The sequence below is a fragment of the Sphingomonas aestuarii genome (genome assembly GCF_054457155.1).
On sequence record NZ_JBTKVV010000001.1, the window covers coordinates 56,041 to 168,440 of the forward strand.

At 64.6% G+C, this 112,400-nt stretch carries 107 protein-coding genes, 6 tRNA genes and 2 pseudogenes (2 of these 115 only partly in view); 50 read left to right on the forward strand and 65 right to left on the reverse strand.

Annotation, left to right across the window (positions count from 1 at the left end; translation table 11 throughout):
• On the forward strand, positions 1-1,279 hold the 3' portion of the coding sequence (locus tag ACX0GZ_RS00280; RefSeq protein ID WP_458811972.1) for a long-chain fatty acid--CoA ligase. 332 nt of this gene lie to the left of the window's left edge; the window shows 1,279 of its 1,611 coding nt (coding positions 333-1,611); its start codon lies beyond the left edge, outside the window; its stop codon occupies positions 1,277-1,279.
• Between the two features lie 98 nt (positions 1,280-1,377).
• On the opposite strand, the gene ACX0GZ_RS00285 is transcribed toward ACX0GZ_RS00280, so the two are convergent.
• Together ACX0GZ_RS00285 and ACX0GZ_RS00290 are read right to left on the reverse strand one after the other, a co-directional pair.
• On the reverse strand, positions 1,378-2,229 hold the full coding sequence (locus ACX0GZ_RS00285; protein ID WP_458811975.1) for an endonuclease/exonuclease/phosphatase family protein: 852 nt from the start codon (positions 2,227-2,229) through the stop codon (positions 1,378-1,380).
• Between the two features lie 147 nt (positions 2,230-2,376).
• Positions 2,377-3,444 carry a PA0069 family radical SAM protein gene (locus tag ACX0GZ_RS00290; protein WP_458811978.1) on the reverse strand — a complete coding sequence of 356 codons (1,068 nt, stop codon included), beginning with the start codon at positions 3,442-3,444 and terminating at the stop codon, positions 2,377-2,379.
• An 80-nt stretch (positions 3,445-3,524) separates the two neighbouring features.
• Here ACX0GZ_RS00290 and ACX0GZ_RS00295 point away from each other — a divergent pair, with 80 nt between their 5' ends.
• Complete coding sequence (locus tag ACX0GZ_RS00295) at positions 3,525-4,016, forward strand: YbjN domain-containing protein (protein WP_458811981.1); 492 nt, start codon at positions 3,525-3,527, stop codon at positions 4,014-4,016.
• Here ACX0GZ_RS00295 and moaB read toward each other — a convergent pair whose 3' ends face one another.
• The 3 genes from moaB to ACX0GZ_RS00310 are packed head-to-tail and all read right to left on the reverse strand — an operon-like array spanning position 4,017 to position 7,024.
• Positions 4,017-4,541 carry a molybdenum cofactor biosynthesis protein B gene (gene moaB, locus ACX0GZ_RS00300; RefSeq protein WP_458811984.1) on the reverse strand — a complete coding sequence of 175 codons (525 nt, stop codon included), beginning with the start codon at positions 4,539-4,541 and terminating at the stop codon, positions 4,017-4,019. It abuts the gene before it with no gap.
• The gene (locus ACX0GZ_RS00305; RefSeq protein ID WP_458811987.1) at positions 4,531-6,288 is read right to left on the reverse strand and encodes a transglycosylase SLT domain-containing protein; all 1,758 of its coding nucleotides are present in this window, start codon (positions 6,286-6,288) and stop codon (positions 4,531-4,533) included. The genes moaB and ACX0GZ_RS00305 overlap by 11 nt, the downstream gene beginning before the upstream one ends.
• A 4-nt stretch (positions 6,289-6,292) precedes the next feature.
• Positions 6,293-7,024: a uracil-DNA glycosylase family protein gene (locus ACX0GZ_RS00310; RefSeq protein WP_458811990.1), complete on the reverse strand. Its 732-nt coding sequence runs from the start codon at positions 7,022-7,024 to the stop codon at positions 6,293-6,295.
• Positions 7,025-7,148: 124 nt separating this feature from the next.
• On the opposite strand from ACX0GZ_RS00310, the gene ACX0GZ_RS00315 reads away from it, so the two are divergent.
• From ACX0GZ_RS00315 to ACX0GZ_RS00355, 9 genes are all read left to right on the forward strand, one after another.
• Complete coding sequence (locus tag ACX0GZ_RS00315) at positions 7,149-8,810, forward strand: electron transfer flavoprotein-ubiquinone oxidoreductase (RefSeq protein WP_458811993.1); 1,662 nt, start codon at positions 7,149-7,151, stop codon at positions 8,808-8,810.
• A 91-nt stretch (positions 8,811-8,901) separates the two neighbouring features.
• On the forward strand, positions 8,902-10,500 hold the full coding sequence (locus tag ACX0GZ_RS00320) for a tetratricopeptide repeat protein (protein ID WP_458811996.1): 1,599 nt from the start codon (positions 8,902-8,904) through the stop codon (positions 10,498-10,500).
• Position 10,501: 1 nt separating this feature from the next.
• A complete protein-coding gene (locus tag ACX0GZ_RS00325) occupies positions 10,502-11,332 on the forward strand; it encodes a 4-(cytidine 5'-diphospho)-2-C-methyl-D-erythritol kinase (RefSeq protein WP_458811999.1) in 831 nt (276 codons plus the stop codon).
• Positions 11,333-11,450: 118 nt separating this feature from the next.
• Positions 11,451-12,182, forward strand: a complete 732-nt coding sequence (locus ACX0GZ_RS00330; RefSeq protein WP_458812002.1) for an enoyl-CoA hydratase/isomerase family protein — start codon at positions 11,451-11,453, stop codon at positions 12,180-12,182.
• The gene (locus ACX0GZ_RS00335) at positions 12,179-12,892 is read left to right on the forward strand and encodes an N-formylglutamate amidohydrolase (RefSeq protein ID WP_458812005.1); all 714 of its coding nucleotides are present in this window, start codon (positions 12,179-12,181) and stop codon (positions 12,890-12,892) included. The genes ACX0GZ_RS00330 and ACX0GZ_RS00335 overlap by 4 nt, the downstream gene beginning before the upstream one ends.
• Before the next feature lie 27 nt (positions 12,893-12,919).
• Positions 12,920-14,641, forward strand: a complete 1,722-nt coding sequence (gene ilvD / locus ACX0GZ_RS00340) for a dihydroxy-acid dehydratase (RefSeq protein ID WP_458812008.1) — start codon at positions 12,920-12,922, stop codon at positions 14,639-14,641.
• Complete coding sequence (locus tag ACX0GZ_RS00345; protein WP_458812011.1) at positions 14,628-14,984, forward strand: hypothetical protein; 357 nt, start codon at positions 14,628-14,630, stop codon at positions 14,982-14,984. The genes ilvD and ACX0GZ_RS00345 overlap by 14 nt, the downstream gene beginning before the upstream one ends.
• Positions 14,981-16,393, forward strand: coding sequence for an NAD(P)H-hydrate dehydratase (locus ACX0GZ_RS00350; RefSeq protein WP_458812013.1), 1,413 nt, complete (start codon positions 14,981-14,983; stop codon positions 16,391-16,393). Before ACX0GZ_RS00345 ends, ACX0GZ_RS00350 begins: the two co-directional genes overlap by 4 nt.
• Positions 16,390-17,586 (forward strand): class I SAM-dependent RNA methyltransferase, encoded by a 1,197-nt coding sequence (locus ACX0GZ_RS00355; protein ID WP_458812016.1) that lies wholly within the window; start codon positions 16,390-16,392, stop codon positions 17,584-17,586. The genes ACX0GZ_RS00350 and ACX0GZ_RS00355 overlap by 4 nt, the downstream gene beginning before the upstream one ends.
• On the opposite strand, the gene truA is transcribed toward ACX0GZ_RS00355, so the two are convergent.
• On the reverse strand, positions 17,577-18,317 hold the full coding sequence (truA, locus tag ACX0GZ_RS00360) for a tRNA pseudouridine(38-40) synthase TruA (protein WP_458812019.1): 741 nt from the start codon (positions 18,315-18,317) through the stop codon (positions 17,577-17,579). The genes ACX0GZ_RS00355 and truA overlap by 10 nt on opposite strands.
• Positions 18,314-19,216, reverse strand: a complete 903-nt coding sequence (fmt, locus tag ACX0GZ_RS00365) for a methionyl-tRNA formyltransferase (protein WP_458812022.1) — start codon at positions 19,214-19,216, stop codon at positions 18,314-18,316. Before fmt ends, truA begins: the two co-directional genes overlap by 4 nt.
• A gap of 53 nt (positions 19,217-19,269) precedes the next feature.
• Between fmt and recR the strand changes: the two genes are divergently transcribed.
• The 3 genes from recR (at position 19,270) to ACX0GZ_RS00380 (ending at position 21,980) form a co-directional block, all read left to right on the forward strand.
• The gene (gene recR, locus ACX0GZ_RS00370; protein ID WP_458812026.1) at positions 19,270-19,866 is read left to right on the forward strand and encodes a recombination mediator RecR; all 597 of its coding nucleotides are present in this window, start codon (positions 19,270-19,272) and stop codon (positions 19,864-19,866) included.
• Positions 19,867-19,962: 96 nt separating this feature from the next.
• On the forward strand, positions 19,963-20,490 hold the full coding sequence (gene def, locus ACX0GZ_RS00375) for a peptide deformylase (protein ID WP_458812029.1): 528 nt from the start codon (positions 19,963-19,965) through the stop codon (positions 20,488-20,490).
• Positions 20,491-20,570: 80 nt separating this feature from the next.
• Positions 20,571-21,980 (forward strand): DNA recombination protein RmuC, encoded by a 1,410-nt coding sequence (locus tag ACX0GZ_RS00380; protein ID WP_458812032.1) that lies wholly within the window; start codon positions 20,571-20,573, stop codon positions 21,978-21,980.
• A gap of 57 nt (positions 21,981-22,037) precedes the next feature.
• Here the strand turns inward: ACX0GZ_RS00380 and ACX0GZ_RS00385 are convergent, their stop codons facing one another.
• The 8 genes from ACX0GZ_RS00385 to ACX0GZ_RS00420 all read right to left on the reverse strand — a co-directional run bounded on the left by ACX0GZ_RS00385 (position 22,038) and on the right by ACX0GZ_RS00420 (position 28,113).
• Positions 22,038-22,718: an META domain-containing protein gene (locus ACX0GZ_RS00385; protein WP_458812035.1), complete on the reverse strand. Its 681-nt coding sequence runs from the start codon at positions 22,716-22,718 to the stop codon at positions 22,038-22,040.
• A gap of 82 nt (positions 22,719-22,800) precedes the next feature.
• Positions 22,801-23,613 carry a TrmH family RNA methyltransferase gene (locus ACX0GZ_RS00390; protein WP_458812038.1) on the reverse strand — a complete coding sequence of 271 codons (813 nt, stop codon included), beginning with the start codon at positions 23,611-23,613 and terminating at the stop codon, positions 22,801-22,803.
• A gap of 186 nt (positions 23,614-23,799) precedes the next feature.
• Positions 23,800-24,072 (reverse strand): HPr family phosphocarrier protein, encoded by a 273-nt coding sequence (locus ACX0GZ_RS00395; protein WP_458812041.1) that lies wholly within the window; start codon positions 24,070-24,072, stop codon positions 23,800-23,802.
• Positions 24,069-24,476 carry a PTS sugar transporter subunit IIA gene (locus ACX0GZ_RS00400; protein WP_458812044.1) on the reverse strand — a complete coding sequence of 136 codons (408 nt, stop codon included), beginning with the start codon at positions 24,474-24,476 and terminating at the stop codon, positions 24,069-24,071. The genes ACX0GZ_RS00395 and ACX0GZ_RS00400 overlap by 4 nt, the downstream gene beginning before the upstream one ends.
• Positions 24,473-25,411: an RNase adapter RapZ gene (gene rapZ, locus ACX0GZ_RS00405; RefSeq protein WP_458812048.1), complete on the reverse strand. Its 939-nt coding sequence runs from the start codon at positions 25,409-25,411 to the stop codon at positions 24,473-24,475. Before rapZ ends, ACX0GZ_RS00400 begins: the two co-directional genes overlap by 4 nt.
• A complete protein-coding gene (locus tag ACX0GZ_RS00410) occupies positions 25,408-25,848 on the reverse strand; it encodes an HPr kinase/phosphorylase (RefSeq protein WP_458812051.1) in 441 nt (146 codons plus the stop codon). The genes rapZ and ACX0GZ_RS00410 overlap by 4 nt, the downstream gene beginning before the upstream one ends.
• Entirely contained in the window at positions 25,845-27,437 is a 1,593-nt protein-coding gene (locus tag ACX0GZ_RS00415; protein ID WP_458812054.1) for a sensor histidine kinase, read from the reverse strand. The genes ACX0GZ_RS00410 and ACX0GZ_RS00415 overlap by 4 nt, the downstream gene beginning before the upstream one ends.
• Positions 27,406-28,113: a response regulator transcription factor gene (locus ACX0GZ_RS00420; RefSeq protein WP_458812057.1), complete on the reverse strand. Its 708-nt coding sequence runs from the start codon at positions 28,111-28,113 to the stop codon at positions 27,406-27,408. Before ACX0GZ_RS00420 ends, ACX0GZ_RS00415 begins: the two co-directional genes overlap by 32 nt.
• Before the next feature lie 134 nt (positions 28,114-28,247).
• On the opposite strand from ACX0GZ_RS00420, the gene ACX0GZ_RS00425 reads away from it, so the two are divergent.
• Together ACX0GZ_RS00425 and ACX0GZ_RS00430 are read left to right on the forward strand one after the other, a co-directional pair.
• Entirely contained in the window at positions 28,248-29,891 is a 1,644-nt protein-coding gene (locus tag ACX0GZ_RS00425; RefSeq protein ID WP_458812060.1) for a phosphoenolpyruvate carboxykinase, read from the forward strand.
• 269 nt (positions 29,892-30,160) lie between these two features.
• On the forward strand, positions 30,161-31,288 hold the full coding sequence (locus tag ACX0GZ_RS00430) for a mechanosensitive ion channel family protein (RefSeq protein WP_458812063.1): 1,128 nt from the start codon (positions 30,161-30,163) through the stop codon (positions 31,286-31,288).
• A gap of 83 nt (positions 31,289-31,371) precedes the next feature.
• Here ACX0GZ_RS00430 and ACX0GZ_RS00435 read toward each other — a convergent pair whose 3' ends face one another.
• Together ACX0GZ_RS00435 and ACX0GZ_RS00440 are read right to left on the reverse strand one after the other, a co-directional pair.
• Positions 31,372-31,836, reverse strand: a complete 465-nt coding sequence (locus ACX0GZ_RS00435) for an NfeD family protein (RefSeq protein ID WP_458812066.1) — start codon at positions 31,834-31,836, stop codon at positions 31,372-31,374.
• A gap of 6 nt (positions 31,837-31,842) precedes the next feature.
• The gene (locus tag ACX0GZ_RS00440) at positions 31,843-32,823 is read right to left on the reverse strand and encodes an SPFH domain-containing protein (protein ID WP_458812069.1); all 981 of its coding nucleotides are present in this window, start codon (positions 32,821-32,823) and stop codon (positions 31,843-31,845) included.
• 52 nt (positions 32,824-32,875) lie between these two features.
• On the opposite strand from ACX0GZ_RS00440, the gene ACX0GZ_RS00445 reads away from it, so the two are divergent.
• The 4 genes from ACX0GZ_RS00445 (at position 32,876) to ACX0GZ_RS00460 (ending at position 37,294) form a co-directional block, all read left to right on the forward strand.
• The gene (locus ACX0GZ_RS00445) at positions 32,876-33,697 is read left to right on the forward strand and encodes an HpcH/HpaI aldolase/citrate lyase family protein (protein WP_458812072.1); all 822 of its coding nucleotides are present in this window, start codon (positions 32,876-32,878) and stop codon (positions 33,695-33,697) included.
• A gap of 203 nt (positions 33,698-33,900) precedes the next feature.
• Entirely contained in the window at positions 33,901-35,358 is a 1,458-nt protein-coding gene (gene guaB, locus ACX0GZ_RS00450; RefSeq protein ID WP_458812075.1) for an IMP dehydrogenase, read from the forward strand.
• A 185-nt stretch (positions 35,359-35,543) separates the two neighbouring features.
• The gene (locus ACX0GZ_RS00455; protein WP_458812078.1) at positions 35,544-36,728 is read left to right on the forward strand and encodes an RsmB/NOP family class I SAM-dependent RNA methyltransferase; all 1,185 of its coding nucleotides are present in this window, start codon (positions 35,544-35,546) and stop codon (positions 36,726-36,728) included.
• 32 nt (positions 36,729-36,760) lie between these two features.
• Positions 36,761-37,294, forward strand: a complete 534-nt coding sequence (locus tag ACX0GZ_RS00460; protein WP_458812081.1) for a tetratricopeptide repeat protein — start codon at positions 36,761-36,763, stop codon at positions 37,292-37,294.
• 110 nt (positions 37,295-37,404) lie between these two features.
• Here ACX0GZ_RS00460 and rsmA read toward each other — a convergent pair whose 3' ends face one another.
• The 4 genes from rsmA to ACX0GZ_RS00480 all read right to left on the reverse strand — a co-directional run bounded on the left by rsmA (position 37,405) and on the right by ACX0GZ_RS00480 (position 42,917).
• Entirely contained in the window at positions 37,405-38,223 is an 819-nt protein-coding gene (gene rsmA, locus ACX0GZ_RS00465; protein WP_458812084.1) for a 16S rRNA (adenine(1518)-N(6)/adenine(1519)-N(6))-dimethyltransferase RsmA, read from the reverse strand.
• Positions 38,220-39,227 carry a 4-hydroxythreonine-4-phosphate dehydrogenase PdxA gene (gene pdxA, locus ACX0GZ_RS00470; RefSeq protein ID WP_458812087.1) on the reverse strand — a complete coding sequence of 336 codons (1,008 nt, stop codon included), beginning with the start codon at positions 39,225-39,227 and terminating at the stop codon, positions 38,220-38,222. The genes rsmA and pdxA overlap by 4 nt, the downstream gene beginning before the upstream one ends.
• 16 nt (positions 39,228-39,243) lie before the next feature.
• Complete coding sequence (locus ACX0GZ_RS00475; protein WP_458812090.1) at positions 39,244-40,593, reverse strand: peptidylprolyl isomerase; 1,350 nt, start codon at positions 40,591-40,593, stop codon at positions 39,244-39,246.
• 80 nt (positions 40,594-40,673) lie between these two features.
• Positions 40,674-42,917 carry an LPS-assembly protein LptD gene (locus ACX0GZ_RS00480; RefSeq protein ID WP_458812093.1) on the reverse strand — a complete coding sequence of 748 codons (2,244 nt, stop codon included), beginning with the start codon at positions 42,915-42,917 and terminating at the stop codon, positions 40,674-40,676.
• 169 nt (positions 42,918-43,086) lie between these two features.
• Here ACX0GZ_RS00480 and ACX0GZ_RS00485 point away from each other — a divergent pair, with 169 nt between their 5' ends.
• Both ACX0GZ_RS00485 and ACX0GZ_RS00490 read left to right on the forward strand, forming a co-directional pair.
• Positions 43,087-44,562: a leucyl aminopeptidase gene (locus ACX0GZ_RS00485; RefSeq protein ID WP_458812096.1), complete on the forward strand. Its 1,476-nt coding sequence runs from the start codon at positions 43,087-43,089 to the stop codon at positions 44,560-44,562.
• 18 nt (positions 44,563-44,580) lie between these two features.
• The gene (locus ACX0GZ_RS00490) at positions 44,581-45,021 is read left to right on the forward strand and encodes a DNA polymerase III subunit chi (RefSeq protein WP_458812099.1); all 441 of its coding nucleotides are present in this window, start codon (positions 44,581-44,583) and stop codon (positions 45,019-45,021) included.
• A 132-nt stretch (positions 45,022-45,153) separates the two neighbouring features.
• Here ACX0GZ_RS00490 and trmFO read toward each other — a convergent pair whose 3' ends face one another.
• The gene (trmFO, locus tag ACX0GZ_RS00495; protein WP_458812102.1) at positions 45,154-46,470 is read right to left on the reverse strand and encodes a methylenetetrahydrofolate--tRNA-(uracil(54)-C(5))-methyltransferase (FADH(2)-oxidizing) TrmFO; all 1,317 of its coding nucleotides are present in this window, start codon (positions 46,468-46,470) and stop codon (positions 45,154-45,156) included.
• Positions 46,471-46,594: 124 nt separating this feature from the next.
• Between trmFO and ACX0GZ_RS00500 the strand changes: the two genes are divergently transcribed.
• On the forward strand, positions 46,595-47,242 hold the full coding sequence (locus tag ACX0GZ_RS00500; protein ID WP_458812105.1) for a lysoplasmalogenase family protein: 648 nt from the start codon (positions 46,595-46,597) through the stop codon (positions 47,240-47,242).
• 4 nt (positions 47,243-47,246) lie between these two features.
• Here the strand turns inward: ACX0GZ_RS00500 and ACX0GZ_RS00505 are convergent, their stop codons facing one another.
• The 5 genes from ACX0GZ_RS00505 to gyrA all read right to left on the reverse strand — a co-directional run bounded on the left by ACX0GZ_RS00505 (position 47,247) and on the right by gyrA (position 51,969).
• Positions 47,247-47,654 (reverse strand): hypothetical protein, encoded by a 408-nt coding sequence (locus ACX0GZ_RS00505; protein WP_458812108.1) that lies wholly within the window; start codon positions 47,652-47,654, stop codon positions 47,247-47,249.
• Between the two features lie 16 nt (positions 47,655-47,670).
• Entirely contained in the window at positions 47,671-48,060 is a 390-nt protein-coding gene (locus tag ACX0GZ_RS00510; RefSeq protein WP_458812111.1) for a hypothetical protein, read from the reverse strand.
• A 90-nt stretch (positions 48,061-48,150) separates the two neighbouring features.
• Positions 48,151-48,699 carry a GbsR/MarR family transcriptional regulator gene (locus ACX0GZ_RS00515; RefSeq protein ID WP_458813262.1) on the reverse strand — a complete coding sequence of 183 codons (549 nt, stop codon included), beginning with the start codon at positions 48,697-48,699 and terminating at the stop codon, positions 48,151-48,153.
• Between the two features lie 166 nt (positions 48,700-48,865).
• Positions 48,866-49,213, reverse strand: coding sequence for a DUF952 domain-containing protein (locus tag ACX0GZ_RS00520; protein ID WP_458812114.1), 348 nt, complete (start codon positions 49,211-49,213; stop codon positions 48,866-48,868).
• Positions 49,210-51,969: a DNA gyrase subunit A gene (gene gyrA / locus ACX0GZ_RS00525; protein ID WP_458812116.1), complete on the reverse strand. Its 2,760-nt coding sequence runs from the start codon at positions 51,967-51,969 to the stop codon at positions 49,210-49,212. The genes ACX0GZ_RS00520 and gyrA overlap by 4 nt, the downstream gene beginning before the upstream one ends.
• Positions 51,970-52,259: 290 nt before the next feature.
• Here gyrA and ACX0GZ_RS00530 point away from each other — a divergent pair, with 290 nt between their 5' ends.
• Entirely contained in the window at positions 52,260-53,531 is a 1,272-nt protein-coding gene (locus tag ACX0GZ_RS00530; RefSeq protein ID WP_458812119.1) for a tetratricopeptide repeat protein, read from the forward strand.
• Positions 53,532-53,663: 132 nt separating this feature from the next.
• On the opposite strand, the gene ACX0GZ_RS00535 is transcribed toward ACX0GZ_RS00530, so the two are convergent.
• Positions 53,664-54,131: an Lrp/AsnC family transcriptional regulator gene (locus tag ACX0GZ_RS00535; RefSeq protein ID WP_458812122.1), complete on the reverse strand. Its 468-nt coding sequence runs from the start codon at positions 54,129-54,131 to the stop codon at positions 53,664-53,666.
• 185 nt (positions 54,132-54,316) lie between these two features.
• On the opposite strand from ACX0GZ_RS00535, the gene ACX0GZ_RS00540 reads away from it, so the two are divergent.
• The 10 genes from ACX0GZ_RS00540 to ACX0GZ_RS00585 all read left to right on the forward strand — a co-directional run bounded on the left by ACX0GZ_RS00540 (position 54,317) and on the right by ACX0GZ_RS00585 (position 61,549).
• Positions 54,317-55,990 carry a sensor histidine kinase gene (locus ACX0GZ_RS00540; protein ID WP_458812125.1) on the forward strand — a complete coding sequence of 558 codons (1,674 nt, stop codon included), beginning with the start codon at positions 54,317-54,319 and terminating at the stop codon, positions 55,988-55,990.
• Positions 55,991-57,001 carry a polysaccharide deacetylase family protein gene (locus tag ACX0GZ_RS00545; protein ID WP_458812128.1) on the forward strand — a complete coding sequence of 337 codons (1,011 nt, stop codon included), beginning with the start codon at positions 55,991-55,993 and terminating at the stop codon, positions 56,999-57,001.
• A gap of 51 nt (positions 57,002-57,052) precedes the next feature.
• A tRNA-Ile gene (locus ACX0GZ_RS00550) sits at positions 57,053-57,128 on the forward strand.
• Between the two features lie 72 nt (positions 57,129-57,200).
• Positions 57,201-57,277, forward strand: a tRNA-Pro gene (locus ACX0GZ_RS00555).
• 242 nt (positions 57,278-57,519) lie between these two features.
• Positions 57,520-57,891, forward strand: a complete 372-nt coding sequence (locus tag ACX0GZ_RS00560) for a hypothetical protein (protein ID WP_458812131.1) — start codon at positions 57,520-57,522, stop codon at positions 57,889-57,891.
• Positions 57,892-57,926: 35 nt separating this feature from the next.
• Positions 57,927-58,244 (forward strand): helix-turn-helix domain-containing protein, encoded by a 318-nt coding sequence (locus ACX0GZ_RS00565; protein ID WP_458812134.1) that lies wholly within the window; start codon positions 57,927-57,929, stop codon positions 58,242-58,244.
• Positions 58,241-59,494 (forward strand): type II toxin-antitoxin system HipA family toxin, encoded by a 1,254-nt coding sequence (locus ACX0GZ_RS00570; protein ID WP_458812137.1) that lies wholly within the window; start codon positions 58,241-58,243, stop codon positions 59,492-59,494. Before ACX0GZ_RS00565 ends, ACX0GZ_RS00570 begins: the two co-directional genes overlap by 4 nt.
• Positions 59,495-59,757: 263 nt before the next feature.
• Entirely contained in the window at positions 59,758-60,843 is a 1,086-nt protein-coding gene (gene rodA, locus ACX0GZ_RS00575; RefSeq protein WP_458812140.1) for a rod shape-determining protein RodA, read from the forward strand.
• Between the two features lie 174 nt (positions 60,844-61,017).
• Positions 61,018-61,224 carry a hypothetical protein gene (locus ACX0GZ_RS00580; RefSeq protein ID WP_458812143.1) on the forward strand — a complete coding sequence of 69 codons (207 nt, stop codon included), beginning with the start codon at positions 61,018-61,020 and terminating at the stop codon, positions 61,222-61,224.
• 1 nt (position 61,225) lies between these two features.
• The gene (locus tag ACX0GZ_RS00585; protein WP_458812146.1) at positions 61,226-61,549 is read left to right on the forward strand and encodes an HPF/RaiA family ribosome-associated protein; all 324 of its coding nucleotides are present in this window, start codon (positions 61,226-61,228) and stop codon (positions 61,547-61,549) included.
• Between the two features lie 212 nt (positions 61,550-61,761).
• On the opposite strand, the gene ACX0GZ_RS00590 is transcribed toward ACX0GZ_RS00585, so the two are convergent.
• Both ACX0GZ_RS00590 and ACX0GZ_RS00595 read right to left on the reverse strand, forming a co-directional pair.
• Positions 61,762-62,598 carry an AraC family transcriptional regulator gene (locus tag ACX0GZ_RS00590; RefSeq protein ID WP_458812149.1) on the reverse strand — a complete coding sequence of 279 codons (837 nt, stop codon included), beginning with the start codon at positions 62,596-62,598 and terminating at the stop codon, positions 61,762-61,764.
• 38 nt (positions 62,599-62,636) lie between these two features.
• The gene (locus tag ACX0GZ_RS00595) at positions 62,637-63,137 is read right to left on the reverse strand and encodes a cupin domain-containing protein (RefSeq protein WP_458812152.1); all 501 of its coding nucleotides are present in this window, start codon (positions 63,135-63,137) and stop codon (positions 62,637-62,639) included.
• Positions 63,138-63,383: 246 nt separating this feature from the next.
• On the opposite strand from ACX0GZ_RS00595, the gene ACX0GZ_RS00600 reads away from it, so the two are divergent.
• Positions 63,384-63,530: a hypothetical protein gene (locus ACX0GZ_RS00600; protein WP_458812155.1), complete on the forward strand. Its 147-nt coding sequence runs from the start codon at positions 63,384-63,386 to the stop codon at positions 63,528-63,530.
• Between the two features lie 2 nt (positions 63,531-63,532).
• Here ACX0GZ_RS00600 and ACX0GZ_RS00605 read toward each other — a convergent pair whose 3' ends face one another.
• The 3 genes from ACX0GZ_RS00605 to ACX0GZ_RS00615 all read right to left on the reverse strand — a co-directional run bounded on the left by ACX0GZ_RS00605 (position 63,533) and on the right by ACX0GZ_RS00615 (position 66,910).
• Positions 63,533-64,210, reverse strand: a complete 678-nt coding sequence (locus ACX0GZ_RS00605) for a potassium channel family protein (RefSeq protein ID WP_458812158.1) — start codon at positions 64,208-64,210, stop codon at positions 63,533-63,535.
• Positions 64,200-65,534 (reverse strand): TrkH family potassium uptake protein, encoded by a 1,335-nt coding sequence (locus ACX0GZ_RS00610; RefSeq protein ID WP_458812161.1) that lies wholly within the window; start codon positions 65,532-65,534, stop codon positions 64,200-64,202. Before ACX0GZ_RS00610 ends, ACX0GZ_RS00605 begins: the two co-directional genes overlap by 11 nt.
• Before the next feature lie 338 nt (positions 65,535-65,872).
• Positions 65,873-66,910, reverse strand: a complete 1,038-nt coding sequence (locus ACX0GZ_RS00615) for an amidohydrolase family protein (protein WP_458812164.1) — start codon at positions 66,908-66,910, stop codon at positions 65,873-65,875.
• 109 nt (positions 66,911-67,019) lie between these two features.
• On the opposite strand from ACX0GZ_RS00615, the gene ACX0GZ_RS00620 reads away from it, so the two are divergent.
• A complete protein-coding gene (locus ACX0GZ_RS00620; RefSeq protein WP_458812167.1) occupies positions 67,020-67,880 on the forward strand; it encodes a helix-turn-helix domain-containing protein in 861 nt (286 codons plus the stop codon).
• A gap of 195 nt (positions 67,881-68,075) precedes the next feature.
• On the opposite strand, the gene ACX0GZ_RS00625 is transcribed toward ACX0GZ_RS00620, so the two are convergent.
• Together ACX0GZ_RS00625 and ACX0GZ_RS00630 are read right to left on the reverse strand one after the other, a co-directional pair.
• Positions 68,076-68,627: a pseudouridine synthase gene (locus tag ACX0GZ_RS00625; RefSeq protein ID WP_458812170.1), complete on the reverse strand. Its 552-nt coding sequence runs from the start codon at positions 68,625-68,627 to the stop codon at positions 68,076-68,078.
• 12 nt (positions 68,628-68,639) lie between these two features.
• On the reverse strand, positions 68,640-69,272 hold the full coding sequence (locus ACX0GZ_RS00630) for a carbonic anhydrase (protein WP_458812173.1): 633 nt from the start codon (positions 69,270-69,272) through the stop codon (positions 68,640-68,642).
• Positions 69,273-69,354: 82 nt separating this feature from the next.
• Here ACX0GZ_RS00630 and lipA point away from each other — a divergent pair, with 82 nt between their 5' ends.
• Both lipA and ACX0GZ_RS00640 read left to right on the forward strand, forming a co-directional pair.
• The gene (lipA, locus tag ACX0GZ_RS00635; RefSeq protein WP_458812175.1) at positions 69,355-70,293 is read left to right on the forward strand and encodes a lipoyl synthase; all 939 of its coding nucleotides are present in this window, start codon (positions 69,355-69,357) and stop codon (positions 70,291-70,293) included.
• On the forward strand, positions 70,293-70,748 hold the full coding sequence (locus ACX0GZ_RS00640) for a type II toxin-antitoxin system RatA family toxin (protein WP_458812178.1): 456 nt from the start codon (positions 70,293-70,295) through the stop codon (positions 70,746-70,748). Before lipA ends, ACX0GZ_RS00640 begins: the two co-directional genes overlap by 1 nt.
• Here the strand turns inward: ACX0GZ_RS00640 and ACX0GZ_RS00645 are convergent.
• The 3 genes from ACX0GZ_RS00645 to ACX0GZ_RS00655 are packed head-to-tail and all read right to left on the reverse strand — an operon-like array spanning position 70,715 to position 73,076.
• Positions 70,715-71,269, reverse strand: coding sequence for a CinA family protein (locus ACX0GZ_RS00645; RefSeq protein ID WP_458812181.1), 555 nt, complete (start codon positions 71,267-71,269; stop codon positions 70,715-70,717). The two genes, ACX0GZ_RS00640 and ACX0GZ_RS00645, sit on opposite strands and share 34 nt — an antisense overlap.
• A complete protein-coding gene (locus tag ACX0GZ_RS00650) occupies positions 71,269-71,814 on the reverse strand; it encodes a hypothetical protein (RefSeq protein WP_458812184.1) in 546 nt (181 codons plus the stop codon). Before ACX0GZ_RS00650 ends, ACX0GZ_RS00645 begins: the two co-directional genes overlap by 1 nt.
• Positions 71,811-73,076 (reverse strand): bifunctional 2-C-methyl-D-erythritol 4-phosphate cytidylyltransferase/2-C-methyl-D-erythritol 2,4-cyclodiphosphate synthase, encoded by a 1,266-nt coding sequence (locus ACX0GZ_RS00655; protein WP_458812187.1) that lies wholly within the window; start codon positions 73,074-73,076, stop codon positions 71,811-71,813. Before ACX0GZ_RS00655 ends, ACX0GZ_RS00650 begins: the two co-directional genes overlap by 4 nt.
• 91 nt (positions 73,077-73,167) lie before the next feature.
• Here ACX0GZ_RS00655 and dusB point away from each other — a divergent pair, with 91 nt between their 5' ends.
• The 7 genes and pseudogenes from dusB (at position 73,168) to hflX (ending at position 82,316) form a co-directional block, all read left to right on the forward strand.
• Complete coding sequence (gene dusB, locus ACX0GZ_RS00660; protein WP_458812190.1) at positions 73,168-74,166, forward strand: tRNA dihydrouridine synthase DusB; 999 nt, start codon at positions 73,168-73,170, stop codon at positions 74,164-74,166.
• On the forward strand, positions 74,163-75,248 hold the full coding sequence (locus tag ACX0GZ_RS00665) for a two-component system sensor histidine kinase NtrB (protein WP_458812193.1): 1,086 nt from the start codon (positions 74,163-74,165) through the stop codon (positions 75,246-75,248). The genes dusB and ACX0GZ_RS00665 overlap by 4 nt, the downstream gene beginning before the upstream one ends.
• The gene (ntrC, locus tag ACX0GZ_RS00670; RefSeq protein ID WP_458812196.1) at positions 75,245-76,699 is read left to right on the forward strand and encodes a nitrogen regulation protein NR(I); all 1,455 of its coding nucleotides are present in this window, start codon (positions 75,245-75,247) and stop codon (positions 76,697-76,699) included. Before ACX0GZ_RS00665 ends, ntrC begins: the two co-directional genes overlap by 4 nt.
• A gap of 129 nt (positions 76,700-76,828) precedes the next feature.
• Complete coding sequence (locus ACX0GZ_RS00675; RefSeq protein WP_458812199.1) at positions 76,829-79,012, forward strand: sensor histidine kinase NtrY-like; 2,184 nt, start codon at positions 76,829-76,831, stop codon at positions 79,010-79,012.
• A 6-nt stretch (positions 79,013-79,018) separates the two neighbouring features.
• A complete protein-coding gene (ntrX, locus tag ACX0GZ_RS00680) occupies positions 79,019-80,398 on the forward strand; it encodes a nitrogen assimilation response regulator NtrX (protein ID WP_458812202.1) in 1,380 nt (459 codons plus the stop codon).
• Positions 80,399-80,532: 134 nt separating this feature from the next.
• Positions 80,533-81,027, forward strand: a pseudogene (gene hfq, locus ACX0GZ_RS00685) (RNA chaperone Hfq); the annotation flags it as partial.
• Complete coding sequence (hflX, locus tag ACX0GZ_RS00690; RefSeq protein ID WP_458812205.1) at positions 81,024-82,316, forward strand: GTPase HflX; 1,293 nt, start codon at positions 81,024-81,026, stop codon at positions 82,314-82,316. The pseudogene hfq and the gene hflX, both read left to right, overlap by 4 nt.
• Positions 82,317-82,409: 93 nt before the next feature.
• On the opposite strand, the gene mazG is transcribed toward hflX, so the two are convergent.
• The 11 genes from mazG to ACX0GZ_RS00745 all read right to left on the reverse strand — a co-directional run bounded on the left by mazG (position 82,410) and on the right by ACX0GZ_RS00745 (position 92,786).
• Positions 82,410-83,150: a nucleoside triphosphate pyrophosphohydrolase gene (gene mazG / locus ACX0GZ_RS00695; protein WP_458812208.1), complete on the reverse strand. Its 741-nt coding sequence runs from the start codon at positions 83,148-83,150 to the stop codon at positions 82,410-82,412.
• Between the two features lie 134 nt (positions 83,151-83,284).
• A complete protein-coding gene (locus ACX0GZ_RS00700) occupies positions 83,285-84,100 on the reverse strand; it encodes a MipA/OmpV family protein (protein WP_458812211.1) in 816 nt (271 codons plus the stop codon).
• Between the two features lie 32 nt (positions 84,101-84,132).
• Positions 84,133-84,783 (reverse strand): retropepsin-like aspartic protease family protein, encoded by a 651-nt coding sequence (locus ACX0GZ_RS00705; RefSeq protein ID WP_458812214.1) that lies wholly within the window; start codon positions 84,781-84,783, stop codon positions 84,133-84,135.
• Entirely contained in the window at positions 84,780-85,550 is a 771-nt protein-coding gene (locus ACX0GZ_RS00710; protein WP_458813264.1) for an MBL fold metallo-hydrolase, read from the reverse strand. Before ACX0GZ_RS00710 ends, ACX0GZ_RS00705 begins: the two co-directional genes overlap by 4 nt.
• Positions 85,551-85,569: 19 nt before the next feature.
• Entirely contained in the window at positions 85,570-86,349 is a 780-nt protein-coding gene (locus tag ACX0GZ_RS00715) for a TatD family hydrolase (RefSeq protein WP_458812216.1), read from the reverse strand.
• Entirely contained in the window at positions 86,349-87,908 is a 1,560-nt protein-coding gene (gene metG, locus ACX0GZ_RS00720) for a methionine--tRNA ligase (protein WP_458812218.1), read from the reverse strand. Before metG ends, ACX0GZ_RS00715 begins: the two co-directional genes overlap by 1 nt.
• A 156-nt stretch (positions 87,909-88,064) precedes the next feature.
• Positions 88,065-89,051, reverse strand: a complete 987-nt coding sequence (locus ACX0GZ_RS00725; protein WP_458812221.1) for a DNA polymerase III subunit delta' — start codon at positions 89,049-89,051, stop codon at positions 88,065-88,067.
• Positions 89,048-89,671, reverse strand: a complete 624-nt coding sequence (tmk, locus tag ACX0GZ_RS00730; RefSeq protein ID WP_458812224.1) for a dTMP kinase — start codon at positions 89,669-89,671, stop codon at positions 89,048-89,050. Before tmk ends, ACX0GZ_RS00725 begins: the two co-directional genes overlap by 4 nt.
• Positions 89,672-89,682: 11 nt before the next feature.
• Entirely contained in the window at positions 89,683-90,846 is a 1,164-nt protein-coding gene (locus tag ACX0GZ_RS00735; RefSeq protein WP_458812227.1) for a D-alanyl-D-alanine carboxypeptidase family protein, read from the reverse strand.
• Positions 90,847-90,892: 46 nt separating this feature from the next.
• Positions 90,893-91,753, reverse strand: a complete 861-nt coding sequence (locus ACX0GZ_RS00740) for an SPOR domain-containing protein (RefSeq protein ID WP_458812230.1) — start codon at positions 91,751-91,753, stop codon at positions 90,893-90,895.
• Entirely contained in the window at positions 91,737-92,786 is a 1,050-nt protein-coding gene (locus tag ACX0GZ_RS00745; protein WP_458812233.1) for a lytic murein transglycosylase, read from the reverse strand. Before ACX0GZ_RS00745 ends, ACX0GZ_RS00740 begins: the two co-directional genes overlap by 17 nt.
• 96 nt (positions 92,787-92,882) lie before the next feature.
• Between ACX0GZ_RS00745 and ACX0GZ_RS00750 the strand changes: the two genes are divergently transcribed.
• Positions 92,883-92,972, forward strand: a tRNA-Ser gene (locus tag ACX0GZ_RS00750).
• Positions 92,973-93,315: 343 nt separating this feature from the next.
• Here ACX0GZ_RS00750 and ACX0GZ_RS00755 read toward each other — a convergent pair.
• Both ACX0GZ_RS00755 and ACX0GZ_RS00760 read right to left on the reverse strand, forming a co-directional pair.
• A complete protein-coding gene (locus ACX0GZ_RS00755; RefSeq protein WP_458812236.1) occupies positions 93,316-94,368 on the reverse strand; it encodes a Leu/Phe/Val dehydrogenase in 1,053 nt (350 codons plus the stop codon).
• Positions 94,369-94,474: 106 nt separating this feature from the next.
• Positions 94,475-94,551, reverse strand: a tRNA-His gene (locus tag ACX0GZ_RS00760).
• Positions 94,552-94,716: 165 nt separating this feature from the next.
• On the opposite strand from ACX0GZ_RS00760, the gene ACX0GZ_RS00765 reads away from it, so the two are divergent.
• On the forward strand, positions 94,717-95,406 hold the full coding sequence (locus ACX0GZ_RS00765; RefSeq protein WP_458812239.1) for a prolyl hydroxylase family protein: 690 nt from the start codon (positions 94,717-94,719) through the stop codon (positions 95,404-95,406).
• A 73-nt stretch (positions 95,407-95,479) separates the two neighbouring features.
• On the opposite strand, the gene ACX0GZ_RS00770 is transcribed toward ACX0GZ_RS00765, so the two are convergent.
• From ACX0GZ_RS00770 to lon, 5 genes and pseudogenes are all read right to left on the reverse strand, one after another.
• Complete coding sequence (locus ACX0GZ_RS00770) at positions 95,480-95,713, reverse strand: hypothetical protein (protein ID WP_458812241.1); 234 nt, start codon at positions 95,711-95,713, stop codon at positions 95,480-95,482.
• A 24-nt stretch (positions 95,714-95,737) separates the two neighbouring features.
• Positions 95,738-95,974, reverse strand: a complete 237-nt coding sequence (locus ACX0GZ_RS00775) for a hypothetical protein (RefSeq protein ID WP_458812244.1) — start codon at positions 95,972-95,974, stop codon at positions 95,738-95,740.
• A 162-nt stretch (positions 95,975-96,136) separates the two neighbouring features.
• Positions 96,137-96,211: transfer RNA gene (locus tag ACX0GZ_RS00780), tRNA-Val, on the reverse strand.
• 89 nt (positions 96,212-96,300) lie between these two features.
• Positions 96,301-96,576, reverse strand: a pseudogene (locus ACX0GZ_RS00785) (HU family DNA-binding protein); the annotation flags it as partial.
• A 149-nt stretch (positions 96,577-96,725) separates the two neighbouring features.
• Positions 96,726-99,122, reverse strand: a complete 2,397-nt coding sequence (gene lon, locus ACX0GZ_RS00790; protein WP_458812247.1) for an endopeptidase La — start codon at positions 99,120-99,122, stop codon at positions 96,726-96,728.
• A 151-nt stretch (positions 99,123-99,273) separates the two neighbouring features.
• On the opposite strand from lon, the gene ACX0GZ_RS00795 reads away from it, so the two are divergent.
• Positions 99,274-100,902 (forward strand): M1 family metallopeptidase, encoded by a 1,629-nt coding sequence (locus ACX0GZ_RS00795; RefSeq protein ID WP_458813266.1) that lies wholly within the window; start codon positions 99,274-99,276, stop codon positions 100,900-100,902.
• A 165-nt stretch (positions 100,903-101,067) separates the two neighbouring features.
• Here ACX0GZ_RS00795 and clpX read toward each other — a convergent pair whose 3' ends face one another.
• From clpX to ACX0GZ_RS00825, 6 genes are all read right to left on the reverse strand, one after another.
• Entirely contained in the window at positions 101,068-102,336 is a 1,269-nt protein-coding gene (clpX, locus tag ACX0GZ_RS00800) for an ATP-dependent Clp protease ATP-binding subunit ClpX (RefSeq protein WP_458812250.1), read from the reverse strand.
• A 116-nt stretch (positions 102,337-102,452) separates the two neighbouring features.
• Entirely contained in the window at positions 102,453-103,088 is a 636-nt protein-coding gene (locus ACX0GZ_RS00805; protein WP_458812253.1) for an ATP-dependent Clp protease proteolytic subunit, read from the reverse strand.
• Between the two features lie 70 nt (positions 103,089-103,158).
• On the reverse strand, positions 103,159-104,091 hold the full coding sequence (locus tag ACX0GZ_RS00810) for a glycosyltransferase family 2 protein (protein ID WP_458812256.1): 933 nt from the start codon (positions 104,089-104,091) through the stop codon (positions 103,159-103,161).
• Positions 104,092-104,262: 171 nt separating this feature from the next.
• Positions 104,263-104,775, reverse strand: coding sequence for an FKBP-type peptidyl-prolyl cis-trans isomerase (locus ACX0GZ_RS00815; RefSeq protein WP_458812259.1), 513 nt, complete (start codon positions 104,773-104,775; stop codon positions 104,263-104,265).
• Between the two features lie 70 nt (positions 104,776-104,845).
• Complete coding sequence (tig, locus tag ACX0GZ_RS00820; RefSeq protein WP_458812262.1) at positions 104,846-106,510, reverse strand: trigger factor; 1,665 nt, start codon at positions 106,508-106,510, stop codon at positions 104,846-104,848.
• A 66-nt stretch (positions 106,511-106,576) separates the two neighbouring features.
• A tRNA-Leu gene (locus ACX0GZ_RS00825) sits at positions 106,577-106,661 on the reverse strand.
• 110 nt (positions 106,662-106,771) lie between these two features.
• Between ACX0GZ_RS00825 and ACX0GZ_RS00830 the strand changes: the two genes are divergently transcribed.
• A complete protein-coding gene (locus tag ACX0GZ_RS00830; protein ID WP_458812265.1) occupies positions 106,772-106,987 on the forward strand; it encodes a hypothetical protein in 216 nt (71 codons plus the stop codon).
• A gap of 18 nt (positions 106,988-107,005) precedes the next feature.
• On the forward strand, positions 107,006-107,239 hold the full coding sequence (locus ACX0GZ_RS00835) for a hypothetical protein (protein WP_458812268.1): 234 nt from the start codon (positions 107,006-107,008) through the stop codon (positions 107,237-107,239).
• Positions 107,240-107,367: 128 nt separating this feature from the next.
• Here ACX0GZ_RS00835 and ACX0GZ_RS00840 read toward each other — a convergent pair whose 3' ends face one another.
• The 3 genes in view from ACX0GZ_RS00840 to ACX0GZ_RS00850 are tightly spaced (at most 15 nt apart) and all read right to left on the reverse strand, a layout consistent with a single transcriptional unit that may run on beyond the window.
• The gene (locus ACX0GZ_RS00840; protein WP_458812271.1) at positions 107,368-108,786 is read right to left on the reverse strand and encodes an efflux transporter outer membrane subunit; all 1,419 of its coding nucleotides are present in this window, start codon (positions 108,784-108,786) and stop codon (positions 107,368-107,370) included.
• Positions 108,783-112,055 carry an efflux RND transporter permease subunit gene (locus ACX0GZ_RS00845; RefSeq protein WP_458812274.1) on the reverse strand — a complete coding sequence of 1,091 codons (3,273 nt, stop codon included), beginning with the start codon at positions 112,053-112,055 and terminating at the stop codon, positions 108,783-108,785. Before ACX0GZ_RS00845 ends, ACX0GZ_RS00840 begins: the two co-directional genes overlap by 4 nt.
• Before the next feature lie 15 nt (positions 112,056-112,070).
• Positions 112,071-112,400 carry the end of an efflux RND transporter periplasmic adaptor subunit gene (locus ACX0GZ_RS00850; protein ID WP_458812277.1) on the reverse strand. It continues 888 nt past the right edge of the window, so only the last 330 of its 1,218 coding nucleotides appear in the window; its start codon lies off the right edge, out of view; the stop codon is at positions 112,071-112,073.

Below are 112,400 nucleotides of genomic sequence, written 5' to 3' on the forward strand. Positions count from 1 at the left end.
AGACCGGGTGATGCTCTATGACCGGATGTTTGCGCCGCTCGTTGAGAAGATGAAGCCCGAATGGACGACGATCGAGCATTATGTCTGCTTCGACGATCTGGGGCCCGACGGGTTCGAGGCGTGGATCGGTAACGAGAGCGGCGATTACGCTTGGGTCGAGGGGTCTGAACTCGAACCTTGTATGCTCTGCTATACCAGCGGCACGACCGGCAATCCGAAGGGTGTGATCTATACCCACCGCTCGTCGATGATCCACGCAATGGCCGAATTGCAGCCCTCCGTCTTCGACCTGTCTGCGCGTGCCGTTGCGATGCCGATCGTGCCGATGTTCCATGCGGTCGGCTGGGGGATGCCGTTCGCGGCACCTGCGACCGGCATGAAGATGGTGTTCTCGTGCGTCAACGAGCCCAAGATCCTGTGCGAATTGATGAACCGCGAGAAGGTGACGCATTCGGCAGGCGTCCCGACCGTCTGGTTCGCGATGTTCCAGCATATGGACGCGACCGGTGAAGCGCCCGAGCATCTGCAACTCGTCACCATCGGCGGGTCGGCCGCGCCGCGCTCGATGATTGAGCGGCTGATGAAGATGGGCATCCGCGTCAACCATGCCTGGGGCATGACCGAAACCTCGCCGATCGGAACGATTGGCGCCAAAAGCTACGACTGGGACGATCTGACCTTCGAGCAGCAGCTCGATCAGGTCTGCAAGCAGGGCCGCGCGCCGTTCGGGATCGAAATGCGAGTGGTGGACGACGAAGGCAAGGTTCAGCCGCGCGACGGCGAAAGCTCGGGCCGTCTGATGGTGCGCGGTCCTTGGGTGATCCGGCAGTATTTCAAGGAAGAGCAGCCCTGTGTCGACGCCGATGGCTGGTTCGACACCGGCGATGTCGCGGTGATCCACCCCGACAACACGATGCAGATCACCGATCGCGCCAAGGACGTCATCAAATCGGGCGGAGAATGGATCAGCTCGGTCGATCTGGAAAACGCCGCAGTCGGCTGTCCGGGCGTGGCGGAGGCTGCCGCGATCGGCGTCTATCACCCGCGTTGGGAAGAACGCCCGTTGCTGCTGGTGGTGAAGAAGGACGGGGCGGACGTGACTCCCGAAGCGATCCAGGCACATCTGGCGCAGCATGTCGCCAAATGGTGGTTGCCCGATGAGGTGCATTTCGTCGACGAACTGCCGCATACGGCGACGGGGAAGATTCTCAAGACTGCGCTCAGGGCGAAATACAAGGACTTTGCGTTTTCAGACGGGGCCGCATCGGAGGCGCGCTAAACGCACTCCTCGATTGAATCGTCATTCCCGCGCAGGCGGGAATCCATAACCCATGTCGGTGATTATGGACTCCCGCCTGCGCGGGAATGACGGTGGAGCTAAGGGGACGGAAACCTCAAATCCGCGACCAGCGGGAAATGGTCGGAGGGATAGCGCCCGCGCCGCGCCTCGGCGATCGTCCATGCCCGCCGCGTTTCGAACCCGCGCAATAGCACCCAGTCGATCCGGCGATCGGGCTGGCCCTTGAAGGCGTGAAATGTTCCCTCCGGCCCCGATCGGTTGTCGGTCGCGATCCAGGCGTCGGCCAACTCGGTGGTCAGGATGCGATAGGCGGGCTCGTCAGGGGTCGCGTTGAAATCGCCGGTGACGACGACCGGCGCATCGGCGGGCAGGGTTCCGATATACGCCGCCACCGCCTCGGCCATCCGGCGCCGCACCTCCACATCTTCGCTGCGATAGGCGAAATGCGTGTTGAGCAGATAGAAGCGCCGCCCGTCCGCGATCCGCTCCATCAGGCCCCAGGTGACCATGCGCGGATAGGGATGGCCCCAGCTGATGCTGCCCGCCACTTGCGGCGTGTCGGACAGCCAGAAATTGCCGAGATCGACCACACGCAGCCGGTCGCGGCGGAAGAACACGCCCATATGCTCGTCGCTCCGTCCGCCGCGCCGGTCGATCCCGAACCAGGCATAAAGCGGCAGTCGCTCGACGATGTAATCGCCCTGAATTTTGTACAGTTCCTGGGTGCCGATGATGTCGGCATCGGCGGCGCGCAGCGTGTCGACGAAATGATCGCGGCGGTTGGGCCAATCGTCGGGGCCGTCGCTTTTCAGCGGGAGGCGGACGTTGAACGCGATGACACGCAGGTCGCCCTCGGCGCGCGGTTGTGCGTTGGCGGGTAGCGGGAGCGCGGCGATCAGCGCGGCGACGAGGATGCGGAGGAGGGGCATGGTGGAGTTCTAAAGCCTGACCGACAAAATCTGAACCGTCATTGCGAGCGTAAGCGAAGCAATCCAGTCACCGTGCGTTATGTCGCTGGATTGCTTCGCTGCGCTCGCAATGACGGACTTGTTTGAGTGGCTTGGGTTCGGACAACCTCAAAACAGTTCGCCCTGATCGCTCGCCGGGGGACGAAACAGGTCGGTTCTGAGGGTGATGCGTTCGCCCTCCAATCCATATCGGCGCGTCGCGATGCGGAAGCGGGTTCTCAGCAGGTCGGCCCAGGCGCCTTGCCCCTGCATCCGGCTGTGAAAATCGGGATCATTGTCGCGGCCGCCTCGCAAGTCGCGGATCGTCCCCATCACCTTGCCCGCGCGGTCGGGGAAATGAGTGTCGAGCCAGGCGCGGAACAGGGGGGCGACTTCGTGCGGCAGGCGGACGGGGATGAAGAATGCCGCCCGCGCGCCCGCTTCGGCGGCGCGTTCAACGATCGCTTCCATTTCGTAATCGGTGATCGACGGCACCACCGGGGAAATCGAGACGAAGGTGGGGATGCCCGCCTCGGCCAACGCCTTGACCGCCGCCAGCCTCTTTTCAGGATGCGGTGCGCGTGGCTCCAGCGTCATCGCGATGTTCGGATCGAGGCTGGTGACCGACACCATCACCGCCGCCAGCCCCTTGGCCGCCATCGGCGTAAGCAGGTCGAGGTCGCGCAGCACCCTGTTCGATTTGGTCGTGACGGTCAGTGGATGACTCGTCTCCGCCAACACTTCGATACAGCCGCGCATGATCCGCCAATCGCTCTCGATCGGCTGATAGGGATCGGTGTTGGTCCCGAAGGCGATCGGTTTGCAGACATAGCCGCGCTTCGACAATTCGGCGCGGAGCAGATTGGGCGCGTCGGGTTTGGCGAACAGCTTCGTCTCGAAATCCACCCCCGGCGACAGGTCGTGATAGGCATGGGTGGGTCGCGCGAAGCAATAGATGCAGCCGTGCTCGCATCCGCGATACGGGTTGATCGAACGCTCGAACGGTATGTCGGGCGAGCGATTGCGCGCGAGGATGGTTTTGGGCTTTTCGACCGTGACGGTTGTTCGTACCGCAGGAGCTTCGCCGTCCACGCCCTCGCGTGCGTCAAGCCAGTCACCATCGGCCTCGCGCTGGTCGAGGTTGAACCGGGCACTGATCGGGTTGATCGTCGCCCCCCGGACGGCGCGTTTCGTCATCGTGCCGTTGTAAATGACAAATCGGAACATAGCAAGAACTATCTTGCATCGGTTCGGCGATTGGCGGTAGCGTGTTCAGGATGAGCATTGCCGCTACATTGATCGCTGCCAGCCTGTGGCAATCCCCGACGATGGCATCACCGGACGGCGCAGAGGTGATGGACGTGCGGCAACCCGCGGTCGTCGCGGCGCTGCTGGTCGAAGCGGGAATCCGCGCCGATCGTCTGGAAAACCGGGTCGGCGATCCCTTTGTCGGGTCGAACGCCAACGGCAAGCCGTTCAGCATCCAGTTCTATGACTGCACCGAGGATCGCGATTGCCGGTCGATCCAATTCTATACCTGGTACAAACGCGAGGCGCATTTCACCGCCGAGCTGGCGAACGAATGGAATGCGCAAAAGCGGTTCCTGCGCGCCGGGGTCGATGGCGAGGGCGACCTAGCCATCTATCTCGACATCGCGGCCGAAGGCGGGATGACGCGGGCCAATTTTCGGGACACGCTGGGCTGGTTCGTGGTGATGGAGGCCGAGTTCCGCAAATTCCTGGCGGAGAAACGCCCGCCTGCGCCCTGACTATTCGGACAGGCGCGGCATCAGCTCGACGAAGTTGCAGGGGGTGTGGCGGCTGTCGAGCTGGTCGCGCAAAATGTCGTCCCAGCCGTCCTTCACCGCGCCGGTCGATCCGGGAAGCGCGAAGAGATAGGTGCCGCGCGCGACGCACGCGCAGGCGCGCGACTGGATGGTCGAGGTGCCGATCTTGGCATAGCTGAGCCAGCGGAACAGTTCGCCGAAACCGGGGATCATCTTGTCCGCAACGCGCTCGATCGCCTCGGGGGTCACGTCGCGCCCGGTAACGCCGGTGCCGCCGGTGGTGACGACGACATCGACGGTTTCGTCGTCGATCCAGTTGTGGAGGCGCGCGACGATCGCATCGGCATCGTCGCGCAGGATCGCGCGGTCGGCGAGGATATGGCCTGCGCGCTCGATCCGTTCGACCAGCGTGTCGCCGGAGCGATCCTCCGAAAGACCGCGCGTGTCGGAGACGGTCAGGACGGCGATGCGGACGGGGATGAACGTCCGGCCTTCGTCAATCGGCACCGATCACCGTGTTGCTTGCCGTGGCCGAGCGCATCCGCACGCCGTTCGCGCCGGGAAGGCCGGGGAAGCGAGGCCACATGCCCTGCGCCAATGCAGATCGGCTGGCGGAGTCGCGGCCGTCCTTGCGTTCGTACATCCAGTAATTGCGCATCACGGTCATGACGTAACCGCGCGTCTCCCAGTACGGAATCGACTCGATGTAGAGCAACGGATCGTCATTCGCGCGCACGGTCGCGTTCCACAGCGTCACCGGGGCGGGGCCGGCATTATAGGCGGCAATCACCTTGGGCAGCAGGCCGCCGGTAAAGGACTGGTCGCGTAGCCGTTCGAGATAGCTTTGGCCAATTTCGATGTTGGTCGACGGGCGCGACAGCGACGCGCGATCGACCGGCGTGCCGCGCGCGCGGGCGATGTCGGTCGCCGCCGCAGGCATGATCTGCATGATGCCGTAGGCGCCCGCCGGGCTGGCGATGGTCGGCTCGAACCGCGATTCCTGAAGCGCATGGGCGAAGACCAGTGCGCGATCGACACGCCAGCCGCCGTCCGGGGTCCAGTCGGGCATCGGATAGCGGGCCTCGATCGTCGGGCGCGCGCCCGACGGGCCGTTGTGCGACAGCCAGATCTGGGTCGAGGGCAGGCTGAGCGTGCCAGCGAGGCGCGTCAGCGAGGGATGTTCGGCGGCAGTGCCGATCCGCGCCTGATGCCGCAGGATGTCGGACGCAAGCCTTTCCTCGCCGATTTCGATCAGCGCGGCGGCGGTGCGGACATTGGGGCGTCGTTCGAGCATCCGCCAGTCGGCGGTGATGGCTTCGTCCGCCGTCTTTGGCTCGGCAAGTCCCAATGCCTGGCGCGACAGCATCCCGTAGAAGGTTTCGCCATATTGCGACGCGGTCTGGAGCCGGGCCTGAACCAGATCGGGGCGGCGGCAGGCGATGTCGGCGCGCGAGGCCCAGTAGAGCCCGGCGGCGCGCAGATCGGTGTCGGTGGCACGCTGCGCGACCGACTGGAACGCGGCCTGCGCGGCGCGGCAATCGTCCTGACGCCACGACGCCAGCCCCTGAATCCAGTCGGCCTGGACGCGCCATTCGCCTTGTCCGGCTTGCGCGAGTGCGGCCACCCGGCGCGCATCGCCGAAATCGCCGCCGACATAATAAATCCACGCGACGCGCTGGCGCCATTCGGTCAATGCGTCGGGGGTGAGCAGGCTGGCGCGTTCCTCGACCAGAGCCTCGGCGCCGCGGCCGTTATCGGCTTTCAGATAGGGATCTACCAGCCGGGTCAGTTCGGACGAGACGGCATCCGACCGAACGCTGCGCGCGCGCGCGCGGTTGGGGGCGCCGTCATACCACATCAGCCGCTGGGGCTGGGCCACGTCGGGCAGGTTGGTGCCACCGCGGATTTCGGCGAGACGGCGGACATTGCTCGCATGCGGCAATTCGGGTGCCTCGGCGAGCAGGGCGCGTAGCGGCTCCAGCGCGACCGGTGGCGAGTTCTTCGCGGTGTAGAGTTCGGCGCGGGCGACGGCGTGCAACGGGCCGGGGCGCATCGCATCGAGCATCAGTTGCGCGTCCTGCCAGCGTTGGCTGCGGATATGGCCGAACACCTGGCGATACTGGTCGCGCTCGGGGCCACTCAGTTGCTGGGGCACGCCCAGTTGTTCGCGCCGCTCGATGCGGTCGCGGTCCCCGGCATGCGCCGCGGTCGGGACGGCGGCCACGCAAAGGGCGATAAGGGCGGCGATACGCATAGGCTTACTCGTGTCCCTGTCTCAACAACGTGCGAACCAACTGCAAATGCTTCCAGCTTTCGGCCTTGGCGGCGGGCCGCTCGATCAGGAAGCGCGGATGATAGCTCGCGATGATGGGCCAGTCTCGCCCGTCATGGTTAACGATACGCAAACCGCCGCGCGGGGCATTGTCATCCGTCGTGACTATGGCACGGCTCGCCGCAGACCCGAAGGCCATCACCGCGTCGGGGGCGAGCAATCCAATGAAATGAAGCGCGATCCCGCCCAACGCAGCCTCCTGTTCGGCGACAATCCGGCCGCTGACGGGGCGGGCGACGGTGAGCGGGACGAGATGGACGGTCGAACGATCCAGCCCGATCGCGGCGAGCATCCGGTCGAGCAGCCGTCCGGGTGCGCCGTCGACCAACTGGCCGCGCTCCACATCCTCCGCCTCGGGCATGTCGACCAGCAGCATCAGGCGGGCCGACGAAGAAATTTGCGGGGGCACCATCCGGCCCGGCGCATGGTCGGGGGCGGCGTCGCTCATCCGCCAGGCGACGAAGTCCTCGACCGTGTCGGGCCATGCCGGAACGGCGGGGGCGTCAGGGGCGGGCGACGTTACGGCAGGCTTGGCCAGCGGCGGCGTAAGCCAGTTTCGCGGGGCCTCGTCCACCAGCATGTCGACGCCTGCGTCGCGCCACCATTCGAGCGTGCTTGCGGCCTGTCTCGCCCAGTCGAAATGTTGGTCGGCCCCCATATTTCCCTTAGACTCCTGCCTTGACGCCGCGGTCAATCTCCCGGCATCGACGTGGGGGACAAGACGTGTTGGATGCGCGACGACGGGCATGGCCCGGACGGGATAGGCGTGCAAGGAGATTGGGATGAGCGAACGCGAGTCGATGCCGTATGACGTGGTGATCGTCGGTGGCGGCCCCGCAGGGCTGGCGGCGGCGATCCGGCTGAAACAGGTCGCGGCAGGGAAAGACGCCGATCTGTCGGTCTGCATCCTGGAAAAAGGGTCGGAGATCGGCGCGCACATCCTGTCGGGCGCGGTGATCGATCCGAAGGCGCTCGACGAATTGCTTCCCGAATGGCGCGATTCCGGTTGTCCGCTCGCCGAAGTGCCCGTGACCGACAATCAGCACTGGATGCTGACCAAGGACGGCAAGATGGGTGTGCCGCACCTGTTCACGCCGCCCTTCATGCACAACAAGGGCACCTATACCGGCAGCCTGGGCAATCTGTGCCGCTGGCTGGCGGAGCAGGCCGAGGGGCTGGGCGTCGAAATCTTCCCCGGCTTCGCGGCGGCGGAAATCCTGTTCAACGACGACGGGTCGGTAAAGGGCGTCGCGACCGGCGATATGGGCGTCGCGCGCGACGGCACGCACAAGCCGGATTACCAGCCGGGCCTTGAGTTGCACGCCAAATACACCTTCTTCGCCGAAGGGGTGCGCGGGCATCTGTCGAAGCAGCTCATCCGCCAGTTCGAACTGGCGAAGGACAGCCAGCCGCAGGTTTATGGCCTGGGTATCAAGGAATTGTGGGACATCGATCCCGAACTTCATGTGCCGGGGCGGGTAATCCACACCCAGGGCTGGCCGCTGAGCGAAACCGACGGGTCGAATGGCGGCGGATTCCTCTATCATCAGGCCAATGGTCAGGTGGCTCTGGGGTTCGTGACCTGGCTCAACTACACCAATCCGCATCTGTCGCCGTTCCACGAGATGCAGCGGTGGAAGACGCACCCCGAGATCGCCAAGATTTTGAAGGGCGGCAAGCGCATCAGTTACGGCGCGCGCGCGATCAACGATGGCGGGTATCAGTCGGTGCCCAAGCTGACCTTCCCCGGCGGCGCGCTGATCGGCTGTTCGGCGGGTTTTCTGAACGTGCCGCGGATCAAGGGCACGCACACCGCGATGAAATCGGGGATGATGGCCGCCGAAGCTGCTGCCGACGCCATCCTGTCGCAGCGCCAGAGCGACGAATTGACCGCCTACACCACGGCTTACGAAAGCAGTTGGGTGGCCAAGGAATTGAGCCAGGTCAGGAACGTCGTGCCGCTGGTCAAGAAATTCGGCGATATGGCCGGGTCGGCGCTGGCGGGCATCACCATGTGGGCGGAATATCTGGGGCTGAAAATGCCCTTCACGATGAAGCACAGGCCCGATCACGAAAGCCTGTGGCGCAAGGATTTGGTGCCGAAGATCGATTACCCGAAACCCGACGGCGTGCTGACCTTCGACCGGCTGTCCTCGGTGTTCCTGTCGAACACCAATCACGAGGAGGACCAGCCGGTCCATCTGACGCTCAAAGACCCCGACATTCCAATCGCCTATGATCTGCCGATGTATGACGAACCGGCGCAGCGTTACTGCCCGGCGGGGGTGTATGAGGTGGTCGGCGAGGAAACCGGCGATCCGAAGTTCGTCATCAACGCCCAGAACTGCGTCCACTGCAAGACCTGCGACATCAAGGACCCGACCCAGAACATCAACTGGGTCGTCCCCGAAGGCGGCGGAGGGCCGAATTATCCCAATATGTAAGGCTTTCGGTGTGTTTGTTCGTATCGCGTTTAAGGCGCCCGCTGCGGCCGAGGTTACTTCCGCGCTCAGGGTGAGCGCTGTGGGTTTGGCGGTGGCACTGACGTTCAACGCCGCGCCCGCGCTGGCGCGCGATCCTGTCGATCCGCTGACCGCTTACGTCAAGGCGCGTGCGGCCGATGCGGACGGGGCGGGGGCGCTTGCCGCTCAGGGTTACGCGCTGGCGCTGGCTGCGACGCCGGGGGCTGAAAGCGTAGCGTTTCGGGCCTATCGCCAGGGGATCGAGGCGGGGAATATCGACCTGATCCGCGCATCGGTCGCGGCGATGGACGCGGCGGGAACCGCGCCTGCCGATGTCGCAATCTTTCAGTTCGCCGATGCGGCGCGCGCGCGCGACCTGACGGCGGCGGACGCGGCGCTGGCGCGGATGAAGAAGGGGCCGCTCGATTTCCTCGTCCCCGCACTCTCCGCCTGGGTCGTGCGCGAACGCGGGGGCGATCCGTTTCCGGCGCTGGAGACGCCGGCCGACAATCCGATCGCGGGGCGATATTCGGCGGAAGCCCGCATCCTATTGCTGATCGCGGCAAAGCGCCATGACGAGGCCCAGGCGGCGCTGGCGGCGCTCGAGGGTGGGCAGGCTGGCATCGGCCCCAATATCGGGCTGCGCATTGCCGCCGCCAGGCTGTTCGCAGGGACGGGCAAGCGATCGATGATCGCCACGCTGCTGCCCGGACAGGATCGATCGGTCACGCGACTGCGGCGCGAGATTCGTTCCGGGCAGCAGGCGGACATGGCATTCGGCGCGGCGCGGCTCTATTCGCGGCTGGCGACCGACCTGACGGCGGAATCGACCCTGCCGCTGGCGGTGTTGCTCGCGCGCGGCGCGGCGATGCTCGCACCGGAGGACGATGCGGTGCGGGTGCAACTCGCCAGCCTGCTCGGCCGGACCGGGGCGACCGAACGGGCGCTGGCGCTGGTGCGCGGCGTCGAGGCGGACGCGCCGTTCACGCCAATGGCGCGGCAGGCGGAATTGCAAATCCTGACCGAAGCGGATCGGGGCGCTGAGGCGATCGCCATCGCCGCCGAGGCCAGCGCGGCGGGCGGTGCGGGCGCGGGCGAAGCGCAGATGCTGGGCGACCTGCTGAGCACGGCGGGGCGCAACGCGGATGCGGCGGCGGCCTATGCGCTGGCGATCGAGCGGTCGGCGGGCAATGCGGGCTGGGCGCTCTACCTTCAGCAGGGCGGCGCGCTTGAACGTGCCGGGGCGTGGGACCGGGCGCTGCCGCTGCTGGAGCGTGCGGTCGAACTTGCGCCCGATCAGCCGCACGCGCTCAACTATCTCGGCTATGCGCAGGCCGAGCGGGGCGAAAATCTGGACGCGGCGAAGGGCCTGCTCGAACGCGCGTCAAAACTGGCGCCCGACGATGCGGCGATCACCGATTCGCTCGGCTGGGCCTATTACATGACCGGCGCCTATGATCGCGCGGTGCCGCTGCTCCAGCGCGCGGCGCAGGCAGAACCTGCCGATGTCGAGATCAACGAGCATCTGGGCGACGCGCTGTGGCAGGTCGGAAGGCGGTTCGAGGCACGCTATGCCTGGGCGGCGGCCAGCGTCTATGCCGGTGCCGAGGATGCGGCGCGGATCGAGGGCAAGATCGCCACCGGCCTGACGCCAGAGACGTCGAACCGCTGAAATGATCGTCGAACCCGCTCCGGCCAAGCTCAACCTGTCGCTCCATGTCCGCGCGCGACGCGACGACGGTTATCACGAACTGGAAACGCTGTTCGTGTTCGTGGGTCACGGCGACCTGCTGACCATCGCGGATGCCGAATCGCCTGCATTCACGGTGACCGGGCCGTTTGCGGAGGCGCTTGGCGGAGAGGGCGACAACCTCGTGCTGCGCGCCGAACGCGCGTTCCGGGCCGAGGTCGCGCCGTTGCCGCCGCTGTCGGTGACGCTCGACAAGCGCCTGCCGGTCGCATCGGGGATGGGCGGCGGATCGGCGGACGCCGCGGCGATGCTGCGGGCGATGGCGCGCCGCGCTGGAGTGGCGATGGACGATGCCCGGCTGCGCGCGGTTGCCGAGGCGCTGGGCAGCGACGTCCCCGCCTGTCTGCTCGGGCGCACCGCGATTGGGCGCGGACGCGGGGAGGATTTGACGCCGGTTGCCGGGGCTGCGGGAATGCCGGTGCTGCTGGTCAATCCGGGGGTCGCGCTATCCACCGCGGCGGTGTTTGTAGGCTGGGACCGGATCGATCGCGGCGGCTTGCCCGATGGCGAGCTGATCGCCGCCGCGATCAAGGCGCGCAACGATCTGGAGCCGCCCGCCCGCGCCATTGCGCCTGCGATCGGCGACGTGCTGGACCGGCTGGCCGCCGCGCCTGGCGTGCGGCTGGCGCGGATGTCGGGATCGGGGGCGACCTGTTTCGCATTGTTCGACGATGCCGCCGACCGCGCGGCGGCGGCGCACGCCATCCGGCACGCCGAGCCGCATTGGTGGGCCATGGAAACCGAACTCGCGTGACGGCAACATCTTGTTCGTATTTGCGCGGCTATCCTGTCGCCGCGGATCACGCGCCGGGAGCGAATCGTCCGTGGATGGTCCTAGCTGCGGCGGGCGCCATCCTCCCCGGCTGGGCGCGATGATCCGGCTCGACCAGCACGGCGGCATCGCCCGTATCGTTATCGATCGCGGCCGCGCGCGCAATGCGTTCGACCTTGCCGGATGGCGCAGCCTCAGCGATGCGGTCGCGCGCATCGATGCCCATACTCGCATGGTCATCTTTTGCTCCGCCGATCCGGCGAGCTTCTCGGCGGGGGCGGACATTGCCGAGATTGCGGCGAGCCGGATGGCGCCGGGCTGGGGGGCGCGCTTCCTGACCGACATGCGCGCGGCGATCGACGGGATTGCCGCGCTGCCGATGCCGGTGATCGCCGCGATCGATGGCGGCTGTTTCGGCGCGGCGGTCGCGCTGGCGCTGGCGGCGGACGTGCGGATCGCAGGCGAAGCCGCGCGCTTCGCGGTGACGCCCGCCAAGCTGGGGCTGCTCTACCCGGCGATCGACGTGCAGCGCCTGATCGCCGTGGTCGGACGCGGACAGGCATCGCGCCTATTGCTGACGGGCGATGCGATCGACGCGGCGGAGGCGGCGCGCATCGGCCTGGTCGAACAGGTGGTGCCGGACGCTTCGGAGGCCGCGCAAAAAATGGCGGAGCGGATCGCAGCCAATAAACCGGGCGCAGTCATCGGACTGAAAGCAACTTTGCGCCATCCCGATTCCGCGCTGCACGATGCGGCATTTCTGGATGCGCTGTCGGGTGATGAATTGCGCGACGGCCTCGCCGGGTTTGCCGCGCGAAAGGAACGGCGATGAGCATCTGCGACATCATCGGTGGCGGCGATCCGGGCGTGTTGTTGCTGTGCGACCATGCGTCCAACCGCGTCCCCGACGATATCGATCTGGGCATCGATCCGGCGTTGCTGGACCGGCATATCGCCATCGACATCGGGGCCGCGCCGCTGACTCGCGCGCTGGCGTCCGCGCTCGATGCGCCTGCGATCCTCGCCACCGTTTCGCGGCTGGTCATCGACCTCAATCGCGAAGTCGGGCATGGCGGGCTGATCCCCGAACGCAGCGACGGGCATACGATCTTCGGCAATGTCGATCTCGATCCCGCCGATCGGATCGCGCGGTTCCACCGTCCCTATCACGCGACGATCGAGGCTGAGATCGATCGCTGCCGCCCCACGCTGATCGTCGCGGTCCACAGTTTCACGCCCGCGCTGGAGACGGGGGGAGCGGACCGGCCGTGGGAAGTCGGCATCCTGTCGAACCGCGACCGTCGCGCCGCCGATATCATATTGTCCCTTCTCATGAAGCAGGGTTTCGTCGTTGGTGACAATCAGCCTTATTCGGGTGAACTCCTGAACGCCACGCTCGACCGCCATGCCGAGGGCAATGGCATTCCGTCTTTCAGTCTGGAAATCCGCAACGACCGGATCGGCGACGATGCGGGGGTTGCGCGCTGGGCGGAAATTCTCGCGCCCATCATCGCAACCGTGCGTAATAGACTTGCGCAATAAGGCGCGTTCGCGACATAGGCGTGCGCCATGAGCACCCCATTCGACAAATCCCGCCTGCCCAGCCGCCACGTGTCGGTCGGCCCAGAACGCGCGCCGCACCGCAGCTATTACTATGCGATGGGCATTTCCGAAGCGGACATCGCCAAGCCGTTCGTCGGCATCGCCAGCGCGGGCAACGATTCGGCGCCATGTAACACGACACTCGATTTTCAGGCCGATGCGGCGCGCGCGGGGGTGATCGCTGGCGGCGGCATGCCGCGTCGGTTCAACACCATCACCGTAACCGACGGCATCGCGATGGGGCATCAGGGGATGAAATCCTCGCTGGTCAGCCGCGAGGTCATCGCCGATTCGGTCGAGTTGAGCGTGCGCGGCCATTGCTATGACGCGCTCGTCACCTTTGCCGGGTGCGACAAATCGCTCCCCGGCATGATGATGGCGATGCTGCGGCTGAACGTTCCGTCGATCTTCGTCTATGGCGGATCGATCCTGCCGGGCCGGTTCCAGGACCATGACGTCACCGTCGTCGATGTGTTCGAGGCGGTCGGCCAGTTCGCTGCGGGGAACTGTCCGCTGAGCCAGTTGACCGCGCTTGAGAAGGTCGCCTGTCCCGGCCACGGCGCCTGCGGTGGTCAGTTCACCGCGAACACGATGGCGTGCGTGGGCGAAGCGATCGGATTGTCGTTGCCGAACAGCAACATGGTGCCCGCTCCTTACAAGAGCCGTGAAGAAATCGCAATCGCCGCGGGCGAGCAGGTGATGCATCTGCTGGAAGCCAATATCCGCCCGCGCGACATCTGCACCCGCGAAGCCTTCATCAACGCGGCGCGGGTGGTCGCGGCGACCGGGGGATCGACCAACGCGGCGCTTCACCTGCCGGCGATGGCCAATGAATGCGGCATCGAGTTTGACCTTCATGACGTGGCCGAGGCTTTTAAATCAACGCCCTACATCGCCGATCTGAAACCCGGTGGCAAATATGTCGCCAAGGACATGCACGAGGCGGGCGGCGTTTACATGCTGATGAAGACGATGCTGTCGGGCGGCTTTCTCGACGGCAATTGCCTGACGGTGACCGGCAAGACGCTGGGCGAGAATATCGACCAGGTGACGTGGAACCCGGATCAGAAAGTGATCTTCGATGTCGCTGCACCCATTACTCCGACCGGCGGCGTGGTCGGACTGCGCGGATCGCTTGCCCCCGAAGGCGCGATCGTCAAAGTCGCAGGGATGGCGCGGCTGCAATTCGCCGGACCGGCGCGGGTGTTCGACTGCGAGGAAGACGCCTTCGCCGCGGTCGAAGCGCGCGACATTGCCGAGGGCTGCGTGATCGTCATCCGTTATGAAGGGCCGAAGGGCGGCCCCGGTATGCGCGAAATGCTGTCGACCACCGCTGCGCTCTACGGTCTGGGGCTGGGCGAGAAGGTGGCGCTCATCACCGACGGTCGGTTTTCCGGGGCGACGCGCGGATTCTGCATCGGCCATGTCGGGCCGGAAGCCGCGGAAGGTGGGCCGATCGGGCTGGTCGAGGATGGCGACATCATCCGCATCGATGCGGAAGCCGGGACGATCGACCTCGACGTGGCGGACGCTGTGCTTGCCGCGCGCCGCGCCGCCTGGGCCGCGCGCACCAACGATTATCAGTCGGGCGCATTGTGGCGCTATGCCCGGAATGTCGGTCCCGCCTATAAAGGCGCGGTCACCCATCCCGGAGCGAGCGCCGAAACCCATGTCTATGCGGATATCTGATGCGGCTATATTGCTGATTTCGACGCTGCTGGTTGGCGGTTGCGGCGAGCAGAGCGGCGAGTTGCCGGTCGAGGCCGATGCGATTGCGTGTGCGATCGGCGAAGGAGCCGCGATGGCCGATGGCTGCACCGTCGAGCGTAGCACAACGAACGACGGCACGTTGCTGACGATCCGTCAGCCCGATGGCGGGTTTCACCGACTGCGCATGGCGACGGACGGCACGATTCGTTCAGCGGATGGTGCCGAACCGGCTCAGGCGACGCCGGTGGGGGATGGCCGGATCGACGTGACGGTGGGCAATGCCCGTTATCGCCTGCCCGCGACGACGCCGCCCGCATCATGAGGCGCGTGCCGCCCGGCGCGCCGATCCTGACCGCCGATGCGATGCGCAGGGCCGAAGCGGCGGCCTTTGCGCGCGGTGTTTCGCAGACCGAGTTGATGGCGCGCGCAGGCCTCGCCGTCGCGCGCGAAGTGCACCGTTACGTCAGGGGACGCGCGCTGCTGGTGCTCGCCGGGCCAGGCAATAATGGCGGCGACGCCTATGTCGCCGCGCGGCTGCTGAGCGAATGGGGCCATGACGTCATGGTGGCGGCGCTGGGCAAAGCCGGTGCAGGCGCGGCAGCGGAGGCGCGGCGGCATTGGACCGGCGCGACCGTTCCGCTGGCCGAGGCGAGCGGGCGGGCCGTGCTGGTGGACGGCCTGTTCGGCACCGGCCTGACGCGGCCCATCGGGGGCGACATTGCTGCTCGTGTCGGACGGTTCCGCGAAGAGGCCGAAATGGTCGTTGCGATCGACGTGCCGTCGGGGGTGGACAGCGACCGGGGCGTTGTGCCGGGCTATGCGGTTCGCGCCGACCTTACCTTGGCGCTTGGCGCGCTGAAGCCATGCCATCTGCTGACGGAAGCCGCTGCCCGTTCGGGCCATGTCGTGCTCGTCGATCTTGGAATCGCGATCGAGTCTGAATGGCTCACGCTGGCGCGGCCCGAGCCGCTGAGGCCGGAGCGTGACGCGCACAAGTTCACCCGCGGGCTGGCGCTTGTGGTCGGCGGCGCGATGGCCGGCGCGTCGCGGCTGGCGGCATCCGCAGCCCTGCGTGCCGGGGCAGGCTATGTCATGCTTGCGACACCGGATGGCGAGCGTGGTTCGGATGATGCAATCGTTGCAAGGAAACTTTCGGAAACCGCCGACCTGACACCATTTATTGATGAACGTAAGCCGAATGCGCTGTGCATCGGGCCGGGGCTGGGTCGCGATGCGCGGGCTTCCGGGCTGATCGACGCGGCGCTTGCTGCCGACATGGCGCTGGTCCTAGATGGCGATGCGCTCTCGGTGCTCGGACATGACGCCGCGCGCCGGGTGTCCGAGTGGGGTGCCCCGACCATCCTCACCCCGCATGGCGGCGAGTTCGACCGGATGTTCGGCACCAGCGCGGTGTCGAAGATCGACCGCACGCTCGACGCCGCGCGCCAAAGTGGCGCGATCATCGTCCACAAGGGCGCGGATACGGTGATCGCGCATCCTGACGGGCGCGTGGTCGTGTCGGCGGCGGCGGCGTCGACGCTGGCGACGGCGGGGTCCGGGGACGTGCTTGCCGGGCTGATTGCGGGAAGGCTTGCGACGGGTGGCGATCTCTGGGCTGCGGTGTCTGCCGCCGCGTGGCTCCACATGCGCGCGGCCGAACTGGCCGGACCGGGGCTGGTCGCGGACGACCTGATCGCGCATAGCGCCGCCGCGATGCAGGAGGTGTGGTGAGCGAAGGCGAAGTGATCGTGCGGGTGGCCGCACGCGGCGACGGGGTGACCGACAGCGGACGCCATGCGGCCTTCGCCGCGCCCGGCGACAGGCTGCGCGCCGATAGCGTCGTGGTGCCGGGACCGCATCATGCGACGCCGCCCTGCCGTCATTTCCCGACTTGCGGCGGATGCCAACTCCAGCATCTCGATGACGAAAGCTATGGCCGTTTCGTCAGCGACCGGATTGCGGGCGCGCTTGCCGCACAGGGGTTGAGTGCGCCGCTCCGTCGGCCGCATCTGTCGCCGCCGCGCAGCCGCCGCCGTGCGACCTTTCATGCCGAGCGCCGCGGCAATGCGATCCTGTTGGGGTTTTCCGAAGCGGGAGCGAGTACGCTCGTCGACCTTGCCGAATGCCATGTGGTCCGGCCTGAAATATTCACGCTAATTAATCCGTTACGTGGGCTTCTTCACGATCTGGTCAATCCGCGCTCACGCGCCGATGTGCATGTCACGCTCGCCGATCAGGGGCTCGATATCCTGGTGAAGGGGGTGTCCGCCGATGGCCTCGCCTTTGCCGAGCAACTGCCCGATTTCGCCGAACGGCACGGTATCGCCCGGCTCGCGATCGACGACGGCTATGGTCCCGAGACGCGCTGGGAACCTCGCCCCGTCACGATCACGCTGGGCGGCGTGCCGGTGGCATTGCCCCATGCCGCGTTTCTTCAGGCGACCGAGGACGGCGAAGGGGTGTTGGTCGAGTGCGTCCGCGAAGCCGTTGGCGATGCCGGGACGGTCGCCGATCTATTCGCCGGGCTCGGCACTTTCGCGCTCAATTTGGGCGGCAAGATCTACGCGGGCGAGGCGGGGCGCGAGCCGGTGCTGGCGCTGAAGGCAGCCGCATCGCTCGCGGGAAGGGCGATCTTCGCCGATCACCGTGACCTGTATCGCCGTCCGCTGACACCTGCCGAACTCGATCGGTTCGACGCCCTTGTGCTCGATCCGCCGCGTGCCGGCGCGCGCGAGCAGGTCACCAACATCGCCGCGTCCGGGGCGAAGCGATTGGCTTATGTTTCGTGCAATCCCAGCAGTTTCGCGCGCGATACAAAGATATTGTGCGAGGCCGGGTTCGACATCGACTGGGTGCAACCGGTGGGTCAGTTCCGCTGGTCCACCCATGTCGAGCTGGCCGCGCTGCTGACCCGTCAGGGATAATCGGCGCGCAGAAAATAGAGTCCGTCGGGCGGCGCGTTGAACCCCAGTTGCGCGCGATCCTTTGCCGCGAGCACGCGCGCAATGTCGTCGGGCGACCATTTGCCCTGACCGACCAGCGCCAGACAGCCGACCATCGATCGCACCTGATGGTGGAGGAAGGAGCGCGCCGACGCGAACACGCTGATCCGGTCGCCATCGCCGACCACATCCAGCCGGTCGAGCGTGCGCAGCGCGCTGTCCGCCTGACAATGCGCCGAGCGGAAAGTCGTGAAATCGTGCCGCCCCACCAGCTGCGCCGCGCCCGCCTGCATTGCCGCGACATCGAGCGCCTGCGGCATGCGCCACGCCAGCCCGCGTTCCCAGGTCAGCGGCGCGCGGCGCATGACGATGCGGTATTCATAGTGACGCGCGGTGCAGGAGAAGCGCGCATGCCAGTCGTCGGGCACCATCTCGCACGCCAGGATCGCCACCGGATGCGGACGGAGCCTGGCGTTGAGCGCCTCCATCAGGCGGAACGGCGCGATCTCCTTTGCGATCTCGACATGCGCGCGCATCCCCAGCGCATGAACGCCCGCGTCGGTGCGACCGGCGGCGTGGACCAGCGCATGTTCGCCGGTGATCGCGTGCGCGGCATCCTCGATCGCCTGCTGCACGCTCGGGCCGTGATCCTGATGCTGCCAGCCCATGAAGGGGCGGCCGTCATATTCGATCGTCAGGGCAAAGCGGGTCAAAGCCGGGTGCCCTTGGGGATCGCGAAGCCGCGCAGCAGTTCGGCCGCGGTCATGACGCCACGCCCCGCGCGCTGTACGCGGACCGGGCGGATTGCGGCAGCCGAGCAAGCGATGGTGAGCGCGTCGTCGATCACCTCCCCGGCTTCGCCTGCGCGTTCAAAGACTTCGGCTGCCAGAATACGCACCCGCTCTCCGGCATGTTCGAAAAAAGCGCCCGGCATCGGCGCGAAGGCCCGGACTTGCCGTTCAACCTCAATCGCGGAACGGGTGAAGTCCAGCCTTGCTTCGGCTTTGTCGATCTTGGCGGCATGGGTGATGCCCTCGCCGGGTTGCGGCACTGGTGGGTAGGCATCGGGCTCGTGCAGTACCTCTACCATCAGTCGCGCGCCCAAGCCTGCGAGTTCGTCGGTCAGGTCGCCGGTGGTCTTGCCGTCGATGGGGGTGCGTCCTTCCAGCCGCACCGGCCCGGTATCGAGCCCCGCCTCCATCTGCATGATCCCGACGCCGGTTTCCGCGTCGCCCGCAAGGATCGCGCGCTGGATCGGCGCCGCGCCCCGCCAGCGCGGGAGCAGCGATCCGTGGACGTTGAGGCAGCCGAGGCGCGGTGCATCCAGAATCGCGCGCGGAAGCAACAGGCCATAGGCGGCAACCACCGCGACATCGGCATTCAGCGTGGCAAATTCGGCCTGCACCTCTGCACCCTTCAGCGAGACCGGCGTTCGCACCGCAATTCCCAGTTCTTCGGCGCGGCGCTGGACGGGCGAGGGGGTCAGCGCCTTGCCACGCCCGGCGCGGCGCGGGGGCTGGCTATAGGCTGCCACCACGTCATGCCCGGCGGCGAACAGCGCATCGAGCGTCGGTACGGCGAAATCGGGAGTGCCCATGAAAATGATACGCATGGCCGCTCTGTCGCCGCTTGGCAGGGGGCCTTGCAAGCCCCTATGTCGCGAACATGGCATCGCCCGAAATCGACATGCTGACCCAAGCCTTGTCCCGCCTGCCCGGATTGGGTCCGCGATCGGCACGCCGCGCGGTGCTGCATCTGCTCAAGAAGCGCGAAACGGCGCTGAAACCGCTACTCGCCGCGCTTGGCGCAGTCGACGATCGACTCGCGACGTGCTCGGTGTGCGGCAATATCGATACCAGCGATCCGTGCGGCATCTGCACCGATCCGCGCCGCGATGCGCGGTCGCTGTGCGTGGTCGAGGAAGTGGCGGACCTGTGGGCGCTCGACCGTTCGCGGTTGTTTCCGGGCAAATTTCATGTGCTGGGCGGGCGGCTTTCCGCGCTAGAAGGCGTGCGGCCCGAGGATCTGGCGATCGACGTTTTGGTCCGTCGTATCTCGGAAGGGGGGATCGACGAGGTGGTGCTGGCGATGAATGCGACTCTGGAGGGTCAGACCACCGCTCACTATGTCGCCGAACGGATCGAGGGCTATCCGGTGCGCGTCACCCAGCTTGCACACGGACTGCCTGTGGGCGGCGAACTCGATTATCTGGACGAGGGGACGCTGGCGCAGGCGCTGCGCGCGCGCCGTCCGCTTGCTTGACGCAAAGCGGCGGCGAACCTATCTGAAAGCCATATATTCCGCGTGATCGTGCCGCCGACAAGGCTGGCGCCGCGCCTCCAAAGAAGTGAATCTGTCATGGCCGTCCTGCCCATCGTCGAAGTTCCCGATCCGCGTCTGAAACTGGTGTCATCGCCAGTCGAGGGAGTCGATGACGACCTCCGCGCGCTGATCGCCGACATGTTCGACACCATGTATGCCGCCAACGGCATCGGGCTGGCCGCGATACAGGTCGGCGTGCCCAAGCGCGTGCTGGTGATGGACTTGCAGGAAGAGGAAGATGAGGACGGCAAGCCGATCCGAGCCCCGCGCGTCTTCATCAATCCGGAAATCCACGATCCGGCGGACGAACAGTCGCTGTATAACGAGGGCTGCCTGTCGGTTCCCGACCAATATGCCGAGGTCGAACGGCCCAGGTCGTGCCGCGTCACCTGGCTGGACGAGGACGGCAAGCCGCATGACGAAGTGTTCGATGGGCTGCTCGCGACCTGCATCCAGCATGAGATGGATCATCTGAACGGGATCGTTTTCCTCGACCATCTGTCGCGGTTGAAGCGCCAGATGATCATGAAAAAACTCGACAAGCAGCGCCGCGCGGCGGCCTGATCCCCGCTCGCCGCATCGGCCTTGCCCAACCGGTCGCGCCGCCTTAGGTTCGCGCTTCGTTCCTGAAGGGTGGGCAAGGCATGGATCCGGTCGCAATATTGTTGGTGGTGTTGGCGCTGGCGATCGGCGGCGCGGTCGGCTGGTATCTTGGCAGCCGGGGGGCGGTCGAGGCGCGCGAGGAACGCGACCGGCGCGAGATCGATTTCAAATCCGCGATCGCCGATCTGGCGCGCGCCGAGGAGCGTGCCGCCGAAGTGCCGCAGTTACGCGTCGCGCTCGCCGACATGCGGGCCGACCGTGACGCCAAGGCGGTCGAACTGGCGACGCTGAAAGCGGAAGCGAGCGCGTTCGAAAGCCGGTTGAAAGACCTGCGCGAAAATCAGGACGTGTTGACCGGGCAATTCCGCGAAGTGGCGGGTAAGCTGCTGACGGAGGCGCAATCGACGTTCCTGACCCGCGCGAACGAGCGGTTCAGCGAAGAGGGCAAGTCGAACGAGGCCAGGCTGAAGGCGCTGTTGAACCCCGTCGAAACGACGCTCAAGCGCTACGAGCAAGGCTTGCGCGAAGTCGAGAAGGAACGTGCCGACAGCTATGGCGCGCTGCGCGAGGCGGTGGCCGAGGTGAAATCGTCGCTGGGCGAAACCCGCACCGAAACCGCCAAGCTGGTCAACGCACTGCGTGCCGCGCCAAAGGCGCGCGGACGCTGGGGCGAGCAGCAGTTCCGCAACCTGATCGAACTCGCCGGACTCGACCAGCATGTCGATTTCGGCGCGGAAGTGTCGGTCACGACCGAGGATGGTCAGCTTCGCCCCGATTTCATCATCCGCCTGCCGGGCGACCAGCAACTGATCGTCGACGTCAAATGCGTGCTCGATTCGTACATGACCGCAGCCGAGGCGACCTCGAACGAGGAACGCCAGGCGGCGATGACGGCGCATGCGCGCGCGGTGCGCAGCCATGCCGATGCGCTTTCCAAAAAGGCCTATTGGGCTCAGTTCGAAAAAGCGCCCGATTTCGTCATCATGTATATTCCGGGCGACAATTTCCTGTCGGGCGCGCTCGAAATCGACATGGAATTGTGGGAACGCGCCGCGCGCAACCGCGTCATCATCGCCGGACCGTCGGCGTTCCTGCCGCTTGCGCGCACCGTCGCGTCGATGTGGCGCCAGCAGAAGGTGACCGAGGACGCCAAGGAAATCGCGCGGCTGGGAAAGGAGATGTACGAGCGGCTGGCGACGGCGGCGACCCATCTGCGCCGGGTCGGCAACGGACTGAACAGCGCGGTCGATAATTACAACAAGTTCGTGTCCAGCTTCGACGGGCGCGTGCTGGTGACCGCGCGGCGGTTTCAGGCGCTGAACGTCGATACCGGCAATGCCAGCCTCGATCCGGTCGAGCCGGTCGATGCGCTGTCGCGCGCGCCGATGCTCGATTCGCTGCCCGCGCCGGATGAGGAGAGCGCGGAAGTCGAAGCGAAGGCGGCGGAGTAGTATTCGTCACCCCGGCACTGTGACCTGGGTGACGAGGATGGCCCCTGCGCGGTGTTCTTATTCCGAAACGATCCGAACCAAAGTCGCGCTCCGCCCCTCGGTCCCGACCAGCCGGATCGAACCGTCGCGCATCGGATAGGCGACCATCGGGTCGTTGAGCAGATCGGTCAGCGCCGCCTCGACGTCGCCCGCTTCGCCCATGCACGCCATGCGTGTCATCGCAAGGCGAGGCGTGCTCAGGCGTCCGGCCTGAATCGTGTACCCCCCTGTGAAGCGGTTGCAGCCGGTCGATCCGCTCACCCGGTCTTCGGTAAAGGCGACGGTTGCGGGGCGGGCCAGGGTGACGGCGGTGTCGCCGATCGACGCGATCCGCCATTCGCTGCCGTCGAGGCTGCGCGCATCCGGGTAGGCGCGGCCGCAACCGCTCAGTGTGCGGCGACCGATCTTCAAGCGAACGGTGTCGGCGAAGCGCCGGTCGCTCATCCCGTCGCTGCATTCCTGGTTGCGGATGACGACCGTCATCGCGCGCGTGCGATAGACGAGATTGCCGTTTGCGGCCTGCGCGCGCGGCTTCCGGACGACGGTTTCGCGATCCTCGACATCGTCATAGACGATCCGGTCGCGCGTGATGGTCAGCGACCAGAAGGGCTCGGTCCCGACCGCGCGATAGGCGTAAGGGTCGGCCTGCGCGTCCTGCGCAAGCGGGGCCAGCATCATCGACAGGGCGGCGGCAATCATTTCAGGCAGGGACTCCGACAAATCCGCTCTAATCGTAAATGGCGCACCGCCCCAAGTCACCATTCGGTTAGTCCGGTTCGCCTTAACGCCGGCTTTCCGATGCGCGGCGCTGGTTGAGCACTTCATACGCCATCACCGCAGTCGCGACGGCGGCATTCAGGCTGTCGGCCTTGCCCAGCATAGGGATCTTGACGCGAACGTCGCAGGCGGCGGCCATGTGCGGCGGCATCCCTTGCGCTTCGTTGCCGGTGAGCAGGAAGGTCGGTGCCTGATAGTCGGGCGTCTGGTAATCGACCGCGCCGTCGAGCGACAGCCCGACGAGTTGCCCCGGCCCTGCGCGCAACCACGGCTCGAACTCGTCCCAGGTCGCGCGCGCCACGGGAATCGTGAACAGCGCGCCCATGCTGGCGCGCACCGCCTCGACCGAAAAGGGATCGACGCAATCGTCGAGCAGAATGACGCCGCCCGCGCCGACCGCATCGGCGGTGCGCAGGATCGTCCCCAGATTGCCGGGATCGCGCAGGCGCTCGGCGACCAGCCAGAGCGGTGAGGTATTGCGATCGATCCGTTCCAGCCCGGTATCGAACTCGCGATAGACGCCGACGACGGCACCTGGATTGTCCTTGCCCGAAATCTTGGACAGGATGTCGGGGTTGGTCAGGATCGCGTCGCCATGATCGGCCTCGACCGCGGCGATCAGTTTCTGGACCAGCGGGTGCCGGGCGCTGTCGGGGGCATACCAGAGCTGGTCGGGGAGCGCGCCCGCCTCGCGCGCCTCGGTCAGTATGCGCAGCCCTTCGGCCAGGAATTTGCCCTGTTCGCGGCGGTGGCGCTTTTCGCGCAGGTTGCGCGCGGATTTGACCAGCGGGTTCGAGAAAGCGGTGATTTCACGCATTCATAAAATCCAAAACCCCAGGTCCGTTCGTTTCGAGCGAAGTCGAGAAACGCGAGCTTGATCGAGCATCAGCGTTTCTCGACTTCGCTCGAAACGAACGGGGGGAGGGGCGGTTTCGATCAACCCATCCAAGAAGGGCAGCATTTCGACAAGCTCATTACGAACGAGGGAGGGATTAGGTCGCGATTATTCCTCGCCAAACTTTTCCGCAACCAGCGCCGTCAGCGCCTCGACCGCGTCGTGCGCGCCGTCGCCTGCCGCGCTGATGGTGATCGTGTCGCCCTTCGCGGCGCCCAGCATCATCAGCCCCATGATCGAGGTCGCCGTCACCGAAGAGCCGTCCTTTTCGACCGTCACCTCGACCGGGTGGGCAGAGGCGAGGGTCACGAACTTGGCACTCGCCCGCGCGTGCAGCCCGCGCTTGTTGGTGATCTCGATCCGCCGAATGACAGCCGTCACGCAGCCGCCTCGCCCAGAACCTCGGAAGCGACGGTGATGTATTTGCGGCCCGCCTCGCGCGCGGCGGCGACGGCGTCGACGACCTTCATCGCCTTGCGTGCGCCGCCCAGTCGGATCAGCATCGGCAGGTTGATGCCCGCAATCACCTCTACCTTTCCGGGTTCGAGCAGCGATATGGCAAGGTTCGACGGCGTGCCCCCGAAGAGGTCGGTCAGCACGATCACGCCCTGGCCCGCATCGACATCGGATATGGCGGTGGCGATGTCGGCGCGGCGTTCCTCCATGTCGTCGTCGGGACCGATCGACACTGGCACGATCCGCTCCTGATTGCCCACGACATGCGCCATTGCGACGACGAACTCGTGGGCCAGACGCCCATGAGTCACCAAAACCAAACCGATCATTGACCCGTATTCCCGCGTGTTTCCGTCCTGACGACCGGAGCCGGCTCTAGCGCGTCTTGCGGCGCTGTACCCAGATCACGATGGTATAGCGTGGGCGAAAATCCCTCGTCGCGCAACCTCTTCGCGACACGTTCGGCGACATGGACCGACCGGTGTCTCCCCCCGGTACAGCCGATCGCTACGGTCAGATAGGATTTCCCCTCCGCCCGGTAACGCGGGAGCAGATCGACAATCAGTTGCTCGATTCGGTCCACCAGCGGATAGGCCGGATCGGCGCGAACATAGTTGGCGACGGCGGCATCCTGACCGGTGCCGGGGCGCAATTCGGGCACCCAATGCGGATTTTGCAGAAAGCGCATGTCGAACACCAGATCGGCGTTGCTGGGCAGGCCGCGGGCGAAGCCGAACGACATGACGGTCAGCGTCGGCCCCTCGCGCCCTTCGCCGAAGGTGTTGCGGATCAGGCTGGCGAGTTCGTTCGATCGCAAATTGGTGGTGTCGATCAGCCGGTTGGCCCAGCGGCGGAGCGGCATCAATTGCTCGCGTTCGCGCGCGATCCCGTCGACGGCGGGGCGGTCGAGCGCCAGCGGATGGCGCCTGCGTGTTTCGGAATAGCGGCGCTCCAGTTCGACGCCTGCACATTCGAGAAACAGCGTTCCGATCTCGTGACCGTGATCCTCGCGCAGCTTCTTGATCCGCTTGACGATCCGCTCGGCATCGAAACCGCGCGTCGTCGTCCCGAACCCGACCGCCAGCGGCGCATCGTCGCGCCCGTCATCGGGAAGCGCGGTGCCGAGCAATCGTTCGAGCAGCAGGACGGGCAGATTGTCGACCGTCTCCCACCCCAGATCCTCCAGCGTGCGCAGCACGGTCGACTTGCCCGCGCCCGACATGCCGGTGACGAGCAGGATATGCTTGGGCGGCGCTTTGCTCATGACCGGTGCGCACCCAGCGTCGCGGCCAGCGCGCGCTCTACCTTGATCGGTGCAGACGGCTCCAGCAGCGACAGCCGCAGTTCGGGCAGCATCACTCCGGCGATGGCGCGCCGCGCATCGTCTTCGGGCATCCGCACCGGATCGGTGTCGGCAACGACGACCAGCGCCACAGGAAGGTCGGTCACATGATCGACTTCGATCAATCCCAGCCCGCGCACTTCCATCCGGCCCGCGATGTTGGCGGGCGGCGATGCGCTCAGCGTTCCGTCGCGGCGAGTGAGGATGGTGTAATCGTCGCTGACCAGCGCCGCGCCGCGATCGATCAGGCGCAGCGCCAGATCGGACTTGCCGGTGCCCGATCGCCCCTCGATCAGCACCGCTTGCCCGCCAATCGCCACGCAACTGGCATGCAATGTTTCCGACGATAACCGGCTCATCGTTCCTCACTCCGCCGTTCGCGCGCCTTGGGCAGTCTGACGACGAAGCGCGCGCCGCGGCCTCCGTCGCCGCGCGACTCGACCGCGATTGCGCCCTGATGCGCCTCGACGATCGTCCGCGCGATGGCAAGGCCCAGCCCCGAATGCTTGCCGAAACTTTCCGCATCGGGACGGTCCGAATGGAACCGGCGGAAAATCGCCTCTCGCGCATCGTCGGCGACGCCCGGTCCCTGATCTTCGACGCTCACCTCGACCCAGTCGTGCAGATCGGCGATGCGGACCGTCACCGTGCCGCCGGGGGGCGAGAAGGACAGCGCGTTGGCGATCAGATTGTCGAACACCCGCTCCAGCCGTGCGCCTTCGCCCAGCACCGTCGCGGGTTCGCCGGGGACCGCGCCCAGTTCGATCGTCACGCCTTCCGGCATGGCGCGCTGGCGATAACCGTCGATGATCGCAGCAAGCATCCCGCTCATGTCCACTTGTTCGAACTGCGCGCGGCTCAACTGCGCATCGAGGCGGGAGGCGTCCGAAATGTCGGTAATCAGCCGGTCGAGCCGCAACACATCGTCGTGGATCACGGCAATTAATTGTGCCCGGAGCAAGGGATCCTCGATCCGCTCCAGCCCCTCGACCGCCGACCGCAGAGAGGCGAGGGGGTTTTTCAGTTCGTGCGTCACATCCGCCGCAAAGGCCTCGGTCGCATCGATACGGGCGCGCAGTGCCTGACTCATGTCCGACAGCGCGCGGGCGAGCATCCCGATTTCGTCGCGGCGATCGGGCAGACGGGGCACGACGACCTCCCGCGCGCGGCCCAGCCGCACCCGGAGCGCAGCGCGCGCAAGATGACGCAAGGGCCGGACGATGGTGCGCGCGAGGAACAGCGACAGCAGCAGCGACAGCAGCACCGCGATGCCCAGCACCATCGTCAGACGAAAGCGTTCGACGCGCACCGTCTCGGTGATGTCCACCGCATTGTCGGTGGTCAGGATGGTGTTGCCGCGATTGCCGAGCGGGGCGGCGGCGGTCAGCACCGGCGTCCGGTCCGGCGCGCGCCAGACGCTGGCGGTCGCGGCGCGCGCGCTGCTCGCGGTGACCACATCGGGCCACCGCAGCCCTTCGTCGGGGCCGCGCTCGCGGAACAGCGGATCGCGTGGATTGGCGACGATGGTATCGATCGCCGCGTCCAGAGCGCGGGCGAAATCCTGTTGCCACGGCTCCTTGTCGGGGTCGCGCAGCTGGAAGTTGCGGACTCCCAGCGCCAGGCTGTCGCTGATCGTCGTGCCGTCGGCATTGTACAGGCGGATGCGCTTGTCGGTGATCCGCGCAAGCCGCATCACCAGCCCTTCGCGTTCGGGCGGCGGCGCGGCCATGATCGCCTGGGAGATCAGCTGCGCCTCTGCGCTCGCCAGCGCCAGCCGGTTATCGACGATCCGCGCGCGATAGGTATCGAGGTAGAAGAATCCGCCCGCGACCAGCCCGAGCGCCAGCGCGTTAACCGCCAATATCCGGGCGGTAAGCGACACGCGCCCCGACCAGCGGAGCGAGAGGTCGCGGTCGTCATTCGTCGTTGAATCGGTATCCGGCGCCATAGAGCGTCTCAATGGCGTCGAATGTGGAGTCGACCTGGCGGAATTTGCGGCGGACGCGCTTGATATGGCTGTCGATGGTGCGATCGTCGACGTAGATATCGTCCTGATAGGCGGCATCCATCAGTTGGTTGCGCGATTTGACGACGCCGGGACGCTGCGCCAGCGTCTCCAGAATCATGAACTCGGTGACGGTCAGCGTGACTGCTTCGCCGCCCCAGGTGACGCGGTGGCGCGCCGGGTCCATCATCAGCTTGCCGCGTTCGAGGATGGCGGGCGCTTCCTGATCGCTGCCGTCGCCGACGCGCACGCTGGCATCGGTGCGGCGCAGGATGGCGCGGATGCGCGCGATCAGCAGGCGTTGGGAAAACGGCTTGGCGATGTAATCGTCCGCGCCCATCGCCAGCCCCAGCGCCTCGTCCAGTTCGTCGTCCTTGCTGGTCAGGAAAATGACCGGAATCTGGCTCTTTTCGCGCAGGCGACGCAGCATTTCTAGGCCGTCCATCCGCGGCATCTTGATGTCGAGCACGGCCAGATCGGGCGGGTTTTCGGCAAAGGCCTTGAGCGCGGTCTCACCGTCCGAATAAACGCGCGTCAGAAAGCCTTCGGCCTGAAGCGCGATCGATACCGAGGTCAGGATGTTGCGGTCGTCGTCGACCAGCGCGATCGTCGCCGTCATCGCGCGGCAGGCTGTGGTTTCGATCCCATCGCCAATGCCTAGACCAAAAAGCGGCACGGCTCAATTCGCGGTAACCGGTTACCTGATTGACCCGATGCGAGTCGGACCATAAGCGCGAGGCAAAATACATATGTATGCGATCCGAAAATGCGGACGCTGGGGAGAGAGAAGTGACTGATCGTAAACCGAGTTTCGACCTCTACGCGCAGGGCATCGCCACCGATGCGGCGCTCCATTGGAACCTCCAGACCGCAGCTTTGGTCGAACAGGCGCTGGTGCGCGGCGAGGGCAGGCTGGCCAAGGACGGGCCGCTGGTGGTTGCCACCGGCAAGCACACCGGGCGGTCGGCGCAGGACAAGTTCATCGTCCGCGACGCGGAAACCGAAGACAGCATCTGGTGGGGCAAGTCGAACAAGGCGATGACTCCTGAGCATTTCGCCGCGCTCAAGGCCGATTTTCTGGCCGCTCTGGGCGACAAGGACACGCTGTTCGTCCAGGATCTGTTCGGCGGATCGCAGGCGGAACACCGCGTCAACGTCCGCGTCATCAACGAGTTCGCCTGGCACAGCCTGTTCATCCGCACGATGCTGGTTCGCCCGGAAGCCGATGCGCTTGCCGGATTCCGCCCCGATTACACGATCATCGACCTGCCGAGCTTCCGCGCCGATCCCACGCGCCACGGCTGTCGCAGCGAAACGGTGATCGCGGTCAGCTTCACCGAGAAGCTGATCCTGATCGGCGGCACCGCCTATGCCGGCGAGATGAAGAAAAGCGTGTTCGGGCTGCTCAACTATCTGCTGCCTGCCGACGGCATCATGCCGATGCATTGTTCGGCGAATATCGGACCCGATGGCGATACGGCGGTGTTCTTCGGCCTGTCCGGCACGGGCAAGACGACGCTCAGCGCCGACGCGAGTCGAACGCTGATCGGCGACGACGAACATGGCTGGTCGGACACGGCGGTCTTCAATTTCGAAGGCGGCTGCTATGCCAAGATGATCCACCTGTCCGAAGAGGCCGAGCCAGAAATCTTCACCACCACCAAGCGGTTCGGCACGGTGCTCGAAAATGTCGTGATGGACCCGGACACGCGCGAACTCGACCTCGACGACGCGACGCTCGCGGAGAATACCCGCGGCGCCTATCCGATCGACTTCATTCCGAATGCCTCTGAGAAGAATATGGGGCCGGTGCCGAAGAATATCGTGATGCTGACCGCCGATGCCTATGGCGTGCTGCCGCCGATCGCCAAACTGACGCCGGATCAGGCGATGTATCATTTTCTGTCGGGCTATACCGCGCGCGTCGCGGGCACCGAGATCGGCGTGACCGAGCCGGAGGCGACCTTCTCGACCTGTTTCGGCGCGCCGTTCATGCCGCGTCACCCGAGCGTCTATGGCAATCTGCTGAAAGAACGGATCGCCAAGGGCTCGGTCGATTGCTGGCTGGTCAATACTGGCTGGACCGGGGGCAAATATGGAGTCGGCAACCGCATGCCGATCAAGGCGACGCGCGCGCTGCTCAACGCTGCGCTCGACGGCAGCCTGAACGGGACCGAGTTCCGCACCGATCCCAATTTCGGGTTCAAGGTGCCGGTGAGCGTGCCGGGTGTGGACGACGCGATCCTCGATCCGCGCGAGACCTGGGCCGACAAGGCCGAATATGACGCGACCGCGGCGAAGCTCGTCGATCAATTCAACGAGAATTTCGCGCAATTCGCGGATGCGGTCGATGAGGGCGTGCGGCAATCCGCGCCGCGGGTGACGCAGCCGGCTTGAGAACATTCTCTCGTCATTCCCGCGAAGGCGGGAATCCATAGGCACTGACATGGGTTATGGATCCCCGCCTTCGCGGAAATGACGGATTGGATGGTTCGACGCTCGGGGTCGCCTCAGAACACCGCCTCGCCATTGCGAGCGCAGCAAAGCAATCCAGCGTTCGCCAGCCATCCCTGGATTGCTTCCCTGGGCGCGCAATGACGAGTGGGGGCGATGGCCCTCTCCCCAGCTCAATTGGAACGCTTGCGTGCCAAACCGGTTGACGGGGCATGCAACGAATCGAAATTGCCGGAATGTCGCTCGCCTCGACGCGCCTGTGGGGGATCGATCTGCCGATCCTGTTCGTCGATCTTGCGGTGGTCGCGCTGGCCGTCGGCATCGCGCTGATCCTTCACCGTATCGGCGCCGCCATTGCGCGCCGGATCGCTGCGCGGTCGCCGGGGTCGGCGGACGATGTGATCGTGACAAAGGCCTACCGCCCGACCCGCTGGATCGCGGTTGCGCTGGCGCTGGCTGCGGTTCGCGGGTTTCTGCACTTGCCCGACAGTGCCGACCGGCTCTGGACGCTGGCGGCAGGGATGGCGGTGCCGCTGCTGATCGGATGGCTTGCCATCGCGATGATCCGCGCAATGGCCGATGTCGTCGCATTAACCGCAGATATTACCGTCGCCGACAATCTCGCCGCGCGACGCAGGCGGACGCGCAGCGCGATCCTGACGCGGATCGCGATCTTCGTGGTCGGGTTTATCACCATCTGTCTGATGCTGCTGTCGATCCCCAGCATCCGCGCGGTGGGCGTCACACTGATGGCGTCGGCGGGCATCGTCGGCCTGGCGGTGGGCGCGGCAGCGCAGCCTGCGCTCAAGAACCTGATTGCGGGCATCCAGATGGCGTTTACCGAGCCGATCCGCATCGACGACGTAGTCATTATCGACGGTGAGTGGGGGCGGATCGAGGAAATCCGGCTGACCTATGTCGTCGTTGCGATCTGGGACGAGCGGCGGCTGGTGGTGCCGGTCAGCCGGTTTCTGGAGCAGAGTTTCGAAAACTGGACGCGGTCGTCGTCGCGGATATTGGGCAGCATATTCTTCTGGCTCGATCCCACCGCCGACGTGCCCCGGCTGCGCGCGAAGTTCGAGGAGGTGGTGCGCGCCAATCCGCGCTGGGACGGGCGGGCAATGGGATTGCAGTTGACCGATACGACCGCCGATGCGATCCAGTTGCGCGGAATCATGACCGCGGCGGATGCCGGGCAGGCGTTCGACCTGCGCTGCGACGTGCGAGAGGCGATGCTGGCGTTTATCCGCGAGGAAATGCCGGAAGCGTTGCCGCGGACGCGCGCGGTGGTGGAGGCGGGTATCTCGCGACAAGAACCCGCTGCGGCATTGCGAGCGTAGCGAAGCAATCCAGCTTGGTCGGGCGCTGCTCAGGATTGCTTCGCTGCGCTCGCAATGACGGCCTAGGCCCAAGCCGAGCGGGACTATGGTGGTGGCGGATTCGCCGCTGCCGGTTCGACCAGCAGCACGCCGCCTTCGATCCCCGTCACGCGCATCCGCGCGCCGACCTTGGCATCGGGGCCATAGGCGCGCCATTCGCTGTCGCCGACGCGGACCCGGCCTTCGCCGCCGGCGATCGCCTGAGCTACGACGACGCGCGCGCCGATCAGGCGGTGGGTGGGATCGTTCAGATGCGGATCGCTCGATTCGATCGCGTTGTTGCCGCCATACCAGCGCTTGCCGATCGCCACCGCGACGCCGGTCCACGCCGCGACGCTGACCAGCTGTCCGGCGAGCCCCAGTTCGGGGAAGATCAGCGACAGGATCGCGGTGATCGCAGCGCCGATCGCGACGAAACCCAGAAACACGCCGGGGATCATCAGTTCGACGATCGCGGCGACCCCGGCGACCGCCAGCCATACCATCCAGGGTTCGCCGAAACCGTCCATGCCGGGTTATTCCTGACGCTGGCCGAACGGCGCGGGCGGTTTGGAAGGCCGCGCGACGACCGGCTGCGACGGCGAGGCATTGCCGGTGCCCAGCGCGTCGCGCGCCAGTTCGCCGATCCCGCCCAGCGTGCCGATCAGCTGCGTCGCCTCGACCGGGAACAGGATCGTCTTGGCATTTGGCGAGCTCGCGAACTTGCCCACCGCCTCGACATATTTCTGCGCGATGAAATAGTTGAGCGACTGCGCCGATCCCTGCTCGACCGCCTTCGACACCAGCTCGGTCGCCTTTGCCTCGGCCTCGGCGGCGCGCTCGCGCGCCTCGGCGTCGCGAAAGGCCGATTCCTTGCGGCCCTCGGCTTCCAGAATGCGCGCCTGTTTCGCGCCCTCCGCGCGAAGGATGTCCGACGCGCGGCTGCCCTCGGCGTCGAGGATGTTGGCGCGCTTCTCGCGTTCCGCCTTCATCTGGCGGCCCATCGCGGCGACGATATCGGCCGGCGGGCGGATATCCTTGATCTCGACGCGCGTGATCTTGACCCCCCAGGGCGTGGTGGCGTGATCGACTACCGACAGCAGCCGCGCGTTGATCTCGTCGCGCTTCGACAGCGTTTCGTCGAGGTCCATCGACCCCATCACCGTGCGCAAATTGGTCGTCGTCAGCTGGAGCAGCGCGACATAGAGGTCGGAGACCTCATACGCGGCCTTGGCAGCGTCCAGCACCTGAAAGAACACCACGCCGTCCGTCTGAATCATGGCGTTGTCCTTGGTGATGATTTCCTGACCCGGAATGTCGATCACCTGTTCCATCATGTTCACCTTGCGGCCGACGCGATAGAAAAAGGTGGGGTAGAAGTTGAGGCCCGGTTTGGCGACATTGGTGAAGCGACCGAAATGCTCGATCGTATATTCATAGCCCTGGCGCACCATTTTCAGGCTGACGAACAGGTAGAGCAGCACCACCAGTGCGACGATTCCCAGTGCGATGGCCATGTCGATCCTCAATCCCGCTTGCCGATTTTCGCCAGCCTAGCATAACGCCCGCATGAGCCAAGCAATACTCCCGCCGCGCACTGCACTGTTCCTGCCCGCGTCGAACCCGCGCGCGATCGAGAAGGCACGGGGGCTCGCCGCCGACATGGTGATCCTCGACCTGGAGGATGCGGTGAAGGAGGCGGACAAGGAAAGCGCGCGCGATGCGGCCTGCGCGGCGGCGGCGACCTATCCCGGCAAGCTGGTCGGCATCCGCGCCAACGCCAAGGACAGCGATCACTGGAAGGACGACCTGAAGGCGATCCGGCGATCCGAGGCCGATTATGTCGTGCTGCCCAAGGTCGAGACGCCCGACGCGATTACCTGGGCCGCGGCCTATGCCAAGAAGCCGATCCTGGCGATGATCGAAACCCCAGCCGGGGTGATGAACGTCGCTCAACTCGCCAGCACCGACAGCTGGGGCGTCGATCTGGCGGGGATCATCATGGGCACGAACGATCTGGCGGTGGGACTGAAATTGCCGCCGGGCGCGGGGCGGGCGGCGATGCATTTGTGTTTCCAGCTCGCGATATTGTCCGCGCGGGCACGGGATATCTGGGTCCTGGACGGCGTGTTCAACGCGCTCGACGATGCGCAAGGGTTCGAGGCGGAATGCATTGAGGGCCGCAATCTGGGGTTTGACGGCAAGACGCTGATCCACCCGAACCAGATCGACATCGCCACGCGCATCTATTCGCCCAATGCGCGCGACATCGAGGAAGCCGAAGCGCTGATCGCCGCGGCGACTGGCGGTGCCGAACGCTACCGCGACCGCATGATCGAGGAAATGCATGTGGACGCGGCGAAGGCGCTGCTGGCGCGGGCGGCGCGGTAAACGCTGCCCGGGCGACCTCCGCGCGCTCGCCCTGAGCTTGTCGGAGGGCGCCGAGACTCACCCGGCTTCGACAGGCACAGCCTGAGCGCCAGGTAGAGGCTCCCCAGCAAGCGTTAAGGCGGACACCCCCTAGCGCTCATCCCCCCCCTTGGTTACATGGGCCGCCAATTCGCGACTCTAACTCTCCCGGATCGGCGCTCTCCATGAACATCACCCTTGGCCTGACTTTCGACGACGTCTTGCTGCTCCCGCAGGAATCGGACGTGTTGCCGAGCCAGGCCGATACGCGGACCAGGGTGACGCGCGACCTGGCGCTCAACATCCCCGTCCTGTCGTCGGCGATGGATACGGTAACGGAGGCCGACATGGCGATCGTCATGGCGCAACTGGGCGGGATCGGGGTGCTCCACCGCAATCTGGATGTTGAGGAACAGGTCGCCGCCGTCCGCCAGGTCAAGCGGTTCGAAAGCGGCATGGTGGTCAACCCGATCACCATCACGCCGGGCGCCAGCCTCGCCGACGCGCAGGCGCTGATGACCCGCCACCGGATCAGCGGAATTCCGGTCGTCGAAAGCTCGGGCAAGCTGGTCGGCATCCTGACGAACCGCGACGTTCGCTTTGCCGAGAACCCCAATCAGCCGGTCGCAGAGCTGATGACGCGTGACAATCTGGCGACCGTATCGACCAGCGTCACGCAGGAGGATGCGCGGCGGTTGCTTCACCAGCGCCGGATCGAAAAGCTGTTGGTGGTGGACGATGCCTATCGCTGCGTCGGGCTGATCACGGTCAAGGACATTGAGAAGGCCGTCACCTATCCGAATGCCACAAAGGACGGGGCAGGGCGGTTGTGCGTGGCGGCAGCGACCACCGTCGGCGACAAGGGTTTCGCGCGTACAGAGGCGCTGGTCGATGCGGAGGTGGACGTCATCGTCATCGACACCGCGCACGGCCATAACCGCGACGTCGGGCGCGCGGTCGAACGGGTGAAGAAACTGTCCAACCGGGTTCAGGTGATCGCGGGCAACGTCGCGACCGCCGACGCTGCGCGTGCGCTGGTCGATGCGGGGGCAGACGGGATCAAGGTCGGGATCGGACCGGGATCGATCTGCACCACGCGCATCGTCGCGGGCGTCGGCGTGCCGCAATTGACCGCGGTGATGAGCGCCGCAGAGGAAGCCGCCAAGTCGGGTGTGCCGGTGATCGCCGATGGCGGCATCCGCACCTCCGGCGACGCGGCAAAGGCGCTGGCGGCGGGGGCGGGCACGGTGATGATCGGGTCGCTGCTTGCGGGCACCGACGAGGCGCCGGGCGAGACGTTCCTGTATCAGGGCCGCGCGTACAAGAGCTATCGCGGCATGGGCAGCGTCGGTGCGATGGGACGGGGTTCCGCTGATCGCTATTTCCAAGGCGATATCAAGGATCAGCTCAAACTGGTGCCCGAGGGGATTGAGGGGCAGGTGCCCTATAAAGGACCGGCGCGCGACGTGATCCATCAGCTTGTCGGCGGGATCAAGGCGGCGATGGGCTATACCGGATCGGCAACGCTCAAGGACATGCGCGAGCGGGCGAAATTCGTTCAGATCACCAATGCCGGGCTCAAGGAAAGCCATGTGCATGACGTGACGATCACGCGGGAAGCGCCGAATTATCCGACGCGGTGAGAGGCGGGCAACGCCGATCAGTCGGTTGGCAAAGGGCTCAACCCTGACTCCCGTTCGTTTCGAGCGAAGTCGAGAAACGTGCGCCAGGCGCCGAACCAGCGTTTCTCGACTTCGCTCGAAACGAACGGATGTCGGGTCGCGAAAGAGGCGCTAGGCAAGTTGTTCTATATCGATCGGAACCCGAAATGACTCCCGCCGCACGCACCCAGGCCGCGATCGAACTGCTCGATGCGATCATCGCGTCCGCCCGCGATGGCGGGGCCGCCGCCGATACGTTGATCGCACGCTATTTCGCCGGACGCCGCTATGCCGGGTCGAAGGATCGCCGGGCGGTCCGTGTGCTCGTCTATGACGCGATCCGCATGCTGGGCGAACGGCCAGATAGCGGCCGCGCGGCGATGCTGGCGCTTGCCGATACCCGCCCGGACATCGCCGCGCATTTCGGAGGCGAAGGGCATGCGCCTTCGGCCATCGAGCCCGACGAGCCCCGCGCGCGCACCGGTCTCGTCCCCAAATGGCTGGGCCGGATGCTGACCGCGACCGGCATCGACCGGGCCGAACAGGCCGCGTTGCTCGACCGTGCGCCGCTCGACATCCGCGTCAACACGCTGCGCGCCGATGTCGCCACGGTGCGCGCGGCGTTCCCGGAGGCAGAGCCGGTCGCGGGATTGCCGAACGGCCTGCGCCTGCCGCCCGATTCGTCGATCGAACGCCACGAACTGTTCGAGACGGGCGCAATCGAGGTGCAGGACGCGGGCAGTCAGATGGTCAGTCTGGCCAGTGGTGTGCGGCCCGGCATGACGGTGATCGACCTGTGCGCAGGCGGCGGCGGCAAGACATTGGCGCTGGCGGCGATGATGGAGAATCGCGGACGGATCGTCGCCAGCGACGTCGATCGCGGGCGGCTGTCGCGGCTTCCGGCGCGGGCCGACCGCGCGGGCGTGACGATCGCCGAGCCGCTGCTGCTCGACGGCGGCCGCGAGGCGGAGGCGCTCGAGCGTTTTACAGGAAGCGCCGATCTGGTCCTGATCGACGCGCCCTGTTCGGGAACCGGCACCTGGCGGCGCAACCCGGAGGCGCGCTGGCGGCTCAACCCCGACCGACTCGCGCGGTTGACGGCGATCCAGTCCCGCCTGCTCGATCTCGGCGGTCGCTGCGTTAAGCCCGGCGGGACGCTGATCCATATCGTCTGTTCGCTGCTCGACGCGGAAGGGAGCGACCAGGTTCAGGCGTTTCTGGCGCGGCATCCGGGCTGGACCGTCGCCGAAATCGACGCCGCGATCGGGTCGCCGCATGGCCCCGGTCGTCGGCTCACCCCGGCTACCCACTCGACGGACGGCTTTTTTGTCGCGATGATGCGAGCGCCATGATAGCCAGAACGATCTCGTCCCCGGAGCAGATTATGCGTATCACCCTCGTTTCCGCAGCCGCCGCCCTCGTTCTGGTCAGCTTTTCGACCGCGCTGCATGGCCAGCGCGCCGACGACCAGATCGATGCGCGATCGACCGCGCTCCTGGCGGCGGGGATCGAGGCGAAGGCCGCGGGCAATCTGGAAGCCGCGACTGACGCGCTAGAATCCGCGCTCGTCGCCGATCCGCGCAACCGCGAGGCCTATGTCGAATTGGGCAACATCGCGCAGGCGCGCGAGTTGCCGGGCAAGGCGATCCGCATGTATCGCGAGGCGCTGAAGCTGGAGCCCAACGATTTGCAGGCGCTGAAGGGGCAGGGCGAGGCACTGGTCGCGCGTGGTGCAGTGGACCGGGCCAAGACCAACCTTGCCCAGTTGCAGAAGCTGTGCACGACGGGCTGTGCCGAAGTCACCCAGTTGTCGGCTGCCATCGCCAAGGGACCGACTGCCGCGCCCACCGCGACGGCATCGGCGACCGCGCCGGTAACCCGCATCCCGGACGCGCCGCCGCCCGAGGAAAAGAACTGATCGCGGTTTATTCTCCTCGCTCCGTTCGTTTCGAGCGCAGTCGAGAAACGTGATCCAAGTGTCCGCGGCCGTTTCTCGACTTCGTTCGAAACGAACGGTGGCGGGGTGACTCAGGAAAGCTTTCGCGCGATCTCGACAAACTCCGCCACGCTGACCGTTTCGGCGCGGCGGGTGGGATCGATGCCCAACGCATCGAGCGCCGCGAGCGCACCCGGCACTGATTTCAGGCTCTGGCGCATCATCTTGCGCCGCTGACCGAATGACGCCGCAGTCACCGCCTCCAGCCGGTCGAACCGGACGCCCTCCGGCGCCTCGCCGGGGAGCACATGCACCACCGCCGACATGACCTTGGGCGGCGGGGTGAAGGCGGATCGATGAACGGGCATCGCGATGCGCGCGGTCGAACGCCACTGCGCCAGCACGGCCAGTCGGCCGTAAGCATCGTCCCCCGCATCCGCGACGATGCGGTCGGCGACCTCGCGCTGGAACATGAGGGTCAGGCTCTTCCACCACGGCAGCCAGTCTGCCGACAGCCAGCCGACGAACAGCGCCGTGCCGACATTATAGGGGAGGTTGGCGACGACGTGCGGCTTGCCCGTAAACAGCGACGGCGCATCGATCGTCAGCGCATCGCCCTCGATGATGCGCAGCTTGCCGGGATAGGCATCGGCCAGTTCGGCGAGCGCCGGGATGCACCGTCGGTCGCGCTCGATCGCGGTGACGGTTGCGCCCGCGGCCAGCAGTGCGCGCGTCAGCCCGCCCGGACCGGGGCCGATCTCCAGCACCTCCGCCCCGTTCAGGTCGCCCGGAATCGCCGCGATCCGAGCGAGCAATTGCTGGTCGAACAGGAAATTCTGGCCCAGCGCCTTGCTGGCGATCAGGCCGTGCGCGCGGATCACCTCGCGCAGCGGCGGCAGGGTGGCGGTCATTTGGCCGTCGCGACGATCTTGGCGCGGCGCGTCGCCGCTTCGCCGGCCATGCGGATCGCGGCGATCATCGCGCCGGGCTCGGCGATCCCCTTGCCTGCGATGTCGAACGCGGTGCCGTGATCGGGCGACGTGCGGACGATCGGCAGGCCGAGGGTGATGTTGACGCCTTCGTCGAAATGCAGCGTTTTCAGCGGGATCAGCGCCTGATCGTGATAGCAGCACAAAGCCGCATCATAGGTCGCGCGGGCGCGGGCGTGGAACATCGTGTCGGCGGCTAAGGGGCCGGATGCCGAAATGCCCTCGCGCTTCAATTGCTCGATGGCGGGGGCGATGATGTCGATGTCCTCGCGCCCGATCGCGCCTTCCTCGCCCGCATGCGGATTGAACCCGGCAAAGGCGAGCCGCGGATCTTCGATCCCGAAATTCCGACGCAATCCGCGTGCGGTCGCAATGCCGCGCGCGACGAGCAATTCGACCGACAATGATTCGCTGACGCTGGCGAGCGGGATGTGCGTCGTGATCGGCACCACCCGCAGACTCGGCCCGGCGAGCATCATCACCGCATTGTCCGGCGATACCCCGCATCGCTCGGCCACGAATTCGGTCTGGCCGGCATGGGTGAAGCCGATGGCATAAAGCCGGGCTTTCGAAACCGGCCCCGTCACCAGCGCGGAAGCTGCACCCGATCGTGCAAGCCCGACGCCGATTTCAAGCGCCAGCAACGCACAGCGCGCGCCGGGCACGCAGGGGGCGCCAGGCAGCGAGGCGCCGCCATCGGACAGCCCCAGCACCGGCAGTGCCTTGGCGAACACCGCGCCTGCTTCCTGCGGGTCGGAAATCGCCTGGACCGGACAGATGCCGAGTGCGCCGATCGCATCGACGTCACCCACCGCAAAAAAGCCGGGCAGCGCCGCATTCTTGCGCGCTGCCCAAGCTTTGGCGATGATTTCCGGCCCGATTCCGGCCGGATCGCCCATCGATACGACGATGGGAGCGTTCGACATGCCGCTCCTTTCGGCCTCAGCGATATTCGACGACGGCGTCGCGGCGCAAATCGCGCAGCATGCGCTGGGCGCGCAGATTCACGCGATCCTGCTCCAACCCCTGCTGAATGCGTTCAGCCGACGGTACGGCGGCCGAACGCGTATCGTCGCGACCGCACAGCACCAGCGTCCGCACCCCGGATTCGACCGATCCGAACGGTGGGGTTGCCTGACCGACCTGAAGCCCGACGATGATTTCCTGAAGCTGCGGCGGCAGGTCGCGGACGCGGACGGCGTCGTTGTCGACGACATCGGCGCCCAATTGCTGGGCCGCTGCCTGAACGCCGCCGCATCCGTTGATGCCCTGCGCGACCTGCGCAAACCTCGCCACGGTGGCGCTGGCCTGCGCCTGCGTTGTCCCGGTGGGAAAATTGAGCGTCAGCTGGCGCAGCGCCAGTACCGCGTCGCGCGGATCGGCCATCAGCACCTGGCGCTTGTCGGTCAGATACAGGATCGAATAGCCCCCCGGCACCTCGATCGGCCCGGCGACCTGACCGACCTGCATCGTCGGCAGCGCGCGTGCCAGCGGTTCGGGCAGCATCGCTGCGCGGACCCAGCCCAGTTCGCCGCCATTGGCGCGGGTGGTGGCCTCGGAATTGGTAAAGGCGAGCGCTTCGAAGCTCTGTCCCTGGCGCATCGCATCGATCATCGCGCTCGCCCTTTGCGAGACTTGCGCGGCGTTCGCGGGATTGGCCGACAGATAGATTTCGCGAAGCTCGTATTCCTCGGTGCCCTTTGATGCCTCCAGCCGCTGAATCACCGACTGGACCTCTGCCTCGGACACATTGATCATCGGCTCGACCCGACGCTGGAGCAGGCGGCCCCATGCCAGTTCGCCCTGAATTTGGCGCCGCATCGATGCTTCCGAGGCACCCGCGCTCTCCAGCATCTGCGTCAGCTGTTCGGGCGTCATCTGCATGTTCTGCGCGACGCGACGATAGCTTTGCGACAATTCCTGCGGCGTGATTTCGATCTTGTTGTTGCCCGCTTCCTGAATCTGGAGCGTTTCGTCGATCAGCTGGCGCAGGACCTGAAGCCGGAACTGGTCCATCTGCTCGGGCGGAACGCGCAAGCCTCGCAGCGCCGCGATCAGCGCCAACCGGTGATCGACATCGGTGCCCGTAATCACGGTTTCGTTGACGATGGCCGTCGGCTTGCGGATATTCGGGTCGGACTTGCCGAAAATCTGGAGATTGTCAGGCAGGTTCAATCCGGTGTCGGGCACACCCTGATCGGGAACGGTCTGCGCCGCCAGCGCGCCCGCCGTAAAGATCGATGCCGTGACCAACAGGGCGCCGAAGCGCGCCGAAAAACGATGCTTGCTCATGCTTGGATCGAAAAACCTCTTCACGCCCCGGTGGGAGGACCGGCGCTTGCCCTAATCGCTCTGTTTGCCTGAACGCAGGCTTAGCGTCCCAAATTCTTGAACGCCAGCGTCAGCAGGAACGAGTTGCCCCGCCGCGCGTCGCCGGTATCCTCATAGTCGCGCTTCCACGTCAGGCCAAGGGTCAGGCAGTCGTCGTCATAGGCGACCCCCAGACGGTGGCGGATCGGGTCGAACCCGTCGGACAGCGACCGCGGATCTTCGTTGCGATCGGTCAGGTCGACGATCGCCGATCCGAATACCGACCAGTAGCGCGCGACCTGAACCCGGCCGCCGACGCGGACCTCTTCGCGGTCCTGCAAATCCTCGAACAGCGTATCGATATCGCGGTTCAGGCGGAGATAGCCGACGCTGGCATAGGTCCGCCTGGTCCCGACCGTCGCGTCGATTTCGTTGCGGCGGATCGCCAGCCCGTCCTTGTCGAGGCGGTATCGATGGGTGAAGCTGACGAATTCGCGCCAGCGCACCTCGGTCCGTCCGACGAAATCGGACCAGCGATCGTCGAGGCCGGTGCCGCTGGGCAGCAACGTCTCGCGCGTCGACAGGCGATAGCTCTGGCCGATGGTCGCGTTGACCGACAGGCCTGGCAGGTCGAGTGCCCAGTCGGCGCCATAGGTCACGCGCGGCGAGTCCTCGAACCGGTCGTAACCGGGGAAGCGGTTGAGGGCGAAGAGGTTCGAATCCTCCAGATCGACCGCGCGCGCGTCTTCGTTCGGGACGTTCAGATTGGCGAGCTTGGGCGAAGCGACGATCTGAACGCGCGGGGTCAGCCGCTGGGTGCCACCCAGAAACTCGCCGATGAACGGCCATTTTACGTCGAGCGCGACCGCGCCGATCGCACGCGCGGAAAAGCCTTCGTCGCCGCGATAAGACGGCACGACCGTCGATAACGTGTCGTTGGTGTTGTAGAGGTCGCCGCGGGCATAGCCGGTCAGCGTGACTTCCTGACCCATCGTTGAGATGCGTCGCCAATCCCATTGCGCCGAGGCAAAGGCGCGCTGGGTATCCTGTCCCTCAATCCGGGTCAGCGCCAGCGTATTGAGTTGCAGCATGACGCGGGCGCCGTCGATCCCGCCGTCCAGCCGCCGACGGTAATCGATTTCGGGCAGCGCGATCGGTTGAAGGTTCGAATTTTCGCCGATGCGCAGCGTCTGCACCGCCCAGCCCTGGATCGCGAAATAGCTGTCGGGGCCGACGCGTTCGACCTTCACGTTGTTCCGCAACCGGTCCTCGCGGGAAATGTCGTAACGGCGCAGGAACGTCTGGTCGGTCGACAGCCGGATTGATGCACTCGCGCTCCAGTTCGGATCGAACTGATAGCGGCCCGTAGCGTCGACAAAGCCGCGAAAGGCGTTTTCGGTATCGGCGTCGGGCGGCACGATCAGGAAATCGTCGGCGCGGCGGCTATAGGTGCCGTATCCGGTGACCCGAAACGCGCCGAGTTCGTTCAGTTCGCGATATTCGCCCTTCAGCATCGGCAGCGCGTTGGTGAAGACGTGCGGCGTTAGCGTCAGGTCGCGATCGGGGCCGAACGACCAGAAATAGGGGACGGCAACCTCAAGCCCATTGACCCGGTCGAGCCGCAGCGACGGCGCGAGGAGACCGCTCTGGCTGGCATCGCCGATGGTGTGCGAAAAGCTGGGCAGCGGGATCGACAGGCCGAACAAGGTGAACCGCGCGCCCGAATAGCTCACCCGTTCGCGATTGGGGTCATAGACGACGCGCACCGCTTCGATCTTGAAGGTCGGCTCCTTGGGACAGCCCTCGGGGGTGGTCACCGCGCATGGGGTATAGGCCGCATCCTCGACGTTGATAACCCCGCCTTCGACCCGCTCGCCGCGCCGTGCGGCCAGGCGTCCGCCTTCTTCCAGCACCACCAGCATGTTGTCGACCACGCCGTCACGCAGCGAATCGGTCAACTCGATGCGGTCGCCATAGGCAACGTCGCCCTGCGGATTGGTGACGGCGATGTCGCCCTCCGCCACCACCTGTCCGGTCTCGCGGTTCCAGATGACCCGGTCGGCGCGCAGACGTTCGCCGCGCCGAAACAGACGAACGTCGCCGGTCGCGGTAACGACTTCGCTGTTGCTGTCATATTCCAGCACCCCGGCCGAAAATTCGATCTCGTCCTCGCCCAGCGTCTGGGTGGCGGCGGTCGGGGCAGGGGGATCGATGGGCCGATCCTGCAAATCCTGCGCGAAAGCGGGCGCGCACCACAGGGCAGCACTGACCGGCAGGACACTCGAAAGCAGGAAATTACGCTTCACAGGGCGAGTGACTCCAGGCCGATGGCTGCACGCGGGCAGTCGCGCCCTATCGCACTCAACCGCCTGTTCCGCAATTGCCCAAACCCCTTTTGCGCTGGGCTGCCCACTCGTCTAAGCGGAAGGAATGCCCATATGGCTCGTTCCATTACCACGAAGGACTCAACGCCCGATGAAAATCCAGTTTGCCGCCAGCGTTCCCGACCATGCCCCCGTGCTGGCGATTCCGGTCGCCAAGGACGGCATGGGATCGCTCGATACGGCGCGCTTCGGCGGCGACGCCGAACTGGTGAAGGGCGCAGCCGAAGCCGGGCGTTTCGACGGTGAAACCGGCGCGATCGTCGAGATTTTCGCCAAGCGCGGCAACGGCGTCGGCCGCATTCTGCTGGTCGGGATCGGCGCGGGGAGCGAAATCGATTACGAACGCGCAGGCGGTGCGCTGACCGCGCGGTTCCTGATGTCGGGCGTGCGCGAGATCGCGGTCGATTTCTCCGGTCTCGACGCTACGCCGTCGCCGACCGAGGTCGCGCGCTTTGCCAGCGCGGCCAAACAGCGCGGCTGGCGGCACGACGTCTATCGCACCAAGCTGACCGACAAGCAGAAACCCAGCCTCGAGACGGTCACCATCGTCGGCGCGCCGGATGGCGTTGACGACGCCTGGGCGAAGGCCGACGCGCTGGTTCAGGGGCTGGAGTTCACCCGCACCCTGGTCGCCGAGCCTGCGAACATCATCTACCCCGAAAGCTTCGTCGAACGCGCGCGCGCCGAACTGGCGGGCACCGGCGTCGAGATCGACGTGCTGACCGAGGCCGAAATGGCCGAACTGGGGATGCATTCGCTGGTCGGCGTGTCGCTCGGTTCCGAACGCGAGGCGCGGCTGTTGGTCATGCGCTGGCAGGGGAAAGGGTCGGGCGACTACGATCTGGCGTTCGTCGGCAAGGGCGTGACGTTCGACACCGGCGGCATTTCGCTGAAACCCGGACCCGGCATGGAAGACATGAAATGGGACATGGGCGGCGCGGGCGCGGTCGCCGGTGCGATGAAGGCATTGGCGCTGCGCAAGGCGAAGGCGAATGTCGTCGGCGTGTGCGGCCTTGTCGAGAACATGCCCGACGGCAAGGCGCAGCGCCCCGGTGACGTCGTGACGTCGATGTCGGGCCAGACGATCGAGATCCTGAACACCGATGCCGAGGGCCGACTGGTGCTGTGCGACGCGCTGACCTGGGTGCAGCGCAATTATTCGCCCAAGACGATCGTCGATCTGGCGACGCTGACCGGCGCGATGATCATTGCGCTCGGCAACGAGCATGGCGGCCTGTTTTCGAACGATGACAGCCTCGCGGATCAGTTGCTCGCGGCGGGCAAGGCGAGCGGCGACGCGCTGTGGCGCTTCCCGCTGTCGGACAATTACAACAAGCTGATCGACTCGCCGATCGCCGACATGAAGAATGTCGGCCCTCGCGGCGCCGGTTCGATCACCGCGGCGCAATTCCTGCAACGCTTCATCGACGAAGGCGTCCGCTGGGCGCATCTCGACATTGCCGGGATGGTGTGGGCGGACAAGCCGGGTGCGACCTTCGACAAGGGCGCGACCGGCTTCGGCGTCCGCGTGCTCGACCGGTTCGTCGCCGACAATCACGAAGGCTGAGCGGGAAGGGCGGGGACCGTGCAGGTCGATTTCTATCACCTGACGCGCTCCCCGCTCGACCGCGTGCTTCCCCGCATCGCCGAGCGGATCGTAGGGGATGGCGGGCGCCTGCTGGTCGTGGTGCGCGACGACGCGCAGGCGACGGCGATCGATAAAATGCTGTGGACCTATGCGCCGGACAGCTTCCTGCCGCACGCGGTCGCCGGGGCAGGGGAGGATGACGGGCAGCCCGTCCTCATTTCCACGAGCATCGAGCCGACCAACGCCGCCCGTCATGTCGCGCTGGCGGACGGCGAATGGCGCGAAGAAGCGCTGACATTCGACCGCGCCTTCCATTTTTTCGACGAAGGCGCGATCGGCGAGGCACGCGCAGCGTGGAAAGCGCTTGCCGAACGCGAGGGCGTCGAGCGGCGCTATTGGAAGCAGCTTGAAACCGGTGGCTGGGAACAGGCGGCGTAAACGCACCCATATCGTCACCCCGGCCGCGGTGCTGGGGTCCACTAAGCCGCTTGCGCGCCGCTGATGCTTTGAAGGTCCGCGCGCCGTCCGGTGGACCCCGGCACTGCGGCCGGGGTGACGGTGGTTGTGGGCCTAACCCGCCATCCACCCCGCCAGCGCTTCTCGCGCGCGCCCGGTGTACATCTTCTTGCGATCCGCTTTCTTCGTCTTGCCCGGAATTGGCGGGAACAGCCCGAAATTGACGTTCATCGGCTGATAGGTCTCGGCCTCCGCCTCACCGGTGATGTGCGACAGCAACGCGCCGAGCGCGGTTTCGCGGGGTGGCGGCACCATTGCCCGCCCCTGCAACTCAGCCGCGGCAAACCGACCGGCAAGCAACCCGATCGCGGCGCTTTCGACATAGCCCTCGCATCCCGTGATCTGGCCCGCGAACCGGATGTGCGGCGCGGATTTCAGCCGCAGCTGACGGTCGAGCAAGATCGGCGACTGAATGAAGGTGTTGCGATGCAAGCCCCCCAGCCGCGCGAACTCTGCATTCTCAAGCCCTGGAATGGTGCGGAAAATGCGGACCTGCTCGGCATATTTCAGCTTGGTCTGGAACCCGACCATGTTCCACAGCGTCCCGTCCCTGTTGTCCTGACGCAGCTGCACCACCGCATGCGGCCAACGCCCGGTGCGCGGATCGTCGAGCCCGACCGGCTTCATCGGCCCGAACCGCAGCGTATCGAACCCGCGTTCCGCCATCACCTCGATCGGCATGCAGCCTTCGAAATAGGGCGTGTCCTTTTCCCAGTCGCGAAACTCGGTCTTTTCGCCGTCGATCAGCGCCTGATGAAAAGCGGCGTACTGGTCGCGGTCCATCGGGCAATTGATGTAATCCTTGCCCTCACCCTTATCCCAGCGCGACTGGAACCACGCCACGTCGAAATCCACGCTGTCGCGGTGGACGATCGGCGCGATCGCGTCGAAAAAGGCGAGATGATCGCTGCCGGTTGCGCCTGCGATACTGCCTGCCAGCGAGGCGGCAGTCAGTGGGCCGGTGGCGACGATGGTCAGCCCTTCGCTGGGCAACGCGTCGATGCGCTCGCGAACGATCTCGATGTTCGGGTGCGCGGCGAGTTGCGCCGTCACGCCTTCGGAAAAGCCGTCGCGGTCCACCGCAAGCGCGGACCCTGCGGGCACCTTGTGCACGTCACCCTCAGCCATGATGATCGAATCAAGCGCGCGCATTTCGGCATGGAGCAGCCCGACCGCATTCGATTCGGCATCGTCCGACCGAAAGCTGTTCGAGCAAACCAGTTCGGCCAACCCGTCGGTCTGGTGCGCGGGCGTCATCTCGCCGCTGCCGCGCATTTCGGACAGCCGAACCTTCAATCCCGCCTGGGCAAGCTGCCACGCGGCTTCCGACCCGGCGAGGCCGCCGCCGATGATGTGAATGTCGTGGGGCATGGACGGCGTGCTCAAATCTCGGGAACCTTGCGCGAGTGAAACGAATGATGTGGGTTGGGCCAAGGGCAGGGGGCCGAGTCGCGCCTAGCAGGGCACGGGCGGGAATTACAGACCGGGGGATGCGATGCGGGCGATCTGGTGGGCGGCGCTGATTGCCGGGATCAGCTATTTCGTGGCGGATCGCCTCGGGCCGGAAGGTCCGGCAATGGTGGCGTGGAAGGGCGCGGGCGTCGGATTGCTTGCGCTCTGGGCCGCGACACGAGCGAGCAATTTCGACGGCTGGGTGATCGCGCTGGTGCTGGCCCTGGGCGCGCTGGGCGATGTGTTGCTCGAGACATCGGGCTTCACCGTCGGCGGCATCGCGTTCCTCGCCGGGCATCTCGTCGCCACGATCCTCTATCTGGGCAATCGCCGCAGCCGACCTACCGCGAGCCAGAGCCTGCTGGGCGCCGCGTTGCTGGTCGGCACGCCGCTCATCACCTGGCTCATTACCGGCGAATGGACGATCGCGCTCTATGCCCTCGGCCTGGGCGCGATGGCGGGCGCGGCCTGGACCAGCCGCTTTCCGCGCTATCGCACCGGGCTGGGCGCCGCGATGTTCGTCGCATCCGACCTGCTGATCTTCGCGCGCATGGGGCCGATGGAGACGAGCGCGCTGCCCGGACTGTTCGTCTGGCCGCTCTATTTCGCCGGCCAGGCGCTGATCGCGCACGGCGTCGTCGAAACGCTCGCGGTGCGGCGTTATGTCGGCATTCAGCCGATGCGAGGGTGAGCAATCATGCCCAGCGGAGGCAGGTTCGTGCCGCCAACGCGCACAACGCCCCGGTCATAGCCATCACGCCCGGCACCGCATCGTCGATGTCCAGGAACAGCGATCCGATCGCATATCCCGACAACCCGCCGATCAATCCCCATACCACCGGTAGCCGAAGCGCGTCGAACGACGACGCGATTCTCGAAAGGAGCACAACTCCAATCAAGCAGGGCATAATCGCCACTACTGCGCCGACCAGAATCGCCATGACGCCAACGGTTACCCCCAAGACCAGCATTTCCGTATCGAAGCGCTGAGTGGTCCCGGCAGTCTGCGCCAGTGTCGCCAGCCCCGTGCTCAACAGAAAGGCCGGACCGGCAGCGAAGGTCGCTGCCGCCACGGCGGATCCGGTTCGTGCCTTTTCGTACATGACATGCCCCTCTCGATCAGCGAAGGTCAGGCGTTGGGTGCGCGGTCTCCGGGCGGTTGTTGAACCAGCGTTCGACCGTGCGACCGAAATGCGAAATCGCGCCCATGTTGAAGAAGTGCATGACGCCGATCACCAGCACCGCCAACCCGACCTTTGCGCTCAAGAAGCGGATCGCGTCCGCCAGCGTCTTGGGTTCGGTGCCTAGGCTGAGCGTCAGTGTGATGAAGCCGATATTGACGAGATAGAAGCCGACGACGAGCAAATGATTGGTCGACCGGGCGAGTTCGCGATTATGCCCGAAACACTGGGTCAAAAACACTTCGCCATTGCTCGAAAGCGTGCGGGCGACCCAGATCGTGATCCCGATGGTGATCGCAAGATAGAGGAGGTAGGAAATCTCGATCATTTTTCATCTCCCTTAATCCCGTTGTTTCTGTAATTACCGAAACCGTGGCACGCGCGAAGTCGGGCAGGGTGACGGGCGGCATCCTGCAAATCAGTCCTTTGGTTTGGAGCGTCCCCCGACAAAGCGGGCAACCGTGCCGCCCATCTTCATCAGCGAAACCAGCGTCGATTTGGGGAGCCCCCGCACCTGGTCATGCCAGGTTGCGAGCGTGCCGATGAAGTCGTGCATCCGGGTTATACGTTCGCGGATCACTGGGGGGGCCTTGTCATCGGCCCTTAGCCGTTCGGCCAGTTCACCCAGCAAGGCGATCGTCGGGTCGATCTCGCGACGTTTGCGTTCAGCGGAAATCCGCAGGAACATCTCCCACAAGTCGCTCTCCGCGACGAAATGGTCGCGTCGATCGCCCTCGACATGCACCCTCCGGACGATGCCGTAACCCTGAAGATCCTTAAGTGCGGTCGATACATTCGAGCGTGCGAGGGTCAGCGTTTCGGCAATATCCTCGGCGTTGATCGGGCGATCGGAAAGATAGAGCAGTGCATGAACCTGCGACACCGACCGGTTGACGCCCCACTGGGTGCCCATTTCACCCCAGTGGAGGATGAATGCTTTTGCGTCGGGATGTTTGGCGATCTGCATCACTTGTTATTTCTGTAATAACAGAAATGCGAGATGTCAACGTCTGTTCGATCGTCGGGTAGGGCCGCAAGCGGCATCCCATTCGTTCGAGCCTGGTCGAGAAATATGAGCTGGGGCTGTTTGAGCGTTTCTCGACTTCGCTCGAAACGAACGGGAGAGGAATCGCCTAACCCGCCACCGGCAACCGCACGTTGCCGTCCTCGTCGCGTTTCAGGGCACCATAGGCAGTAACCACGCACAATGGCAGCACGCCATAGATGTGCGGGAACAGCTGGCCGCCGCGCGATTCTTCCCATTTCACGCGGTTGCCCAGCGCTTCCAGATCGACCGCCGCAACCCACAAGTCGCTCTGCCCGGCGAAATGCTTGTCGACCGTTTCGGTCAACTGCTCGGCGGTGGACAGGTGGATATAGCCGTCGGCGATATCGACCGGCGCGCCTTCGAAATCGTCATCCTCCAGCGCCGCCATCTGGTCGGCGGTCAGCACCTTGAACGCGGTGACGGGGCGGTTCATTCGCCGTCCTCCGGCCCGGCCGCCAGATCGGTGCCGGTGTCGCCATCGGGAGCCGGTTCGCCGCCCTCGACGCCGTCGCCCAGATTGATCTCGGCCTCCTCCTCGGTCTCCTCGATCTTGGCCGCCGATACGACATGCTCGTTGTCGGCGACGCGGAAGATCGTGACGCCCTGGGTATTGCGCCCGGCGATGCGGATGTCGCCGACCGTTGTGCGGATCAGCTTCGCCTGATCGGTGACCAGCATCAGTTGTTCGCCATTATGCGCGGGGAAGCTGGCGACGACGGGGCCGTTGCGATCCGATGTCACGATGTTGGTGATCCCCTGACCGCCGCGATTGGTCTTGCGATATTCGTAAGCGGATGTCCGCTTGCCGTAACCGTTGGCTGTCACGGTCAGGATGAACTCCTCCGCCTTTGCCATCGCTTCGATTTTCTCGTCATCTAGAGTGCGTTCGCGATCGCCTTCCTTCCAGGGCGCGGCTCGCAGGTATTTTTCGCGGTCATCCGTATCGAATGACGTGCCTGTCAACACCGACAACGAGATCACCTCGTCATCGCCCAGCAGCCTTGCCCCACGCACGCCGGTCGAATCGCGGCTCTGAAACTCGCGCACGTCGGTCGCGGCAAAGCGGATCGCGCGGCCGTTGCGGGTCGCGAGCAGCACGTCGTCCGCCTCGGTCAGCAACGACACGCCGATCAGGCGATCGTCCGATCCTTCCTCGAACTTCATCGCGATCTTGCCGGTGCTGCGGATGTTGGCGAACGCATCCATCGAGTTGCGGCGCACCGATCCCTTGGCGGTCGCGAACATGACGTGCAGGTCGGCCCAGCTCGCCTCGTCCTCGGGCAGCGGCAAGACGGTGGAAATCGTCTCTCCATTCGCGAGCGGCAGCAGGTTTATCATCGGTCGTCCGCGAGTCGCCGGCCCGCCTTCGGGAAGGCGCCACACCTTCATCCGGTACACCTTGCCGTGGGTGGAGAAGAACAGCACCGGCGTGTGGGTGGAGGTGACGAAGAGCGATGTGATCGCATCCTCGTCCTTGGTCGTCATGCCTGCCCGACCCTTGCCGCCGCGCTTCTGCGCGCGGAACGTGTCGAGCGGGGTGCGCTTGATATAACCCTGCAGGGTCACGGTGACGACCATGTCCGCGCGCTCGATCAGGTCCTCGTCCTCTATCCCGTCGATCGCGTTGCCGATCTCGGTCTTGCGCGGGGTCGCGAACTCGTCGCGCACCGCGACCAGTTCCTCGCGCATGACTTCATACAGCCGCGCGCGATTGCCGAGGATTTCGAGCAGTTCGGCGATCGAATCGGCCAGCCCCTTCAGCTCGTCGCCGATCTCGTCGCGGCCCAGCGCGGTCAGGCGGTGGAGCCGCAGGTCGAGGATCGCGCGGACCTGAACGTCGGACAGTTTGTAGGTATCGCCCTCGATCTCGGTTTCGACCGCTTCGACCAGCTTGATGTACGCCGCGATCTCGGCGATCGGCCATTCGCGCTCGCTCAGCTTGGCGCGTGCCTCGACGGGCGACGACGATCCGCGGATGATGCGGACGACTTCGTCGAGATTGGTGACCGCGATCACCAGCCCCAGCAAGATGTGCGCCCGGTCGCGCGCCTTGGCGAGTTCGAATTTGGAGCGACGGGTAATGACTTCTTCGCGGAAGGTGATGAACGCGGAGAGAATCTCGCGCAGGCTCATCAATTCCGGGCGACCGCCGCGTATCGCCAGCATGTTGGATGCGAAGCTCGATTGCGCCGGCGTATGCCGCCACAATTGGTTGAGCACGACGTCGGGGGTCGCATCGCGCTTCAGGTCGATGACGATGCGGACGCCTTCGCGGTTCGATTCGTCGCGAATGTCGCTGACGCCCTCGATCCGCTTGTCCTTGGCGGCCTCGGCGATCTTCTCGACCAGCCCGTTCTTGCCGACCTGATAGGGGATTTCGGTAAGCACGATCGAACGCCGGTCGCCGCGCTGCTCGGTCGTATGGCGCGAGCGCAGGATCACCGAGCCGCGCCCGGTTTCCTGCGCCGAACGGATGCCGCTGCGCCCCAGAATGATCGCGCCGGTCGGAAAGTCGGGACCGGGGACGATTTCGGCCAGTTCTTCGCTGGTCAGCGGATCGCCGCCTTCGGTCGCACGGTCGATCGTCGCGATGCACGCGCTGACCACTTCGCCCAGATTGTGCGGCGGGATATTGGTCGCCATGCCCACCGCGATGCCGCCTGCGCCGTTGACCAGCAAATTGGGGAAGCGCGCAGGCAGCACAGACGGTTCGTTTTCCGAGCCGTCGTAATTGGGGACGAAATCGACCGTGTCCTTGTCGAGATCGGACAGCAGTTCGTTCGCGACCTTGGCCAGTCGCGCTTCGGTGTAGCGCATCGCGGCGGGCGGATCGGGGTCCATCGAACCGAAATTGCCCTGGCCGTCGATCAGCGGCACGCGCATCGCCCAATCCTGGGTCATGCGCGCCAAGGCTTCGTAGATCGAGCTGTCGCCGTGCGGGTGATATTTACCGATCACGTCGCCGACGATGCGCGCCGATTTGCGGTAGGGCTTGTTGTAGGTAAACCCGCTTTCGCTCGCGGAGAACAGGATGCGCCGGTGAACCGGCTTCAACCCGTCGCGCACATCGGGCAGCGCGCGGGCGACGATGACCGACATGGCATAGTCGAGATAGCTCGACTTCATCTCGTCGACGATCGAGATGGGGGAAATATCGGATGCGTCGGCGAGGAGCGTCTCGTCGGTCAAATTCTGGTGCTTTCGGGCTGTGTTTCAGTGATGCGACTGCTCTAGCGGTCGCGGGGGGCAAAGCCAAGCCTCGCGCGCGCCCACGCGGGCGCGTGCGCGCGGCATTAACTACGGTCGGCGGAGCCGATTGCGGGGCGGGGCGTTCAATGACCGTTCAGGCCGCACGGACTATCCGACGCAGCCCGGATGCGGGTTTGACCCTTGCATCGCCGTTATTTAGGGAGCGCCCCGAAGCCTTTGCCCTCCCAGTCAAAGGTTGTTCCGAGATTTCCCCTGAGGAGAGACATAAAATGCGTTTCGTAAAGGCCACTCTCGCCGCGGCCGTCGCCGCCGGCACCGTGACCGTCGCTCTGGGATCGGCCCCCGCCGTCGCCCAGCAGGAAAAGCAGGCCGCGATTACCGTCAGCGAGGAATTCCGCACGGCAGCCACGGCAGCGGAAACCGCCGTCAAGGCGCAGGACTGGAACACTGCGCGCACGGCACTTGCCACCGCGAGCGGCGTCGCCAAGTCCGATGACGAGCGCTATTTCGTCGCCGCGCTGGGCGTGCCGGTGGCCGCAAACCTCAAGGACAACAAGACGCTTGCGACCTATCTCGACGCGCTGATCGCAAGCCCGCGGACGCCCGCGGCCGACGTACCGCGCTACACCTTCCTGCGCGGCAACATCGAGTTCGAGGCAAAGAACTACGCCGCCGCGCTGCCGCTGCTCCAAAAGGCGCAGCAGGCCGGTTTCCAGAACGAAAATCTGCCGGTGATGATCGCGTCGGCAAATCTTCAGACCAACAATCTCCCGGCGGGTCTGGCCGCGCTGGATCAGGGGATCAAGGAACGCGAAGCCGCTGGCCAGAAGGCGCCCGAATCCTGGTATAACCTTGCCGTATCGCGCCTCTACGCCGCGAAGGATCAGGCGGGCACCGCCGAATGGTTGCAACGCCAGATCCGGGCCTATCCGACTGCCGTCAACTGGCACAAGGCGATCGCGGTGTATCGCCAGGGCGCCAGCGGAATGGACAAGGGCCAGACGATCGACCTGTATCGCCTGCAACGCGCGTCCAATTCTATGGCGAACCTGTCCGACTATATCGAATATGGCGATGCCGCGACCGGAACGGGCCTTCCCTGGGAAGCCAAGGCCGTGATCGATCACGGTCGCGCCAATGGCAAGGTGCCGAGCGGCAACGCCATCGCCAACGAGATATTGACCCAGGCCAATAACGGCATTCGCGCCGAAGGATCGCTCGACGCGTCCGAAAAGCGGGCACGCGCCGCCGCCAACGGCACGTCGGCAGCATCGACCGGTAACGCCTATCTGGCGAGCGGCAATTATCCCAAGGCGATCGAACTGCTCAACCTGGCGCTCGAAAAGGGCAGCGTGAATACGGACGAGGTGAATACCCGCCTCGGCATCGCCTATGCCATGTCGAACCAGAAGGATCAGGCCAAGGCCGCCTTCGCCAAGGTCACCAGCGCGCCGCGCAGCCAGATCGCGGGCTTCTGGCAGTTGTGGCTGGATACCGGTTCGACCGGCCCGGCACCGGCGACGACCGCGACGCAGAGCTGATATTTCAATCCGTCACGAAAACGGGAAGGGGCGCGAAACGACGGTTTCGCGCCCCTTTCTGCAATCGGCAATCGGCAATCGGGATGGCATGAAATCGGTGGGGGTTCGATCGAACCTCGTGGTCACCGCCTCTTAAAGTTCGGAAACCGGAATGCCGGGCATCTGCTTGGCCGTGCGGATCGTCAGCGATGTCTTGACGCTGGTGACGTTGGGCGCGGTCGTGAGCTTGGTGGTCAGGATTTCCTGAAAGCTCTTCAGATCGGTCGCGACGATCTTCAGGATGAAATCGATTTCGCCGTTCAGCATGTGGCATTCGCGGACTTCGGGAATGCTGGCTATATGGTCTTCGAATGCCGCAAGGTCGCTTTCCGCCTGGCTGCGCAGCGACACCAGCGCAAAGATCGTGATGCCGAAGCCGAGCGACACAGGATCGAGATCGGCGTGATAGCCGCGAATCGCGCCCGCTTCCTCCAGCGCGCGCACCCGGCGCAGGCAGGGCGGCGCGGTCAGTCCCACCCGTTCGGCCAGCTCGACATTGGTCATTCGACCATCTTCCTGAAGCAGCGACAGAATTTGCCGGTCGATGCGGTCGAACGCCATTCGGAACTCCCTTTCACGGCCGAAGGATTCGAACATCGGCTCGTGCCGGAACATAAGATAGTTGCCGCCAAACGCAATTGTCCCACTATGCAACGTCCCAAAAAATGCCGGTGTCAAACCGGCACAGCGCTGGATATGGCTCGGGATACGGCGCGGATGTTCGCGGCGATATGCAGGCGAATTAGGTGCGGTTCGACGACAGTTTCGAAACGGTACTGGCGAGCGACGTCGATTCCGGCGTGGCGGCACAGTCGGCCTGGCGGCAGATCGTCGATCTGGTCGCGCGCGGACGTGCGCCGTTCGACGATCGCGCGCGCCACCGGCTCGAATCGCTCCGCGCGCGCGTGCCCCGCGCCATCCGGGTGGCCAGCGTTCAGGCGCTGGAGGCCGCCAGCCCGCCTGCCGCGCTGATCGCGTTCCTGGCGACCGACGACGTTGCGGTGGCATTGCCGCTGCTTCGGGGCGCGCGGTTGAGCGATGCGGCATGGATCGCGCTGCTCCCCGAACTGACGCCACCCGCGCGCGCAGTGCTACGCAACCGCCGCGACCTGACCCCGGCGGTCGCTCGCGGGCTCGAAGCCTATGGTTCGACCGATATGGTGCTGCCCGCTGGCGATGCGGGTGCGTCTGTTGCTTCGGTTCCCGAGCCCGCCGCCGCGACACCGGTTCACAAGTCGCGTTCGTTCGTCTCCCTGGGTTCGGTGGCGCTCGACATGCCGGTGGTCGCCGAAGCCGTACGCCGTGCCGAATCGACCGCCGAAGGTCCGTTCGACATCGCCGAAGTCGTCGCGCGGATCGATGCCTATCAGCGCGAACGCGAACAGGCTCCGGCAGCGCCAGTGCCGCCCCCCGCGCCCCGCGCCGACAGCTTCCGGTTCGAAACCGACCGGGCCGGGGTGATCGACTGGGTCGACGGGATCAATCGCAGCGCGACGATCGGATTGTCGCTGGCCGAACCCGGCAACGATCATGTCGGTGGCGACGCGGTGGTTGCGGGCGCGCTTCGTCGCCGCGCGTCATTCCGCGATTCGCGGTTGCGGGTGGGCGGAACGTCGGATGCGGCGGGCGACTGGTTGCTGTCCGGCGTTCCGGCGTTCGATCCGGCCAGCGGACGGTTTATCGGCTATCGCGGCACCGCCCGGCGTCCGCGCGTGCACGAGCGCGCCAACCGGTCGTCCGGCCCGCCCGCCGAATCGATGCGTCAGCTCGTCCACGAACTGCGCACCCCGGCCAACGCCATTTCCGGTTTCGCTGAAATGATCGAAAGTGAAATCCTGGGGCCGGTCCCCGGCATCTATCGCAAACGGGCAACCGTGATCCGCGAACAGGCCAGCCTGTTGATCGCCGCGATCGACGATCTCGACCTCGCCGCGCGGATCGAGGGGAACAGCCTTGAATTGCGACCGCAGGCGATCGCGGTCGGCGATCTGATGCGCGGCGTCGCGAACGATCTGGGCGATCTGCTCGCGCTGCGCGGCGCGGCGTTCGCGATCGAGGACGGCGACGCCGAAATCGATGGCGACCGACGCGCGGTCGAACGGCTGGTCGGACGGCTGTTCGCCACCCTCGCTGCCGCCTCAGGACGCGACGAGCGGATCGATGTTCGGATCGAACAAGCGGGCGCGCTCGTCGCGATCGACATCGCGCGCCCGGCCGGGCTCGACATCGAAGCGCTCGATTCGGCGGAAGGCGAAACGCGCGACGCCGTGCTGCTCGGCGCGGAATTTGCGCTGCGACTGGCGCGCAATCTGGCGCACGAACTGGGCGGGGCGTTCGAGATCGGGGCCGATCGGTTGCGCCTGACGCTCCCCGCCGCAAGCCGGGTTGCGGCCACCAACGGATCGCGGCATCAACCGTGAATGACCGGCGACGCCCGCGGCTATCGGCCTGAACCCCCTGCGATCGACCGGCATGTTCGGTGGCCCGACGATTTCGGGACGCGCTTCACCATCATGGTCGATACCGAAGAGGAATTCGACTGGTCCGCGCCGTTCAGTCGCGACAACCGATCGACCCAGGCGATCGCGGCGTTGCCGGACGCGCATCGCCGCTTTGCCGAACGCGGGATCGGCATCACCTATCTGGTCGATCATCCGATCGCCACGTCTCCCCTGGCGGTCGAAACGCTGACCGAGTTGCTGCGCGACGGACGATCGGCGATCGGGGCGCAGCTTCATCCCTGGGTGACGCCACCGTTCGATGAAACCGTCAACGATCGCAACAGCTTTGCAGGTAATCTCGATTCGCGGCTCGAACATGCCAAGATCGCGGCGCTGACCGGCGCGATCGTTTCCGCATTCGGCGTGGCGCCACTCATTTACCGTGCCGGGCGCTATGGGCTGGGGCCGCACAGCGCCGCCAGCCTGATCGCGCATGGCTATCGGATCGATAGCTCGATGCGTGCGCGATATGACTATTCCGGCATTGGCGGCGCCGATTATCGCGCGATCGGCAATGCGGGCTTCTGGATCGACCGCGACCTGATCGAACTGCCGCTGACCAGCATCTTCACCGGTCGCTTGCGCACGTCGGGCACGGCACTCCATCCCATGCTGGCGCGGGTTCCCTATGGCCCGGCCATCGCCGCGCGCAGCGGACTACTCGCGCGGGTCGCGTTGACGCCGGAGGATATGCCGCTGGCCGATGTGCTGGAGGCGATACGGGTTGCGGTCGGGGAGGGGGAGCGGCTGCTCAATTTCTCCTTCCATTCGCCCAGCGTCGCACCGGGCCACACCAGTTTCGTTCGCGATGCCGGTGACCTGGCTGCGTTTCATCGCTGGTGGGATCAGGTGCTGGCGCTGCTCGATCGCCTCGGCGTGCGCAGCGCCAGCCATGATGAATTGATTGAAGCGCTCGACCGGGCAGGGTGACAGCCCCTTGCGGCGGCTGCGTTCCATCCGCTATCGCTCGCGCCGCTGGAGGGGCCTGTAGCTCAACGGTTAGAGCTGGCCGCTCATAACGGCTAGGTTGCGGGTTCGAGTCCTGCCGGGCCCACCAGCCGCATTATCGACGCCACGCCCGCATTTGGGTTGCGCTTGTGCGACGATGCAGGCAAAGCGCACGCGATGTCGGGGAGTGGCGCAGGCTGGTAGCGCACCTGGTTTGGGACCAGGGGGTCGCAGGTTCGAATCCTGTCTCCCCGACCACTTTATCGCAAAACACACGGATTTCCGGCACTTTGCGCGGTCCGATTTGCCGGGTTGGTCCCATGGCACATACCCATGAGCACCCCCCAAGAATGATCGGCCCGCGCGCGAAAGGCGAAGTCCGATCATGTGCTCGATACCCTATACCCGCCGCGTCAATGGCCGCTATGGCCAATTAAGCGCGGCGTCGCGTCCTTTTACGAACGGGCGTGGACGCCTGTGGTCGATTACCTCCCTACCACATGCCCCAGCCTCCGGCACCGAGCGGCAAGGGCGCGGATACTCATTCGATCCGTGCACTTGGCAGCAGCTTCTACGAAGTCGATGGCGTCAATGAAATCCTGCGCGCGGATGTCATGGGGCACGCGCGCACGGGCACCAACGCCAAACATTATTCGAAGCGAATTCAGACCGAAGGACTGGCGGTGGTCCTGCGCGAGCGGCGCGAGTTCATGGAGCGTTACGTTCCGAACATTACCAGCCAACTGGCCCCCAGCACGATCCGGCTGTTGCCGCTAGATTTACGGTCGCGGGCTGGTTCACCCCGGTTGCGAAAACAGCGCTCGGACGCAAGGAGGCGGGTAGTTACAGCTTGCCGAAATAAGAGCATTTAATTGACAAACAGTATCTAAATGTCCATATATGGGCGATGTTAGCAACGCCCTCGGAACTGACCACCGGCCTCGGCGCGCGTATCCAGGCGCGCCGGGCCGCGATGGGGATCACTCAAACCGAGGCGGCGCGTCGCTCTGGTGTGTCCTACAGCACCTGGCGTCGGATGGAGACGATCGGCAAGGCCTCGATCGAGGATATGGTGCGTGCCGCTCTGGTGCTGCGGTGTGAGCATGACCTCGACGGACTGTTTCGCGCGCCTCCTGCGGCCTCGATGGATGATCTGTTGAAGCAACAAGCCAAGGCGAAGGCGCCCAAAGTGCGTCGACGCGCACGATCCGGGAACAGCGTGTGACAAAGTTAAGCCCGGGATCGCCGCTGGCAATCGGCTTACGATTTGCAGACGCTGCGGGTGATGATCCGGTTGGCCGCGTCGTCATGGCGGGCGGCCGTGCCATGTTGGAGTGGAGCGACGCATATCTTTCCAGCACGCCCCACGTATCGCCGTTGCTCTATCCACCGGAGCGCGGGTTGATCGAAGCACGAAGCCGTGACTTCGAAGGACTTCACGGATTTCTGGCTGACAGCCTCCCCGACGCTTGGGGAGCGCTGCTGATGACACGCCGGGTCGAACGCTTGGGCACGCGCTGGGCCACGCTCGATCCGGTCGACCGCCTGGCGCTGGTCGGCGAGCAAGGACGCGGTGCGCTCACCTTCGCGCCGGTGACCACGCCGCCTGCCGATGCGGCCACGCTTGATCTTGCGGCGCTTGCGACCCAGTCCCGCTCCATTCTGCTCGGCGAGCACGCGCCTCTCGGAGATACGTTAGCGTTGCTCGGCGGCGCGTCCGGCGGCGCGCGGCCCAAGGTGCATGTGAGCTTCGGACCCGATGGCCAAGTCGGCATCGACGACGGTGAAAGCGCCGTCGGCTTCGAAAGCTGGATTGTGAAATTCCCGGCGCTTGTCGATCCGGTCGATATCGGCCCGGTCGAACAGGCATATGCCACGATGGCAAGAGCCGCAGGGATCGACATGGCCGAAAGTCGATTGCTGACGGTGGGTGAGGGGCCGGGCTATTTTGCGACCCGCCGATTCGACCGACCTGCCCCGGGGCATCGACTGCACATGATCAGCCTAGCGGGAGCCATCGAAGCACCGCCGCATACGCCAAGCATTGATTATGAAGGGTTTCTTCGTGCGACGCTGGCGATCACGCGCGACGTGCGTGACGTGGAAGAAGCGTTTCGCCGGATGGTCTTCAACGTGCTTGCCAGCAATCGCGACGACCACACCAGGCAGCATGCCTTTTTGATGGACGCAGCCGGCGCTTGGCGCCTTGCGCCTGCCTATGACCTCACCTTTTCCGCAGGGCCGGGAGGGGAACATTATCTTGCCGTTGCGGGGGAGGGACGTGCACCAGCCCGCGCTCATGTGGAACAGGTGGGACGGACGCACGGTATCGCGTCAGCACGCCTCGCGGAAATTATTGATGGCGTCGCCGCAGCCATCGCAGACTGGCCCGTTCACGCAGGCGAGGCCGGAGTCGAAGCATCGCGTGCGAATATCGGCAGTCGACTGGAAAGCGTCCGCGCGGATTTTCGATAGGGTCTGCGCTTTCCGGTAAACGAGCGCACGATATATCCACCGAACGGTCATCGTGCACTCCGGCCACTCGACGCAAGAACTGACACCGAGCCAAATCCCTTAAGCGCCTCTTCTGGATCTTTTCCTCCTGAAGGGTTGCGCAACGGGCGACCGAACGGCCAGAAGAACGCGCATTCGCACCGCGGGCGCCAAGCGCGCCTGTTCGATTTCTTCCTGTTCCAGGGTTTGCTTTGCACGGAATATTGCCCGCTGCCGTCCGATCGATGCCATGGTTGATGCTGTTTGCGGTGCTGGCGATCACCGCGGCAGGAACAGCGACGCTATATTCCGTCGCCGGCGGGGAGATGTCTCCGTGGGCGAGCCGACATGCGTTGCGATTCGCGGTGCTGTTCGTGGCGATGCTGGCAATTTCACGCATGCCCGTGCGGGTGCTGCGCGAGTATGCATATCTATTCTTCGGCGGGGCGCTGTCGCTGCTGATCCTGGTCGAAGCGATCGGGCAGGTAGGCATGGGCGCGCAACGCTGGATCGACCTGGGTCCCATCCGGCTGCAACCTTCCGAATTCATGAAGCTCGCCTCTGTGTTGGCGCTTGCGCGGTTTTACGACACCGCTCCGCCCAAAAGCATCAGCCGCGCGGTCGTGCTGGCGATCCCCGTGACGATGATCGCGCTGCCCGCCGGCCTGGTCATGCTGCAACCCGATCTGGGAACCGCCATCATGATCCTGGTTGCCGGCTTCACGATCATATTTCTGGGCGGAACTGCGATGCGCTGGTTTGCAGGTGCGGGGCTGGTGCTGATGGCGGCGATGCCGCTCGGCTGGTCGCGTTTGCACGATTATCAGCGCAACCGGTTGCTGGTCTTCCTGGATCCCGAAAGCGATCCGCTGGGCGCTGGATATCATATCGCCCAGTCGAAGATCGCAATCGGATCGGGCGGGCTGTTCGGCAAGGGCTTCCTTCAGGGCACGCAGAGCCAGCTCGCTTATCTGCCTGAGACGCACACCGATTTCATCCTGGCGGCGATGATGGAAGAATGGGGCTTGGTGGGCGGGCTTACCGTGCTGGCCGCATATGCGATGCTGATCGCATGGGTGATGCGACGCGCAGAGGCGGCGCGCACCAGCTTTGCCCGGCTTGTCTGTGCGGGACTTGCGGTGACGCTGTTCCTTTATGTCGCAATCAACATGGCCATGGTGATGGGGCTGGCGCCAGTTGTGGGCATTCCATTGCCGCTGCTGTCCTATGGTGGATCAGCGATGATGACGGCGATGATCCTGCTGGGCATCGTGATGGCGATCCACCGCGAAGAAAAGCGGGCTGGTGAAGGCGGCGCCAGCCTGATCTGAAATGCATCTGGCTTCGAGCAAATGTGAAGGGATGGCAGCCGACAAAAAAAGGCCGGCGCACCCCCAGCTCATTCACATGCCGGCGCTCGACGACGGTGGCCCTCTTCGAAAGCGGAACCTGGCATGCCGCGCCACGTTAGTTGAGGTACATCCAATTATGAGGTGGGGCCGATCATGTCAGCCAACAAGCAACAGGACATCGCCGAGAAGGCACTTGAGCTCAAGCAGGGCCAAAAGGACGATGCCGACTATCTGCAACATCAGACCAAAACATCCGGCGAAGGCCAAATTTCGGAGCGCAACACCCACGAACCCGTAATGGGCGCTTTTGACAGTGAAGGTCACCGACCCGTGCTCGAACGTAGCCGGAAGGTGCGCTAAATTGGAAATCCAGTTCAATAGCGACAACGCCGTGGATGGCGGCGATCATCTCGCAACGCAAGTAAATGAGCGCATCCGCGAGCGCCTGGACGCTCGGTTTGGCTCCCGCTTGACGCGGATCGAGGTTCATGTGCGGGATATCGATGGCACGTCAAACGGCCCTGAGGGGATCGAGGCAAGGATCGAGGCGAGGCCGTCGAACGGTTCGCCAATCGCCGTCAGTGCGCGCAACAGCGGCCCTATGGAGGCGGTAAATTCGGCTCTGGGAACGCTGGTAACCCGTCTGGATGCGGTGTTCGGCAAGTCAGAGCGCCATCGTAAATAAAAGGCGCCAACACCTACTGGTCTGGGGGGCAGTCACAGACCAGTAGGCCGATTTTGCTGTTCGTTGCGGATCTATATGCTCGCACTGAATGCGCGCTTGCAGCCGCGTAGGAACTCAGGCGGCGCTGGATAACCAGCGATACGAATGCCTTTGTGTCCCACATAGTCTTTTGACGGCTGACACGTGGCAACGTTCCGCGATGACACCGATCGTCACTGCTCGGCCCGTCCAAACAAGCGCTCAGGTGCCTTGCTTTCGTTTGCCATGAACTGCGCTGGTCCCATGCCAGTAAAGGCGACAAAATCACGCTTCATATGTTGGTAGTCATGATAACCGGCATCGATCGCCATCGCCCAAAGGCTTTCGGGCAATTGCCGGTTCGACATTCGTATGGTTCGATCGAAACGCGCAATACGACCAAACAATCGCGGACCGACGCCGACCCGCTCGGCGAATAAACGGTGTAGGTGCCGTGGCGTCATGCCCAAGCTTGCCGCTACGCTGTCAATGGACAGTGAAGATTCTCCTGCAAGTTGCTCAGCTGCCCAAGAAAAGGCGCGCGCAGATGTTTGCGGTGCGCGATGGTCGATTGCCAGAAGGTAGCGCTCGGCCAGCGCGATCATCCTATCTGGATCCTCGGTATCGGTGATCGCGTCGGCCAGCTCACGGATTCCCAATGGAAAGACGGCTTCGGCATCCAGGTGCAGGTCAGTCAGTTTGCTGGCCGGCAGGCCTACCAGACGGTGCAGCGCGCCTGGGGCGAGTTCGATCTGATAAACGCTGAAGTCGTGGCCGCCGGTTCGATTGGTCATCAACGTTGGCTGCCCGATCAGTGCAACGCGCGGCTTCATGACCGCGGTCGAATCACCGCCGCCTCGAACCCATTCCGGATCGCGCGGGTAAAAAGCGAGAGCCATTGCCGGACGCGGCCAATAGGGTTTGGCTGGCACCGGATCGCGCGGATCGAACCTGAAGCGGATTATCTGATGGCAACCAATAAGATGCCGCAGTGCCGCACCGGGTTTCCGAAACAGGAAAAGCGGTTCCATTTCACTATGGTCGCGCCGTCACCCACAACTGGTCAACGTTAATCGAGCGGCGGACCAACGATCGCCATTCCATGGGCGGCAAACACTGCCGTGGCAACGGAGGGTGCCGGAACGCCGTCAATGGTAGCTAGCTCTTCGAAGAATGCTTCCATGTCGCCTGCCGGCGTGAACATGAACAGCAGGCGGCCAGTGGGGCTTGTTTGCCGAAAGGTGTGGGGAATACCGCGAGGCAGGAATATCGTGTCGCCTGGGTTCAGCGTCTGGCCCACATCGCCACACAGAAACTTGTAACAGCCTTCCTGAACGACGAAGATTTCGTCTTGGTCAGGATGGACATGCAACGGAGGGCCTCCTTCAACCCTGCCGATATATTCAAATAAAGCGAAGGCCCCGTTCGTGTCGGAGGCGGATATTTTTACCCTGCAGCTATCCGGCCCTATGGCACGCTGTGCATGCCGCCGATCCGATCCAGCAAGGACAGTGAACGCGGCAGGTGTTTTTGGCGACGACGGCATGGCGATCTCCCTTGCGTCCGCCATATGACGCGTTGCGCCGTTCGCACTGGTATCAAACGGACATCCATCAACCCCCGAATGCTCCCACGCGGGTCAACTGGAATAATTGTCGACCCGCAGCGCCCTGCTTATCAAAGCCGGCATATCGCCTTCGCCCACGAACTTCTTCAGATGCTTCGTGGCTCGAAGGGTTTGCTGGCTTCGCTAGATGCCGCTTCTCACCGGAACATCGCGGGTTACCTCTCGTTTCTTTTGGAAAGGAGCACTGAAATGACCGATCAAAAGAAAAAAGGCGACCGTAAGCAATGGCAGAAGGAAGGCGTCGGCGGGGATCGTAAACAGGATAACGCCGATGAAGCTAGCCGAAGCAATACCGACACTGCGACGCAAAACAGCGGCACCGGAAAGCGGGATTAATATTAGGTAAGGGCTGCAAACCGCTCGACCAAATCCACTCGGCCTGAAACAATAAGCAGGTCGTCGGCTTCAAGCATCGTATCGGGCCGGGCGTAAGTGAAGTCCTCACGCGGTCGCTTGATGCCGACGATCGTGACGCCGTGGTTGGATCGGATTGCAGATTCACCGAGCGTCATGTTCGCCATTGCGGCGGGCGCCCGGGTCTTCGCGATCGCGAAGTCATCGTCGAATTCGATATAATCGATCATCCGGCCGGTAACCATGTGCGCGACACGCTCGCCCATCCGCGCTTCCGGATATACGACATGATGCGCGCCTGTGCGCTCCAAGATTCGTCCGTGCCGCTCGTTGGTGGCTTTCGCCCAGATGGTGGGCACGCCGAGATCAACCAGAGCCAATGTGGTCAGCACACTCGCCTCCACATCGCTACCGATGCCTACGACGGCGCTTGCGAAGTCACAGGCGCCCAGCTGCCGTAATGTTTCGACGTCGGTCGTGTCGGCCTGCACCGTGTGTGTCAAACGGTCGGACAGCCGCTGAACACGCTCAGCATCCTCATCTACGCCCAGCACTTCATGACCCATGCGAATAAGAGATTCGGCAACGGCTGTGCCGAACCGGCCCAGTCCGACCACCAGCACGGTGCTGCTGGTTCGGGAATTCCCGCGTTTAGCCGACAATGGGGGTCTCCTCAGGGTAACGATAGGATTTGCGCTTGCCGCCCAGCGCCAGCGCAGTAGCGACGGTTATGGTTCCGACCCGCCCGACATACATCAGCACGATCAACACCATCTGACCGGCGGGGGGCAGATCGGCGGTGATCCCCGTGGAAAGGCCAACGGTTGAAAAAGCGGAAATTGCCTCAAAGATCACATCACTAAGCGGCAGCGGTGTAATCGATAGCAGGATCAGCGTGCCAATTCCGATCAGAGCGACCGCCAGCAATACCACCGTCAGTGCTTGACGTTCGACATGGGGGCCGATCCGCCGACCAAAGATTGCCGCATCCTGCTTTCCCCGAATTTCAGACCACACGACGATGCCGAGCAGGAAAAAGGTCGTTACTTTGATACCACCCGCGGTGCCCGCGCTGCCCCCGCCGATGAACATCAGCAAATAGTTGATCGACAGCGTTTCGATACGAAAACTTCCCACGTCCAAGCTGTTGAACCCGGCGGTGCGGGGCATGGCCGAATGAAAGGCGGCATTGAGTAGTTTCTCGCCCCAGCCCATCGGTCCCAGCGTGTTGGGATTTCCCCATTCGGCAAGCAGGATCGCGAAGAACCCGCCAACAAGCAGGATAATCGTTCCCAGCACCGTTATCTTGGTATGAAGCGACCAGCTGCGCGGACTGCGCGCCCGCATCCGCAATTCCTGCATCACCGGGAAGCCCAGCGCCGCCACGATGACCGCAGTCATCACCGGAATAAGGATGAACCCGTCACTCTGATACCCCATCAGGCTGTCCGAATAGATGGAAAAGCCGGCGTTATTGAATGCCGAAACCGCATGGAACACACCGCTCCACGCGGCGTCGCCCCAGTCCTGCCCGTAGCTCAGCCGAAATCGAACCGTAAGCAATAGCGCAACGATCGATTCGACGATTAACGTAACCGCGAACACCAGCTTAAGGACGCCGACGGTATCGCCGGTTTCTAGCCTGCTGCGTTCAGCCTGAGTGAGCAGACGGTTGCTGAGCCGAAATCCCCGTCCCGCGACAAGACCGAGCAGCGTCGCCGCTGTCATAATGCCGAAGCCACCTATTTGGAATAGCGCCAGAATGATGACCTGCCCAAAGAGCGACCAGTATGTCGCCGTATCCACTGTCACCAATCCCGTGACCGCAACCGCCGACGTTGCGGTAAACAATGCGGTTATGAAGGGGGCGCCACCTGGAGCGGAGCGAGCAAAAGGCAAAGCTAACATCAGCGTGCCGATCACGATTGCGATCACGAATACAATCGGCACGAAGCGAGTTGGATGACGGATGCCGTTGAGGTTCATGAAGGTCGTCCGGGCATCGTGGGGGCGCGTTAGACGACCGAACGAAGTGTAGCAATCGTCGATGCCCTTCGACGTGTTTCGAGATTTTGGAGCAGACCAAGGCGGGGCCGTAACCGGTCGGCCAGGCGGGCGTAGATCGGCACGATCATCCTCTGGCCGCAATGGTTGCTGCTAGCCGCCGTTTGTCAAAGGGCGGCGTCTCGACAGGCCTGTTACAGGAAATGAATGACCCGATGGGGCGCGAAGCCGATGTTGCGCTTCCAAAAACCTACGGCGAACAGAACAAGCTCGGGCTCGATCTACTGGCGCCTGATCGATCAAGTGTGTGGCTGCACTGATTACTTTCCAAGCGCGTGATGCTCGCGGATGCGCCCTTCGTCAAAGCGAAGGAACCGGGCGGCGTTGTCGTAAAATATCGCTCGCTTTTGCGGTTCGGTCAAAAACGGGGCATCTTCGATGACCTCGACCGATGCCCCGATCGTTTCGGGCCAGATCATGTTGTCGGATCCAAACATCACCCGGTTTCCGTAGCCGGCGTCCATGATCGCCTTAAGGTAGCGGTAGAATTCGGCGCGCGGGAGCGTGTAGACGATCACGCCGATATCCACGTAGACCTGAGGATGCGCGTAGAGAACCGCGAGCAGGTCATCGAGCATCGGGTAGCCGGCGTGCATGAGATAGACGCGCAGCTTGGGGTGAGCCACCAGCACGTCTTCGATAATCAGCGGACTGTGCAGTCGTGCGCGATACTTGTCGAACACGGGCGCCCAATAGGGCGCACCGGGCGGGCCGGTGCCGATATGGATACCGACCGGTAGATCGAGTTCCTCGGCCATCTTCCAGAACCCCGCCAGCCGTGGGTCATCGGGTGCGGCACCAAAATACTGCGGGGCGATCTCGCCCAGCACCGCGATTTCGCCGGCATCCCGCATCGCCCTGACGCGCTCGACCGTCGCTGAATCGACATTGCCGATGTTGATGGCATCGCCCATCCCGGGAATGATGCGGTTGGGTGCCGCCCTGCGCCAGTCGTCGAGATCGGACTGGGAGTCAGCGCTGAGCACGCCAATCACGTTGTATTTTTCAAGCTCCGCCAGCGTGCGCTCTTTGAGATCCTGTTTGGTAGTCGGGCTCATGATCGGCTTAGGGCAGGCAAGGAACGCTTCGAGCATGACCGCCGCCCATGGTCTGGCCGGGTCCCACGCAGGGCGTGGATTGGGCACGCACATCGGTTGAGGCGGCGGGCCCATTATGTCGGGTTCGCTCGCATGCAGATGCATGTCGATGATCGGAGGGCGGCCTTGCGCCCAAGCTGCGCCTGGCGAGCCGACGCTTGCCACCAGGATGAAGAACAGGATCTTTGAAAGACCGGTCATGATCCATCTCCGCGATGAATTGGTGCCGGCCAGCCTAAAGTCGAGCACCGGTGCAGTCTTTCGAAATCGTGCTATAGTTTTGATCCCCAGGATCGGGAGGTCGGCTCGCATGCTGAAAGGACTGAGCACCGCGGCGATGGGCAGAATACCTGCCCCAATGCATGACGCAATCATTCGGCGATGCGAATGGTCGCTCTGCGCGATGGAACACTCGCGGATTGACGCGATCCAGATCGACGATCCAGGAGCGCCGTTCCATCATCTGGCGCTTTCGCTGGACGCCAGGCCGGAGAGAATGGGAATCGACGCCGACGGTCGTCGGTCAGTGGCTAACGGGCTTGCGAACAGTGTTTCCGTGATCGAGGCCGGAGTGGCGGGCTTGTCCTGGTGGGACGATCCGCTCGAGGCGGCCTGCTTCTACTTCACCTCGGAGTCGCTGGCGGTCGCTCTAGGCGATCCGATCGATGACCACGAAATCCGAACCACCGCCTCGCTTCATGCGCCGGATGTTTCGCGGCTGCTCCGTGCCCTGCACACCGACGCGACAAATGGCCAGATGCACGGGACGTTAGTGGGCGATTCCATCTTCGTCGCGATCGCCGCCCTGCTCGCGCCATCGGGGGTGGGCTGGCAGGGGCGCGCACGACCCGGAAGTCCGGACTGGCGGGTCAGGCGGGCGCTGGAGTTCATTCACGCTCATCTGACGCAACCCATCCACATTGCGTCCATTTCTGCAGCGGCCGGAACGAGTCCCTACCATCTGAGCCGTTTATTCGCGGGTGCTATGGGTCTGTCGATCTGGCGCTATGTCCTTCGCGAGCGAGCGCGGCACGCCGTTGTGCTCATCACCGACGCGAAACTCACCTTGATGGAGGTTTCCCACGCGGCGGGCTTCGAAACCTATCCCAGCTTTATCGCTGCGATCCGCAACGAGTTTGGCCACCCTCCGTCGGTTTTACGGCAGGCTTAAAACTTCATCCGTAAACGTCAGGATTGGGGCGCAAAGCTGTCGCTATAAAATATCACCGGACACATACCCAAAACCGACTCACAAAGGCGTTGAGAGCCCGCAAAACCCGCGGAAATCCCTGGGTTGAGGGGAGAAGGAATTCCGGGTTCGAATCCTGTCTCCCTGACCATCATGGCGCGGATCGGCGCGTTTTTGTCAGAGTTCCAGCATCCGCCATTCGCCGGGGGCGAGCCCGTCGAGCGTCCAGTCGCCAATCCGTCGGCGGATCAGGCGCAGCGTCGGATGACCGACGGCGGCGGTCATTCGTCGGACCTGGCGGTTCTTTCCTTCGCGGATCGTCAGTTCCAGCCAGCAATCGGGAATCGATTTTCGCTCGCGAATGGGGGGATTGCGTGGCCACAGCGCGGGGGGAATGATCGTCCGCGCCTGTGCGGGTCGTGTCATACCGTCCTTCAAAACGACGCCTCGTGCCAATTGATCGATCGCGTCTTGGTCGGGAATGCCTTCGATCTGGACGAGATAGGTCTTGGGCAGTTTGAACCGCGGATCGGCGATACGCGCCTGGGTCGGGCCATGATCGCTCAGGACCAACAGGCCCTCGCTGTCGCGGTCGAGGCGCCCGGCGGGATAGAAGCCGGGCATGTCGATCACATCCGACAGGGTATCGCGCGTCGTGCCGCCATCGCCGCGATCGGTGAACTGCGACAACATGCCATAGGGTTTGTTGAGCAGCAGCAGGCGCGGCATGGGGGGCGGCCCTTATGCGGGCGCGAATTCGCCGCTGCGTTCGTCCATGACGTGCAGCACGCCGTCGGCAATCGCGAAATAGGCGCCGTGGAGCGTGAGCTTTCCGCTGCGCTCGCGGTCCGGCACGAACGGGAAGGTCCGAAGGTTCGCCAGCGAAACCCGGACGGTTTCCAGTTCCAGCGCGCGGATCGCCTCAGGCCCGTCGCCATGTTCCGCGAACACGCGCTCGCGCGCGTCGTCGAGCAGGTCGATCCAGTGGGCGATGAAGCCGCCGCTTCCCGGCTCGGCATCCTTGAAGCATTGCGACAGCGCGGCATGAACGCCGCCGCATGCGCCGTGGCCCATCACCACGATCTCCTCGACCTCCAGCTGGGTCACCGCAAATTCGAGCGCCGCCGATACACCGTGACGGCCGCCGCCAGTTTCGAACGGCGGCACCAGATTGGCAACGTTGCGCACGACGAAAATCTCGCCCGGCGACGTATCGAAGATCTGCGCCGGATCGACCCGGCTGTCGGAACAGGCGATCACCATCACCCTGGGGCTTTGCCCTGCGCTCAGCGTCTGCCAGCGTGCGCGTTCGATGGCCCATTCCTGGTCGCGAAAGCGGTGATATCCCTGGACGAGTTCTGCGAATCCGGTCATGCGCGCATCCATAGCGCGTGGAGGCCTTTGCGCAAACGCCCGGCGCTTGTGCCGCCGCCTGTCCGTGGCTATCTCGCGTGGCATGAACGACCCGACGCCCGTTGTCCGCCCGCCCCGTCAGCGCAAGCCCGACTGGATTCGCGTCAAAGCACCGACGTCCGCAGGCTTTGCCGAGACCAAGGCGCTGATGCGCGCGAAAAAGCTGACGACGGTCTGCGAAGAGGCGGCGTGCCCGAACATCGGCGAATGCTGGACCAAGAAGCACGCGACGGTGATGATCCTGGGCGATACCTGCACCCGCGCCTGCGCCTTTTGCAACGTCAAGACGGGGATGCCGCGCGCGGTCGATGCGAAGGAACCCGATCACGTCGCCGAAGTCGCGGTGCAGATGGGGTTGCAGCACATTGTCATCACCTCGGTCGATCGCGACGACCTGCCCGATGGCGGCGCGTCGCAATTCGTGAAGGTGATCCGCGCGATCCGCGCCGCCGCGCCCGCGACGACGATCGAGATCCTGACCCCCGATTTCCGCAACAAGGCCGACGCCGCGGTCGAGGCGATCGTCGAGGCCCGTCCCGACGTTTATAACCACAATCTCGAAACCGTCCCGCGGCTCTATCCGACGATCCGCCCCGGCGCGCGCTATTACGCGTCGCTCAGGCTGCTGGAGAGCGTGAAGAAGCACGATCCGTCGATCTTCACCAAATCGGGCGTGATGCTGGGGCTGGGCGAACAGCGGCTTGAGGTGCATCAGGTCATGGACGACATGCGGTCCGCCGATGTCGATTTCCTGACGATGGGCCAGTATCTGCAACCCACGCCGCGCCACGCCAAGGTCGAGGATTTCGTGACTCCGCAGGCGTTCGACGCCTATGCCGCGATCGCGCGGGCCAAGGGCTTCCTGCTGGTCGCATCGTCGCCGCTGACCCGCTCCAGCTATCACGCCGGCGACGATTTCGAAAAGCTGCGCGCCAATCGCGAAGCGAAGCTGGCGCGGAGCGGGCAGGGCATTCGCGCCTGATGCCCAAACATACCGAAACCCGGCACCTGCCCTACACGCCGGAACAGATGTTCGACATGGTGGCCGATGTCGGCCGCTATGGCGAGTTCCTGCCCTGGGTCAGTGCGATCCGGGTGCGGTCGGACAGCGAAACCGAAATGGTCGCGGACATGATCGTCGGGTTCAAAGGGCTGCGCGAGACGTTCACGTCGAAGGTCGACAAGCAGCGTCCGCGCCATATCCGCGTCGATTATGTCGACGGACCGCTCAAATATCTCAACAATGACTGGACGTTCCGCGCGGATGATGACGGCGGTTGTTACGTCGATTTCTGCGTCGATTTCGCGTTCAAGAACCGGATGTTCGAAATGCTGGCGGGGCAGGTGTTCGACCGGGCGCTGCGCAAGATGATCGGCGCGTTCGAAGACCGGGCTCGGGTGCTTTACGGCGAGGGCGGGGCGTCCTCCGCCGCCTGATCGTCGCCCAACGGGTTGGCGCCGGGCATCAGCAGATCGAGCGCGCACAAAGCCGCCTGAAGCCGGATCTGGCCGCGGCCCTCATCGTCGAACTTGCGCTCGTCGGCGACCACGTCGCGCGGATCGTTGCCGCGTTCGGCGCGCGCGAAGACCACGGTGCCCACCGGCTTCATCTCGCTCCCGCCACCCGGCCCGGCGATGCCGGTGATCGCGACCGCGACATCGGCCTGCGAATGCTTGAGCGCACCCTGCGCCATGCTCCACGCGACCGCGACCGACACCGCACCGAAGGTTTCGACCAGATCGGACGGCACGTCGATCGCGCTTTGCTTGGCTTCGTTCGAATAGGTGACGAAGCCGATGTCGAACACGTCCGACGAGCCCGGAATTTCGGTCAGTGCCGCCGATACCAGCCCGCCGGTGCAGCTTTCGGCGAGCGCGATGCGGCGACCGGCGGCGCGGTTCGCCTCGATCGCGCGCCTTGCGGCATCGACCAGCTTGGCGGGCAGCACGTTCTCCATCAGCCGGCGACCGGACAGATGCGAAGACGGCTCGGCACGCGATTGCGCACTTCGGACCGTTCGTCATTGGTCGCGACCTGAGCGAACAGCACGGCGAGCCCCGCCAGATTGCGGGCGGGCAGCGGCTCCATCAGCGTCACCGCGCGGTCGATCGTCGGGCAATCCTGCGCGCGGATTTCCTTGACCAGCAATTCGGTCATCATCGTGCCGACCAGCGGCGCTGCGAAATCCGAATCGAGCATCGAACTCGCTTCGGGCTGGATCTTGGCGATCGCGCGCTTGGCGATCGGCCACGCGCCGCGCGATTCTTCCCTGTATTTGGCGAGGAACGGGCTCGACAGGCGACGGAGCATCGCGTTCTGCGGAAGGTTGGCGGCGCAGAGCTGGCCGGTGCGCTGGAGCATTTCAGGCGCGACGAACAGAAACAGCGCCTCGGCCTCCTGCGTCGTCACGCAATTGCGGCTGGCCTGCTCGGCCTGCGCGATCGGAGCGGCGACGATCGCGGCGAGCGCGGCGGTCAGGCCGATGAACGGGATACGCTTCATATACTGGAAACCCCTGAAAAACGGACGGTCGCGACGGCCTGAGCGGCAATGCCTTCGCCGCGCCCGGTGAAACCGAGCCGTTCGGTCGTCGTCGCCTTGATGCTAACCCGCGCCACCGGCAGCCGCAACAGATCGCCGATCCGCGCGCGCATCGCGTCGCGATGCGGCCCGATCTTGGGCGCTTCGCAGATGATCGTCAGGTCGACGAAGGTGACGCGCCCACCCTCCGCCTCGACCAGTGACGCGGCGTGCTGAAGGAACTGCGCCGAATCCGCGCCTTTCCATTTGGGGTCGCTGGGCGGGAAATGCAGGCCGATATCCCCCGCTGCGATCGTCCCGAGCAACGCGTCGGTGATGGCGTGGAGCGCGACATCGGCATCGCTGTGACCCGACAGCCCCTTGTCGTGCGGGATGTGGACGCCACCCAGCCAGAGTTCTTCTCCGGCAGCGAGGCGGTGGACGTCGTAGCCGCTGGCGGTGCGATATTCGGGTGCTGGCGTCATGCGGGCCTCGGCCTCTGCGAAATCGGACGGATAGGTCAGTTTCTCAAGCATATTGTCGCCCTGGACGAGGATGACGTCATGGCCGCTCGCCCGTGCGATTTGGGCATCGTCGGTCGCTTCGGAATCGGCGGGCCATGCGCGGTGGGCGTTCAGGATCGCGTCGAAGCGGAACACCTGCGGGGTCTGGATGCGGTGGAGGTTGTCGCGGGATACGACCTCCCCCAGTATCCCCGAACTCCCCGATCCGTTCGTTTCGAGCGAAGTCGAGAAACGTGAGCTTGGCGCTTGTAAGCGTTTCTCGACTTCGCTCGAAACGAACGGGGTGGGCGGGGTGACTGTCCCGCGCGCCAGCGTGTCGGACACGGGCAGGGCAGGGACCGCCCCCGCTGCCTTATCCAGCGCCGCAAGCAAACGACCGACCACCGTCCCCGGGACAAACGGCCGCGCAGCGTCATGGATCAGCACCCGTGCAACGTCACTCCCGCCAAGATACGCCAGACCGCGCGCCACCGACTCTCGCCGCGTCACGCCACCCTCGACCCATTCGACATCGCCGATCGCCGCGCGCAGCAAGTCTTGCTGCCCTGAACCGATCACCACGACCACGCGGTCGATCCCAGGATGCGCGGCCAGCGCACGGTGGCTGTGCGCCACCATCGCGGTGCCGCCGATGCGCGCGAATTGCTTGGGCAGCGCCTGTCCCGAACGCTCGCCGCGCCCGGCAGCGACGATCAGCGCGACCGTGGTTCCCTGTTCCATCGCCCACCTGCTAGCCGAGCACAGGCCATGCCGCCAGCCTTGCACGCACCCGGCGCTTCGACTATGGCCTGCCTGTTTTTCAGGCACATCGATGACCACGCTCAAGCCCATCCAGATCGGACCCGTCCGGATCGACGCCCCCGTCCTGCTCGCGCCGATGACCGGCGTGACCGATTTGCCGTTCCGCAAACTGGTGCGCCGCTATGGTTCCGGGCTGAACGTGACCGAGATGATCGCCAGCCAGGCCGCGATCCGCGAGACGCGCCAATCGATCCAGAAGGCGGCATGGGATCCGATCGAGGAACCGGTGTCGATGCAGCTCGTCGGCTGCACGCCCAAGGAAATGGGCGAGGCCGCCAAGCTGAACGAGGATCGCGGTGCGGCGATCATCGACATCAACATGGGCTGTCCGGTGCGCAAGGTAACGAACGGCGACGCCGGTTCCGCGCTGATGCGCGATCTGGACCATGCCGCGCATCTGATCCGCGAAACCGTCGATGCCGTGAGCGTTCCGGTGACGCTCAAGATGCGGATGGGCTGGTGTCATGACAGCCTGAACGCGCCGGAACTGGCCAAGATCGCCGAACAGCTGGGCGTCAAGATGGTGACCGTCCACGGACGGACCCGCAATCAGATGTACAAGGGCTCCGCCGACTGGGCGTTCATCCGCCGGGTGAAGGATGCGGTGTCGATCCCCGTCATCGCCAATGGCGATATCTGTACGCTGGAGGACGCCGACGCCGCGCTCGAACAATCGGGTGCGGACGGCATCATGATCGGGCGTGGGGCCTACGGAAAGCCCTGGCTGCTCGGCCAGATGATGGCCTGGCTGACCGAAGGCAAGCGCCTCGCCGATCCCAGCCTCGACGAACAATATCTGACCATTGCAGAACATTATGACGCGATGCTCGACCATTATGGCGACGTCACCGGCGTCAACATGGCGCGCAAGCATATCGGCTGGTATACCAAGGGGTTGAGCGGATCGGCGGAGTTCCGCAACAAGGTCAACCAGGTGCCCGATGCGCGCGTCGTCAAGACGATGCTTGCCGATTTCTACGCGCCCTATCGTGCCCGCGCGGCAGCATGAACGACGCGGCGAAGGCGCCTCGCTTCGCCGAACTCTTCGCCGCGCTGCCGGTCGCGACGCTGGTGCTCGATCCCGACGGTCGCATCGCCCACGCCAACGGCGCTGCCGAACATGTCCTTGGCTTTTCCGAACGCGCACTTATCGGCAAACCGCTCGACGCGGCGATCGCGCCGCCTTCGGGCTATGCCGCGCGGCGGGAGGGGCACGGTTTCGCCGCCTATGATGTCGATATGGAACGGGTGCGCGGCGGGCGGCTGCGCGGCGATTTCGTCGAGACCTTGGTGGTCGATCACGACGGTTGGCGGATCGTCACCCTGCACGAAGCCCCGCAATCGCGCCGCTTGGGCCACGGCCCCGAACGCAGCGCGGGCGCACGCGCAGCGATCGGCGCGGCGGCGATGCTGGCGCATGAGATCAAGAACCCGCTGTCGGGCATTCGCGGTGCGGCGCAACTGATTGCGAGCGGCATCGACGATGTCGAACCGCTGACGACCCTGATTACCACCGAAGTCGATCGGATCGCCGCGCTGATCGACCGGATGGAGGATTTCACTCACGACCGCCCGCTGCGGCTGTCGCCCGCTAACATCTATCCGTTGCTCGGCCATGTCCGTCGGCTCGCCGATGCCGGGTTCGCGCGCGGGACGACGCTCGTCGAGCGGTACGATCCCTCTCTCCCCCCGGTGATGGTCGATGCCGATGCGTTTCAACAGATCATGCTGAATCTGTTGAAAAACGCCGCCGAAGCCATTGAAAAAACGAACGAGCCTAAGATCGTCATCGCCACCGCCTATCGCCACGGCATGGCCGCCAGCCCCGCGCCCGGCCAGCCGCGCCGTCCGCTGCCGATCGAAATCGCAGTGATCGACAATGGCCCCGGCGCGCCCGAGGATATCGTCGAACATCTGTTCGAACCGTTCGTGACGGGCAAGCGCGAGGGAAGGGGGCTTGGCCTCCCCCTCGTCGAAAAGCTGGTCGGCGACATGGGCGGAATCGTCCAATATGATCGTGAGGGCGATCCGCCGCACACCATCTTCCGCATCCTGCTCCCCAGAGCCGTTCAGGGAACCACGCCGCAATGACGCGCCAGGCCACGATCCTCGTCATCGACGACGACGCCGCGATCCGCACCGTGGTCGGCCATGCGTTGCGCCGCGACGGTCACCGGGTGGTCGTGGTAGACAGCCTGAAGGCCGCACGCTCCGAACTGGCGGCGGGCCTGCCCGACGTGCTGATTACCGATGTGGTGCTGCCCGACGGCGACGGGCTGGACCACGCCGCGACACTGGCGGAAGAGCATCCCGGATTGCCGGTCATCGTCTTTTCCGCGCGCAACACGCTTGCGACCGCGGTGCGCGCGAGCGAAGTCGGTGCGTTCGATTATCTGCCCAAACCGTTCGACCTCGACACCCTGTCGACCGCGGTCAGCGGCGCGCTGGCGCGCAGCGCCGGGCCGCCGGTGGATAGGGGCGACGATGACGGGGCAGGGCCGCTGATCGGGCGGTCGCCCGCGATGCAGGACGTGTACCGGATCATCGCGCGCGTCGTCTCGAACGACCTGACCGTGCTGATCTCCGGCGAATCGGGAACCGGCAAGGAACTGGTCGCGCGCGCGGTGCACGATCTGGGCGCGCGCAGGGGGGGGCCGTTCGTCGCGCTCAACATGGCGGCAATCCCGCGCGAGTTGATCGAGGCGGAGTTGTTCGGTCACGAACGCGGCGCGTTCACCGGCGCGCAGGCGCGGGTCGCGGGCAAGTTCGAACAGGCGGCGGGCGGCACCCTGTTCCTCGACGAAATCGGCGACATGCCGATGGAGGCGCAGACGCGGCTGCTCCGCGTCCTCCAGTCGGGCGAATTCACCACCGTCGGCGGCGCGCGCACGATTCGCGCGGATGTCCGCATCGTCGCGGCGACCAACAAGGATCTGTCGGCGCTGGTCGCATCGAACCAGTTTCGCGAAGACCTGTTCTACCGGCTGAACGTCGTCCCCGTCACGCTTCCGCCGCTGCGCGAACGGCGGCAGGACATTGCGTTGCTCGCCAGCCATTTCCTCGACCGGGCGGCGGCGGACGGCCTGCCGCGAAAGCGGCTCGACGAACCGGCAATCGCCCTGCTCGAAGCGCATGGCTGGCCGGGCAATGTCCGCGAGCTGGAAAATGTGATGCGCAGACTCGCCGCCCTCAGTCGCGACGAAGTGGTGGGGGCGGGGGAATTGCGGTTGCTGCTCGCCGATGGCGTCATGACGCCAAGCGCTCCGCCCGCGTCGCTCCCGGCAGAGGCGATCGAGACCGCCGTACGCGCCCGCATTGCCGAAATCGCGCGCGAAACGCCCGCCGCGCTGGAGGATGGCACGCTTTACGACCGCATCATCGCCGATGTCGAACGCCCGCTGATCGAAGCGATGCTGGCACGGCATGGCGGCAACCAGCTTCGCGCGGCGAAAGCGATGGGCATCAACCGCAATACGCTGCGCAAACGGCTCGACGATCTGGGCATCGACAGCCACCCACCGCGCCGAACCGGTAACGAGTAGCGCTAGACCGCCGCCGATTGTGTGTTCTCTTGGCAACAATCCCGTTGTATCATCGCAACGATGACTGTTGCCGATGCGCCATTGGTTGGAGAGGAAACGCGACTTGGTCGTCGTATCCCTTTAGCGAAAATGGCGGAAGGCGGCGTGATTGTTGTGATCGTCGGCGTCGCGATCGTCACTTACTTGACGATCGCCGGGGCAGTCGCAGCAGACCGTCTGTTGTCGCCTGCGCTCTTCGCGTTTTTCCTGGTCGCCAATCTTATTCCTGCCGTCGCGCTGCTGGTGCTTGTAGGTCGGCGCATTGCGCGCTGGCGCGCGGTTCGATCGTCAATTGGCGGCAGCAAGCTTCACAGTCGTCTGGTTGCCACCTTCTCCTTATTGGCGAGCATTCCCATCGTCCTGACGGTGATCGCGGCATCGGTGATGTTTCAGTCCGGCGTACAGCTTTGGGGGTCTGAACGAGCGCGAAGCGCGTTCGAATCAACCATCGACTTGGTTCGCGAGGGGCAGAAGGTCGTGGCCCAACGTTGGACCAACGAAGCGCGGACGATGGTCGGTGATATCCAGCGCGAATATGATGCGATTCCCGAAGGTTCTGAGGAATTCGAGCGCTTTTTCCTCCAGCAGATTTTTCTGCGGTCTTTCTATCAGGCGGTATTGTTTCAAATACCTGACGGCCAGACGGTCGATCCGCTTTACGCCTACGAACAACCCGACGCTCAGATCTTTGTTGAGCGGGTAAATGGTAGAATTCTAAGCCTGCTCGATCGCAACGACAGCACTTACATCGATTTCAACCGCGACATCTTGTGGGTCGTCACGCCGGTCGATCGGACCCAAAACCTGTTTCTCTATGTCGCTACCCCCGTCAATGCGGATTTCCTGACAGCACAGACCGGGTCGGCGCGCGAGGTGGTGCGCGATTATGAAACCTTGCAAAGCCGGTCGCGTTCGCTCCAGCTCACCTTTGCGCTAATGTTATATGGCGTGGCGTTGCTGATCATTGCGCTCGTTATCTACATTGCGATGCTTGTCGCGGATCGCCTCGTCCGCCCGGTTGATCAGTTGGTCGATGCGTCGCAGCGCGTCTCCGAAGGCGATCTGACAGCTCGGGTGCCGACCTTCGACGATCCCGATGAACTTGGCCGGCTCGGTATTGCATTCAACACGATGACCGATCAGCTCCAGCAGCAGACCAACGCGCTCGTCTCCGCCAATTCGCAGATCGAATCGCGCCGTGCGCTGATCGAGGCGGTGATGGAGGGGGTTACCGCGGGCGTGGTGTCGGTGGGCGCGGACCGCTCCATCCGCCTCATCAACAGCTCCGCCCTGTCGATGCTGCGCGCAGGCGAGGGGACCGCGCTTGGCAAACCCCTCGGCGACGTCGCCCCCGAACTCGACCATCTGCTCGACAGCGACAGTCGCGAGGCGGTGGTGCAATTGACCACCGGCGGCGAGGCGCGGACGCTGGCGGTAAAGATCGCAAGCGACGGCGCGGGGCGCATCCTGACGTTCGACGACATCACCCAGCAACTGCTCGATCAGCGGCGTGCCGCCTGGTCGGACGTCGCGCGGCGCATCGCGCATGAGATCAAGAATCCTCTGACCCCGATCCAGCTTGCCGCCGAGCGCCTCCAGCGCCGTTATGGCAAGCAGATCGAGGCCGATGACGGCACTTTTGCGCGGCTGACCGAAACCATCGTCCGCCAGGTCGGGGACCTGCGCCGGATGGTCGACGAATTCTCGTCCTTTGCGCGGATGCCCAAGCCGGTGTTTCGCGAGGAATCGGTCGTCGATCTCGCCCGCCAGTCGCTGTTCCTGCACGAAGTCGCGCATCCCGCGATCCGCTTCACGCTCGATCACGGCGGCATCGCGCCCAGCCTGATCTGCGACCGCCGCCAGATCGGCCAGGCGCTGACCAACATCGTCAAGAACGCGGTCGAGGCGGTCGAGGCGCGCGACTACGAACCCGGCAAGGGCGAGATCAGCGTGACGCTGAGCGAAGGCGACGCGCATCAGGTGCTGGTCGAGATCGCCGACAACGGCGTCGGCCTGCCGCTCGAACGCGACCGCATCGTCGAACCCTATATGACGACGCGTGCGCGCGGGACGGGTTTGGGCCTCGCGATCGTCAAAAAAATCGTCGACGAACATTTCGGAACGATTGCCTTTGCCGATCGGGCAGGGGGCGGCACCGTCGTCACCCTGTGCTTCGACGCCGCGCTGCTCGCGAACATGGCGGGCGTCGATGAGGACGAAGGGGGAGCGGGCGAAGCGCGGCCCGCCATGCTGACGCGCAACTCCAATGGTTGATGTGACATGAAACTCGATATTCTGGTCGTCGACGACGAAACCGACATCCGCGAACTGGTCGCGGGCGTGCTGGAGGATGAGGGCTACGACACGCGTGGCGCCGCCGACAGCGATGCCGCGCTTGAGGCAATCGCGACGCGCCGCCCCAGCCTGGTCTTGCTCGACGTCTGGCTTCAGGGGTCGCGGCTCGACGGGCTAGACCTGCTCGACGAGATCAAGCGGCGCGATCCGTCGATCCCGGTGCTGGTCATCTCGGGCCACGGCAATCTGGACACCGCGGTCGCGGCGATCCGGCGCGGGGCGTCCGATTTCATCGAAAAGCCGTTCGAGGCCGAGCGCCTGCTGCTGATGGTCGAACGCGCGACCGAGACCGAGCGGCTGCGCCGCGAAGTCGCGGCGCTGCGCGCTTCGGCGGGACGAGAGGACGACCTGACCGGCAGTTCGACCGCGATCAACGCGGTGCGCGCGACGTTGAAGCGCGTCGCGGGCACCGGCAGCCGGGTTCTGATTACCGGCGGCCCCGGCGTCGGCAAGGAAGTCGCCGCGCGGCTGCTCCACGGATGGAGCCAGCGCGCCACCGGCCCGTTCGTCATCGTCAGCGCCGCGCGGATGACGCCCGAGCGCGTCGAGGAGGAATTGTTCGGCGTCGAACGCGAAGGCGACATGGTCCATCCCGGCCTGCTCGAACAGGCGCATGGCGGCACGTTGTTCCTCGACGAGATCGCCGACATGCCGGTCGCGACCCAGGCGCGCATCCTGCGCGTGCTGACCGACCAGAGCTTCACCCGCGTCGGCGGCCAGCGGATGGTGAAGGTCGATGTCCGTGTCGTCTCGGCCACCGCGCGCGACCTTACCTTGGAAATCGCCGAGGGTCGGTTCCGCGAGGATTTATACTATCGTTTGAATGTCGTACCGGTGGTTATTCCCGCGCTGTGCGAACGGCGCGAGGATATTCCGCCGCTGGTCGAACATTTCGTCGCGCATTACGCCAACGAACGCCGCGTGCCGACGCCGGAGATCGCGCCCGATGCGATCGTCGCGCTGCAATCCTATGAATGGCCCGGCAATGTCCGCCAGCTTCGCAACGTTGTCGAACGCACGATCATCATGGCGCCGGGCAACCGCATCGGCCGGATCGACGTCGATTTGCTTCCCGCCGAAGTGCTTGGTCCGCCCGAGGGGGTGGACGGCGATTTCGGCAGCAACGTCGTGATGGGGGCGCCGCTGCGCGAAGCCCGCGAGACGTTCGAACGGCAATATCTGCGCGTTCAGATCCGTCGCTTCTCGGGCAATATTTCGCGCACGGCGAGCTTCATCGGAATGGAGCGGTCGGCGCTACACCGCAAGCTCAAGATCCTGGGCATCACCGAAACGCGCGAGGATTAAGGACGGTGGTGCTGGACGAACCGGGTCCGCAACCCTAGATTGCGAACGCAACTCGCCACGGGGGCGGGGCGTTCGACGCCGGATGCCGGCGCATTGCGGGGCCATGACCTCGCCAAGAAAATAAAGGGCAAAAGTCGATGGCCGAAAAACAAAGCTCGCTGCAAGACCTGTTTCTGAACGCGCTCCGCCGTTCCAAAACGCCGGTGACCATGTTCCTGGTAAAAGGCGTGAAGCTCCAGGGGATCGTCACCTGGTTCGACAATTTCTCGGTGTTGCTGCGCCGCGACGGCCAGTCGCAGTTGATCTACAAGCACGCGATCTCGACCATCATGCCCGCGGGTCAGGCCGATCTCGACTCCATCGTGAAGCAGGTCGCCGAACAGCAGCACAAAAACCCGTTGCTCCAGGAAATCTTCCTCAATGCGGTGCGCAAGAGCGGCGACAATGTGACGATGTTTCTGGTCAACGGCGTCATGCTTCAGGGGCATATCGCCGCGTTCGACTTGTTCTGCATGTTGCTCCAGCGCGAAGGCATGTCCCAGCTCGTCTACAAACATGCGGTATCGACCATTCAGCCCGCCAACCCGCTCAACCTCGCCGAAGAGCAAGCATCGCTGGACCAGGATTGACCACCGGATTTGAACGCGACGCGCGTGAATTCGCGCGCGGTGCCAGGGCTATCGTCGTGCTGCCGGACACCGGCGGCGCGACGCGCGATGCCGAGGCGCGGGTGGAGGAAAGCGCAGGCCTTGCGCTCGCCATCGGGCTGGAAGTCGTGGGCAAGACAGTGCTTCGCGTTCGCCAGCCAAAGCCGGCGACGCTGATCGGCAGCGGCCAGGCGGACGAACTCGCTGCCGATGTCCGCGACTTGTCGGCCGATCTTGCCATATTCGACGCCAGCCTGACTCCGGTTCAGCAGCGCAATCTGGAAACCGTGTTGGGGTGCAAGGTCATCGACCGCACCGGCCTGATCCTCGAAATCTTCGGCGAACGTGCGGCGACTGCGGAGGGGCGGTTGCAGGTCGAACTCGCGCATCTCGATTATCAGTCGGGGCGACTGGTGCGCAGCTGGACCCACTTGGAACGCCAGCGCGGCGGTTTCGGCTTTCTGGGCGGTCCCGGCGAAACCCAGATCGAGGCCGACCGGCGGATGATCCGCGACCGCATGGCCCGGCTGCGCCGCGAACTCGATCAGGTCGGGCGCACGCGCTCGCTCCACCGCGACCGGCGCCAGCGCGCACCGTGGCCGGTGGTGGCGCTGGTCGGCTATACCAATGCCGGAAAGTCCACTCTTTTCAATCGCTTGACCGGATCCGACGTCATGGCGAAGGATTTGTTGTTCGCGACCCTCGACCCGACATTGCGGCAAGTGCGTCTGCCCGGCATCGACAAGGCGATCCTGTCCGACACGGTGGGGTTCGTCAGCGATCTGCCGACCCAACTGGTCGCCGCGTTCAAGGCGACGCTCGAAGAAGTCGTGTCGGCCGATCTGCTGCTCCACGTCCGCGACGTCGCGCATCCCGATACCGAAGCGCAGGCAGCCGATGTCGAAAAGGTGCTGGCCGAACTGGGCGTGGATGACGAAACGCCGCGGTTCGAGGCATGGAACAAGCTCGACCTGCTCGACAACGAACGGCGCGAGGCATTGAACGCGGAAGCGCCGCGGCGCGACGATGTGGTGGCAATCTCCGCACTGACGGGGGAGGGCGTGGACCTGCTCGTCGAGACGGTCGCCGATCGGCTGACCGTCGGGCATCGCCGCTATCAGATCGCGCTCGATGCGGGCGACGGCGCGGCGGCAGCATGGCTGCACGCGCATGGCGAGGTGCTGGACCAGTGGGTCGATGGCGCGCAGATCGGCTATGAAGTGCGAATGGCGCCCAGCGATTTCGACCGGTTCAGTCGCCGCGAAGCGTAGAGCCACGCCGTATTGATCCGTTCGAGACCAACGCTGAAAGGGTGATCGACGGCAAATCACCGCACTATCGGAACATGCTCCGATAGTGGCGCATCATTGCGACGCGCGCTTTGCCTGCTGCCACAGTACTTCCTTTTCATCGAGGGACAGCGACTGGAACGCGTCACCGCCCGCTTGCTCGATGCTGCGGAAACGCCGCTCGAACTTGCCGTTGGCCAGACGCAACGCCGATTCCGGGTCGACGCCCAGATGCCGTGCCCAGTTGACGACCGCGAACAGCAGGTCGCCGACTTCTTCGGCGCGGGTGGCGTCGTCGGCATGTTCGATTTCTTCGATTTCCTCGGCGATCTTCGCCTTGGGGCCGCGTTCGTCGGGCCAGTCGAACCCGGTGCGCGCCGCGCGCTTCTGAAGTTTTTCGGCGCGCAGCAGCGCGGGCAGGCCGAGCGCCACGCCATCAAGCGCGCTGGTCGCGCCTTTGGAATCGCGTTCCTCGGCCTTGATTTGTTCCCACAAATGGTGTCCGCCATCGCCACGGTCACCGAAAATATGCGGGTGCCGGCGCTCCATCTTGTCGCTGATCGCCGTGATCACATCGCTCAGGTCGAACGCGCCGATTTCTTCGGCCATTCGCGCGTGGAAGACGACCTGAAGCAGCAAGTCGCCGAGTTCGTCCTTCAGGTCTTCCAGATCGCCGCGCTGGCATGCATCGGCGACTTCATAGGCTTCCTCAATCGTGTAGGGCGCGATCGTCTCGAACGTCTGGGCACGGTCCCATTCGCACCCGGTCTTCGGGTCGCGCAAGCGCGCCATGATGCGGGTAAGCCGTTCGATCATGCATCGGCGCTACAGGACGAGAGGGCGCCGTGACAACCGCCCTCCCGCACATCATGGTGCAATATCGATAATATATATTATGTAAATCTTCGGATGCGTTTATGGATCGAGCGCCTTTACCGGTGGCAATCCCCTCACAACCTCAGATCGAACGTATAAGTCGCCGCAACGCCCGCGTAGAACTGATTCTCCGACCCGAAATTCCGAACGATCGGCGATTCATCGCCTGCGCCGACCAGGCGATCATATCCAGCCTGACCGTAAACGCCCCAGCGATCGGTCAGCTGATAATGGCCCGACGCCTGAAGCCCGACGGCGTAGAGCCCGCCATCGGGCGCATAGGCGTTGAGGCCGGTGCGGAGCGCGACGTCGGGCGCGACGCCGAAATAGCGCCCCTCGAATTCACCGTCGCCAAATCGTGCGCGCGGGCCGATGCCCATCACCAGCTTCTGGTCGGCACTACGAAGGACATAATCGACCGCCACGTCGCCGACAAAGCCGTCATGCCCATTGATACCGATCCGCGCTTCGCCGCGCAGGCGAATGGCTGGCGTCGCATAGGCCTCGACGAAGATGCCGGGTTCCAGCCCGACCTTGATGTCGCCCACCGCGGCGCCGACGTCCGATTCGCGACGCTTTGCGCGGAAATTGAAGGTCGGACCGATGCTGAAATTTCCGCTGCGGATCAGCCGGATTCCGGGACTGTCGTCCGACGCGCTATAGGGCATTGGCTCGCCGGGACGCCGAATCTTGCCAAACGGCAGCGGAAACACTGTATAGTCGTCAGAGCCGAGATGCTTCGGTCCAACTTGTGCGCCCAGACCGACTGTGATGACGCGGTCACGACCATCGCCGTCCTGCGCGCTCGCGGCAGTCGGCGTGGCCACGGCGGCGAATGCGATAATAGCGGCGCGGCGCACGGGCCGCTTGATGATCGCGCGAAATGCCATAAATTCCCTGCCCTTATCCCTGCTCGCAACGATCATGTTTCGACAGTCGAACCCGATCCCGCGGCGTCGGTAGCGTTTGTCGGCGCAGTTGGTTCCAGGATCAATACCCCCTGCTCCACCCGCCAGCCGTGCAGCCGCGACAAAACGTTCATGCCGATGACGTTCAGATCGCTGTCGCCGGGCAGGATCACCGCCGCGACATCGCGCATCGTCATGTTGCCGATCGTCAGCGTCTCGATGGTCGCGCGCTGCGCCGCCATCGTCCCACCGGCGGTTTGAAGAATGACGGGGAAGCCACTGACAACAGGCTCTATTCCGGCCTCCGCCGCGGTTTGTTCAGACAGCACGGTCAGCGTCGCGCCGCTGTCAATCAGCAGCCGTTTGTCGATACCGTCAATGTTCACATTCGCCCAGTAATGGCCGTCGATCGATCTCCGGATACGCACCGTGTCGCCATCGACCGTCTGCTCGGCGATGCCCAGCGATTCCAGCCCGCCTCGCGCGATCGCGCCCAGTTCTTCGCGGCGGTCGATGATCAGGAACAAGATCAGCGCGATCAGCGCCCAAGCAAGCAGTGATTTAAGGGCGAACCCGATCGATACGCGTCGCACGGACAGCGCCGAAATCACCAGCACCAGCGCGCCGATTCCCCATAGCAGATGGACCGTATCGAACCCGCTCACGCCACCAACTCCATGCCGTCATAACCGGGCTCGACACCCGGCGGGAGTGTGTTCTTTAGCGCGGCATAGTCCATCGAATTGTCCATATGCACAAGCGCCGCACGCCGGGGGCTGCATTCGGCGATCCATCCCAATGTCGCGTCCAGGTGCGGATGCGTCGGATGCGGTTCGCGTCGAAGCGCATCGACGACCCATATGTCCAGTCCGCCATACAGGTCGCGCATGTCGCTGGTAAATTCATGGAAGTCGGTGGCGTAACCGATTGCCTTGCCGTCTTTTTCGAATTTGAGGCCAGTCGCGAAAATGTCGCCATGCGGCTGATCGACGCTGGTGACGTCGATGTCGCCGATGCGCCGCCTCTCGCCCAGCGGTTCGATCGTCGCGGTGGCGCGGTATCCGCCGCCGCCGTCGAACACATAATCGAACCGGTGGTTCAACCGTCGGATCGTCTTTGGATGCGCGAAGCCCGTAACCGGACGACGCATAATGTGAAAAATCTGCCTCAGATCGTCGATGCCGTGCGTGTGATCGGCATGGTCGTGGGTCCAGATCACCGCATCGAGGCGATCGACCCTCGCCGCGTTCAGCTGTTCGCGCATGTCGGGGCTGGTGTCGATCAAGATGCGCGTGGTTTCGCTTTCGACCAGCACCGACGCCCGCGTCCGTCGGTTGCGCGGCTCGCCCGGATCGCACTGGCCCCAGTCATTCCCGATCCGCGGAACGCCTGAGGAGGTCCCGGAGCCGAGAATGCGGATTTTCAACATGATAGGGCGTTATATGGCGCGATCACGTCAGCGTCTTGGCGAACAGGGTGTGGAAATTAACGCGGGTCCGCTCGGCCAGCTCGTCGGCGTCCTCTCCGCGCAACTCGGCGAGAAAGCGACAGGTATCGGCGACGAAGGCCGGCTCCCCCGGCTTGCCGCGATGCGGGACGGGGGCCAGAAAAGGCGCGTCGGTTTCGATCAACAGCCGCTCGATCGGCAGCCATCTGGCCGTATCCTGCAAATCGCGTGCATTCTTGAACGTGACGATGCCGGAAATCGAGATATAAAAGCCCAAATCCAGTGTCTTGCGCGCGAAATCCCCACTGGCGGTGAAGCAGTGGATGACGCCGGGATAGGCCTCCTTCGCCATTTCGTCGGCCAATATCTCGGCGGTATCGTCCTCCGCGTCGCGGGTGTGGACGATGATCGGCAAGCCGGTGTCGCGCGACGCGGCGATATGGCTGCGAAAGCTCGCGCGCTGACGGTCGCGGTCGCTATGGTCGTAATAATAATCGAGGCCGCTTTCACCAATCCCGACGACGCGGGGATGCGCGGCGCGCTCGACCAGCTTGGCGGTGTCGATATCGGGATGCCGGTCGGCTTCATGCGGATGGATACCCACCGTCGCCCAGACGTCGGCTTCGCGCTCGGCGACGCCCAGCACATCGTCCCATTCGCTTTCGCGCGTCGCGATGTTGAGCATCGCGCTGACACCCGACGCCCGCGCGGATGCCAGAACCTCGCCCTGTCGCTCGGCCAGGCCCTTATAGTTCAGATGACAATGGCTGTCGGCTAACCGCATCAGGCGGGTTCTTCCTCGATCACTTCGCGTCTCGGAAAGATGGGGGTTGGCGGCGCGATGCGAAACCCCCGATCTTGCAGCGCGGCATACCAGCCATCGCGATCCTCGAGCGCGACATGGCTGCGATCGTCGACGCCAAGCTGACCGAGCAAGGTCGCGGCCGAGGTCGGCACCACCGGCAGGATGGTGACGCCCAGGCTGCGGATCGCGCGCAGCAGCGTGCCCAGCACGGCGTTCATCCGTTCGGGATCGGTCTTGCGTAAGGCCCAAGGCGCCTGCGTGTCGATATAGGCGTTGCACGCGAACACGCCGCGCATCCATGCCTCGACCCCTTGCGTCAGCGCCAGGTCGGCAAATTGTGTGCGAAACTCGGCGCAGGCGGCATCGACGGTATCGAGCAATTCGGTATCCGCCGCATCGGCGCGCCCTGCGTCCGGAAGAGCACCGTCGAGATTTTTGGCAATGAACGCCAGCGTCCGCTGCGCCAGATTGCCGAAGCTGTTGGCAAGGTCGGCATTGGCTCGTGTCACGATTGCCTCGGCCGAAAAGCTGCCGTCTTGCCCGAACGACACGTCGCGCATCAGGAAATAGCGCAGCGAGTCGACGCCATATCGTTCGGCCAAAGTCATCGGGTCGACGACATTGCCGCTCGACTTCGACATCTTCTCCCCTCGATTGAGGAGGAAGCCGTGGCCGTAAACCTGCCTGGGCAGCGCGACCTTCGCAGACATCAGGAAGGCCGGCCAGTAAACCGCGTGAAACCGCACGATATCCTTGCCGATCAGGTGGATATCGGCGGGCCAATACTTCGCCATCCGGTCGGCATCGTCGGGATAGCCCGCGCCGGTCAGGTAATTGGTCAGCGCATCGACCCAGACATACATGACATGGCCGTCCGATCCCGGCACCGGGACTCCCCAGTCGAAACTGGTGCGCGACACCGACAGATCGACCAGACCGCCCTCGACGAAGCGGATCACTTCGTTGCGGCGGCTTTCGGGGCGGATGAAGTCGGGATTGGCGGCGTAGAAATCGAGCAAGGGCTGCTGATATTTGGACAGACGGAAGAACCAAGTTTCCTCCGTGGTCCATTCGACAGGCGTGCCCTGAGGCGACAGCTTCGCGCCCCCTTCCCCGTCGGTCAGTTCCTTTTCCTCGTAAAAGGCTTCGTCGCGAACCGAATACCAGCCTTCGTAACGGTCGAGATAGAGGTCACCAGCATCCGCCATCGCCTGCCAGATCGCCTGGCTTGCGCGATAATGCGCGGGCTCGACAGTGCGGATGAAACGATCGCACGAAATATCCAGATCGCGTGCCATCGCATCGAAATGGCTCGACATTTCGTCCGCGAGCGCGCGCACTTCGACGCCGCGCCCGCGCGCGGTCTGGACCATTTTCAGGCCATGTTCGTCGGTGCCGGTCTGAAAGAACACGTCGCGGCCAGCCTGGCGTTGAAAGCGCGCAATCGCGTCGGCGGCGATCATTTCATAGGCATGGCCGATATGCGGTTTGCCGTTGGGGTAATGGATCGCGGTGGTGATGTAGAAAGGATCGGCCATGCGGTGGGCCTTATCGCGGGGAAAGGCGGAAGCCAATGGACCACCCTGCCGTTGGACCACATTCCCGCTCGTTTGGAGCGAAGTCGAGAAACAGGGTTTAGCGCTCGGAACACATTTCTCGACTTCGCTCGAAACGAACGGACGCAGCTGTTGCGATTATCCCGATCTGCTCGGCGCCAGCCGCGCGACGATCCCGCCCAGTTCGAACACGCTTGATTGCGCATCCAGCGACAGCCCCAGCGAACTCGCCGCTACCGATCGGCTTGCGTCATAAACCCGAAGCGCCGACGCCAGCGCATCGCCCGACAATCCGCGCGCGCGCTCAGCGACGAAACCCGGAACCCGCTCCAGAAACGCTTCGTAGCGCGGCTGTGCGTCCTTGGTCGAGAGCGATTTGGCGAGCCGGTTTCGCACCGCATTGTCCGCATCGCCCGTGTCCGCAATCGTCGCCAGATCGCGCTCGATCGCGGCAAGGTCCAGCCCCACAAAGGACAGCGCCCGTCCGGGCGATCCACCGCCCGCGCGGACCAGCGTTTCGATCTCCTCGGCCGACGCATCGGGAAGCTGCGCGCGCAGCAACCGCGCGACATCGCCGTCCGGGACCGTTTCGAACCGCAACACCCGACACCGCGACCGGATCGTCGGCAGCAACCGCCCCGGCGAATGGCTGATCAGCAGGAAGATCGTGCCAACCGGCGGCTCCTCCAGGCTTTTGAGCAGTGCGTTCGCCCCGCCGCGTTCAAGGTCGTCGACCGAATCGATGACGATGACCCGACGATCCCCCAGCGTCGGTCGCGTCGCAAACCGCGCGATCAGTGCGCGAACATCGTCGATCGGGATCGAACGCTTCAGCCCTTTCTCTGGCTTTTCGGGATCGACCGGCGGCCGCGACAACACGCGAAAATCCGGGTGATTGCCCTTGTCGAACAATTGCGACGCCATCCCGCGCGGATGCGCGGCGGGGTACAGCACGCCCTCCCCCTCTTCCTGTGCGGCCAGCAACCGTCCCGCTGCCTCGACTGCGAAGCTCGCCTTGCCGACGCCCTCCGGTCCCGCGAACAGCCAGCAATGGTGGAGCGATCCGCTCCGCGCAGCCTGATAGAACGCCTGATGCGCGGCGCTGTTTCCGACGAGTGACGTCATGGCAGCAGCTCGGCGAGATCGGCCACCAGCGCATGCGTGACGCTGTCGGGATCGCCGCTTGCATCGATCCGGCGTACCCGATCGCCCTCGGTGTCGGCGATACGCGTGAAGATCGCCGCCACCTGCGCGTGAAAGTTGCTCGCGCGCAGCCCGAACCGATCGGTGACATCCCCGTCGCGCGCACCGGCGCGCGCCGCTCCGGCCTCCGGTGACAGTTCGAGGAAATAGGTGCGGTCGGGCAGCAACCCCTTCGATCCGAATCCGTGCAGCGCCAGGATCGCGGCGTCGTCGATCCCCTGCGCCCCCTGATAGGCGCGGGTCGAATCGATATAGCGGTCGCAGATCACCCAGCGTCCCGCCTCGATCGCGGGGCGGATGAGGCGCTCGACATGATCGGCACGCGCAGCGGCGAACAGCAGCGCTTCTGCATGCGGACTCCAGCGCGCAACGTCGCCCTGCATCAACAGGCTGCGGATCGCCTCCGCGCCGTCGCTGCCGCCGGGTTCGCGAGTAACGACGACCTGGATGCCGCGTTCCTCCAGCGCGGCCGCGAGGCGGCGGACTTGCGTCGACTTGCCCGCCCCTTCCCCGCCTTCGAGCGAAATGAATGTGCCGCGCACCGTCGGGTCGATCAGGCGAACAACGCCATCAGCCCGGCCCAGGCGCGACCGAAGAATCCGGCTTCCTCGACCGCGGTTTCGGCGACCAGCGGCATGGTCTGCGGCGCCATGCCCGGCATGGTGACGACCAGGTCGGCGACATGCTGGCCGGCGGCGATCGGCGCCTTGATCGGGCCGGAATAGACGACCTTCGCCTCCATCTCGGGCGACGCGCCTGCGGGGATGGTAACCGTCAGATTCTTGGGCGCGACCAGTCCGACTTGCGACGACGAACCCAGTTGCACCTCTGCCGTCGTCACCCGCTTGCCCTGCGACACGACCGGACGCGCGCGCCATGCACCAAAGCCCCATTCCATGAAGCGCACCGATTCCTCGGCGCGCCCATTGTAGCTGCCCAATCCGGCAACCACCATGACCAGACGCCGCCCATCTCGTTCGGCCGATCCGGTAAAGCCGTATCCCGCCTCGCTGGTATGCCCGGTCTTCAACCCGTCGGCGCCGTTGACGCGGCCCAGCAGCGGATCGCGGTTCGGCTGGGTGATCGGCGAACCGCCCATCGTTTCGCCAAAGGTGAATTCGCGCTTGGGGTAGAAGCGCTTGTAGAGGTCGGGGAAATTGGTGACCGTCGCCGCCGCCAGCTTCGCCAGGTCGCGCGCGGTGACATAGGTGCAGCCTTCGTCCGGCCACCCGTTCGAATTGCAGAAATTGCTGTTCGTCATGCCCAATTCCTTGGCCTTGGCGTTCATCAATCCGGCAAATGCTTCTTCCGTCCCGGCGACACCCTCTGCCAGCACCACCGACGCATCGTTGCCCGACACGACGACGATCCCGTCGAGCAGATCGGCGACGGTCACTTCCTGATTGGGCGACAGGAACATCGTCGATCCTGCGCTTGGCCCATGCCAGCGCTGCCACGTCTCGGGGCGCACGCGCAGCCGCTGGTCGAGCTTCAATTCGCCCTTCTTGATCAGGTCGAACGCGACATAGGCGGTCATCATCTTCGACATCGAAGCAGGCGGCATCCGCCGGTCGGCGTCCTTGACGAACAGCTCAGCACCCGACGACAGGTCGATCATATAGGCGACCGGCGCCCCGCCCTGAAACGACGGCGCCTGCGCCGCAATCGGGGTGGCGAGAAGGGCGGTCAGGACGAGAGCGGGGACGATCTTACGCATCAAATATGTATCCGGTCTTCAAAAGGTTGTGACGGCAAACTTAAATTCAGTTTGAACGGACGACGGCGGCATCGCGGTATCCCGCCGCCACCGCCTTGGCGCGCGCGGCATCGGCTTCGGCGCGGGTCGCGAACGGCCCCATCCGCACGCGGGTAAGCGCCCCACTGGCGTCGGTAAAGCCACCCAGTCGCGTGGCGAGCGATTTCGCATTGGCCGCGTTGGAGAAGGTGCCGACCTGGACCACGAACCTGCCCGTGCGGGGTGTGCTGACGCTGGCGGCAGGCGCCGGCGCGGCGGCGGGTTTCGGCTTCGGTGCGGGAGCAGGCGTGGGCGATGACGACGGTGCCGGGGGCGGTGCCGGAGTGGTTGGCGCAGGCGTCACGCTCGCAGCTGTCGGCGCTGCGGGAACTTGCGGCAATTGCGCCCGAAGCCCCTTCAACAACGCGTCCGGCGCGTCGAGACGGGTCGGCGCCGCACCGCCCGCCGCCAATGCGGCTTCATCCTGCGCGGTCGGCGCCATCGCACGCACGCGAACCGGTGCGGGCCGCGAAAAGTCGATCCCCAACTGGCTTGCAGCCGCCGGGGACAGCGCGACGACCGATCCGGTCGGCAACGCCGTCTGCTCCACGATCGCGACCAGGATCGTCTTGCCGTTGTCGAGCGCGGTGACTTCGACGAACTCGCCCGACCTCAGCGTCGCGTGCGCGGCATAGGCGCTGAACCGCGGCGGCGTCGCCCCTTCATAGGCGCGGGCATAGCCGACCTGATCGACCCGTACCTCGCCCGGCTGCAATTGCGACGATCCGCTCGGCACCCCATCGGGCGCCGTCGGCATCTCCTGTGGTGCAGCGCCCCCCAGCGCGAGTGCCGCCAATGGCAGCAGGACCAACTCAGCGCGCGATTTCATCCGCCAGCAACCCCACCGACAAAGCATAGAAATTGGAACAATTGTAATCGAGGATGACGCGGTAATTGCCGGTCAACAGATAGGCGGTCTGGCCCGGCCCGTCGGGCTCGATCAGCGACGCCATGACATTGTCCCCCAGCGTCCGGCCCTGCGGCGTGATGCCCAGCGCGCGCCATTCGGCCATCGTCCGCCACTGGCTATGCCGTTCGAACACGCGCGGGCAACGCGGGGACACCATGCGCGTCGTCAGTTCGCTGCGGTTGAATCCGCCCGGCACGCGCACCGGCACGCCCCAGGGTTCGCCCGAGCGCCAGCCCGAAAACACGAAATAATTGGCGATCGACGCCAACGCGTCGGCTTCGCTGCTCCAGATATCGGCGACGCCGTCGCCATCGCCATCGACGGCCAGGCGCAGATAGACCGAGGGCAGGAATTGCGGATGCCCGGTCGCCCCGGCCCAGCTGCCGACCAGACGCGACCGCGGGATGCCGCGATCCATCGCTTTCAATACCGCGATGAACTCGCCGGCGAACAATTCGCGACGCCGCCCTTCATAGGCCAGGCTGGCGAGCGACCGCGCCAGGTCGAAATTCCCGCGCACCGCGCCGTAATTGGTTTCATGTCCCCAGATCGCGACCATCACCTGCGTCGGCACGCCGGTTTGCTCGGAAATCCGGTAGAGCGTCGGGCGCACCCGTTGATAGGCGTTGCGCCCTCGATTGATCCGCGACGCATCGACATGGCGCGCCCGGTAAGGCGCAAAGGGCGGGATCGCGCTCGACCCCGGCGCACCGCCCGGCTGGGCACGATCGAGTTCGACCACGCGCGGGTTATAGGTCAGCGTCGGGACGACCGCATCGATCGTCCGCTGGCTGACCCCCTGACGCCGCGCTTCGGCGGACAGGGTCCGCATATAGGATTCAAAACTCGCCCCATCCTGCGCGAACGCGGCAGAGGAGGGACAAATGGCTGCAAGCGCGAACGCGAAGAGGCCTAGCCCCGCTCGCCGCGCATTTCCGAACACTACCCGCATGACGGTTGTTATGCACAGCGCGGGGGCCGCGCGAAACCCCCGACGACACATTTGCTTGCAACAAACCCGCCGATCGCCCTATTCGCGCGCTCAAGCGGACAGGTGGCCGAGTGGTTTAAGGCAGCGGTCTTGAAAACCGCCGTGGGTGCAAGCTCACCGTGGGTTCGAATCCCACCCTGTCCGCCAAAATAGGGGGCGACATGCTTAAGGCGCAAATCCACTGGAGGGGAACGACAGGCGTCGTAGTAGAGTGCGAGTTTGCCTACCCTTTGAAGGAGGGTGATGCTTTTGTCGTTCAAGAGGGCGACGAACGTTTTCTCTGCAAAGTCGAGTCTATCGTCCATTTCCCGGTGAACGCTGGGTCAGGCGATACGCCGTCCGTTGGACTATTCGTATCCCGGCAGCCCGCCAGCGAGAGCTATTGGCTGAAGCAATTCTGGGACGATCTACTCGGAAATCTATTGCAGCTAAAATAGAAGCGCCTCGTACATGAAGGTCCGGATCATTAGGGATTTCCTGTCCCAAAGACTCACCCCCGCCCGATCAACCTTTGCGCGATCTGGTCCGCAACCTCGCTCTCCGGCGCACCCGAGCGGTCGCTTTCGTCCCACACCTCGACCAGGCGGTCGGGGATGCGGGCGATGCGGGCTTCCACTTCGGCGCGGTCGCCCTTGCCGAGATATTCCAGACCGACATTGATGATGCCGCCTGCGTTGATGACGTAATCGGGGGAATAGAGGATGCCGCGCTCATGCAGGCGCTTGCCATCGGCACGGGTCGCGAGCTGATTGTTGGCGCCGCCCGCCACCGCCTGGCATTTCAGTGCCGCGATCGTGCCTTCGGTCAGCACCGCGCCCAGCGCGTTGGGGCTGACGATATCGGCTTCGATTCCCAGGATCGCGGTCGGGTCGGCGGTTTCCGCGCCCAGTTCCGCCGCGAATTGCGCCACGCGGTTCTGATCGACATCGGCGATGGTCAGCCGCGCACCGTCCTTGGCGAGCAGCTTGGCGAGCCCGCCGCCGACGCTGCCGATGCCCTGGATCGCGACATGCACGCCCTTCATGTCGTCGGCGCCCAGCGCGCGCTTGGCCGCCGCCTTGACGCCCAGATAGATGCCCATCGCCGTGAACGGTCCCGGATCGCCGCCCGCGCTGCCCTCGCCCACCGGCAGGCCGCTGACGTGGCGGGTCTGCGTCGCGACCACCTGCATCCGCGCTTCGGACATGCCGACATCCTCTGCGGTCACATAACGCCCGCCGAGTGACTCAACCGCCCGACCGAAAGCTTCCAGCTGTGCAGTGGTGATGACGTCGCCCGGATTTGCGGCCAACACCACACCCTTGCCCCCGCCCAGCGGCAGGTCGGCCATCGCGTTCTTGAAGCTCATGCCGCGCGACAGCCGCAGCGCGTCGGTGATCGCCTGATCGGTATTGGCGTAATGCCAGAAGCGGACGCCGCCCGCTGCCGGTCCCAAATCGGTCGAATGCACCGCGATCACGGCCTGCAACCCCGAATCTGGGTCGGTGAACAGGTGAATGCCTTCGTGATCGTCGAAGTCGGCAAAGCCCCAATTGGTCAGCACGCGCTCAAAATCCCCTCATGCTGGCCCGGTTCATCGGATCGCCTGGGGAACGCCTGACTGGATCGCCGGGTGGACGCAGCTAGCCGGTGCCGGGATCGGCAGGAAATGGGGCGACCGACGGGACTTGAACCCGCAACTTCCGGCATCACAAGCCGACGCTCTAACCAATTGAACTACGGTCGCCGTAGAGCCGCGCGATTAGCGTCCGGGGGCGGCTCGGGTCAAGCATATCGGCGGCTTTCCCGCCAAACGCAAGATGCGTTCGTCCATGCGCCTGTCATGGATATGTAACGTGCGTGGGCAAGGGCGCGGCTGGAACGAAATGCCGCGAACGGGCATGAAGGAATGATGGCTGATATCCGACAAATCGACACGCCCGCGAATCTCGGCTCGGGATGGCCAATCGAGCCGGTGATCGCGCGGCTCGTCGCGCGAACCGGCATCCAGCGCGTACCGTCACCCAAGCTCGATCTGTTCATCCAGCGCGGCTTTCTGGACGACACCATGTGCGCCGATCTGATTGCGATGATCGACGCGCGGCGGCGGCCCTCGACGGTGTCCGACTATAACGGGGACGCGGCGTTTCGGACGAGCGAGACGTGCGATCTGGACAGCGCCGACCCGCTTGTCGTGCAGCTTGATGCGATGCTCCACGCGTTCATCGGGCTCGACCCCGCGCATGGCGAACCGGTCCAGGGTCAGCGCTATGCCGTGGGTCAGGAATTCAAGGCCCATACGGACTATTTTGAGCCGTCGGGCGTCGATTTCCATCGTTTCTGTTCGGAATCGGGCAATCGCACCTGGACGGTAATGGTGTATCTGAACGAGCCCGATGCAGGCGGCGCGACCCGGTTTAAGGCGATCGACAAGACCGTGCAGCCCGAGACAGGCAAGCTGGTCGCCTGGAGCAATCTGCGCGCAAACGGCACGCCCAACCCGTCAACCCTCCACCACGGCATGAAGGTTCGCGCGGGCACCAAATACGTCATCACCAAATGGTTTCGCGAGCGCCCCTGGGACTGGCGCAATGGATCGTAAGCGCGCGAAAACGCCCATGAAAAAGGGGAGCGGTCGCCCACTCCCCTTCTTCGAATTTCAATCAACCCGTCGCTTACGGGCTGACCGGCTGATCGTCGTCGTCAATCGCTACGATCGCGGCGATGATCGCCGCTGCGCCGACGGCAATAGCAAGTATACCCGCTGCGCCGCCGCCGAGTGCGTTCGATTCCTCGGTTGCGGTCGATGCGCGCGTCTGGCTGATCGACAGGCTGCTGGCCGGATTGGCCATCGCCGGTGCGACGGCAAGCGCCGCTGCCGCGATGCTCATACTGATCTTGGTAAGCATAACGTCTCCTATCTCCGGCCTGGCTTACGGGCTGACCGGTTCGTCATCGTCGGTGCCGACGATCAGGATGATCGCACCGGCAACGATCGCCAGCGCGCCGATGGCCGCCGCAACGCCGCCCCCGGCGAGTTCCGAACCTTCCGAAGTTTCGGACGACGCCCGAACATTCTGTAACGATAGCGAAGAGGCGCTATTGGTGGCGAGCGCAGGCGTGGCGGCGGTCGCCACCAGCGCTGCGGACGCCAGAATTGTTTTAAACATGGGGTACTCCTTTCACGACCTCGTCTCAGCGAACGCGGCTTGTCTGGCTAAGTTCCGACAATATTCGGTTAAATGCCAACGGGTTCGTCGGGAAACGGCCACCATTCGTCCCGCACAACCCCAAAAAAGGCCTGCCGTCCGACTGGGCGACAGGCCTTTTCATGGTGGGCGCGACAGGGATTGAACCTGTGACCCCACCCGTGTGAAGGGTGTGCTCTACCGCTGAGCTACGCGCCCACGAAACCGGCGTCGCCACCGGTCGGGATGCGAGGCTCTAGGCAAGGCGCGTAGGCTTGTCCAGTCCCCTGCCACCCCTCAGTTCAAAATCAGTTTACCGCGTCCTTCAGCCCCTTGCCGGCCTTGAACTTCGGCTGGGTCGATGCCTTGATCGTCATCGGTTCGCCGGTGCGCGGGTTGCGGCCTGTCGATGCCTTGCGCTTCGATACCGAAAAGGTGCCGAAACCGACAAGGCGCACTTCGTCGCCCTTTTTCAGCGCGCCGGTGACCGAATCGAACACTGCCTCGACCGCCTTGGATGCATCCCCCTTGCTCAGCCCGGCGTGATCCGCAACCTGACTGATAAGCTCTTGCTTGTTCATATCCCTCTGAACCCCTGTTCTGAAAAAGCAGAAATCTGTTTTTAGACTCGCGACGCATTAGCGTCGATGGGGCAATAAGGCCGGTGATTCGCCCGGAGTCAAAGCATTTCGGGCGGATCACCGGTGGGATGCGGGACAAAAGCGCTGCGAAATCAGTGGCGAACCGCCTCTCCAATGCCGGGTACGATGTGTGGCGGTTGCGCCGCCAGGTCGTCTGCCTCGCTCCATTCGATCGCTTCCAGCGCGCCGGTCAATGCCAGCCGCAGGACTTCATCGACATGCGACACGGGAATGATTTCAAGCCCTTCGCGGATGTTCTTTGGAATCTCCGCCAGGTCCTTTTCATTCTCCTCCGGGATCAGCACCGTTTTGATCCCGCCGCGCAGTGCCGCGAGCAGTTTTTCCTTCAGCCCGCCGATCGGCAGCACGCGACCGCGCAGAGTTACTTCGCCGGTCATCGCGATATCCTTGCGAACCGGAACACCGGTCAACGTCGATACGATCGAGGTGACGAGACCAATGCCCGCCGACGGACCATCCTTGGGCACCGCGCCTTCGGGCAAGTGGACGTGGATGTCCTTGCGGTTGAAGATCGACGGCTTGATCCCGTAGCTGGGGCTGCGCGCGCGGACGAAGCTGAACGCAGCCTCGACCGATTCCTTCATCACGTCTCCCAGCTTGCCGGTGGTTTTTATGACCCCCCGGCCCGGCACGGTCACGCTTTCGATGGTCAGCAACTCGCCGCCGACTTCAGTCCAGGCGAGGCCCGTGACCGCACCGATCTGATGCTCTTCCTCGCCGATTCCGAAGCGGTATTTGCGCACGCCTGCGAACTCGTGAAGATTGTCGGGCGTTACGGTGACGCGGTCGGTCTTGTTTTCGAGAATGCGCCGCAACGCCTTTCGCGCCAGCTTGGCGATTTCGCGTTCGAGTGTGCGGACGCCTGCTTCACGCGTGTAATAGCGGATCAGGTCGCGCAGCGCCTGTGGATCGAGCGTGAATTCGCCGTCCTTCAGTCCGTGCGCTTCGATCTGCTTTTCAACCAGATGCCGCTCGGCGATCTCGACCTTTTCATCCTCGGTATAGCCCTCGAGCCGAATGATCTCCATGCGGTCGAGCAAGGGCTGCGGCAGGTTCAGGGTGTTCGCGGTGCAAACGAACATCACGTCCGACAGATCGATGTCGATCTCCAGATAATGGTCGTTGAACTTGTTGTTCTGTTCGGGATCGAGCACCTCAAGTAATGCCGACGCGGGATCGCCGCGGAAATCCTGGCCCAGCTTGTCGATCTCGTCGAGCAGGAACAGTGGATTGCTCGCTCCCGCCTTTTTGAGGTTGGTGACGATCTTGCCTGGCAGCGAGCCGATATAGGTGCGCCGGTGCCCGCGAATTTCGGCCTCGTCGCGCACGCCGCCCAGCGACTGGCGGATGAACTCGCGCCCCGTCGCCTTGGCGATCGATTTGCCCAGCGACGTCTTGCCGACGCCGGGAGGGCCGACCAGGCAGAGGATCGGGCCTTTCAGTTTGTTGGTCCGCGCCTGGACCGCCAGATATTCGACGATCCGGTCCTTGACCTTTTCCAGCGCATAATGATCCTCGTCGAGCACCGCCTGCGCGGTTTCGAGGTCTTTCTTGAGCTTCGACTTCTTGCCCCAGGGCAGGCCGAGCAGCACGTCGAGATAATTGCGCACCACCGTCGCCTCGGCCGACATCGGCGCCATCGTCTTGAGCTTCTTCAGCTCCGCCGTCGCCTTGGTCCGCGCTTCCTTCGACAGTTTGAGCGTCGCGATCTTCTGGGTCAGCTCGGCGACCTCGTCGCCCTCGCCTTCCTCGCCCTCATTTCCCAGTTCGCGCTGGATCGCCTTCAACTGCTCGTTGAGATAATATTCGCGCTGGGTCTTCTCCATCTGGCGCTTCACGCGACTGCGGATCTTCTTCTCGACCTGGAGCACGCCCAGTTCGCCCTCCATGAAGGCGAACACCATCTCCAGCCGCTTTTGCGGATCGGTTTCGACCAGCAGCGATTGCTTGTCGGCAACCTTGACCGCGATGTTCGACGCCACCGCATCGGCCAGCCGCGACGCCTCGTCGAGTTCCGACAATTGCACCGCCGTCTCTGCGGGCAGCTTGCGGTTGAGCTTGGCGTAATTCTCGAACTGATCGACCACCGACCGCATCAGCGCCTGCGCTTCGGGACCATCGACGACCTTTTCCTCGACCGGCGACACGTTCGCGGTCAGGTAACCGTCCGCCTCGCTCAGATCGTCGAGCTTCGCGCGTTCCTTGCCGGACACCAGCACGCGCACCGTGCCGTCGGGCAGCTTCAACAATTGCAATACTTCCGCCGTGACGCCGATGTCGTACAGATCGTCGCGGGCCGGATCGTCATTGGCGGGGTCGAGCTGGGCGACCAGGAAAATTTCCTTGTCGGCGGCCATCGCGGCCTCGAGCGCGGCGACCGACTTGTCGCGGCCGACGAACAGCGGCACGATCATGTGCGGAAAGACGACGATGTCGCGCAGCGGAAGTACGGGATAGGAAGAACGCATGAATGCTCCGAATACGCCCAACGGGGCTTTGTTCGCCTCTATATGGGAACTGCGAACAAAGCATCAATCGGGGCTGGTAGCGAGTGGGTTTCTGATTGCGTCCGCGCTTGCCACGACCGCCAGCGCCCAGACGTTGCAAGGCACGCCGGGCATGCCCGCGATCACCGAGCGGACCAAGGCATCGGGCGGCCCGTTGTCCCCCGAGCGCGCCGCGCTGCGGATGGAGGCGGCGGAACTCGACATCGAGATTTTCCCCGATACGCGAACGCTAAAGGGTGTCGCGACGCTGACGCTGACCAACAGCGCGCCGCTCGATCGACTGCTGATCGATCTCGACCGCAATTTCGCGGTTACGGGCATCATGGTCGATGGCAAACCACTGGCGAAAAGTGCCTGGAGCAACCCGGACGGCGAACTCGCCATCACCCTGCCCGCCCGTGCCGTTGCCGGAGGAAGGGTCGCCGTGCGCATCGCCTATCAAGGCGAGCCGCACGTCGCCGTCCGCGCGCCGTGGGACGACGGTTTCGTGTGGAGCGATTATCAGGGTGCTCCCTGGCTCGCGACCACCGGACAGGGCTATGGCTGCGACCTGTTCTGGCCCTGCCTCGACTTTCCGCAGGGCGAGGTCGGCAAGATGACGATGCGGATCACGGTGCCCCAGGGACTGTCCGCGCCCGCCAACGGCAGGTTACTGGGCGTGGACCAGCTATCCGATGGACGCGCCCGCTGGAACTGGGAATCGGGCAGCATCAATCCGTATCTGGTCGCGCTCAGCGTCGGGCCTTTTGCCGAGATCAAAGCGGACTATCGCAGCCGTTACGGCAATGCCTTCCCTATGCATTTCTGGCATTTGAAAGGCCGCGAGACACAGGCGGCGGGGCTGTTCGCCGAATTCGCCCCCACGGTCGATTTCTTCGAGGCGCTGATCGGCCCTTATCCCTTTCCGCAAGAAAAACTGGGCGTGGTCGAGACACCCTATCTCGGCATGGAACATCAGACGATCAACGCGTACGGCAACAATTACCGCAAGGACGAAACGGGGTTCGACTGGCTGTTCCACCACGAACTGGCGCATGAATGGTTCGGCAACCAGATGACCGCCGCCGACTGGGACGATTTCTGGCTCCACGAAGGATATGGCCAGTATATGCAGCCGCTCTACGGCCGCTGGCGCGAGGGCGAGGCGCGATACGCCACGATGATGGACGCGTTCCGGCAACAGATCGTCAACCGCGCGCCGATCGTGTCGGGTCGGTCGCGCACGTCGAACGAGGTCTATGAACTCAGCCTCGGCGGACCGGGGGGCGACATTTATTACAAGGGCGCATGGGTACTTCACACGCTGCGCAACACGATCGGCGACGACGCCTTTTTCGATGTGACCCGACGCATTGTCTATGGCCGTGCCGATCCCAAGCCGGGAAATTTCAGACCACGTTTCGCGACGACCGATGAATTTGCGAGCTTGGTGAATCAAGTAACAGGGAGGGACTATGACTGGTTCTTCGACGTCTATCTCCGCCAGGCCGCCCTCCCCGAACTCGTCGAAACGCGCGACGGCGACCGATTGACGCTGGCGTGGAAAGCACCGGGCGGCGCGCCCTTCCCACTCCCCGTTGAGGTTCAAATCGATGGCGACGTGCGATCACTGTCGATGACCGGCGGCTCGGAAACCATCGAAGTGCCGACCGGCGCGCATGTCGTGGTGGACCCGATGGCCCGTATCCTCAAACGCTCACCCGCGATCGAAGCGATGCAGGCGCAGCGCGGTGGCGGATGATCGCGCGCGACAGGCCAATCGCAGGATGGCTCGAGTCCGATAGCTCGGCCTCCCCTCATCCGCCAATTTCGAGCGAAGTCATCTCATTCCGAACCCGCGCACCACGAAAAAGGGGCGCCGGTTCGACCGACGCCCCTTTTCAATCATCGCTTTGCGTAAGCCGGATCAGGCCGCGTCGCCGCTGGCCTTTTCCTTCTTTGCATAGACGCGGACCGGTTCCTTGCGGCCCTCGATCACGTCCTTGTCGATCATCACTTCATCGACGCCGTCCATGCCGGGCAGGTCGAACATGGTGTCTAGCAGGATGCCCTCCAGAATCGACCGCAGGCCCCGTGCGCCGGTTTTCCGCTCGATCGCCTTCTTGGCGACCGCAACCATCGCGTCGTCGGTGAAGCCCAGCTTCACATTCTCCATGTCGAACAGCTTCTGATACTGTTTGACCAGCGCGTTCTTCGGCTCGGTCAAAATCTTGACCAGCGCGTCGATGTCGAGGTCCTCGAGCGTCGCGATCACCGGCAAACGGCCGATAAATTCAGGTATCAAGCCGAATTTCAGTAGATCCTCAGGCTCGGTCTGGCGCAACACTTCGCCCGTGCGCCTTTCTTCGGGAGCAGCGACATAGGCGCCGAAGCCGATCGACTTGCCCTGCAAGCGGTCGCCGATGATCTTTTCCAGACCCGAGAACGCGCCGCCACAGATGAACAGGATGTTCGAGGTATCGACCTGCAGGAATTCCTGCTGTGGATGCTTTCGACCACCCTGCGGGGGAACGCTCGCGGTGGTGCCTTCCATCAGCTTGAGCAGTGCCTGCTGAACGCCCTCGCCCGATACGTCGCGGGTGATCGACGGATTTTCGGCTTTGCGGCTGATCTTGTCGATTTCGTCGATATAGACGATCCCGCGTTGCGCGCGCTCGACGTTATAGTCCGATGCCTGGAGCAGCTTGAGGATGATGTTCTCGACATCCTCGCCGACATAACCGGCCTCGGTCAGCGTGGTCGCATCGGCCATCGTGAACGGCACGTCGAGGATGCGCGCCAGCGTCTGCGCGAGCAGAGTCTTGCCGCAGCCGGTCGGGCCGACCAGCAGGATGTTCGATTTCGACAGCTCGACATCGGCGCCCTTCGCGCCGTGGTTCAGCCGCTTGTAGTGATTATGCACCGCCACCGACAGCACCCGCTTGGCGCGGAACTGGCCGATCACATAGTCGTCGAGCACGTCGCAGATTTCCTGCGGGGTCGGAACGCCGCCATCCTTCTTGGACACCAGCGCGGACTTGGTTTCCTCGCGGATGATGTCGTTGCACAGCTCGACGCATTCGTCGCAGATAAAGACGGTGGGTCCGGCAATCAGCTTGCGGACTTCGTGCTGCGACTTGCCGCAGAACGAACAGTAGAGCGTGCTCTTCGAGTCGCCGCCGCTCAATTTCGTCATCAAAACCTTCCTTGGCGCCCAAATGGGCGCGATAATCCACCCGCCATCCTACACGCGGGTTAAAAACGGGCAATCCATATTCGAAGGCCTCGCCTCGGCTGGACTGCCCGCAAGCATCAGGCCGTCGGCGCGCTTTCCTCGACGCCGGGGTTCGACGGGCGCTTTTCGTAGACCTCGTCGACGATGCCGAATGCCTTGGCTTCTTCGGCTTCGAGGAAGGTGTCGCGGTCCATCGCCTTTTCGATGACCTCGATCGGCTTGCCGGTATATTTCGAATAAAGCTCGTTCATCCGCTTGCGGATACGCAGGATTTCCTTTGCCTGGATTTCGATGTCCGCTGCCATGCCCTGCGCGCCGCCCGACGGCTGATGCACCATGATCCGGGCGTTGGTCAGCGCGACGCGCATCCCCGGTTCGCCCGACGCCAGCAGAAAACTGCCCATCGACGCGGCCTGGCCCATGCAGACGGTGCCGACGCGCGGACGGATATATTGCATGGTGTCGTGGATCGCCATGCCCGCCGTGACAACACCGCCCGGCGAATTGATGTACATCCAGATGTCCTTTTTCGGATTTTCCGATTCAAGGAACAACAGCTGCGCGGTGATGAGCGAGGCCATGCCGTCCTCGACCCCGCCGGTCACGAACACGATGCGTTCGCGCAGCAGGCGCGAGAAGATGTCGAAGCTCCGCTCCCCGCGGCTTGACTGTTCGATGACGATGGGGACGAGTGCGCTCATTGGGTCGTGCATGGGATTCCCGGTGTTTGCGTGTGTATTGGCACCCTACATCGGCGCTCGGCTGTGAGCGCGCAAGGGGGGATCAGGACGAATGCGCGGTGACTGCCGGAAACGACAGATAGGCGAGCCGCCGGACCTCTCTGCGTCCCCGCACCACGGTGTCGAGGATCAGCCCCGCGAACAGGTTGAGAAAGGCGAGGATCATCAGTCCCGTCGCGAGGATCGCGGTCGGCAGACGCGGCACCAGGCCGGTTTCGGCATAGGTCACGCCCAGCGGAATCGCGAGGATCACCGACAGCAATGCGAACGCCGCCGCGATGATGCCGAAGAACAGCAGCGGCTTTTCGATCCGATAGAGGGTGACGATCGTCCGCCCGATGCGGAACCCGTCGCCATAGGTGGACAGCTTCGACTCCGACCCCTCCCCCCGCGCGAAATAGCGGGTTTCGAGTTCGCCCACCGGCATTTTGAGTTCGAGCGCATGGACGCTCATTTCTGTTTCGATCTCGAACCCCGCCGACAGCACCGGAAAACTCTTCACGAACCGCCGTGAAAACACGCGATAGCCCGAGAAGATATCGGTGAAGCTGCGCCCGAACAATTTGGCGAGGATGCCGGTCATCATCCGGTTGCCCAGCACATGCCCGCGGCGATAGGCGTCGGCCGCCTCGTGGACGCGGGTGCCGACCACCATGTCGAGCCCGTCGTCGATCAGCCGCGCGACCATCGCGGGTGCGCTCTCCGGGTCATAGGTCGCGTCGCCATCGGCCATGATATAGATGTCAGCGTCGATATCGGCGAACATGCGGCGCACGACATTGCCCTTGCCCTGCATCCGTTCGGTGCGGACGATCGCGCCTGCCCCACGCGCCACCTCCACGGTGCGGTCGCGGCTGTTATTGTCATAGACATAGATCGCGGCCCCTGGCAGCGCCGCGCGGAATCCCGCCACGGTCTGCGCGATCGCGGTTTCTTCGTTGTAGCAGGGCAGCAGAACGGCGATTCTGGGGGTCATGGTGCCAGCCTTAGGATGGGATGCCGCGCGATGAAATCGTCATTGCGAGCGCAGCGAAGCAATCCGGCGTTCCGCGCGGGTTGCTGGATTGCTTCGCTGCGTTCGCAATGACGGTAAACAAAGAAAAATGACGGTAAACAAAGAAAGAAGCCGAACAACCATTCCGGACGCTCAGCGTCCTTCGATGCCCAGCAGTTCGATCTTGAACAGCAACGTCGCGCCGCCCGGAATCGGCCCCTTGCCGCGCGGTCCGTAAGCGATGGTCGAAGGCGCGGCGATTTCGATCGTATCGCCGACGCCCATATTCGGCACCGCGATCTGCCACGCCTTGATCAGCGCGCCGAGCGGGAAGGTCGCGGGTTCGCCGCGCGACCAGCTGCTGTCGAACTCGGTGCCGTCGGTCAGCGTGCCCGCATAATGGAGCGTGACGGTATCGGCCACCGTGGGCCGAGCACCCGACCCGTCGCCCTTCACCCGCCGCCAGCGAAGGCCCTCGGGCGTCGATCGCCAGCCATCCTCGCCCTTCAATTGCGCGAGCGCCAGCATCTGGCCGTTGTGCCACGCCGAGTCCTGGCTGGGCTCGGATTGCTGCACCGTCGCCAGCGCCACGCCCGCTCCGCACAGGGCGACGGCGGCGAACATCCAGCGCAGACCGCTGCCGGGTTTAGATTGCTTGGATTTCATGCATTCCCCCAAAACGAAAAAGGCCCCGTCCGCGCGGGCGAACAGGGCCTTGTTCCAACTCGATCCGAAATCAGGCCTTCTTGGCCGCCGCCTTCTTGGCAGGCGCTTTCTTGGCCGGAGCCTTTTCAGCGTCGTCCGCTCCCTCGACTGCGCTCGAGACGGGCTTGGCCGCCGCAGCCTTCTTCGCCGCAGGCTTCTCGGCTTCGGCAGGAGCCGCTTCCTTCTTCGCCGCAGGCTTCTTGGCAGCCGCCTTCTTGGGGGCTTCCTCGGTCACAGCATCGGCCTTGTCATCGGCCTTCTTTGCCGCGGCCTTCTTGGCAGGCGCTTTCTCGGCTTTGCTCGAAACAGGCTTCTTTGCAGGCTTTTCGTCTTGGTCATGGCCGCAATCCGGCCCATGAACGTGACCGTCTTCGCTTTCGATCGCGGCTTCGAGTTCCTCGCGCGTCACTTCGCGGTCGGTGATCTCGGCCTTGTCGAACAGGAAATCGACGACCTTGTCTTCATAGAGCGGTGCGCGCAGCTGGGCAGCCGCCATCGGCTCCTGCTGGACGTACTGGATGAAGCGTTCGCGCTGTTCTTGCGGATATTGCTGGGCAGCCTGCATGATGAGGCGGCTCATTTCCTGCTGCGACACCTCGACGCCGTTCGCCTGACCGATTTCGGACAGCAACAGGCCCAGGCGGACGCGGCGAACGGCGATCGCGTGATATTCGTCGCGCTCGGCTTCCAGTTCCTTCTTCGCCGCTTCGGGATCTTCCTCGCGGGTCGCTTCCTGTTCGAGCTGCGCCCAGATCTGCTGGAACTCGGCTTCGACCATCGACGGCGGCACGTCGAAATCATGGTCGGCGGCCAGCTGATCGAGCAACTTGCGCTTCATGTGCGTGCGCGTCAGGCCGTTCAGTTCCTGCTCGACCTGGCCCTTCAACAGCCCCTTCAGCTGGTCGAGGCTTTCGAGACCGAGGTTCTTCGCAAACTCGTCGTCGATCTTGGTTTCGCCAGCGATCTTCACCGACTTGATCTTCAGGTCGAAGGTCGCATCCTTGCCCGACAGCGTATCGACGCCGTAATCGGCCGGGAACGTGACGGTGATCTGCTTCTCGTCGCCCGCCTTCACGCCGACCAGCTGGTCCTCGAAGCCGGGGATCAGGCGACCCGAACCGATTTCGACCGCCATGTCCTCACCGGTGCCGCCGTCGAATGCGACGCCGTCGACCTTGCCGACGAAATCCATCGTCACCTGGTCGCCGGTCTGCGCCTTGCGCGTTTTGGGCGCGTCGCTGAACGATTTCTGCTGGCTGGCAAGCTGTTCGAGCTGGGCGTCCACGACCGCATCGTCCGCGGGCACCGTCAGGCGTTCGAGCTTCAGGCCGTCGATCGAGGGCGCGGGCACGTCGGGCAGCACTTCCAGTGCGACCTTCACCTCGGCATCCTTGCCGGGGGCATAGCCTTCGCCCAGCTCGACCGAAGGCTGGATCGCGGGACGCAGCTTCTTGTCGGCGATCAGTTTCTGCACTCCATCCTGGATCGACGAATTGAGCGCGTCCTGCGCCAGCGCCTCGCCGTGCATCTTGCGCACCAGGTTGGCAGGCACCTTGCCGGGGCGGAAGCCTGGCATCCGCACCTGGGGCGCGACGCGCTTTACTTCGGCATCGACCTTGGAATCGATATCCTTGGCCGTGATGGTCAACGTGTAGGCGCGCTTCAGGCCTTCGTTCAACGTCTCGACAGTCTGCATCCTCGGCACTTTCACCTAATCATCTGAATTTTCACGGGTGACCCCGCACGCAGCCGTTATCGGGACTGGTGCGGGCGAAGGGACTCGAACCCCCACATCTTTCGATACTGGTACCTAAAACCAGCGCGTCTACCAATTCCGCCACGCCCGCATCGGGTCACCGCAGGTCGGCGGCGTCTATAGCAGTGTGATGGGCACTGGCAAGCGGTCCATGACGCAACGGCTTTGCGCTCCGTTCGTTGAGGGGAAAACGCGAAGGAGATGCGTATCATGCCCGTCGAACCACCAATCCCGCAGAAAGAGCCGCGCGTCCCCCAACCGGGCCAGCCGACCGAGCCGCCAGCGGAAACCCCGCCGATGCCGGGCCAGTCGCCCGATCCCACGCCCGCGCCGACCGAATTGCCCCCACCCGGCCCGGATATCGACGTTCCTTCCCCTGGCGGCCCGGGTATCGCGCCCGGCCAGCCCATAGCCTGAATTTTAGGAGCCGCCCCGATGACCGACCGCAATCGCGATCCCCATCCCGACAGCATGCCGTCCGACAATCACGACGTCCGCGTCGATGTGACCCAGGGCACGGCAGGCGCCAATAGCGACATGGAAAATGTCGATGGCGGCACCGGAGGCGCGACCGCCGGAGACGAAGCCCCGCTGGAGCCGACCGGGGTTCCCGATGGCGTCGCCGGAACCGGTGGTGTTACCAAGAATCAGGACGACACCGCGCAATAGCCCCCACCGCCGTTCGTACTGAGTAGCGCCGCAGGCGCGTTTCGAAGCACTGACCTTCTCGACCCGAAGAAAGAAGGACAGTGCTTCGACAATTCAGCACGAACGGTTTTGGTTATGCCAATCCCCGGTCAGGCCGGCGGCAACGGCTCCTGCCATCCACCGCCAAGCGCGAGAAACACCGTCACCAGATTGTTCGACCGCTGCTGCTCCGATTGCGCGATGGTCGCCTCGATCTGCGCCAGCGTCCGCTCGGCTTCCAGCACGACCTGAAAACTCTCGCGTCCTGCTTCATAGCGAAGTCGCGCGATCCGCGCCGCTTCGCCTGCCTCGGTCGCCGCACGCCGCAGCGACGCCAGCCGGTCCAGTTCGCCCGCATAGCGCGCCAATGCGCTCTCGGTTTCCTGAAGTGCTGCCAGCCACGTCCCGTCAAACGTCGCCAGCGCAGCCTCCGCCCCGGCTTCGGCCTGACGCACGCGACTGCGCGCGACCGCCATGTTGGGGAAGCTCCACGAAATCAGCGGCCCTAGCGAGAAGCGGAACGAATCGCTCGATCCGATCCCGCCGATCGAAGTCGCGGTCGATCCCACCGATCCGCCGATGCTGATGCTCGGATAAAGATCGGCCATCGCCACATTCACCCGCGCGCTCGACGCTGCCAACTGGCGTTCGGCACGGCGGATATCGGGACGGCGCGCGAGCAACGAGGCTCCGTCACCCACCGGAATCGCCTGGTCCAGTTCGGGCGGCGACTGACATGCCAGCGCCGCCTGCGGCGCTTCCGACGGCGGACGTCCGGTCAGCACGGCCAGACGATACAGCGCTGCCGACCGCTCGGCCTGAAGGCTGGGCAACGCCGCGCGCGTCTGTTCGAGCAGCGCGCCCGCCTGCCCCGTCTCCAGCCGCGTCGCGCGACCGCCCTCGAACAACCGCCGGGTAAGGTCGAAGGTACGCTCCTGAATGCGGATCGTTTCCTGCGCGACCGCCAGCTGGCGATTGAACGCGCAGACATCGGCATAGGCGCGCGTCGTCTCCGCCGCGATGGTGATGCGCGTCAGGTCGAACGCGGCCTGCACCGCATCGGCATCGGCGTCCGCCGCGCGGATCGCGCTGCCGACGCGACCGAACAGGTCGATCTGGTATCCGACGTCGAGTCCGACATCATAGCTTTCGCCCTCGACCGGACCGAAGCCGCCGGTCGTGGCCCCCGGCTGGCGCGCATAACCCGCGCTCCCGGCGATATTGGTGGTCGGCAACCGCCCTGCCCGCGCTTCCTGCAACACCGCGCGGGCCTGCCGCAGATTGGCGGCGGCCACGCGCAGGTCGGTATTCGCCGCGAGCGCCTGTTCGACCAGCGCGTCGAGCGTGGGGTCGCCGAACAGGCTCCACCATTCGCCCGGCGGCTGATCGCCGGTGAAGGCAGGCGACTTGCCCTGCTCCAGAAACACGTTCTGCGCGGGCGCCGCCGTCTCGGGCGACATATAGGTCGGGCCGACCGCGCAGGCGCTGAGCGCGAGCGCGCTGGTGGCGAGCATCAGGGGGCGGATCATCGCGAAGTCTCCGGCGTCGGGCCGCCCAGGGGCGCCGCGCCATTGTCGTTATTGTCGTCCGGCTCGTTGATCGACGCATGCGCCGTCCCGCCATAGCTGGTCGGATAGACGGCCTCGGTCTTGCGACGCCACGGCACCATGTCGCCCAGCTTGCGCATCACGACGTAGAAGACCGGCGTGAAGATCAGGCCGAAGAAAGTCACCCCCAGCATCCCGAAGACGACCGCGGTGCCCAGCGCCTGGCGCATTTCCGCGCCAGGGCCGCTCGCGATCGCCAGCGGCAGCACGCCGAAGATGAACGCGAAGCTGGTCATCAGGATCGGACGCAGGCGCGACCGAGCGGCATGAACCGCCGCGTCGAGCGGCCCCATGCCCAGTTCCTCTTCGGCCTGCTTGGCGAATTCGACGATCAGGATGGCATTCTTCGCCGCCAGCGCGATCAGGACCACCAGCCCCACCTGCGTCAGGATGTTGTTGTCCAGTCCCCGCAGGTTCACCCCGATCATCGCCGCCAAAATACACATCGGCACGATCAAGATGACGGCGATCGGCAGCGGGATCGATTCATATTGCGCGGCGAGCACCAGGAACACGAACACGACCGCCAGCAGGAAGATCAGCACAGCGCTGCTCCCGGCCGCCTTTTCCTGATAGGCGAGGCCGGTCCATTCGTAGTTGAAGCCCGGCGGCAGCGTTTCGGCCGCCAGATTCTCCATCGCCGTCAATGCCGCGCCCGACGACACGCCCGGTGCCGCCTGACCCTGCAATTCGACCGCAGGGAACAGGTTGTAGCGCACCACGCGCGTCGGCCCGCTGTCGTTGCGGAAGGTGGCGACCGAATTGAGCGGCACCATCTCGCCCGAGGACGAGCGCACCTGAAGCCGCCCGACATCCTCTAGCGTGCTGCGCGCCGAGGGTTCGGCCTGCGCCGTCACGCGGAAGGTGCGGCCCAGGAAGTTGAAATCGTTGACATAGGTCGATGCCAGATAGGTGCCGAGCGTCGCATAGACCTGGTTCGGCTGAACCCCCAGCAGCTGTGCGCGATCGCGATCGACATCGGCGAAGATGCGCGGGCTACCGGTGTTGAACAGCGAGAAGACCTGCGTCGCCTCGGGCACGCCTTGCGCCGCACCCATCATCGCTCCTGTTACCTGTTCCAGCTCGCGATAGCTGCCGCCCTCGGTCGCCTGGATCATCATGGTGAAACCGTTGCCGGTGCCGAGCCCCGGCACAGCGGGCGGCGCGATTACGAAGGCATTCGCCTCCGGCAAGGCCATCGCCATCGCGCCCGACAATTGCCCGGACAGCGACGCCGCGCTCAGTTCGCCGCCACGCTCGCCCCAGTCGGTCAGGCGGATGAACATCGTGCCCGCGTTGGATGCGGTCGAGAAGCTCGATCCGTCGAGACCCGCAAAAGTCGTCACGCTGGCCACGCCGTCGATCCCGCCCACGACCTGCTGCGCCCGCGCCAGCACTTCGCTGGTGCGATCGAGCGATGCGCCCGGCGGCAACTGGACGACGCCGATCAGCACGCCCTGGTCCTGATCGGGAATGAACCCGGTCGGGGTATCGGTCAGCCGCCATCCGGTAAACGCCAGCAGCACGGCATAGATGATCAACATCATGCCGGTCTTGCGAACCAGCGTCGCGGTTGTCCGGCCATATTTGTCCGACAGCTTGTCGAACCCGGTGTTGAACGTGTCCGCCGCGCGACGCCCGAACCGCATGATCGGATTCTTGGGCGTGTCGTGATGTTCCTGATGCGGTTTGAGCAGCAGGGCCGCCAGCGCCGGTGACAGGGTCAGCGATGTGATGAGCGAAAACACCGTCGCCGCCGCGATCGTGACCGCGAATTGCTGATAGAAGATGCCCGGTATCCCCGGCACGAACGCCGTCGGCACGAACACCGCGACCAGCACCAGGCTGATTGCGATCAGCGCGCCCGACACCTCGTGCATCGTCCGGTGCGCGGCCTCGAGCGGAGTCAGCCCTTCGCGGATATGCTTTTCCACTGCCTCGACCACGACGATTGCGTCGTCGACGACGATCCCGACCGCGAGCACCAGCGCGAACAGCGACAGCGAGTTGATCGAATAGCCGAGCATGAGCTGCACGGCGAAAGTGCCGATCAGCGACACCGGGATCGCGATGATCGGGATGATTGCCGCGCGCCAGGTTTGCAGAAACACCATGATGACGATGACGACCAGAAAGATCGCTTCGACCAGAACGCTCTGCACCGCCGATACTGACGCCTGCACATATTCGGTCGGATTAAAGGGGATCGAATATTGCATTCCCGGCGGGAAGTCCGCCGACGCCGCCTCGATTTCCTCCAGCACCAGATTGGCGGCATTCAGCGCGTTCGCGCCCGGTTGCTGGATGACGGCCAGACCGACGCCCTCGCGGCCGTCGAATACCCCGCGCACGCCATAGTCCTGGCTGCCCAGTTCGACTCGCGCCACGTCCTTCACGCGCGTCACCGCGCCCGTCGCCGTATCGGTCTTGATGACGACGTTGGCGAATTCCTCGGGCGTGGTCAGCCGACCGCGCACCTCGATCGGCAATTCGAACGCTGGATTACCGGTGCCGTAAGGTGGCGCGCCGACCGAACCGCCCGCGACTTGGACGTTCTGGGTCTGAAGCGCGGTGACGATTTCGGCCGAGGTAAGGTTGCGCGCAGCCGCCCGGTCGGGGTCGATCCACACGCGCATAGAATAATTGCCACCGCCGAAAATCTGGACGCCGCCGACGCCCTCGATCCGCAGCAGCCGGTCGCGCAGCGTCGAATTGGCGTAGTTGCCGACATAGTCGAGATCGACCGCCGGATCGGTGGAGGTGACCGCCAGAATCATCAGGAAGCCCGATTCCTGCTTGTTCACCTGAATGCCGACTTGGCGGACCTGTTCGGGCAAGCGCGGCTCGGCGAGCGCGACGCGGTTCTGGACCAGCACCTGCGCGGCGTCGAGATCGGTGCCGGGCTGGAAGGTGACGGTGATGCCCGCTGCGCCCTGCGTGGACGAGGATTGCAGATACAGCATCCCCTCCACCCCGTTGATTTCCTGCTCGAGCGGGGCGGCGACCGTCTCCGCGATCGTCTCCGACGACGCGCCCGGATAGGCGGCGTTGATGGTGATCGTCGGTGGTGCGATTTCGGGATATTGCGCGAGCGGCAATTGCGGATAGGCAAAGATACCGATCAGCGTGATGAAGATCGCAATGACTGCCGAGAAAATCGGACGGTCGATGAAGAAGCGGCTGATGTTCACTGCGCGGACTCCGCCTTACTTCGTGGCTTCGGGCGCGGCACCCGCAGGCGCTCCGCCCTGCGCGGGCTGGCCCTGACCCTGCGGCGTCACCACCTGACCGTTCGGCCCGATCCTTCCGGGCTGCGCCTGAACCGGCGCACCGGGACGCGCACGCTGGATGCCGCCGACGACGATGCGGTCCTGCTGGCGAAGACCCGAGCGGATGACGCGCAGGCCATCGACCACAGCCCCAAGTTCGACGGGTCGCGCCTGCACCACATTCTTCGCATCGACGACATAGACGACACGGCGCGCGCCATCGGTGACGATCGCGGTATCGGGCACCAGAATAGCTGGCGCAGGCGC

Coding starts and splice junctions, on each gene's coding strand:
- ACX0GZ_RS00285 (WP_458811975.1), bottom strand. CDS start 2,229: ATGCCCCTCCTCCGCATCCTCGTCGCCGCGCTGATCGCCGCGCTCCCG.
- ACX0GZ_RS00290 (WP_458811978.1), bottom strand. CDS start 3,444: ATGACGAAACGCGCCGTCCGGGGGGCGACGATCAACCCGATCAGTGCC.
- ACX0GZ_RS00295 (WP_458811981.1), top strand. CDS start 3,525: ATGAGCATTGCCGCTACATTGATCGCTGCCAGCCTGTGGCAATCCCCG.
- ACX0GZ_RS00305 (WP_458811987.1), bottom strand. CDS start 6,288: ATGCGTATCGCCGCCCTTATCGCCCTTTGCGTGGCCGCCGTCCCGACC.
- ACX0GZ_RS00310 (WP_458811990.1), bottom strand. CDS start 7,024: ATGGGGGCCGACCAACATTTCGACTGGGCGAGACAGGCCGCAAGCACG.
- ACX0GZ_RS00315 (WP_458811993.1), top strand. CDS start 7,149: ATGAGCGAACGCGAGTCGATGCCGTATGACGTGGTGATCGTCGGTGGC.
- ACX0GZ_RS00325 (WP_458811999.1), top strand. CDS start 10,502: ATGATCGTCGAACCCGCTCCGGCCAAGCTCAACCTGTCGCTCCATGTC.
- ACX0GZ_RS00330 (WP_458812002.1), top strand. CDS start 11,451: ATGATCCGGCTCGACCAGCACGGCGGCATCGCCCGTATCGTTATCGAT.
- ACX0GZ_RS00335 (WP_458812005.1), top strand. CDS start 12,179: ATGAGCATCTGCGACATCATCGGTGGCGGCGATCCGGGCGTGTTGTTG.
- ilvD (WP_458812008.1), top strand. CDS start 12,920: ATGAGCACCCCATTCGACAAATCCCGCCTGCCCAGCCGCCACGTGTCG.
- ACX0GZ_RS00345 (WP_458812011.1), top strand. CDS start 14,628: ATGCGGATATCTGATGCGGCTATATTGCTGATTTCGACGCTGCTGGTT.
- ACX0GZ_RS00350 (WP_458812013.1), top strand. CDS start 14,981: ATGAGGCGCGTGCCGCCCGGCGCGCCGATCCTGACCGCCGATGCGATG.
- fmt (WP_458812022.1), bottom strand. CDS start 19,216: ATGCGTATCATTTTCATGGGCACTCCCGATTTCGCCGTACCGACGCTC.
- recR (WP_458812026.1), top strand. CDS start 19,270: ATGGCATCGCCCGAAATCGACATGCTGACCCAAGCCTTGTCCCGCCTG.
- def (WP_458812029.1), top strand. CDS start 19,963: ATGGCCGTCCTGCCCATCGTCGAAGTTCCCGATCCGCGTCTGAAACTG.
- ACX0GZ_RS00380 (WP_458812032.1), top strand. CDS start 20,571: ATGGATCCGGTCGCAATATTGTTGGTGGTGTTGGCGCTGGCGATCGGC.
- ACX0GZ_RS00385 (WP_458812035.1), bottom strand. CDS start 22,718: ATGATTGCCGCCGCCCTGTCGATGATGCTGGCCCCGCTTGCGCAGGAC.
- ACX0GZ_RS00390 (WP_458812038.1), bottom strand. CDS start 23,613: ATGCGTGAAATCACCGCTTTCTCGAACCCGCTGGTCAAATCCGCGCGC.
- ACX0GZ_RS00400 (WP_458812044.1), bottom strand. CDS start 24,476: ATGATCGGTTTGGTTTTGGTGACTCATGGGCGTCTGGCCCACGAGTTC.
- rapZ (WP_458812048.1), bottom strand. CDS start 25,411: ATGAGCAAAGCGCCGCCCAAGCATATCCTGCTCGTCACCGGCATGTCG.
- ACX0GZ_RS00410 (WP_458812051.1), bottom strand. CDS start 25,848: ATGAGCCGGTTATCGTCGGAAACATTGCATGCCAGTTGCGTGGCGATT.
- ACX0GZ_RS00415 (WP_458812054.1), bottom strand. CDS start 27,437: ATGGCGCCGGATACCGATTCAACGACGAATGACGACCGCGACCTCTCG.
- ACX0GZ_RS00420 (WP_458812057.1), bottom strand. CDS start 28,113: ATGACGGCGACGATCGCGCTGGTCGACGACGACCGCAACATCCTGACC.
- ACX0GZ_RS00425 (WP_458812060.1), top strand. CDS start 28,248: ATGCGATCCGAAAATGCGGACGCTGGGGAGAGAGAAGTGACTGATCGT.
- ACX0GZ_RS00430 (WP_458812063.1), top strand. CDS start 30,161: ATGCAACGAATCGAAATTGCCGGAATGTCGCTCGCCTCGACGCGCCTG.
- ACX0GZ_RS00435 (WP_458812066.1), bottom strand. CDS start 31,836: ATGGACGGTTTCGGCGAACCCTGGATGGTATGGCTGGCGGTCGCCGGG.
- ACX0GZ_RS00440 (WP_458812069.1), bottom strand. CDS start 32,823: ATGGCCATCGCACTGGGAATCGTCGCACTGGTGGTGCTGCTCTACCTG.
- ACX0GZ_RS00445 (WP_458812072.1), top strand. CDS start 32,876: ATGAGCCAAGCAATACTCCCGCCGCGCACTGCACTGTTCCTGCCCGCG.
- guaB (WP_458812075.1), top strand. CDS start 33,901: ATGAACATCACCCTTGGCCTGACTTTCGACGACGTCTTGCTGCTCCCG.
- ACX0GZ_RS00455 (WP_458812078.1), top strand. CDS start 35,544: ATGACTCCCGCCGCACGCACCCAGGCCGCGATCGAACTGCTCGATGCG.
- ACX0GZ_RS00460 (WP_458812081.1), top strand. CDS start 36,761: ATGCGTATCACCCTCGTTTCCGCAGCCGCCGCCCTCGTTCTGGTCAGC.
- rsmA (WP_458812084.1), bottom strand. CDS start 38,223: ATGACCGCCACCCTGCCGCCGCTGCGCGAGGTGATCCGCGCGCACGGC.
- pdxA (WP_458812087.1), bottom strand. CDS start 39,227: ATGTCGAACGCTCCCATCGTCGTATCGATGGGCGATCCGGCCGGAATC.
- ACX0GZ_RS00475 (WP_458812090.1), bottom strand. CDS start 40,593: ATGAGCAAGCATCGTTTTTCGGCGCGCTTCGGCGCCCTGTTGGTCACG.
- ACX0GZ_RS00485 (WP_458812096.1), top strand. CDS start 43,087: ATGAAAATCCAGTTTGCCGCCAGCGTTCCCGACCATGCCCCCGTGCTG.
- trmFO (WP_458812102.1), bottom strand. CDS start 46,470: ATGCCCCACGACATTCACATCATCGGCGGCGGCCTCGCCGGGTCGGAA.
- ACX0GZ_RS00500 (WP_458812105.1), top strand. CDS start 46,595: ATGCGGGCGATCTGGTGGGCGGCGCTGATTGCCGGGATCAGCTATTTC.
- ACX0GZ_RS00505 (WP_458812108.1), bottom strand. CDS start 47,654: ATGTACGAAAAGGCACGAACCGGATCCGCCGTGGCGGCAGCGACCTTC.
- ACX0GZ_RS00510 (WP_458812111.1), bottom strand. CDS start 48,060: ATGATCGAGATTTCCTACCTCCTCTATCTTGCGATCACCATCGGGATC.
- ACX0GZ_RS00515 (WP_458813262.1), bottom strand. CDS start 48,699: ATGCAGATCGCCAAACATCCCGACGCAAAAGCATTCATCCTCCACTGG.
- ACX0GZ_RS00520 (WP_458812114.1), bottom strand. CDS start 49,213: ATGAACCGCCCCGTCACCGCGTTCAAGGTGCTGACCGCCGACCAGATG.
- ACX0GZ_RS00530 (WP_458812119.1), top strand. CDS start 52,260: ATGCGTTTCGTAAAGGCCACTCTCGCCGCGGCCGTCGCCGCCGGCACC.
- ACX0GZ_RS00535 (WP_458812122.1), bottom strand. CDS start 54,131: ATGGCGTTCGACCGCATCGACCGGCAAATTCTGTCGCTGCTTCAGGAA.
- ACX0GZ_RS00545 (WP_458812128.1), top strand. CDS start 55,991: ATGACCGGCGACGCCCGCGGCTATCGGCCTGAACCCCCTGCGATCGAC.
- ACX0GZ_RS00560 (WP_458812131.1), top strand. CDS start 57,520: ATGCCCCAGCCTCCGGCACCGAGCGGCAAGGGCGCGGATACTCATTCG.
- ACX0GZ_RS00565 (WP_458812134.1), top strand. CDS start 57,927: ATGTTAGCAACGCCCTCGGAACTGACCACCGGCCTCGGCGCGCGTATC.
- rodA (WP_458812140.1), top strand. CDS start 59,758: ATGCCATGGTTGATGCTGTTTGCGGTGCTGGCGATCACCGCGGCAGGA.
- ACX0GZ_RS00580 (WP_458812143.1), top strand. CDS start 61,018: ATGTCAGCCAACAAGCAACAGGACATCGCCGAGAAGGCACTTGAGCTC.
- ACX0GZ_RS00590 (WP_458812149.1), bottom strand. CDS start 62,598: ATGGAACCGCTTTTCCTGTTTCGGAAACCCGGTGCGGCACTGCGGCAT.
- ACX0GZ_RS00595 (WP_458812152.1), bottom strand. CDS start 63,137: ATGGCGGACGCAAGGGAGATCGCCATGCCGTCGTCGCCAAAAACACCT.
- ACX0GZ_RS00600 (WP_458812155.1), top strand. CDS start 63,384: ATGACCGATCAAAAGAAAAAAGGCGACCGTAAGCAATGGCAGAAGGAA.
- ACX0GZ_RS00610 (WP_458812161.1), bottom strand. CDS start 65,534: ATGAACCTCAACGGCATCCGTCATCCAACTCGCTTCGTGCCGATTGTA.
- ACX0GZ_RS00615 (WP_458812164.1), bottom strand. CDS start 66,910: ATGACCGGTCTTTCAAAGATCCTGTTCTTCATCCTGGTGGCAAGCGTC.
- ACX0GZ_RS00620 (WP_458812167.1), top strand. CDS start 67,020: ATGCTGAAAGGACTGAGCACCGCGGCGATGGGCAGAATACCTGCCCCA.
- ACX0GZ_RS00625 (WP_458812170.1), bottom strand. CDS start 68,627: ATGCCGCGCCTGCTGCTGCTCAACAAACCCTATGGCATGTTGTCGCAG.
- ACX0GZ_RS00630 (WP_458812173.1), bottom strand. CDS start 69,272: ATGACCGGATTCGCAGAACTCGTCCAGGGATATCACCGCTTTCGCGAC.
- lipA (WP_458812175.1), top strand. CDS start 69,355: ATGAACGACCCGACGCCCGTTGTCCGCCCGCCCCGTCAGCGCAAGCCC.
- ACX0GZ_RS00640 (WP_458812178.1), top strand. CDS start 70,293: ATGCCCAAACATACCGAAACCCGGCACCTGCCCTACACGCCGGAACAG.
- ACX0GZ_RS00645 (WP_458812181.1), bottom strand. CDS start 71,269: ATGGAGAACGTGCTGCCCGCCAAGCTGGTCGATGCCGCAAGGCGCGCG.
- ACX0GZ_RS00650 (WP_458812184.1), bottom strand. CDS start 71,814: ATGAAGCGTATCCCGTTCATCGGCCTGACCGCCGCGCTCGCCGCGATC.
- ACX0GZ_RS00655 (WP_458812187.1), bottom strand. CDS start 73,076: ATGGAACAGGGAACCACGGTCGCGCTGATCGTCGCTGCCGGGCGCGGC.
- dusB (WP_458812190.1), top strand. CDS start 73,168: ATGACCACGCTCAAGCCCATCCAGATCGGACCCGTCCGGATCGACGCC.
- ACX0GZ_RS00665 (WP_458812193.1), top strand. CDS start 74,163: ATGAACGACGCGGCGAAGGCGCCTCGCTTCGCCGAACTCTTCGCCGCG.
- ntrC (WP_458812196.1), top strand. CDS start 75,245: ATGACGCGCCAGGCCACGATCCTCGTCATCGACGACGACGCCGCGATC.
- ACX0GZ_RS00675 (WP_458812199.1), top strand. CDS start 76,829: ATGGCGGAAGGCGGCGTGATTGTTGTGATCGTCGGCGTCGCGATCGTC.
- ntrX (WP_458812202.1), top strand. CDS start 79,019: ATGAAACTCGATATTCTGGTCGTCGACGACGAAACCGACATCCGCGAA.
- mazG (WP_458812208.1), bottom strand. CDS start 83,150: ATGATCGAACGGCTTACCCGCATCATGGCGCGCTTGCGCGACCCGAAG.
- ACX0GZ_RS00700 (WP_458812211.1), bottom strand. CDS start 84,100: ATGGCATTTCGCGCGATCATCAAGCGGCCCGTGCGCCGCGCCGCTATT.
- ACX0GZ_RS00715 (WP_458812216.1), bottom strand. CDS start 86,349: ATGCGGTTAGCCGACAGCCATTGTCATCTGAACTATAAGGGCCTGGCC.
- metG (WP_458812218.1), bottom strand. CDS start 87,908: ATGGCCGATCCTTTCTACATCACCACCGCGATCCATTACCCCAACGGC.
- ACX0GZ_RS00725 (WP_458812221.1), bottom strand. CDS start 89,051: ATGACGTCACTCGTCGGAAACAGCGCCGCGCATCAGGCGTTCTATCAG.
- ACX0GZ_RS00735 (WP_458812227.1), bottom strand. CDS start 90,846: ATGCGTAAGATCGTCCCCGCTCTCGTCCTGACCGCCCTTCTCGCCACC.
- ACX0GZ_RS00740 (WP_458812230.1), bottom strand. CDS start 91,753: ATGAAATCGCGCGCTGAGTTGGTCCTGCTGCCATTGGCGGCACTCGCG.
- ACX0GZ_RS00745 (WP_458812233.1), bottom strand. CDS start 92,786: ATGCGGGTAGTGTTCGGAAATGCGCGGCGAGCGGGGCTAGGCCTCTTC.
- ACX0GZ_RS00765 (WP_458812239.1), top strand. CDS start 94,717: ATGGCTGATATCCGACAAATCGACACGCCCGCGAATCTCGGCTCGGGA.
- ACX0GZ_RS00770 (WP_458812241.1), bottom strand. CDS start 95,713: ATGCTTACCAAGATCAGTATGAGCATCGCGGCAGCGGCGCTTGCCGTC.
- ACX0GZ_RS00775 (WP_458812244.1), bottom strand. CDS start 95,974: ATGTTTAAAACAATTCTGGCGTCCGCAGCGCTGGTGGCGACCGCCGCC.
- lon (WP_458812247.1), bottom strand. CDS start 99,122: ATGCGTTCTTCCTATCCCGTACTTCCGCTGCGCGACATCGTCGTCTTT.
- ACX0GZ_RS00795 (WP_458813266.1), top strand. CDS start 99,274: ATGCCCGCGATCACCGAGCGGACCAAGGCATCGGGCGGCCCGTTGTCC.
- clpX (WP_458812250.1), bottom strand. CDS start 102,336: ATGACGAAATTGAGCGGCGGCGACTCGAAGAGCACGCTCTACTGTTCG.
- ACX0GZ_RS00805 (WP_458812253.1), bottom strand. CDS start 103,088: ATGCACGACCCAATGAGCGCACTCGTCCCCATCGTCATCGAACAGTCA.
- ACX0GZ_RS00810 (WP_458812256.1), bottom strand. CDS start 104,091: ATGACCCCCAGAATCGCCGTTCTGCTGCCCTGCTACAACGAAGAAACC.
- ACX0GZ_RS00815 (WP_458812259.1), bottom strand. CDS start 104,775: ATGAAATCCAAGCAATCTAAACCCGGCAGCGGTCTGCGCTGGATGTTC.
- tig (WP_458812262.1), bottom strand. CDS start 106,510: ATGCAGACTGTCGAGACGTTGAACGAAGGCCTGAAGCGCGCCTACACG.
- ACX0GZ_RS00830 (WP_458812265.1), top strand. CDS start 106,772: ATGCGTATCATGCCCGTCGAACCACCAATCCCGCAGAAAGAGCCGCGC.
- ACX0GZ_RS00835 (WP_458812268.1), top strand. CDS start 107,006: ATGACCGACCGCAATCGCGATCCCCATCCCGACAGCATGCCGTCCGAC.
- ACX0GZ_RS00840 (WP_458812271.1), bottom strand. CDS start 108,786: ATGATCCGCCCCCTGATGCTCGCCACCAGCGCGCTCGCGCTCAGCGCC.